Source organism: Pseudomonas sp. TE3786, from assembly GCF_054057335.1.
The window spans coordinates 280,623-395,965 of sequence record NZ_JBSRZF010000003.1 but is presented as its reverse complement, the minus strand read 5'-3'; the positions used below and the strand labels follow the sequence as shown (position 1 = coordinate 395,965).

General features: G+C 60.8%; 80 protein-coding genes and 4 pseudogenes (1 of these 84 only partly in view). 30 read left to right on the top strand and 54 right to left on the bottom strand.

Translation table 11 applies throughout. The features are described from left to right. The 4 genes from ACVW0Y_RS06130 to ACVW0Y_RS06115 form a co-directional block, all read left to right on the top strand. On the top strand, window positions 1-5,213 hold the 3' portion of the coding sequence (locus tag ACVW0Y_RS06130) for an Ig-like domain-containing protein (protein ID WP_457436767.1). Its footprint begins 2,248 nt before the window's first position; the window shows 5,213 of its 7,461 coding nt (coding positions 2,249-7,461); its start codon lies off the left edge, out of view; its stop codon occupies window positions 5,211-5,213. 53 nt (window positions 5,214-5,266) lie between these two features. Then, window positions 5,267-9,496 carry an RHS repeat-associated core domain-containing protein gene (locus ACVW0Y_RS06125; RefSeq protein ID WP_457436766.1) on the top strand — a complete coding sequence of 1,410 codons (4,230 nt, stop codon included), beginning with the start codon at window positions 5,267-5,269 and terminating at the stop codon, window positions 9,494-9,496. A 35-nt stretch (window positions 9,497-9,531) separates the two neighbouring features. Continuing rightward, complete coding sequence (locus tag ACVW0Y_RS06120; protein WP_457436765.1) at window positions 9,532-9,966, top strand: hypothetical protein; 435 nt, start codon at window positions 9,532-9,534, stop codon at window positions 9,964-9,966. A 152-nt stretch (window positions 9,967-10,118) separates the two neighbouring features. Continuing rightward, window positions 10,119-15,665, top strand: a complete 5,547-nt coding sequence (locus ACVW0Y_RS06115) for a calcium-binding protein (protein ID WP_457436763.1) — start codon at window positions 10,119-10,121, stop codon at window positions 15,663-15,665. Window positions 15,666-16,232: 567 nt separating this feature from the next. Here the strand turns inward: ACVW0Y_RS06115 and ACVW0Y_RS06110 are convergent. Continuing rightward, window positions 16,233-16,865 (bottom strand): LysE family transporter, encoded by a 633-nt coding sequence (locus ACVW0Y_RS06110; protein WP_457436762.1) that lies wholly within the window; start codon window positions 16,863-16,865, stop codon window positions 16,233-16,235. A gap of 408 nt (window positions 16,866-17,273) precedes the next feature. Here ACVW0Y_RS06110 and ACVW0Y_RS06105 point away from each other — a divergent pair, with 408 nt between their 5' ends. Both ACVW0Y_RS06105 and ACVW0Y_RS06100 read left to right on the top strand, forming a co-directional pair. Beyond that, entirely contained in the window at window positions 17,274-17,558 is a 285-nt protein-coding gene (locus ACVW0Y_RS06105; protein WP_457436776.1) for a hypothetical protein, read from the top strand. A 2-nt stretch (window positions 17,559-17,560) separates the two neighbouring features. Continuing rightward, window positions 17,561-18,073, top strand: coding sequence for a helix-turn-helix transcriptional regulator (locus ACVW0Y_RS06100; RefSeq protein WP_457436760.1), 513 nt, complete (start codon window positions 17,561-17,563; stop codon window positions 18,071-18,073). Here the strand turns inward: ACVW0Y_RS06100 and ACVW0Y_RS06095 are convergent. The 3 genes and pseudogenes from ACVW0Y_RS06095 to ACVW0Y_RS06085 form a co-directional block, all read right to left on the bottom strand. After that, window positions 18,015-18,310, bottom strand: a pseudogene (locus tag ACVW0Y_RS06095) (catalase). The gene ACVW0Y_RS06100 and the pseudogene ACVW0Y_RS06095 sit on opposite strands and share 59 nt — an antisense overlap. After that, window positions 18,307-18,876, bottom strand: coding sequence for a cysteine hydrolase family protein (locus ACVW0Y_RS06090; protein ID WP_457436758.1), 570 nt, complete (start codon window positions 18,874-18,876; stop codon window positions 18,307-18,309). Before ACVW0Y_RS06090 ends, ACVW0Y_RS06095 begins: the two are co-directional and overlap by 4 nt. 52 nt (window positions 18,877-18,928) lie before the next feature. After that, window positions 18,929-19,753: an alpha/beta fold hydrolase gene (locus ACVW0Y_RS06085; RefSeq protein WP_457436756.1), complete on the bottom strand. Its 825-nt coding sequence runs from the start codon at window positions 19,751-19,753 to the stop codon at window positions 18,929-18,931. Between the two features lie 34 nt (window positions 19,754-19,787). Here ACVW0Y_RS06085 and ACVW0Y_RS06080 point away from each other — a divergent pair, with 34 nt between their 5' ends. From ACVW0Y_RS06080 to ACVW0Y_RS06040, 9 genes and pseudogenes are all read left to right on the top strand, one after another. Next, window positions 19,788-19,910: a hypothetical protein gene (locus ACVW0Y_RS06080; RefSeq protein WP_457436754.1), complete on the top strand. Its 123-nt coding sequence runs from the start codon at window positions 19,788-19,790 to the stop codon at window positions 19,908-19,910. A 105-nt stretch (window positions 19,911-20,015) separates the two neighbouring features. Beyond that, on the top strand, window positions 20,016-22,832 hold the full coding sequence (locus ACVW0Y_RS06075) for an ATP-binding protein (RefSeq protein WP_457436752.1): 2,817 nt from the start codon (window positions 20,016-20,018) through the stop codon (window positions 22,830-22,832). Window positions 22,833-22,971: 139 nt separating this feature from the next. Next, window positions 22,972-24,129, top strand: coding sequence for a M50 family metallopeptidase (locus tag ACVW0Y_RS06070; RefSeq protein ID WP_457436750.1), 1,158 nt, complete (start codon window positions 22,972-22,974; stop codon window positions 24,127-24,129). A gap of 43 nt (window positions 24,130-24,172) precedes the next feature. Continuing rightward, window positions 24,173-24,310, top strand: a complete 138-nt coding sequence (locus ACVW0Y_RS06065) for a hypothetical protein (RefSeq protein WP_457436748.1) — start codon at window positions 24,173-24,175, stop codon at window positions 24,308-24,310. After that, a complete protein-coding gene (locus ACVW0Y_RS06060) occupies window positions 24,311-24,529 on the top strand; it encodes a hypothetical protein (protein WP_457436747.1) in 219 nt (72 codons plus the stop codon). It begins immediately after the preceding gene. Between the two features lie 71 nt (window positions 24,530-24,600). After that, entirely contained in the window at window positions 24,601-24,945 is a 345-nt protein-coding gene (locus ACVW0Y_RS06055) for a hypothetical protein (protein ID WP_457436745.1), read from the top strand. Further along, window positions 24,942-25,154: a hypothetical protein gene (locus ACVW0Y_RS06050; protein WP_457436744.1), complete on the top strand. Its 213-nt coding sequence runs from the start codon at window positions 24,942-24,944 to the stop codon at window positions 25,152-25,154. Before ACVW0Y_RS06055 ends, ACVW0Y_RS06050 begins: the two co-directional genes overlap by 4 nt. Window positions 25,155-26,034: 880 nt before the next feature. Beyond that, window positions 26,035-29,772: an autotransporter outer membrane beta-barrel domain-containing protein gene (locus ACVW0Y_RS06045; protein WP_457436742.1), complete on the top strand. Its 3,738-nt coding sequence runs from the start codon at window positions 26,035-26,037 to the stop codon at window positions 29,770-29,772. Between the two features lie 8 nt (window positions 29,773-29,780). Continuing rightward, window positions 29,781-29,867: pseudogene (locus ACVW0Y_RS06040) on the top strand (GNAT family N-acetyltransferase); the annotation flags it as partial. Between the two features lie 105 nt (window positions 29,868-29,972). On the opposite strand, the gene ACVW0Y_RS06035 reads toward ACVW0Y_RS06040, so the two are convergent. From ACVW0Y_RS06035 to cax, 17 genes are all read right to left on the bottom strand, one after another. Continuing rightward, window positions 29,973-30,554, bottom strand: a complete 582-nt coding sequence (locus ACVW0Y_RS06035) for a cytochrome b (protein ID WP_457436741.1) — start codon at window positions 30,552-30,554, stop codon at window positions 29,973-29,975. Between the two features lie 114 nt (window positions 30,555-30,668). Next, the gene (locus ACVW0Y_RS06030; protein WP_457436739.1) at window positions 30,669-32,039 is read right to left on the bottom strand and encodes an ATP-binding protein; all 1,371 of its coding nucleotides are present in this window, start codon (window positions 32,037-32,039) and stop codon (window positions 30,669-30,671) included. A gap of 1 nt (window position 32,040) precedes the next feature. Next, window positions 32,041-32,697 carry a response regulator gene (locus ACVW0Y_RS06025; protein ID WP_457436738.1) on the bottom strand — a complete coding sequence of 219 codons (657 nt, stop codon included), beginning with the start codon at window positions 32,695-32,697 and terminating at the stop codon, window positions 32,041-32,043. Window positions 32,698-32,724: 27 nt separating this feature from the next. Continuing rightward, window positions 32,725-33,381 (bottom strand): hypothetical protein, encoded by a 657-nt coding sequence (locus ACVW0Y_RS06020; protein WP_457436737.1) that lies wholly within the window; start codon window positions 33,379-33,381, stop codon window positions 32,725-32,727. Further along, entirely contained in the window at window positions 33,378-34,181 is an 804-nt protein-coding gene (locus ACVW0Y_RS06015; RefSeq protein WP_457436736.1) for an SDR family oxidoreductase, read from the bottom strand. The genes ACVW0Y_RS06020 and ACVW0Y_RS06015 overlap by 4 nt, the downstream gene beginning before the upstream one ends. Next, window positions 34,168-34,848 carry a TenA family transcriptional regulator gene (locus ACVW0Y_RS06010; RefSeq protein WP_457436734.1) on the bottom strand — a complete coding sequence of 227 codons (681 nt, stop codon included), beginning with the start codon at window positions 34,846-34,848 and terminating at the stop codon, window positions 34,168-34,170. Before ACVW0Y_RS06010 ends, ACVW0Y_RS06015 begins: the two co-directional genes overlap by 14 nt. Before the next feature lie 10 nt (window positions 34,849-34,858). Continuing rightward, the gene (locus ACVW0Y_RS06005) at window positions 34,859-36,325 is read right to left on the bottom strand and encodes an AMP-binding protein (protein ID WP_457436733.1); all 1,467 of its coding nucleotides are present in this window, start codon (window positions 36,323-36,325) and stop codon (window positions 34,859-34,861) included. After that, window positions 36,315-36,992, bottom strand: coding sequence for a thermostable hemolysin (locus ACVW0Y_RS06000; protein WP_457436732.1), 678 nt, complete (start codon window positions 36,990-36,992; stop codon window positions 36,315-36,317). The genes ACVW0Y_RS06005 and ACVW0Y_RS06000 overlap by 11 nt, the downstream gene beginning before the upstream one ends. A gap of 314 nt (window positions 36,993-37,306) precedes the next feature. Then, the gene (locus tag ACVW0Y_RS05995) at window positions 37,307-37,774 is read right to left on the bottom strand and encodes a hypothetical protein (RefSeq protein ID WP_108096768.1); all 468 of its coding nucleotides are present in this window, start codon (window positions 37,772-37,774) and stop codon (window positions 37,307-37,309) included. After that, a complete protein-coding gene (locus tag ACVW0Y_RS05990) occupies window positions 37,771-38,199 on the bottom strand; it encodes a hypothetical protein (protein ID WP_108096769.1) in 429 nt (142 codons plus the stop codon). The genes ACVW0Y_RS05995 and ACVW0Y_RS05990 overlap by 4 nt, the downstream gene beginning before the upstream one ends. Before the next feature lie 464 nt (window positions 38,200-38,663). Further along, the gene (locus ACVW0Y_RS05985; protein WP_457436730.1) at window positions 38,664-38,846 is read right to left on the bottom strand and encodes a DUF1289 domain-containing protein; all 183 of its coding nucleotides are present in this window, start codon (window positions 38,844-38,846) and stop codon (window positions 38,664-38,666) included. Window positions 38,847-38,848: 2 nt separating this feature from the next. Beyond that, window positions 38,849-39,220: a hypothetical protein gene (locus ACVW0Y_RS05980; RefSeq protein WP_457436728.1), complete on the bottom strand. Its 372-nt coding sequence runs from the start codon at window positions 39,218-39,220 to the stop codon at window positions 38,849-38,851. 39 nt (window positions 39,221-39,259) lie between these two features. After that, window positions 39,260-40,180 carry a CDF family Co(II)/Ni(II) efflux transporter DmeF gene (dmeF, locus tag ACVW0Y_RS05975; RefSeq protein ID WP_457436726.1) on the bottom strand — a complete coding sequence of 307 codons (921 nt, stop codon included), beginning with the start codon at window positions 40,178-40,180 and terminating at the stop codon, window positions 39,260-39,262. A gap of 20 nt (window positions 40,181-40,200) precedes the next feature. Next, window positions 40,201-40,476, bottom strand: coding sequence for a metal/formaldehyde-sensitive transcriptional repressor (locus ACVW0Y_RS05970; protein ID WP_069900955.1), 276 nt, complete (start codon window positions 40,474-40,476; stop codon window positions 40,201-40,203). Between the two features lie 198 nt (window positions 40,477-40,674). Next, window positions 40,675-41,136 (bottom strand): hypothetical protein, encoded by a 462-nt coding sequence (locus ACVW0Y_RS05965; protein WP_457436724.1) that lies wholly within the window; start codon window positions 41,134-41,136, stop codon window positions 40,675-40,677. A 27-nt stretch (window positions 41,137-41,163) separates the two neighbouring features. After that, on the bottom strand, window positions 41,164-42,921 hold the full coding sequence (locus tag ACVW0Y_RS05960; protein WP_457436722.1) for a SulP family inorganic anion transporter: 1,758 nt from the start codon (window positions 42,919-42,921) through the stop codon (window positions 41,164-41,166). Window positions 42,922-42,940: 19 nt separating this feature from the next. Further along, entirely contained in the window at window positions 42,941-44,011 is a 1,071-nt protein-coding gene (gene cax, locus ACVW0Y_RS05955; protein WP_457436720.1) for a calcium/proton exchanger, read from the bottom strand. Window positions 44,012-44,205: 194 nt separating this feature from the next. On the opposite strand from cax, the gene ACVW0Y_RS05950 reads away from it, so the two are divergent. After that, window positions 44,206-44,427 carry a hypothetical protein gene (locus ACVW0Y_RS05950; RefSeq protein ID WP_457436718.1) on the top strand — a complete coding sequence of 74 codons (222 nt, stop codon included), beginning with the start codon at window positions 44,206-44,208 and terminating at the stop codon, window positions 44,425-44,427. Window positions 44,428-44,498: 71 nt separating this feature from the next. Here ACVW0Y_RS05950 and ACVW0Y_RS05945 read toward each other — a convergent pair whose 3' ends face one another. Together ACVW0Y_RS05945 and ACVW0Y_RS05940 are read right to left on the bottom strand one after the other, a co-directional pair. Further along, a complete protein-coding gene (locus ACVW0Y_RS05945; RefSeq protein WP_457436716.1) occupies window positions 44,499-48,905 on the bottom strand; it encodes a response regulator in 4,407 nt (1,468 codons plus the stop codon). Window positions 48,906-48,978: 73 nt separating this feature from the next. After that, complete coding sequence (locus ACVW0Y_RS05940) at window positions 48,979-50,136, bottom strand: response regulator (protein ID WP_457436714.1); 1,158 nt, start codon at window positions 50,134-50,136, stop codon at window positions 48,979-48,981. 462 nt (window positions 50,137-50,598) lie between these two features. Between ACVW0Y_RS05940 and ACVW0Y_RS05935 the strand changes: the two genes are divergently transcribed. The 4 genes from ACVW0Y_RS05935 (at window position 50,599) to ACVW0Y_RS05920 (ending at window position 52,990) form a co-directional block, all read left to right on the top strand. Beyond that, on the top strand, window positions 50,599-50,880 hold the full coding sequence (locus tag ACVW0Y_RS05935; RefSeq protein WP_457436712.1) for a DUF3077 domain-containing protein: 282 nt from the start codon (window positions 50,599-50,601) through the stop codon (window positions 50,878-50,880). Window positions 50,881-51,046: 166 nt separating this feature from the next. Next, entirely contained in the window at window positions 51,047-51,748 is a 702-nt protein-coding gene (locus ACVW0Y_RS05930; RefSeq protein ID WP_457436711.1) for a class I SAM-dependent methyltransferase, read from the top strand. 211 nt (window positions 51,749-51,959) lie between these two features. Then, a complete protein-coding gene (locus ACVW0Y_RS05925) occupies window positions 51,960-52,493 on the top strand; it encodes a DUF3087 family protein (protein WP_457436710.1) in 534 nt (177 codons plus the stop codon). A gap of 56 nt (window positions 52,494-52,549) precedes the next feature. Further along, window positions 52,550-52,990 (top strand): anti-virulence regulator CigR family protein, encoded by a 441-nt coding sequence (locus ACVW0Y_RS05920; protein ID WP_457436709.1) that lies wholly within the window; start codon window positions 52,550-52,552, stop codon window positions 52,988-52,990. On the opposite strand, the gene arsH is transcribed toward ACVW0Y_RS05920, so the two are convergent. From arsH to ACVW0Y_RS05830, 18 genes are all read right to left on the bottom strand, one after another. After that, on the bottom strand, window positions 52,991-53,677 hold the full coding sequence (gene arsH, locus ACVW0Y_RS05915) for an arsenical resistance protein ArsH (protein WP_457436708.1): 687 nt from the start codon (window positions 53,675-53,677) through the stop codon (window positions 52,991-52,993). Window positions 53,678-53,691: 14 nt separating this feature from the next. Beyond that, complete coding sequence (locus tag ACVW0Y_RS05910; protein WP_457436706.1) at window positions 53,692-54,162, bottom strand: arsenate reductase ArsC; 471 nt, start codon at window positions 54,160-54,162, stop codon at window positions 53,692-53,694. Between the two features lie 37 nt (window positions 54,163-54,199). After that, the gene (locus ACVW0Y_RS05905; RefSeq protein WP_457436705.1) at window positions 54,200-54,541 is read right to left on the bottom strand and encodes a metalloregulator ArsR/SmtB family transcription factor; all 342 of its coding nucleotides are present in this window, start codon (window positions 54,539-54,541) and stop codon (window positions 54,200-54,202) included. A gap of 306 nt (window positions 54,542-54,847) precedes the next feature. Continuing rightward, on the bottom strand, window positions 54,848-55,240 hold the full coding sequence (locus tag ACVW0Y_RS05900) for a GFA family protein (RefSeq protein ID WP_457436703.1): 393 nt from the start codon (window positions 55,238-55,240) through the stop codon (window positions 54,848-54,850). A gap of 108 nt (window positions 55,241-55,348) precedes the next feature. After that, window positions 55,349-56,986, bottom strand: coding sequence for a response regulator (locus ACVW0Y_RS05895; RefSeq protein ID WP_457436702.1), 1,638 nt, complete (start codon window positions 56,984-56,986; stop codon window positions 55,349-55,351). A gap of 10 nt (window positions 56,987-56,996) precedes the next feature. Beyond that, window positions 56,997-57,266, bottom strand: a complete 270-nt coding sequence (locus tag ACVW0Y_RS05890; RefSeq protein ID WP_457436700.1) for a circadian clock KaiB family protein — start codon at window positions 57,264-57,266, stop codon at window positions 56,997-56,999. 59 nt (window positions 57,267-57,325) lie between these two features. Then, a complete protein-coding gene (locus ACVW0Y_RS05885) occupies window positions 57,326-57,658 on the bottom strand; it encodes a circadian clock KaiB family protein (RefSeq protein WP_457436699.1) in 333 nt (110 codons plus the stop codon). Further along, window positions 57,655-59,355, bottom strand: coding sequence for a circadian clock protein KaiC (gene kaiC, locus ACVW0Y_RS05880; protein WP_457436697.1), 1,701 nt, complete (start codon window positions 59,353-59,355; stop codon window positions 57,655-57,657). Before kaiC ends, ACVW0Y_RS05885 begins: the two co-directional genes overlap by 4 nt. A 123-nt stretch (window positions 59,356-59,478) precedes the next feature. After that, window positions 59,479-60,402, bottom strand: coding sequence for a pyridoxal-phosphate dependent enzyme (locus tag ACVW0Y_RS05875; protein WP_457436695.1), 924 nt, complete (start codon window positions 60,400-60,402; stop codon window positions 59,479-59,481). A 64-nt stretch (window positions 60,403-60,466) separates the two neighbouring features. Then, complete coding sequence (locus ACVW0Y_RS05870) at window positions 60,467-61,927, bottom strand: efflux transporter outer membrane subunit (protein WP_457436694.1); 1,461 nt, start codon at window positions 61,925-61,927, stop codon at window positions 60,467-60,469. Further along, a complete protein-coding gene (locus tag ACVW0Y_RS05865; protein WP_457436693.1) occupies window positions 61,924-65,034 on the bottom strand; it encodes a multidrug efflux RND transporter permease subunit in 3,111 nt (1,036 codons plus the stop codon). Before ACVW0Y_RS05865 ends, ACVW0Y_RS05870 begins: the two co-directional genes overlap by 4 nt. A 1-nt stretch (window position 65,035) precedes the next feature. After that, window positions 65,036-68,143, bottom strand: coding sequence for an MdtB/MuxB family multidrug efflux RND transporter permease subunit (locus tag ACVW0Y_RS05860; RefSeq protein ID WP_457436692.1), 3,108 nt, complete (start codon window positions 68,141-68,143; stop codon window positions 65,036-65,038). Further along, window positions 68,140-69,402 (bottom strand): MdtA/MuxA family multidrug efflux RND transporter periplasmic adaptor subunit, encoded by a 1,263-nt coding sequence (locus tag ACVW0Y_RS05855; RefSeq protein WP_457436690.1) that lies wholly within the window; start codon window positions 69,400-69,402, stop codon window positions 68,140-68,142. The genes ACVW0Y_RS05860 and ACVW0Y_RS05855 overlap by 4 nt, the downstream gene beginning before the upstream one ends. 168 nt (window positions 69,403-69,570) lie before the next feature. Next, the gene (gene tpx / locus ACVW0Y_RS05850) at window positions 69,571-70,071 is read right to left on the bottom strand and encodes a thiol peroxidase (RefSeq protein ID WP_457436688.1); all 501 of its coding nucleotides are present in this window, start codon (window positions 70,069-70,071) and stop codon (window positions 69,571-69,573) included. A 215-nt stretch (window positions 70,072-70,286) separates the two neighbouring features. Next, window positions 70,287-73,958 carry a translocation/assembly module TamB domain-containing protein gene (locus ACVW0Y_RS05845; protein WP_457436686.1) on the bottom strand — a complete coding sequence of 1,224 codons (3,672 nt, stop codon included), beginning with the start codon at window positions 73,956-73,958 and terminating at the stop codon, window positions 70,287-70,289. Beyond that, window positions 73,955-75,685 carry an autotransporter assembly complex protein TamA gene (locus tag ACVW0Y_RS05840; RefSeq protein ID WP_457436685.1) on the bottom strand — a complete coding sequence of 577 codons (1,731 nt, stop codon included), beginning with the start codon at window positions 75,683-75,685 and terminating at the stop codon, window positions 73,955-73,957. Before ACVW0Y_RS05840 ends, ACVW0Y_RS05845 begins: the two co-directional genes overlap by 4 nt. Window positions 75,686-75,745: 60 nt before the next feature. Continuing rightward, complete coding sequence (locus ACVW0Y_RS05835; protein WP_457436684.1) at window positions 75,746-77,767, bottom strand: LTA synthase family protein; 2,022 nt, start codon at window positions 77,765-77,767, stop codon at window positions 75,746-75,748. A 351-nt stretch (window positions 77,768-78,118) separates the two neighbouring features. Beyond that, window positions 78,119-78,775: a GNAT family N-acetyltransferase gene (locus ACVW0Y_RS05830; protein WP_457436682.1), complete on the bottom strand. Its 657-nt coding sequence runs from the start codon at window positions 78,773-78,775 to the stop codon at window positions 78,119-78,121. Between the two features lie 195 nt (window positions 78,776-78,970). Here ACVW0Y_RS05830 and xthA point away from each other — a divergent pair, with 195 nt between their 5' ends. Both xthA and ACVW0Y_RS05820 read left to right on the top strand, forming a co-directional pair. Beyond that, window positions 78,971-79,783, top strand: coding sequence for an exodeoxyribonuclease III (xthA, locus tag ACVW0Y_RS05825; protein ID WP_457436680.1), 813 nt, complete (start codon window positions 78,971-78,973; stop codon window positions 79,781-79,783). 144 nt (window positions 79,784-79,927) lie between these two features. Next, entirely contained in the window at window positions 79,928-80,800 is an 873-nt protein-coding gene (locus tag ACVW0Y_RS05820; RefSeq protein WP_457436679.1) for a hypothetical protein, read from the top strand. A gap of 17 nt (window positions 80,801-80,817) precedes the next feature. Here ACVW0Y_RS05820 and ACVW0Y_RS05815 read toward each other — a convergent pair. The 3 genes and pseudogenes from ACVW0Y_RS05815 to ACVW0Y_RS05805 form a co-directional block, all read right to left on the bottom strand. Further along, window positions 80,818-81,414: pseudogene (locus tag ACVW0Y_RS05815) on the bottom strand (methyl-accepting chemotaxis protein); the annotation flags it as partial. Window positions 81,415-81,678: 264 nt separating this feature from the next. Then, window positions 81,679-82,383 (bottom strand): annotated as a pseudogene (locus ACVW0Y_RS05810) (MCP four helix bundle domain-containing protein); the annotation flags it as partial. Between the two features lie 294 nt (window positions 82,384-82,677). Beyond that, window positions 82,678-83,253, bottom strand: coding sequence for a hypothetical protein (locus ACVW0Y_RS05805; RefSeq protein ID WP_457436677.1), 576 nt, complete (start codon window positions 83,251-83,253; stop codon window positions 82,678-82,680). 256 nt (window positions 83,254-83,509) lie between these two features. Between ACVW0Y_RS05805 and ACVW0Y_RS05800 the strand changes: the two genes are divergently transcribed. From ACVW0Y_RS05800 to ACVW0Y_RS05785, 4 genes are all read left to right on the top strand, one after another. Next, window positions 83,510-84,250 carry a Crp/Fnr family transcriptional regulator gene (locus ACVW0Y_RS05800; RefSeq protein ID WP_457436675.1) on the top strand — a complete coding sequence of 247 codons (741 nt, stop codon included), beginning with the start codon at window positions 83,510-83,512 and terminating at the stop codon, window positions 84,248-84,250. Window positions 84,251-84,507: 257 nt separating this feature from the next. Next, window positions 84,508-93,114: a GH36-type glycosyl hydrolase domain-containing protein gene (locus ACVW0Y_RS05795; RefSeq protein WP_457436674.1), complete on the top strand. Its 8,607-nt coding sequence runs from the start codon at window positions 84,508-84,510 to the stop codon at window positions 93,112-93,114. Between the two features lie 103 nt (window positions 93,115-93,217). Next, window positions 93,218-93,400 (top strand): hypothetical protein, encoded by a 183-nt coding sequence (locus ACVW0Y_RS05790; RefSeq protein WP_457436672.1) that lies wholly within the window; start codon window positions 93,218-93,220, stop codon window positions 93,398-93,400. Further along, window positions 93,397-94,284, top strand: a complete 888-nt coding sequence (locus ACVW0Y_RS05785; RefSeq protein WP_457436670.1) for a diguanylate cyclase domain-containing protein — start codon at window positions 93,397-93,399, stop codon at window positions 94,282-94,284. Before ACVW0Y_RS05790 ends, ACVW0Y_RS05785 begins: the two co-directional genes overlap by 4 nt. Before the next feature lie 3 nt (window positions 94,285-94,287). Here the strand turns inward: ACVW0Y_RS05785 and ACVW0Y_RS05780 are convergent, their stop codons facing one another. The 4 genes from ACVW0Y_RS05780 to ACVW0Y_RS05765 form a co-directional block, all read right to left on the bottom strand. Further along, the gene (locus ACVW0Y_RS05780) at window positions 94,288-94,461 is read right to left on the bottom strand and encodes a hypothetical protein (protein ID WP_457436669.1); all 174 of its coding nucleotides are present in this window, start codon (window positions 94,459-94,461) and stop codon (window positions 94,288-94,290) included. A 1,190-nt stretch (window positions 94,462-95,651) separates the two neighbouring features. Continuing rightward, entirely contained in the window at window positions 95,652-97,850 is a 2,199-nt protein-coding gene (gene glgB, locus ACVW0Y_RS05775) for a 1,4-alpha-glucan branching protein GlgB (protein WP_457436668.1), read from the bottom strand. Then, window positions 97,847-101,206: a maltose alpha-D-glucosyltransferase gene (gene treS, locus ACVW0Y_RS05770; RefSeq protein WP_457436666.1), complete on the bottom strand. Its 3,360-nt coding sequence runs from the start codon at window positions 101,204-101,206 to the stop codon at window positions 97,847-97,849. The genes glgB and treS overlap by 4 nt, the downstream gene beginning before the upstream one ends. A 10-nt stretch (window positions 101,207-101,216) precedes the next feature. Then, complete coding sequence (locus ACVW0Y_RS05765; RefSeq protein ID WP_457436664.1) at window positions 101,217-103,238, bottom strand: alpha-1,4-glucan--maltose-1-phosphate maltosyltransferase; 2,022 nt, start codon at window positions 103,236-103,238, stop codon at window positions 101,217-101,219. A 296-nt stretch (window positions 103,239-103,534) separates the two neighbouring features. Between ACVW0Y_RS05765 and ACVW0Y_RS05760 the strand changes: the two genes are divergently transcribed. Next, window positions 103,535-103,975, top strand: coding sequence for a YqaA family protein (locus ACVW0Y_RS05760; protein ID WP_457436662.1), 441 nt, complete (start codon window positions 103,535-103,537; stop codon window positions 103,973-103,975). A 99-nt stretch (window positions 103,976-104,074) separates the two neighbouring features. On the opposite strand, the gene ACVW0Y_RS05755 is transcribed toward ACVW0Y_RS05760, so the two are convergent. Next, window positions 104,075-104,563: a DUF4174 domain-containing protein gene (locus ACVW0Y_RS05755; protein ID WP_457436661.1), complete on the bottom strand. Its 489-nt coding sequence runs from the start codon at window positions 104,561-104,563 to the stop codon at window positions 104,075-104,077. Window positions 104,564-104,798: 235 nt separating this feature from the next. On the opposite strand from ACVW0Y_RS05755, the gene ccoG reads away from it, so the two are divergent. Next, window positions 104,799-106,214 carry a cytochrome c oxidase accessory protein CcoG gene (ccoG, locus tag ACVW0Y_RS05750; RefSeq protein WP_457436660.1) on the top strand — a complete coding sequence of 472 codons (1,416 nt, stop codon included), beginning with the start codon at window positions 104,799-104,801 and terminating at the stop codon, window positions 106,212-106,214. 153 nt (window positions 106,215-106,367) lie between these two features. Then, window positions 106,368-107,777 carry a GntR family transcriptional regulator MpaR gene (mapR, locus tag ACVW0Y_RS05745; protein WP_457436658.1) on the top strand — a complete coding sequence of 470 codons (1,410 nt, stop codon included), beginning with the start codon at window positions 106,368-106,370 and terminating at the stop codon, window positions 107,775-107,777. Window positions 107,778-107,869: 92 nt separating this feature from the next. Here the strand turns inward: mapR and epsC are convergent, their stop codons facing one another. The 4 genes from epsC to ACVW0Y_RS05725 form a co-directional block, all read right to left on the bottom strand. Beyond that, complete coding sequence (gene epsC / locus ACVW0Y_RS05740; RefSeq protein WP_457436657.1) at window positions 107,870-108,841, bottom strand: serine O-acetyltransferase EpsC; 972 nt, start codon at window positions 108,839-108,841, stop codon at window positions 107,870-107,872. Between the two features lie 190 nt (window positions 108,842-109,031). Then, a complete protein-coding gene (locus tag ACVW0Y_RS05735) occupies window positions 109,032-109,925 on the bottom strand; it encodes a TauD/TfdA dioxygenase family protein (protein ID WP_457436655.1) in 894 nt (297 codons plus the stop codon). A 65-nt stretch (window positions 109,926-109,990) separates the two neighbouring features. Continuing rightward, window positions 109,991-110,899 (bottom strand): TauD/TfdA dioxygenase family protein, encoded by a 909-nt coding sequence (locus ACVW0Y_RS05730; RefSeq protein WP_457436654.1) that lies wholly within the window; start codon window positions 110,897-110,899, stop codon window positions 109,991-109,993. A gap of 63 nt (window positions 110,900-110,962) precedes the next feature. Then, the gene (locus tag ACVW0Y_RS05725; RefSeq protein WP_457436652.1) at window positions 110,963-113,389 is read right to left on the bottom strand and encodes a TonB-dependent receptor; all 2,427 of its coding nucleotides are present in this window, start codon (window positions 113,387-113,389) and stop codon (window positions 110,963-110,965) included. 366 nt (window positions 113,390-113,755) lie between these two features. On the opposite strand from ACVW0Y_RS05725, the gene ACVW0Y_RS05720 reads away from it, so the two are divergent. Beyond that, complete coding sequence (locus ACVW0Y_RS05720; protein WP_457436651.1) at window positions 113,756-114,703, top strand: LysR family transcriptional regulator; 948 nt, start codon at window positions 113,756-113,758, stop codon at window positions 114,701-114,703. Here ACVW0Y_RS05720 and ACVW0Y_RS05715 read toward each other — a convergent pair. Next, complete coding sequence (locus ACVW0Y_RS05715; protein ID WP_457436650.1) at window positions 114,682-115,032, bottom strand: putative quinol monooxygenase; 351 nt, start codon at window positions 115,030-115,032, stop codon at window positions 114,682-114,684. The genes ACVW0Y_RS05720 and ACVW0Y_RS05715 overlap by 22 nt on opposite strands. Window positions 115,033-115,343: the final 311 nt, after the last annotated feature.

Here is a 115,343-nt window from a genome sequence, read left to right as displayed (position 1 = left end):
CTGTTGCTGGCTTGCAGAACGGCCAGACCTACTATGTCGCCGTAACCGTTTTGAACACCTCGGGTGGCGAGAACTCTCAGGTTCAGGCAGTCAGCGTGACGCCATCGGCAGACACGGTTGGACCTGTGTTGAGCCAGTTGAATTGGAGCACGGCCACAGGCGTGACCGATCTTCTCGGCGGAGGTGATGTGGAGTCATTGGGCGAGCTGCTGTTGCAGGCCCGCGACGAGTCCGGTATCGCACGCATTGAAGTGAGCCTGGATGGGCAACCCCTGGGCCAAGCCTTGCAATCCTCCAGCGGCTATAAGCAAGCGCTCGATCTGACGCGTATCACGGACGGCGAGCATGTGTTGGCCATCAAACTGATCGACACACTGGATAACGCCACCGACGTAAGTGTTGAGCTGGATGTCGACTTGGACGCACCCGCCAAACCAACGCTGCGCCTACAGAACCCAGCCACTACGACCAACACGGCGCAACAGACGCTGGTGATTCGCGGACAAGTTGGGGCCAGTGCCCAGATCGAACTTAACGATAACCTGCTGCCGAGCGAAGTCAGCTTGGGCACTAGCGGTGAATCCCAAGTACCGGTGACCCTCAGCGAGGGGGAAAACCAGATCGTGGCGAAACTCCGTCACGCCAGCCGTACACGTTTCAGCGCAGAAAGTGTTCCGTTGAATGTGACCTTGGATACCACTCAACCGGACGCGCCCGCCGGCCTGCAAGCGCTCAGCAAAACACTGGGCGTCGTGCAACTGAGTTGGTCAGCGGTCAGCCAGGGCACGGCGGCTGGCTACAACGTCTACGTTGCCAGCCAACCGTTCACGCAAATCAACGAATCAGGCGTTACGCGAGTTAATACTTCAGCGCTTACGGCGCTCAGTTACACCCACAAACCAACCGCCGATGGCACCTACTACTACCGCGTGACGGCCGTAAACAAACTGGGTTCTGAAAGTGCGCTATCGGTGCAGAAGTCTGCTGTGGCAGACCGCGTGGTGCCGCAAGTTCTAGCCGTTACCTACAGCTCACAAGGCGCGGTTTCTGCTGATGGCCGCTTTGCGCCGGCGCGGGTCGATGTGCGCCTGCAAATGACCGAACCGTTGCGCAATGCACCATTCCTCAGTCTGGATGTGCCGGAGGGCGCTTCCATACCGGTGCGTATGACCCAGGCAGCAAACGATCCGCTGTACTACCAAGGCAGTTTCGATATCACCACCTCGTTGCCGTCCGGTTTGCTCTATGCGCGGGTATCCGCCTATGACGTCGTCGGTAACGAAGGCACCGATATCGGCCAAGGCAGAACCTTGCGCATCGATACCCAAGGGCCGGATGTGCAGCAGTTGTCCTTGCTGCCGGAGAGCCCGGTGGAAAACCTGGTTGCCAACAACCTGGGCCGTGAAGTGCAGGTGATTCTGCGCTTGAGCGAAGACCCGGTAGGCCAGCCGCAGCTTATTCCACAGCTCAACGGGACAGCGTTCGGCAGCCCAGTTGCCCTAAGCCTCGATGCTCAATCGAAGCCGGGTAGTCCGATTCTCACCGGTAGTTTCCGCGTACCGGTCGACGCCGGTAAACAACAGGTGGACTTGCTCGGTTTCGCCTATTCGGCAACAGATGACCTGGGCAACAAAAGCGAGCGTATCCAAGGGCGACGCGACTTCCAAGTATACCAAGGCAACTTGCCGCCGCTGGATATTCCGCAGGGGCTTACGGGTAAAGCGCTGTCCTCGGGGCGGGTTGCATTGGCGTGGAAGCCAGTGGCGGAAGTCTCGGTTTATCGACTGATGCGCCGAGCCGAGGCAGAAACAGCGTTCCGTGAATTGGCCCGCGTCCGTGATGCCAACTACGAGGACAACCTGCCCGTCGCAGCCCAGGTTGACGGCGTTTATTTCTACCAAGTCGCCAGTGTTCGCGAGCATGAAGGCAAAGAAGCCATAAGCCAGGCAAGCGAAGCGGTTCGTGTTGCAGTGGACAGCGAGGCTCCATCGGTGCCGCGCGAACTGCAGGCAGAAATGAACGGCGCAGGCGTGGTATTGCGTTGGCAGCCGCCTGTGGATGCCGGCACGTACACCTACAACCTGTACCGCGTAGATGCCGCTCAAGGTGAGCCAATCACCGTCGCTGGCATCACCGCACTGCAAACCAACATTCCCGAACTGATCGCCCTGGATAGCAAGCCTTCCGACACCGAACACGCTTACACCGTTACGGCGGTGGATGCGGCCGGCAACGAGTCTGCCCCAGCCGATAGCGCGTACCTGAACTCGGGTCTGCTGCCGGTCCGTGATCTGAAAATTACCCTGCGCGATGGCGAAGCACCGCTACTGCAGTGGGATCACAGCGGTAAAGATGTGGTCGGCTACAACGTGTATGTCGGGGCACAGGGCGCGGCCCAGAAACTCAACAGCCAACTTATCCAAACCAAGCAATACCAAGATGAAGGGCTGGCGTTGCCACTGGCAGTGGACCGTCGTTACCAGGTTACTGCCGTAGACGCGCAAGGCGTTGAAAGCGTGCCCCATGCCTTGCTGCTGCCCGCCCTGAGGGCGGAACTGCGCGCCGACCAACGTTTGCTGCGCGGCGTGTTCAACACGTTGCACTACCGCATCAGCAACAGCAGCCAGCAGGCGCTGACGCATGTTCGCTTGCGGGTGAACCTCGACGTCAGCGGCACGCTGCAACAGCACCTCTCCGACTACTTCGATGTGGCCGCTGCGGGCCTAAGTGAAGTGCCGGTGATCGTCGGCGGTTATCCGGAACTACCCGGTGTGGTGCCATTGAGCAGCGAGCTGGTCTATGCGCCGGCGGCGGGTGAAGAAGTGCTTATCCAGCACAATGAAACCGTGCAAGCAGGGGAGAGCGCCGTGCTGGTTCAACTGCTCGCCGATGACCTGACTCGCGGTGGCGTTGGCCAAGTCCGTTTGCGCCTTGAAAACCCTAGCGACGTGGCGACCGAACTGGTCACCGCCAAAGCCAGCGGCAGCCAAGCCTCAGACGAAATGCGCCTGGTACTGGAAGACCTGAAAGGCAACGTGCTGTCCAGTCAACCTATCAAGGCGTACCTCGGCAACGGGCTGGTCACTGTGCGTGACGGGCGTACCGTTGCACGTGTGGGCGCGCTCGATGTGCTGGAAACCGGCCCGTTCACTATCGACGTGCCCGCCGCAGCGCCAGACCAAGTGCGCCTGCGCCTGGAAGCCGACTACCTGCACTACCAAACCGGGTTACCCACTGAACTGAAGATTCGCGGCGTACGCAGCAGCCGTGAATTGACGTTGGTAGAAAGCCCGTACGTAGGCGAGCTGACCCAGGTGTCACCGCAGCAAGTGCAAGCCGGAGACAAAGTGACCATCACTGGCCGCGCCCTCAAGCGCGACACGAACCAGCCGCTGGCCGATGTCGAGCTAAGCGTGGTGCTCAACGTGCGCGGGTTCGAACGCGTGGTCAGTGTCACCACCGACGCACAAGGCGCCTTCACCTACGAACACCAAACCGAAGCGGATGAGTCCGGCACGTACCAGGTGTCCATCGTGCACCCTGGTATTTCCACGCGTCCGCAGCATGGTCAGTTCCTGGTTCAAGGCGCAGCGTTCTCGCCAGCCAATGTCACCACCCAGTTCCCACGTAACTACGAACAGGTGGTCACCGTGGTGGTCGATGCCGGCTACGACACCGCACTCAACAACCTGCGTCTGGAATACCTCAAACCAGCCGGCGCCACCGGCCTACCCACCGGCATCAAAGTGCAGCTCAGCCCCGCCATGAACCTGGCAGCGAAGAAACGCGGCAACCTCACCCTGCGCATAACCGGCGACAACAGCGCCGCCGCGAGTGGCCTGTTGGACTACCGCATTGTCGCCGACGGCCTGAGCAAATCCGTGGGGCAAACCCGCATCCAGTACAGCCTGGTCGAAGCGCGCCCAGTCATTACCCTGAGCCCGAACCAGATTCGTACCGGGCTCAAGCGCGGCGGTGACGAACAAGTAGAAACCATCAACCTGAAAAACACCGGCCTGGACGTGCTGCGCAACGTGCGGCTCAGCCTGGTGAATAGCGAGGGTGGTGCGCTGCCGCAATGGGTAAGCCTGCGCAGTTCCGAGCGCCCAGGCGACCTGGCCGTGGGTGCGGGTACGCCAATCAGCGTCGCCTTCAAACCCGGCGATGCCGTGGCGGAAGGTAACTACTACATCACCCTGCGCATCCAGGCCGACAACCACCCACAAGTGGACGTCGCCATGGAAGGCGCTGTGACGCAGTCGGGCCAAGGCGGTGTGATCTTCCAAGTGTCGGATATCTACACCGGCACCAAAGCCCAGAGCGGGGAACTGATCCCAGGCTTAGCCGGCGCGAAGATCAAACTGCAAAACCGCAACGTGCTCACCGAGGAATACAGCATCACCAGCGACGCGCGCGGCCAGGCCCTGGTGGAGAACATTCCAGCCGGTGAATACACCTACCGCATTTCCGCCTGGGACCACGACGACCTCGCCGGACAGCTCTGGATCAAGCCAGGCATGACCCAGGCTGAGCCAGTGTTTCTGATGAGCAAGCTGGTCACCGTCGAATGGTCGGTGAAAGAAATCACCCTGGAAGATCGCTACGAAGTCGTCCTTGACGCCACCTTCAAAACCAATGTGCCGACGGCACTGGTAATGATCGAGCCACTGGCGATCAACCTGCCCGCCATGCGCAAAGGCGATGTGTTCCAAGGCGAACTGACCATGACCAACTACGGCCTGGTTCGCGCCGACGACGTCAAAGCCAGCCTGCCAACCGGCGACGCACGAGCGAAGATCGAATACCTGCGCCCCGTGCCCAACTCGCTGTATGCCGGCGACGTCGTGATCATTCCGTACCGCATCGTCGCCCTGCAAAGCTTCGACCCGGACGACGTGCTCAACGGCGCTGCCGGCTGCTGGAGTTTCAACTACCAAGGCACCGTTTCGTACTCCAGCTACTGCGCCAATGGTGTGCAGGTGCCGGGTAAAGCGAACGTCGGCTGGTTCTCTTCCGGCACCGCCTGTAGCGCGGGCGGCGGTGGTGGAGGCGGGGGCGCCATTGGTGGTGGCGGGGCCGGTGGCTGGGGTGGATGGGGCGGTAGCGGCGGGAGCTTTATTCCTAAGCCGACACCGATCACCACGCAGCAATGTGTGCCTGATGTGCAATGCAAAACTGGCAACTGCCCGGGCGCCAACGGCGGCGGTAAGTAATTAACGAAAGTGAGCCCTTCCGAAGTGAGGAAGGGCTGCAAGGGAGTGCGCAAGTGAGCAAGAAATCGTTAGGTCACCTCGGCCTTTGGCTGTGTGCGGGCGTGTTGTCAGTGGTGAGTGGGTTGGTGCAAGCGAATCCGGGCATCAGTCATAGGTTCGGAGAACCCAACTACGCCGACGGACGCATGCAATTAGTTGTTCTGGACCTGAAAGTACAAGCTTTGGGGGCTCCTGTACGCATCTTACGTAGTTGGAAAAACGGACAGTGGGTCTGGAACGAACGCTGGAATGATTTAGAGATTGTGGGTGCCGTTGATGTTGGCGCCCCGCAAGGGGCTGCAGATCCAGTTAACGCCGATAGGCCTTACGCCATCATCCGAGACGGCCAGAGCTATTTACGCTCAAGCACCACCGCCATAGGCCAAAACATCAGCTTTAACAATTTACCAAATCGTACGTTAATTGCCCTCCAGCGCGGTATGGCTGGATACCAGTGGCTTGACATTCAAGGAAACCGCAACGAATACAACGCCAAAGGTCAAATGACCGGGTATCTAGACCACAACGGAGTCCGTATCACCTTTAATCGAAATGCCGAAGGTCGAATCACTGAGATCAAAGACCATAACGGTGAAAACCTAATCACTTTTGGCTATACGGCCGGCAATGTTACAAGCGTGAGGGACTACAGCGGCCGTGAGGTCAAGTACGAATATAGCGGTAACCAGTTAAACGCGGTGGTGGATGTGCTGGGTAAGCGTTGGCAGTACCACTATGAAACTTACGGCTTGGCCGGCTACACCGATCCATTGCAACAGCGGACAACGGTTCTGCTGAGTGCCGATGATCGGGTACAGGAGTGGCGTTTGCCGGATGGTCGCGTAACCAAATACAGTTACAGCTACGACGATACGGTGGGGCATTATTACTTACGCAAGATAGATCAAGCAGGACTAGTTACAGAACGGTGGTACGACCGTTTGGGGCAATTAGTACGCGAGCAGTTGAATGGTGAAACCCTTTTCAACCGAAGCTATCTTTTATCTGATCGCTCTAGTGATGTGAGCAAGGTTGCTGAAGCTTACCGCATCACCGGTAAGAGTTTGTCAGTCAGTAAGGAGATATCCCAGCGACAAGGACGCTCGCCGTCTCCTTATGTAGCTCAGATGGCGGAGCAGGACGCCCAAGGCAACAAGACTGTTACGGAGTACAACCGTTACGGTCAAATTATTCGACTTCAATATGCCGATGGCAGCGAAATCAAGAAAATTTACAATCCTGTTAACAATCAATTATCGGAGGAGATTAATGAGCGCGGAATAAAAACCCATCACAGTTACGACGACAAAGGAAACATGATTGAACTGATTGAAGGCGCGTCACTACCAGAGGAAAAGCGCACTTCCTATCGCTACAATAAATTGGGGCAGCTAGATTATTTTCTTAGTTCGGTCGATGATACTGAACAAGTTGAAACAGAAAATTGGCAGTATAGATACGATAGTAAGGGCAATCTCACAGCGATCACCGATCCGTTAGGTTATAAAACTCAATATACCTACGATGCCCTAGGGGATGTACTTTCGGTTACGAATGCTCAAAACAAAACTTGGAAAAGTACTTTCGATTCGGCGGGAAATCTTCTGACAATGGAGACGCCTCTCGGTCAGGAAACTGTATACGGATATGATGATTTAGGACGGCTAATTCGTGTCAAATCAGCTGATGGCGGTATTGAAACAACTGACCTAAATGCCGCTGGGAACCCGATATCTATCGTTGATGCGGCGAATATACGAACCCAATTTGAGTACGATATCAGCCAGCGTGTAAGTGCGGTGGTAGATGCTTTTGGTAGTCGCACTGAACGTAACTTTGACAACCGTGGAAGAATTGAAAAGCGCACCGATAAAAATGGCAATTCTACACAATATAAATATGAGAGAGGCCGATTAGTTGGTATCGACTACCCAACCTTCGGGGAAAAATATGAATATGATAGTCGGGAGCGCTTGTCTTATGAGACGCGCACGTACAATGTAAATGCAGCAATTAGTAGCCAGAGCTCGCAGTATCAATATTTGGCAGACGGATTGGTATCTGCGGTGATAGACGCCGCTACTAATAAAGACCATAAAAGCTATGACGGGCTAGGTCGTTTGATCAGCACTACGAACGCTGCAGGTGGTGTAACGCACTATGATTACGATAGGCGCGACAATCTGATTCAAGTGACGGATGCTTCCGGTCGAAAAACTCGTTTTCGTTACGACTCTCGCGACGCTTTGATTGCGGAGATAAAAGTGGGGGACGTCAACACCCCTACGACCGAACGGAAATATGTGTATGACGAAATAGGTCGCTTAAAACAAAGCTTCAGTCCGAATGGGCATGCTAGCATCTATCGCTATGATGATGGCAATAGGCTTCTAAGAATTGAGTATTTTACGTCGGAATCTGCAGTCGAGGCGGGGCAGACTAGCAGCGTTGCAAGGTATAGCTACAATGCTTTGAACAGCTTGTCTAGCTATGAGGACGAGAGCAGTAAGGGTGTCTATACATATGATGTACTTGGTCGAGTGCGCAGTATCACAACTACCTACAAGCAGGCTCTTCCCACATTTAGCAAAACTATCCACTACACCTATGATGTAAACGGGCGTAAGGCTAGCTATACCACACCAGAACAGCAGATATACGGCTACAGCTATACTTTGAATGATCGTCTTGCCGGAGTTAGTATTCCCGGTCAGGGAAGCATCACATTCCAGGATTTCATTTGGAATATGCCGCAAAGCATTATGTTTCCAGGGGGAAGTCGGTACAGCGTGGGTTACGACGGCCTCCAGCGTTATACCGAACGAGTACTCAAAGATCCGGCTGGAAATGAAATTCTCAGTTCACAGTATGGCTACGATGCAATAGGGAATCTCACGAACATCAAGGAAAATAATGGTCTCAGTACGTACGCTTACAACAAACTTTATCGCCTGACCGAGGCCAAGTATCCTGGAAATGATGGCCGCCGCGATGAGGCTTATGCTTATGATAGTGTTGGCAATCGGTTGGATGAAGCTCAAAGCAAAGAAGAGCTTGACGTAAGTCGGTGGCAGTACGACGCCCATAATCAGCTCATAAAACATAATGGTCTCGGGTATCGGTATGACCCCAATGGAAATTTAATTGAGCGTGGTGTTTTACAAGCCGATAGTAGTTTAATTCAGAGCAGTGAATTCGATCACTGGCTTTATCGGTATGACGCTCGAGAACGACTAATAGAAGTACACAAAAATGGTCAGGTGTTAGCTCGCTATGCTTATAATCCGCTAGGTCAGCGAGTTAGTAAAATCTTGCCTCTGCAAGGAAAAATCACTTACTACTTATATAGCGAAGAAGGGCTTGTTGGGGAATACGATGCTGAAGGTGAGTTAGTGCAAGAGTATGCGTATAACCCCACCGCTCCATGGATGAGTCGGCCGCTATTTACTCGAGCTAAATCCACGGTTCCACATGATCCTACAATGCAAATTAACTTTTTTGGCACAAGCCCTATGGGGACGCCTGAAGTGGCGTTTTTAAAGAGCGGCGAGGTCACCTGGCAATCTAAAACACAGAGCTTTGGCGAGACTGCATCGACAGCTGGTAATCTGCGTAATCCATTGAGGTTTCCCGGGCAATATTTCGATGAAGATATCGGATTAAATTATAATTATTTCAGGGACTACGATCCTCGCGTAGGACGCTATATACAAAGTGATCCAATTGGCCTAGAAGGTGGATTTAACAGGTACGCGTATGTGGGAGGGAATCCACTCCGATTTAGCGACCCTCACGGACTAGTAAATCCTGGAGAGGCAGCATGCGTTGCGGGTCCGAATCCGGTCTGTTTTGTTTCAGTCGTAGTAGATATAGTGGTAACTACGGCTGCGGTTGCTGCTGTCGGGGCTGTAGCAACGATACCTGGAGATACTCCGATTGATCGGCCAGTAAGAACTGCTGAAGAAGAGGCGCAAGCTGAGGAAGAGTATCAAGCGTACAAATCTTTTTGCGATTCACCACCTCCAGATGACACTGGCGATATATGTGCTGACATGCGAAATAGGATCAAATGGATTGAAAGATGTATTGAGATGCGACAAAAGTGGGATGAGAGGTGGTTACGAGAAGCAGATAGAGACGCGCACGAAAAACATATAATAAAGTTAAAAAAAGACGCAGAAAAACTTAAAAAAAGATATGGGAATGCTTGGAGTTGTAAAGATCAGCCGCTTGACTGTGATTGATTGGCTCTTAATGTGATAAAAAACAATGGTGCAATATGAATAATATACCGCGGGATGAAGACTGGGGGAGTCTGCAAGGCAACAGGGATCTCCAGTATGCTTATAAAGTATTTCATGGAAAAAGCATTGAAGAGGCCGAAGAACTTTTTGAGTTGAACGTTTTGGCTCGATGCGAGGATCTCGGCTGTATGCCAATTTTGCCTTTTCAGTTTTATATTTTGTCATATAGAAATCATATTGCATCTGGGAATTTCAGAAAATTCCAGATGTCCAGCGCAGCTAACGGTTTTATGGAGCTAGTTGCGGATAAAATGAGGACGCAACCTAACTACGTACTGCCCATGATGAAAGAACTTATGCCCACTCTTGAATTGATTGCGTACAACCAGCTTTCATTCAAAGCCGATATTGATATTTACGGCGACTTCAAGCTACTCCTTAACGAAATTTTACGGTTGAGCAATATTTAATTAGCGAATCTTTTGCTGATATTAATTAGCAGCACTTGTTTATTTGCCGCTATTGTAGAAACTGCACACTCTGGATCTTCATTGTTTTTAGTGTGCAGCTAGTTTTTGACACTGCGTTTTAGATCTATTAAGAGCTGTTTTGGAGGGGGTGAATGTTAAAGCAATGGATGGCATCTATATTATTCCTATGGAGCGCAAGCACTTGGGCCGAAGACAACCTATGCGCAGTAGTCCTAATCGAAATCGCCCAAGAACTAACCCTTGAGCGCCAAGCGTTCGAAGCGACCATGCGCATCAATAACGGCCTGGACACCATTGCTCTCGACCAACTCCAAGTGCAGGTGTTATTCGAAGACGACACCGGCCACGTTGTAAAAGCCAGCTCCGACGCTAACGCCAAAGACGCGGCCTTCTTTATCCGCCTGGACGACAGCAACAACCTCAACAGCATCCAGTCCGGCGCTGACGGTGCCGTCACCAATGGCCAAGTCCCGCCCAAAGCGGCGGGTGTGTTGCGTTGGTTGATCATCCCCACTGCCGGCGCGGCAGGGCAGAGCCTGGCGGGCAAGCGTTATAACGTGGGCGCGAGCTTGAGTTACAACGCGGGCGGTAAGGTGGAATCGTTGACGGTGACCCCCGACACCATCACGGTTAAACCCCAACCCGAGCTGACCCTGGATTACTTCCTTACCAAGGAGGTGATCGCCGACGACGCCTTTACCCCGACCATAGAAGCGCCGGAGCCGTACACCCTCGGTGTGCGGGTGCGTAACAGCGGGCGTGGCGAGGCGAAGAGCGTAAAGATCGAGTCCGCGCAGCCTAAGATCATCGGTAACGAGCAGGGCCTGGCGATCAATTTCCGGATTAATCAGAGTTTTGTCGATGAGGCGGCGGCGTCGCCAACGTTGTTGATCGATTTCGGTACGGTCGCGCCCGGTAAGAACCGTAATGGCCGCTGGATTATGGAGAGCACGCTGTCTGGCCAGTTTATTGATTTCACCGCGTCGTTTTCCCACCCGGATGAATTGGGCGGGCGCCTGACGTCGTTGCTTGATGCCGTGAATACCCACTTCCTGTTGCGCGATGTGTTGGTCGACCTGCCTACGCGTGACCGTGTCGGCGATTTCCTGGGTTATGTGGGCGATGAGTTGTTTGTGTTTGAGTCGGACAGTGTCGGTCAGACCGATAACGCGCCGTGCCTGGATTGCGCGCCGGTGGCTCGCCTGAGTGGTGTGCTGGGCGGCAGCTCAACGCTGCGTACGCTGGCGGTGAATAACGCTCAGCCGGGCTTTGGGTATGTGCGGGTGACGGACCCCTATGCCGGCACCAAAGGGTTGATGCGTGTGGTGCGTGCGAATGGCACGGCGTTGTCGCCGCACAATGCTTGGCTTAGCAAGGAGCGGGCAGAGGACAAACATGCGTTCAACTACTACCTGAACGTGTTTGATAACAATCCGAGCGGGCAATACACGGTTGAATTTGGTGAACTGACCCAAGACCCGAAACCGCCGGTGTTTATGCCGATTGCCGATCGCAGCACGTACGAGGGTGGCCAGGTCGGCTTCTTGGTTCGCGCTAGCGATCCCAACGGCACGGTGCCAAAACTGCTCGCTGCAAGCCTACCTTCCGGCGCTACGTTCAAGGAGGACGGCGGTGGTAGTGGCACGTTCTATTGGACGCCGCTGCAAGGCCAGGCGGGGCGCTATGTGGTGAACTTCCGCGCCACCGATGGTGTGCTCGATAACGTTTTGCCGGTTGGTATTCGTGTGTTCCGCGCGGGTGACAACGACGGCGACGGCATGGACGACGCCTGGGAGCAGCAGCAATTTGGCAACTTGGACCGTGACGGTACAGGCGATTTTGATGGCGACGGCATTAGCGACGTCGACGAATTCGATCAGGGTTCTGATCCAAAAACCGTTGAGCTGACCCCGTTGCCCCCGCAACTGGATACCCCGGCCGACAATGCCGAAGTGACGGCGCGTTATCCCACCTTGCGGGTGCAGAACAGCGCCAATGGTCAGGGCAAACGCTTCAAGTATTGGTTCGAGCTGTACGAGGACGAACACTTTGCCAGCCTGGTGGCCAAGTCGGCTGAATTGGAGGAGGGCAGTGGCCATACCCAGTGGGCGGTGACGGCGGAAGATCTGATCGGCAACGCCACGCTGCAAGACAACCACCGTTACTACTGGCGCGCGCGCGTAACGCACACCAGCGGCAGCAGCGAGTGGGTGAATGGGCGCTTCTTTATTAACGAGACCAACGATGCGCCTAGCGCACCGACCTTGCTCAATCCAACGCCGATGGGGCTGGTGGCGCAGTTGCGCCCAACCTTCCAGTTCAACAACAGTTTCGACCTGGATGAAGATGCGCTGAGTTATCGCGTGCGTGTATTCCGTGAGGACGACAGCGAGTTCACTCAGCCAGTGGTTGAAGTGACGGGCCTGTTGCCTGGAGCCAATGGCGTCACCGAGTGGCAGTCGCCGATTGAGCTGCAGGAAAACAATTTCTACCTCTGGTTGGTGGAGGCGGTTGATGAGCACGGTGCGGTGCAGCAGAGCGAGCCGAGTGTGTTCGGGGTCAGCCTGAGCAACGAGGCACCGAGTGAGCCTGTTTTGGCGTGGCCGCTGCAGGGCCAGCAAATCGACAAGGCGGCAAATGTGGTGCTGCGCGTGGACGCAGCGCGCGACCCTGAGCGTCAGCCGCTGCAATACCGCATTCAATTGGATACCAATGAACGCTTTGATTCTGGCGCGGTGCTGGACTCTGATTGGTTCGCGGCAGCGCAGGGCACCGTACAGTGGACCGTGCCGCAAACGCTGAGCGAAAACCGCCACTATTTCTGGCGCGTGCGGGCCAGTGATGGCGAGCAAGAATCGGCGTGGGTGACCGGTAGCTATAAGGTGAATCAGCATCCAGAGGCACCTGCTACGCCAACCATCAGTAACCCCACCAGCGGCGCTTGGGTAGAGGTGCGCAACCCGCGCCTGGAAGTGCACCCGGCGGTGGACCCGGATGGCGATGCGCTGTCTTACGAGTTTTCCTTGCATACCCCGAGTGGCGCAGAACCACTGGCCACGCAGGTGGTAAGTGAGCTGGGCTGGACGCCATCCTTCCCGTTGCAGGACAACAGCAGTTACCGCTGGCGAGTCCGCACCGTGGACCCGACCGGACTGACGTCGCCGTGGAGCGATTGGCAAACGTTTTTCGTCAACGAAAATGGCGTGGACGATGCGCCCGGCCTGAGCTTCGTGCTGCCGAATACGGACCAGACACTGACGGGAGGCTCGGTCTCTATTCAATGGACTGACCAAGACCCGGACAGCGCTGCAACCATCGACCTGTATGCCAATGGACAAGTGATCGCCAGCGGACTGGCGGAAGACCCTGACGGCGATGCCGACCAGTTCGTCTGGTCGCTGGCCGGCATGCAGCCCGGCACCTATCGCATCAGCGCGGTAATCCGCGATGCCAGTAGTAGCGTGACCGTTGAAGCCAGCAGCGTGACGTTGCTAGCGCCCACACCGCGGGTTCAGGTGACGCCCGTTGGGTCGTTGCAGCTCGACGAGTTCGGTGAGGCGCAGGCTGAGATTGCAGTCAGCTTGGATCGCAGTCCGAAACCAGGGCAGAGCGTGATGCTCAACCTGGCGCTGAGCGATGAGTCCGAAGCGCGTCTGCTCAATGCGCAGCCGTACCTGTATTTCACCGCCGAAAACTGGCAGCAGCCGCAGCGTATTCGAGTGACCGGTGTGGACGATTGCAGCATTGATGGCCCGCAAACGGTGGCGCTGCAATTACTGCCACTGCAGAGCAGTGACAGCGACTTTGCTGGCCTGGATCCGCAGGACGTCGTGCTGACCACTGCCGACAACGAGCAAGCAGGGCAAACGCTATTCATCTGCCACTACCAGGTGGTGGCACGCTCCGAGCCCGATGATGAAGGGCGGGTGGACATCACTGTGCGTCCTCTGCTGTTGAATGCCGGCCCGACGTTGACATCCGCCCAGGCCACGCCAACCGTGCAGGGCAGTGGGGTGAGCCTTTCCGGTACTACGCAGCTCGGTTTCAGCGGGGTCATCAGCGGTGTACGTAACCCGTCCAGCGACGCGTTTGTGCTGCGCCAATTAGCCAGTGAAGCGGTGCTGTTTAACCGTGTGCATTGGGCTGTTACCGGTGGCGCGCCGATACCCGTCACGTTGGGTACTGCCGGGGCGGACACCCTGTCGGGTAACGGTAAAGACATCACCCTTGATGGTCAGGGTGGCGATGACACGATCCACGGCTCAAGTGGCAACGAGGTGATCATTGGTGGCCCAGGCATGGACACCCTGTATGGGAACGCTGGCGACGACACGTTTATTGTGCTGGGTAACGACAGTTCTCCCGATATCTTCAACGGTGGCGACGGCTATGACCGTGTTTTGGGCGGGGAAGGGGATGATGTTGTTCGTGTCAGCGGCTACAACGGTGCGTCGCGGGTTGAGTTGATTGATGGTGGTCCCGGCCTCAATCGCATAGAAGGTACCGCGGGTAACGACTCGATGGATTTCCGAGTAACCGAGTTGCGCAATATCGAGGCTATCGATGGTCTGGCTGGTAATGACTACATCATCGGCAGCACTGGCTCCGATGTAATTATCGGTGGTTTGGGTAACGATGAGCTGGTCGGTGATTTGGGCGACGACACCTTCCTGGTAACCGGGGCGCAAGGCTTTGATAAAACTAGCGGCGGCCAAGGCTATGACCGATTGTTAGGTTCTGCTGGCGATGATCGTATTGGCTTCACCTACTACGGCTATGACACCGCTGTTGAGCTCATTGATGGGGGAGACGGGGTGAACGTGATTGCCGGTGACGATACCGCCAACAACCTTGACTTCACCAATACCCTGTTGCAGAACATTGCTCGTATCGACGGCCAAGGTGGTAACGACACAATTCGTGGCAGTGCAGGAAACGATGTGATCAATGGCGGGCCTGGTATCGACACGCTGTTCGGTGGGCCTGGTGATGACGTCTTCCTATTTAGCGGTGACAGCGGCGAAACAGACGATATCTGGGGTGAGTCAGGCGTGGACACAATACGAGGTGGCCCGGGTGATGACGTACTGAGGTTGAGCGTGTTTTCGGCCGTTTACGGCATAGAGGTGATCGATGGAGACGGTGGCTTCAATCGTATCGTTGGAACGACCGCGAATACCCTGGATTTTTCTACTGTACGTCTGATTGGAATAGCGCAAATCAACGCTGGTCCAGCCAGCTCACGATTGATCGGTAGCGTTGATGCTGATGTGTTGATCGGCGAAGCAGGCAACGACGTACTGATTGGCAAGGGCGGCGGCGATACCTATCGCTTCGCCGAAGGCGACGGTTCTGACACCATCGCGGATGGCGGTAACTTGGCGGATATTGATCGACTGACCTTCGATACCCAGTGGACGCCGGACAAACTCTGGCTGGTTAAGTCAGGCAATGATCTGCGCCTTGTCAAAGGTACAGACCAAGTAACGATCACCGGTTGGTACAACACACCAACGAATGTCATTGAACGTATTGAGTTGCTCAGCGGCTTGGTTCTGACAGCTGATCGAGTGGAGGCATTGCGTGTGGTTATGGCAGGTATGTCGTCGACTACAGCTGATCGGACGGCCGCTCAGCAACAGCAACTGGCTGCAGCAATTGCTACTGCATGGAAATAGATTGGGCGCGCTCCAGGCTTCTATAAGCACGTTTTTTATCCGGTACGTTGGGAGGGGCGGTAACGAATTGCAGCGTATGGAGTCGAGGGCCAGCGCATCGCAATCCCGATGTTTTCAAACTGCACGGTGAGATTTGCAAGTGTGATCGTGAGGCTCCACGATCGAAAGCCAACTGAAATGTCAGTGGAGTCTTACTACGTCTATCGGTTTGATAACGACGGCATACCTGATACTGACCGCCGTGGTCAGGAGCGTTTCTTATCGGTTAGTCCTCAATTCCAGCATGACCCCAATGTCATAGACGCCAGAAACGACTTTGCTTTGGTTGGGCGTACATGGACTCCAACGCCTGCTGAAAAGATCGAACTCTATAAAGCAGCTATGGGGCAGAAGCCCGAGATCGCTTAACTGAGCATTCGGTTCGAAGGTTGGGCGTTGCGTAGCCGTTTGCTAGTCGCGCTCCCAGACCTCAGTAGTCATATTCGCATAATGTATATTATGTTAAATTATATGTAAGCCAGTCAAATGCACACATCGGTCTATTCGAAATCCCCTTTCACTGCTGACCTACCGCGAAATCGCTCGCTGCAGTCCAAGTGCAATCAGCCCGGCACCTGCCACACCGTTTACTCCACGCTCGATACGCAGATAAAAAGCCCGCAACGCCTGCGTACCAAACACTTGAGTAATCGCTAGATGCCAGGTCAATGAGAGCGCTGCCACCAGTGCAACGGTAACTAGGTAAAACCAGAACGGCGCTTCGACCGGAAACACCACGGCAAATGCGCTGGTCCAGAATGCCGCGCCTTTGGGATTGGTCACTCCAGTCAGCAAGCCGGTGCGGTATGCCGCCAATCGACTTCCGTTGCCTACGGTCGATTGCTTATTCACGTTGCGTTTTGCCGCTGGGGTAAAAGCCGACGCCAACAACCGTGCGCCGTACCAGATCAGATAACCCGCGCCCATCAGGCTTAACGCCGACGCCAACCAAGGATGCTGGGCCAATAGCGTCGCCACGCCCGCCAGCGCCACTAGCACCCAGAAGATCGAGCCCGTGGTTAAACCGAACACCACGTAACGCGCTTCACGACGCCGGCCTTCCATGGCCAGCTGGCTGAGGATAAAGAAGTTGGGACCTGGGCTGGCCAGAACGGCCAGGTAGATACCGCTGATCAATAGAAGTAACGACAGGTAGGTCATGGTGCTGGAGCCAGAGTCCGCTTGCGATGGGTTCGACTGTGAGCGGCCAGGTTTTTCAGTGTCAAGGCATCGCTCAGGAAAAGCCAGAATCGGCCCGCTTTCGATCCCAGATATCCACAATATCTGTGCATAAGTCTGTGCATAGCACGCTACATGTAGCGTTTCCCGGAGCCTGAGTTGGGAGCGCTCAAATAGCGATCAATCTTCGCTAACTCATTGTATTTCCAGATAAAGGCACCCTCCTCTCGGTTTCGCCGAGCCTGAATGCTCAGCCAGGTCCACCGTGAACAACAGATAGAGGTGACAGCGCTGCGTTGCCAGTCCTTGCAAGGAAGACGTCGCTGGCTAACCAGCAGCAGGTTGTCATTTGACAACTCGTATTGTCATTCACATACTGGCGATGCATGGATGACACGCTCCGCCCATCCCAAGAAAGAAATCGAATATGCCTTGAAGTACGCCGAATCGCAGGGTTGGCGAGTGCTGCAAGGCGGCAGTCACTGTTGGGGAAAAATCTATTGCCCCTACAACGACGCGGAATGCCGGTGCGGGGAATTCTGTATCAGCGGCATCTGGAGCACGCCGAAAAGCCCGGGCAATTTTGCCAGCGCGATACGCCGTGTCGTGGACAACTGCACCACCCACCAGCACGCGCAGCACGCCGAGGCAAAAGCGAACCAAACAGAGCAATAACGATGGAATACATCTTTACCCTGAAGTACCAACTCAACCCCATTGAACAGGATATGGATGCCCTCATCGAACGCCTGGGCGCAGCCGGCTGTGACGATGCGCTGATTGGTATAGGTCAGCCGGGCCGACTGGCCCTGGAATTCACCCGCGAAGCCGCTAGTGCCGAAGAGGCGCTGACCAGCGCCCTGGCCGATGTACATAACGCGCTGCCCACTGCGGCGCTGATTGAAGCGACCCCCGATCTGGTGGGTTTGACCGATGTTGCCGAGCTGATGGGCATGTCGCGGCAGAATATGCGCAAGCTGATGCTCGCCAATGCCGCCAGCTTCCCGCCGCCCATTCATGAGGGCACCACCTCGATCTGGCACCTGGCGGAAATACTCGCCTGGATGCAAACCCGCGCCGCTTACACCTTGGCACCGGATCTGGTGGCGATTTCCAACATTGCCATGCGCGTTAACGTCGACAAAGAACAGCAACGTCTGGCCGATCGGCAAGCTGTCGAAGTCTCTTGAGGCTCACGGCAGTCAACTGCGCACTTGCGCCGAGGCACCTCAGCGCATTGGTAAAGGTGCCATAGGCCCCGGAACCCTTGGCATGCATGCGCCGCTCGGGAATCAACTCGCGATCAAATGCGCGAGCTTTTCGATAAACCACACATCCTGCCTCAGCGCCGGGCCACGCGGCCCAGCCGTCTGGGTGTTCCGATTGTCTGCGACCGGGGCACCGAAGGCGGTAGTGAGTTTGTTCATGCGGCATTCCTGACGTGCTGACCGAGGTATTCGGCGGTGGAAATCACCGGCGCATAGCCGAAACTCAGGGCCGCCATAAAGGCTGCATGCACATGGGCGGCCGGCACTTTGACCCCATCGAACTCCAGATCCAAGGTGGCGCAGGCGTCATGCAGCACCGTGGTGCGGTAGCCGAAATCGACGGCGGCGCGGGTGATGCCGTGCACGCACATATGAGTCATGTTGCCGACCACAATCAGCTCGTCCACGCCCTGGGCGTCGAGAATCGGCTTGAGCTCGGTTTCGCGGAACGAGTTGATAAAGTGCTTGAGCACCACCGGCTCTTCCGGCTGGTTGATCACGCTGGGATGCAGCTGGGCACCCTCACTGTGGGGGCGGAAAAACGGCGCATCGGCGCTGGTGAATTCGTGGCGGATATGCACCACCAGATCACCGCTGTCGCGAAACGCGGCAATCACCTGGGCGGCCTTGGCTGCGGCCGCTTCGACCTTGCTCAGGGTCCACAGGCCACCGGGGAAATAGTCATTCTGGATGTCGACCACGATCAGTGCTTTTTTACCGCTCATAGCGATGTTCCTTTCGTTGGCACCCAGCAGTATTTGCCGGGCAAATGAGGGCTTAGCTGCGCAGAAAGGCCAGCAGGTCGGCGTTGAGTTTGTCTTTGTGGGTGTCGGTGATGCCGTGGGGCGCACCGGGGTAGATCAGCAGCTTGGCGTCGCGTACCAGCTCGGCCGAGGCACGGGCTGCGGCGTCCACCGGGACGATCTGGTCGTCGTCGCCGTGCAGGATCAGCGTGGGCACATCGAACTTCTTCAAGTCTTCGCGGAAGTCGGTTTCCGAGAACGCCTTGATACAGTCATAGGCGTTCTTGTGACCGGCCATCATGCCCTGCATCCAGAAGGCGTCGATCACCCCCTGGGAAGGTTTGGTGCCCGGACGGTTGTAGCCAAAGAACGGGCCGCTGGCGATGTCCTTGTACAGCTGCGAACGGTCGGCGATGGAACCGGCGCGAATGCCATCGAACACCGAGATCGGCAGGCCGCCGGGGTTGCTATCGGTCTTCAGCATCAGTGGCGGCACCGCGGAAATCAGTCCGGCCTTGGCTACCCGTGCGGTGCCATGCCGGCCTATATAGCGCGCCACCTCGCCGCCACCCGTGGAGAAACCGAACAGCGCTGCATCGCGCACATCCAGGTGGTCCAGCAGTTGCGCCAGATCGTCGGCGTAGGTGTTCATCTCGTTGCCGTCCCACGGCTGGCTGGAACGCCCGTGGCCACGGCGGTCATGGGCGATCACCCGGAAGCCATTGGCGGCCAGGAAGAACATCTGCGATTCCCAACTGTCGGCGTTCAGCGGCCAGCCGTGGCTTAACACCACTACCGGGCCACTGCCCCAATCCTTGTAATAAATCTCGGTGCCGTCGCGTGTTGTGATGGTGCCCATGTGCGGTCTCTCCAAGGTCGTGTTGACAGTCCTGATGGCCGTCACCCTCAACGGCGCCACCGGCAAAGCCGGGGCTGATGGGTTGGAACACGACGTTAGCGAGAGCGAAGCAAAGGGTCCTGTAGAAAACCTGAAGAAAGCTGATTTTTATGATTAGCTAAGCAGCGCCGTTGTAGGACATCGTGCATCTGTCCTGGGCTGTCAGGTTGTGTGCGTGGTACGCCGTTCCCTTTCACGAGTCAGCCCTGCGCGAGGATGCGCGATGAACTCCCCTACTTCTGCGGGTCTGCTGCGCTTCGGCAACTGTGAAGTGCTCCCCGGCAAACGCTTGCTGCGTATCCAGGGCCAGGCCGTGGAACTGCCTGGCCGTGCCTTCGACGTCTTGTTGGCTTTGCTGGAAGCCAACGGCCAGGTGGTCAGCAAGGATGAATTGATGCAGGCCGTCTGGCCGGGACGCATCGTCGAAGAAAACACCCTGGAGGCGCAGATATCGCTGCTGCGCAAAGCGCTGGGGGCCGAGCGCAGCGCGGTGCGTACCGTATCCGGACGCGGCTATCAGTTTGCCCCTCAGAGCGAGGTGCCACCCCCGCGGGAGCATCTGTTTATTCCTGCCAGTGTGTCGCGTTTGATCGGCCGCGAAAGCGCCCTCGCCGACCTCGAAGAAAGCATTTATCAGCAACGTCTGGTCACCCTGATCGGCCCCGGCGGCATCGGTAAAACCCGCCTGGCGCTGGAGTGCGCGCGTAATCTCGGCGCGACCTTTACCGACCGCATATGCCTGGCCGACCTGGCGCCGCTGTCCACCGATGAATTCCTGGTGCCCACCATCGCCGCAGCACTGGGGCTGGCACCGGCCAGCGGCAGTGCCAGCCTGGAGCAGATTGCCGCCAGCCTGATCGGCCACCGCATTCTGCTGGTTTTGGATAACTGCGAGCACCTGATCGAAGCCGCCGCCCGCGCCGTGGAAACCCTGCTGGTGTGCAACCGCAGTCTGCAGATAGTCGCCACCAGCCGCGAAGCCTTGCGTATCGAAGGCGAATACCTGTTTCGTGTCGCCGCCCTGGAAGTGCCCGCCGCCGACGCCGACCCGCAAGTGATGCGCGCCGCCAGTGCAGTCCGGTTGTTCGAAGCGCGCCTGGAACACGGCCACTCCCTGCTTGACGGCGTGCCCCAGGCCGTCGAACTGAAAGCGCGCGTGTGCCGCCGCCTCGACGGTATTCCTCTGGCCATTGAACTGGCCGCCGCGCAGGTGACCAGCCTGGGCCTGCGGGTGGTGGTCGAGCGGCTGGAAAACCAGCTGGATCTGCTTGCCGGCGGCAACCGCTCGGCCCTGCCCCGTCAGCAAACCCTGCGCGCCACCCTGGACTGGAGCTACACCCTGCTGAGCGACAACGACCGCACCCTGCTACGCCGCGTTGGCGTATTTGCCGGCGCGTTCGGCCTGGAGGCAGCGCTGGCCGTGGGGGTGTCGCAAGCGTTAAGCGCCGATGCGGTGGTTAAGAGCATCGCCAGCCTGGTGGGCAAATCCCTGCTGGCCCTGCAGCACGATCCCAGCAGCCTGAAGTACCGGTTGCTGGAAGTGACCCGCAGCTACGCCAACGAAAAACTCCGCGACTGTGGCGAAACCGCCGCCACCCGCCGCCTGCACGCCCTGTATTTGCTGGAAGCATTTTCCAGCGCCGCACCGCTTTGGGAGCTGGGCGCTTCGCCCCGCGGCGTGCTCTGCGAGGAGCTTCAGGAAGACCTGCGCGAGGCGCTGCGCTGGACCCTCGATGAACAACGCGACACGGTGCTGGGCATCGACCTCACCATCGCCTCCCTGTCCTTCTGGCTGCAGCGCTCGCAAGTGAATGAATGCCTGCTCAGCGTCAACCGTGCCCTCGCCCATCTGGCCAGTCCGGAACTGTTTGAACGCAAGGTGATGAAGCTCAACGCCGTACGTGGCAAGGCGCTGCTTTATACCGGCGCTACCGAGGAAACCCGCGCGGCGTTTTGCAACACCCTGAGCATCGCCCAACGGCTTGCCGACCACGACCACCAGGCGCTGGCGATCTGGGGATTGTGGGCGCACGGCTATCTGAACGGCCCGTACCGGCAGAATCTGCAGATCGCCGAAGACTTTCTGCAGCACGCCGAGCAGCACCCCAGCGCCGGCGATCAGTGGGTCGCGCAGCGTATGATCGCCCTCTCGCAGCTGTGCCTGGGTCGCCTGCAGGAAGCCCGCGCCGGCCTGCATGATGTACTGCGCGCCTACCCGGACGACCTGCGCCAACGGCATATCCTGCGTTATGCCTACGACCAGAAGGCCGTCGCCCTCTGCGCACTGGCGTACACCCTGTGGCTGCAGGGCTATCCCGACCAGGCCAACAAAGCCCTGAAAGAAGCCGAACAGCAGGCCGCCGCCACCGGACACCTGGCCAGCCGCTGGCATGTACTGACCATGAGCACCTGCCCCATCGCTCTTCTTACCGGGGGCGTAGCGGCGCTGGCCTGGCCCAGCCAACGTCTGCTGGCAGCCCGTAGCTGGCATCAACTGGGCCCTCATTCGATTGGTGCCGGACAGTTCTGGGGTGGCGAATTCTGGAGTGGCCTGTACCAACTCTGGCAAGGCGACTCACTGGCCTACGACAACGTGATCAGCCCGGCCCTGGAACGCCTCGGCCGCGTGCGCCATGCCTCTTATCTGGCACCCTACACCTCGGCGCTCTGCAGTTTGTTGGCCCAACGCGAGCGCCCGGCCGAAGCGCTGCGCCTGATCGAAATCGCCATCGCCCACGCCCGCCAGGCCGATGACCAATCCGCACTGCCGGAGTTGCTGCGTTGCCATGGCGAGCTGCTGCTCAACAGTGCTAGCGCCGAGGGCGAAGCCTTGCTGCTCCAGGCCCGGCAAATTGCCCAGCAACACCAGATGAAATCCTGGGAACTGCGCGTCACCACCAGCCTGGCCAGACTGTGGCACAAGCAGGGGCAAGCGGCTCGCGCGGCAACGGAACTCAATGCGCTGCTCGACACCTTTTGCGAAGGCTTCGACAGCGCCGACTTCGAGGCGGCCCGGCATGTGCTCAAATCCTTGGCCTAGGCCGTGCATAGTCATGGACAAGGCCGCAGTGCTTCAGTAACGTCCGCCCCCGGCCATGGACGCCAGCCACTGAAAAGGACTTTTCGATGCCCTACCTCGCCGCCCCCGTCGTGTTTTACCCTGCCCCGGCCGCTCACCTATGAGCGAGAGCAAAAACCCGGCAACGAACCCGATCCACCTGCACAACCCTCGCCCCGCCAGACGCTTCAATCTGTTGATGCTGATCCTGCAGGGCCTGCTCAGCTTCAGCGGTTTTGTCTTCGCCGGTGCCCTGCTTGGCGTCATGCTGCGCGGTTGGCTGCCGGGCTATATGGCTGTGGTCCTGGCTGTGGTGTTTGGTTTTTTTGCCGTGGTCATTCATGAAGGCGGGCACTGGCTGGGTGCCACCCTGGGCGGCATGCGCGTGCTGTTTGTGCGGGCCTTTGCTGTGGAATTGCAGCTGCTGCGCCAAGGCATGCGTTTTCGGCCGATGCGCCGCCGCAAAGGCCAGGGCTTCGATGGCTATGTGCTGGCCGTCGACCCGCCCGATAGACCGTGGCGTCGCGCTCGTCTGTGGTTTATCGCCATGGGGCCGCTGATGAATCTGCTGACGGCCGTGCTGTGCTTGCCGCTGGCGCTACTCACGGTAACTACCTTTCCACCATTCGCCGCCTGCATCCTGGCGTTTGCCGCGATCAACCTGGCCATGGGCCTGGCCAACCTGGTGCCGACCATTCGCCAGATGCAAAGCGACGGTGCCCAACTACTGGCCTGGTGGCGCAGACCGGACGAGCAAGGTCCGAATTTTGCCTACGCCCGCCTATTGGCGCTCAGCACGTCCGGCGTAGCAGCCGCAGACCTGCCGGTTGCCGACCTGCAGCAATTGGATCGCCAGCCGATGCCGGCACCCTTGATCAGCCTGTCCTTTCGCCTCGATGCGCTGCAGGCGGCCGGCGACTGGGAAGCTGCGGTTGCCCTGGGCGCTGAGCTGGAACGCCTGGTCAACGCCCACCCAAATGTGCGGCAGCTCGCCCCCAGTGTGGTGGCTACCGTACGCGCCGAAGTGGCATTCTGCCGGGCGATCTGGCAACGCAACGCCAGCGATCTGAATGCCGCGCTGCTGTTAAACCGCGACCTCGATTGGTATGCCCCGACCCTCTCGCACAACTATCGCGCCTTGCGGGCCGCCTTGAAGGGCCAGCGCGATGGCGTTGAACACGCGCTGGGCCAGGCCGAACGAATCGCCGAAAACTCGCGTATTCAATCCACTTTTGCATTGCAAAAGGCCTTGGCCGGGCATATCCGAGCCGTGCTCTGACTCCGCCCACTTCCCCCCTCCTGCGCTACTCACTGACAGAGCCATGAAGCAGATCGCCCAGACACTGACCCAAGAAGAAGCCCTGAAACTCAAGATCAGGATCGAAAGCGCCGGCATCCCGGTCGTCATCAGCGGTGCCGGCTCCAGCCATCTTTTGCGCACCGGCATGGTATCGACCTAAGTGGCCATCGACTCGCAATACGACGACGCGCAAATTGCCCTGGATAAACCCGGACATATCGCCGAGAACCCGGTCGACGTCGAAGCCTTTCATCGTGCGGTGCGGCAAACCAGCCTGGTGCCGAAGTTTCTAAGCGACATCAACTACCCTGCGCTATTCACTTATCTCGGCATTCTTGGTTTCGCCCTTTTTCTGATCCGTGCCTTGGTCAAGGGCTGACAGATTGTGGCGAGTGGAGATGGGTAGCCATCCCAATGCATAACCCCGCATTACCCTTCAAGGAAGAACCCGTGAAAGCCCTGGACCTACTGAGATGCGCCCTCGTCAGCCTGCTATTCGCCCTGATTGCGCCGGCCCTGACCATGCAAGTGTCCGGCCCCGAAGAAGGCGATGTGGTCATCGACATGTCTGCCATTTCAGCCGAACAGCTTGAAAACGCCACACAGGAAGAGCTTCAAACCATGCTCGCAACCGTCCCGTCGAAAGAAATAGAAAGCTCTGAGGAAAGCTTTCTCTACCCCTTTACCCATCCGCAAATCTGGTACTTCTACCTGACGGCAGTGGCGCATATCCTCCCGTTTATCTTCCTGGCAGCTGTATCCGCATCCTTTTTAAACAGGAAGTCCGCCAAATGAAGAACGAGCAAAACAGCAACGAAGGCGACGGTTTTACCGCCCTATGCTGCGCATTTCTGGCTGCCGTAATTGTTCTGGCGGTGCAGTGGTGTGTCGGAGCGGTGGCGTGGCTGTATGTACTGATAGCCGCGGCTTTCGGCTTTTATCTGGGGCTGCGCTATGGGCAGCGGGCAGTGGATTTTCTGAAGGATATATTTAGTTGGGCGTAGTACGGGGCAAGGGGCAATTCCTTTTACCCAACAGACCAAATCAGGTGGCGCGCCGGCTAGCTCGCCATTGGCTATAGGCATAAACAACCGCGTCGCGACGCTCCTTGTGGCTGCCCCACAACGGCGCATTTTTAAGCTTGCGGATCTGAACCACCCCCCTTTTCCGAGGCAAACGCGGCGCTCCTTACGCACATGCTAGAAACACGGACAGCTTGCATCGAAACAGCGACTTCGTCGACGAGATGCTCCGTACGTACCTGTAGTGGTAAGCAGTCACCAACACCTGCACTGCCTACCAAGTTCAGGACCACCCGATCCCCGTGCCTTACGAACCGTGCGGGTGGAATTTGACGGTGTGCCCAATTGCTGCCGGCCACAACGAGCTGCTATCGGCCAGGAGTGTGTAAAAACGCTCATCCAAAATTGAAGCGCGCGGGTCTACGCGAAATCCGAAATTTATCGGTAGGTCCGCGGCTATGGATTTAGCGTAGAAACGCATTTTTAGGCCCGACTTTTGGTCTTTTGCTACCCTTGAAAAGGTTTTTCACAGGCTCGGCCGGGACGGCCTGTCGCCAGTGGCACCAATCGGCCAGAAGCACATGATCGCCCGCCAGACTGAGCAGATCATCATAGAAGTCGTGGTGCCGAACTGCGCCGCGGCGACTACAGTCTGGATACAAATAGCGTTGGCCTGATAGCCCAGACCTGACCCGATGTCACAATGCCTATGCCTTTGTGTTGGTCGTGAGCGAACTCACCTGCTGCAAGCAGATCACGGACGCCGATTGACATGGAGGTACGCATGGCCCTTTCATCAAGCCATTCGCGGGCTGGCCCACATTGCCGCTTCACACATTGCCGCTTCACACATTGCACGTTGATGGTCGCTATCACCAACGCGGTGATGCTGCTTACACCAGCCCAAACATGGGCCGCTTGCGGCCCACTGGCCGCCGGTACCTATAACACCACCCAGAGCTGCACCCCGACCAGTGGCGTTGACGCCACCCTGTCTACCCAAGCCCCGACGAGCATTACCACGACGGCCGGCTCGTCGATTCTGAGCCGCGCTGCCAGCGCTAACACCACCATTTCCCTGAGCGGTACCAGCGTTACCAGCACACCGGTCACCGCTGTCAGTGCCGTATTGGCCCAGATAACCGGGGCCGGCACGGGCAATGCGGCGATCAGCCTGCTCAGCGGTGCCAACTCGGTGACGGTGTCCGGCTCGGTGCAGGACGCCATCGGCGTGAGCAACGCCAACAGCGGCACCTCGACGGTAACGGTGAATGCCGGCAGCACGCTGGATATCCGCAGCACCGTGGTCGGCACCGAGCACGACGGTATCGATATCAGCGGCACGGGAGGCGGTGCGATCAACCTGCAACATAACGGCAGCGGCCTGATCACCACCTTTGGCGGTAATGGCGTCTGGCTCAAGGCCACCGGCCTTGGCGGCATCACGGCACAGGTAGGCAGCGGTGTCAGCTTTGTGGTCGATACCAGCGACCCGCTCTCCGTCGGCACGCCCATTGTCGATGACACCGACCCCACCGCCGGTGCCGGAAACCACGCGGGCATCCATACCCGCGCGGTAAACGGCAATACCAGCGTCGTCTCAGCTGCCACCATCCGCGGCACCGGGGTCAACGCCAACGGCATCATGACCGAGGGCGGCGCGGGCGATACCCAGGTGTTTAACAGCGGCAGCATCACCACCGATGGGTTGAACGGCTTTGGCATCCGCGCGTTCTCTACCACCGGCAGCATCGCGGTGGTGAATGACGGCGCGATTACCACCACGGGTGGAGGCGCCCACGGAATTTATGCGAACGACAACGTGGGTGCGCTTGGCACCATCAACATCGAAAACAACGGTGCCATCGAAGTGGGCAACGCCGCGCTGACGACCGGCTCGCGGGCCATCTATGTGATCAAGCGTGGCACCGGCGACGTCGGCATCACGGGCAGCGGCGACCTCACCGTGCACGGCGGGCTAAGCACCACCCGCGCCCAAGGCATTCTTGTCAGTATCGAGGGCGGTAACGCGGCCATCAATTACAGCGGCGATATTTCCGCCAGTGGTGCCGGTGCCGGCGGCATACGGGTAGATTCCATTCTCGGCAACGTAGCGGTCGATTACAGCGGCAATCGCATCGAAACCTTCAATGGCAACGGCAATGCCATCTACGCCAGCAACCAGTCGGCGACCAGCACGGTGCGGGTCACCGCTGCCGGCACGCTGATTACCCATTCCGATGCGGGCGGCGGCGATGGCAGTGGCATCGGTTCGTTCGGCATTCAGGCGCTGAGCGGCGGTGGCGATGTGGCCATCACCTACACCGGCCCGCTGATTGACGTGAACGGCCAGGGCGCGGCCATTCTCGGTGGCACGGCGTTTAACGCGGGCACCGGGGTGGGCAGTGTGACCATCAACAACGGCGGCACGCTGCTGGCCCGTGGCAATCAACAACGGGGCATCCGCACCTTGACTACCACTGGCCAGCAGCTCGTCGTTAACCGGGGCACCATCGAAACCCGCGGTGCGACCAACAGCCAAGGCATTCTGGCGGAGGCCAACGGGGCGGCCGATCTGCTGGTGAGTAACACCGGCAATATCTCCAGCCGTGGCACCGCCTCGTCCGCCATCGACGCGCTGACCGTGGGTGGCAGCGTTGAAGTGGTCAACAGTGCAGCGCTCAGCGGCGGTTGGGATACCAGCACAGGGGTGTCGTTGGCGGGGCTGAGCCAGGTGCTGAACAACACCGGCTCGATTGTCGCCCTGAGCGATAACGCCGTGCGCGCCGATGCCAATGGCAGCAGCGGCACGGCAACGCTGAACAATGGCGGGCAGATCCTCGGCAGCATCACCGCCACCGCCTCTGCCACCACCCTGATCAATCAGGGCAGCTGGACCCTGCGCAACTTCGCCGACAGCACAGGGAGCGGCACACGGGACATTTGGGGCATCGCTGTGAGTAACCTGGGCACAGCCGGCAGCAACCGCATCGACAACAGCGGCCTGCTAAGCCTGGCCGCGCAGCCCGCTTCAGGCATCACCACGTTCGACACCACGGGCGTCTACCTGCCCCTGGGGCAAACCGCTAACACGCCGCAGCTCGGCGGCCCGGTGCAGGCGCAGCTGCTGGGTGCAAACCAATTCACCAACAGCGGCGTCATCGACCTCACCGGCGGCGGCCGGGCGGTCGGCAACGTGCTGGTGATTGGCGGTGGGCAAACGGCCGGGGTCGATGGCGGCGGCGTGTTTGTTTCCAACGGCGGCAGCCTGATCCTGAATACCGAGCTTAACGAAGGCGACGCCAATAGCCGCTCGGACATGCTGGTGGTGGACGCCACGCAAACCGGCAGCGGCGGCGCTACGCGGTTGACGGTGCGCAACGTTGGCGGCCTCGGTGCCCTGACCAAGGGCAACGGCATTGCCGTGGTGGACCTGCTCAACGGTTCGGCTGCCGCCAGCGCAGTCGATGCGTTCTCCCTGGGCAACCGCGTGGTAGCCGGTCCTTACGAATATCGCCTGGCGCGCGGCGCGGAAGATGGCAGCACGACCGACACCTGGTTTCTGCGCTCCGACCTGATAGACGACGACCCCACCCCCAACTACCGCCCGGAAGTGTCGTTGTACGGCGCGCTGCCGGCGCTGACCCTGCTGTATGGGCGGGCCATGGTCGACACCTTGCACGAGCGGGTCGGCGAAGAACGGCTGAACCCGGATGCGCCGCGGCCCGCCGAGGACGAGAAAACTTACGGCCCCTCGCTCGGCTGGGGCCGGGTGATTTACCGCAGCGGCAAACAGCAAGCCGACCGCCAGCGCGCCGGCGGCGACAGCCCCGAATACAACTACGACCTGACCGCCTTTCAACTGGGTGCCGACCTGTACCGCAAAACCAGCACCGACGGCAGCCATCAGCAAGCCGGGCTGTCCATTGCTACCGGCACTATGGACGCTGGCGTCAAGCACTACACCGGTAACAATGCGGGCGATGACACCGTGCGCGGCTACAGCCTCGGTGGATACTGGACCTGGTTCGACACCGACGGCTGGTACCTGGACGCCGTGCTGCAACTCAACCATTTCGATATCAAAGCCAGGCCCAACCAGCTGTCGAACTTCGAAACCAATGGCTGGGGCTACACCGCCTCCCTGGAAAGCGGCTATCCGTTTGAAGCCGACAAAGACCTGTATATCGAGCCGCAAGCGCAACTGATCTACAGCTACGTCGACCTCGACGACAGCCACGACGATGGCGCTCGGGTGCGCTTCAACGATGTCGAATCACTGATCGGTCGACTGGGAGTACGCATCGCCAAGGACTGGTTCGACCAGGAGCCCGACAAACCCCTGCGCCGCACCACCGGCTGGATTCGCCCCAGCGTCTGGCATGAGTTCAAAGGCGAACCGAAAACCGAGTTCTCCTCGGAGACCGGCTACATTCCGTTCAACTCGAGCGTGCAAGGCACCACCGGCGAAGTGAACCTGGGCATCGACTACCAGGCCGACGCGCGCACCACCTTTACCGCGTCGGCGGGCTACCAGCAGAGCTTCGATGGTGATTCCCATGGGTACGACGTCATGGTCGGATTCAAGATGCTTTTTTGAACCCTACGTTTTCCGAACGCCCCGGCTACGACCAACGCGTCCGCGCTACTGTGCGGGAATTGGTGCAGCGGCATTTCCTCGAAGACCTGCCCGCTGCTCTTCAGTGGCGCTTGCAATCACCAGGTTACGGTCGTTGATTTGATCAAAGCACCCCAGAGCTGGAACGTTGTGGCGCACTTGCTGCGCAAAGACCAATAACGCTAGAGCATGCGTTTGAGCACCGTGTCACGCAGATAAAAGTGATGCCACAACGCGGCAGCGATATGCACACCGATGACGTAGTAGAACGCTGTGCCGACGAAGACATGGGCCGCTTCCACGCTGTGCGCCAACGGCTTGTTCAGCGCAAAGGGCGACGCGATAGTCAGGCCGCCCAATGGAATACCGCCGCGCTCAAGCAGAACAATCGCCAGGCCCATCAGCGGCTGGATCAGCAAGAAGCCGTAGAGCGCCAGGTGGGTCAGACGCGATGCCAGCTGCACCATCGGCTTGAGCGGCGGGTGCACAAGGGGTGCCGGGCTTCGCAAGCGGGCCAGCAGCCTGGGCAACACCAGCGCCAACACCACCAGCCCGACCCAGAAATGCCCTTGGACAAATAGCGTCTTCAGCGCGCTGCCCTTGGGAAACCAGCCGCGGCCCTCAATCAGCAGGTAAGCAAGAATCACCAACCCGGCCATCAGCCAATGCAGGTAGCGGGAGGTTCGACCATAGCGAGCGAAAACAGCGTGACGCGCATTATGGGGTGTGGGCGCTGTGACAGTTGAACGGATGAGATCGGCCATATGCCCCTCTACTCGTTAGGCCACCGAAGTGGCGCTGTGGGTTCAGAGGCAGTATCGCGAGCCTGGCTTAATGAAGTCTGAAGCAAACACAAGGGTGGCAAATGACCGCGCGCCTCAGCCGTTCCTGGGAATCGACAAGGTGGCGAGCAGCCCGCCCTCGGGGTGGTTCTGCAGTTCAATGCCGCCGCCCAGGCGCTTGGCGATCATTTCCACAATCGATAGCCCCAGACCTGCGCCATTGGGGTTGTCGCGGCTATAGAAGCGCTCGAAAAGGCGTTCGATTTTTGCTTCGTCAATGCCCGCCCCCCGGTCTCGAACACTCAGAAGGAACTGGGCGTTTCCAGCCTCTTTGAGTTGCACGGTGACTTCGCCGCCCGCCGGCGAGAAGTTGGCGGCGTTGGTCACCAGATTCTGCAAGGCAATGCCAATGGCCTGTGCGTCGCTGGTTGTCTGGTACTCCCCCGCCGCTACATCCAGGGACAGCTCCAGCCCTCGGTCCAGGAGCAACGGTGTCAGGTCGGCCAGGGTCTCGCGCACCACGCTCTGGATATCGACTACCTGCCAGTCTTTGCGCGCCGTTTCCGGCTCGACCCTGGCCATGGTCAATAGCTGATTGACCACTCGGGTCAAGCGGTCCACGCCACCCAGCAGAAACTGCAACGCTTGCTCGCGTGACGCATCGTTTTGCGCTTCCAGGGCGTTCTGCACATGAATACGCAGAATCGCCAGCGGCGTACGCATTTCGTGAGCGGCATCGCCAATAAAACGCCGTTCGCGCTGTAGCAAGTGGCCGATCTGCGACAGCAGCCGGTTCAGCGCCGCCTGCATCGGTTCCAGTTCCCTGGGCAAGGGTGTCAGCAGCAAGGGTTCCAGGGACTCAGCGTGCCGGGCACGAATCACCTGAGCCATATTCTGCAAGGGTTTCAGCCCCCAACCGATGGCTAACCAGACCAGCACGGCCAGCACCACGATACCGATCAGATTGGGAATCAGCGTGTGCCGCACGATGCGGTTCACCAGGTCCTGCCGGACATCGTCCCGCTCGCCCACCCAGATGCGCAGGCCATGTCGTTCGTCAGGCAGCAGAAAGCCATGCCAGCCCGAACCGGCAATGCTGACTTCGGCAAACCCGGGGCTGCTGGGGGGTTGTTCAAACAGCGGAGCACTGGCCGAGCGGACCAGGCTTTTACCCTGCAGATCCCATACTTGAAAGGCCATTTTGCCTTCGTAGGGGTGCCCGATCTTGTGCCGCCCAGCCTGACTCAGGGCGTTGTTGAACGCCTCGAACAGTTGCTGGCGCTGCTCAGCAGGCAGTGGCATCTGCACCACGCCCTGCAACAACCTGGCGCTTTGCGCCAGCTGGGCGTCATAGATCTCGGCAATCTCATGGCTGCTGTCGTGGAAGTTGTAAATGCTGATGGTCAGCGTGCCCAGGATCAGCAAAGCCAACACCAACCACAGCGTGCGATGGCGCAACGACGTCATTTCAGCGCTCCACCAGATAACCAATACCGCGCACGGTTCGGATCAGTTCGGAAAACAGCTTTTTGCGCAGGTGGTGGATGTGCACTTCGAGCGTATTGCTCTCCGCTTCCTCATCCCAGCCATACAAGAGTTGCGTGAGTCGCTCGCGAGTAAACACCTTGCCCGGTTGCGCCAACAGTTCATGCAGCAGCACATATTCCTTGGGCGTGAGCACGACCGCCGCTCCCTGGTAACGCACCTGCTGGGTGGCCGGGTCGAGACTGACGCCCGCATGTTCGACCACCACCTGTGCGCGCCCGGCACTGCGCCTTAACAGCGCGCGCAAACGGGCTTTGAGCTCATTGAGGTCGAAGGGTTTGACCAGGTAATCGTCCGCGCCGGCATCCAGGCCGGCAATGCGGTCATCGGTGTCATCGCGCGCGGTAAGGATCAGCACCGGCAGGTCACAGCCGCCCTGGCGGATCTGTTGTAACACGTGAATGCCGCTGAGCCTGGGCAAGCCCAGATCCAGCACCATCAGGTCGAAGGTTTCGCAGAGCAAGGCATGCACCGCGCTGACACCATCCTGCAGCCAGTCCACGGTGTAGCCCTCCGCACGCAATCCGGCGCGTACGCCCTCACCGAGGGCGGTATCGTCTTCCACAAGCAACAAACGCATGGGTGTCCTTAATGGCAGAAAGCTCAGTCAGTCGAGCTTATGTTCAACGTCCTTGAGTAAAGCATCGATCTCGCCGCGCCGGCCCTCATCCGCCAACTCGCGCCCCGCTCGTGGCGCAGCCTGCTTGGCCTTGAGCAACGCGGCTTTGGCCCCGGCATAGTTGCCTTGCCGGTACAGGTGGTCGCCCCAGAAGTACAGGCTATCGATACCGTTGGGGTTCAGTTGCAGTGCGCTGCGCAGCAAGGCATCGGCCTTATCGGCGTCGCCAAAACCAATCGGCCACCCGGGCACTCGATCGTACAACGCCGCCAGGCTGGTGTAGGCCGAACCCTGCAATGCCGTTGGGTCCAACTGCAACGCCTTTTCCAGCGACGCCTTGGATTGCTTGGCTTTACCCAATGCGCCCAATCCGCCCTCGGCACCTGCCCAACTGCTCACCACAATACCGTTCCAGATCCAGGCCTCGGCGGCTGTGGGCTGCTCCTGGGTGAACGCTTGTGCCTGCAGCGCCAGCTTCTCGAACTCGGCCGGTTTCTGTTTTTCCGGGGTGTCGTATTGCACCTCAGCCCAACGCTGCTGAATGCTCAGCAGGCGCTGACTGCCGGCCTCGTCCAGGGCCCAGGCTGATGGTTGGAGCAGTACACCCAGCACGGCGATAACCGGCGCAAACAACCTTCTGTTCATTGTGGGGGATTCTCATGTGGGTGAATAAAACTGCGAATAACCGGCAGTTGCTTGCGCAACGCACGATCGACGACCCCAGGTAGCAAGCCATTGAGGCGCACAAAGAGTTTTTCCGGCCAACCCAGGTACAGCTCAATCAAGTCTTTCTGGATGGCACCCATCACTTCACGCGCTACCCGTTGGGGTTCATCGACGCTGGCCCCGAGTGCCTTGTTGAGTGCCATGGCGGCGGCACTGTTCATGCTGGTACGGGTTGCCCTTGGTGCCACGTACAGCACGTTCACCTCGGTGTCGGCGAGCTCTCGACGCAGCGCTTCGGAAAAGCCGCGCAAGGCGAATTTGCTCGCGCAGTACACGGCGTAGCCGGGGTAACCGATCGAGCCGTAGGTGGACCCGACATTGACCACCAGCGCGTGGGGCTGGCTGCGCAGAATCGGCAACATGGCACGCGTCAACTGCAGGGTGGCGATCACATTCACCGTCAACATGTCGGCAATATCGTGGTCGTCGAGCTGCTCGATCAACGCGAAGCGGTTCACCCCCGCGCCGTTCAACAACAGGTTCACCCCACCCAGGTGACGCGCGGCCTCAACCACGGCATGGCGACCGGCGCTGGTGCGCAAGTCGGCAGTCACCTGATGCAGTTGCAGGGGGTAGCGCGCCACCAACGTAGCCAGGGCGGCCGGCTGACGGGTGACGGCCAGCACCTGTGCCCCCGCGGCGCAGAGGTGCTCGACCAGCGCCAGACCGATCCCCCCCGTGGCACCGGTGAGCACCACCCGGCAATCAGACAGCAGCATGCCGCACCTCGGTGGCTTCAGCGCGCGGCAGACCACGGAACATTTCGGTATAGAGGTGGTAAACAACTTTACTGGCGTGGATGACCGCTTGCTGGTCTTCGGGATCTTCCAGCTGGTTCATCAGACTGCGATAGGTGTCCATGTGATCGATATCCAGGGTGCCATGGGAGGACAGATAACTGAAAGCGCTGGCCGGCAACTCCAGCCGTTGCTGAATGGTGTTTGCCGCCTGGGTGGCCAACGCAATGCTGGTGCCCTCCAGCACATTGACCATGCCAAACAGTCCCACCGGATTACCTCGCGCAATCAGGTCGTAGAGAAAACTCACCATCAGTTCGATCGGCTGCGCGGGTTGCCCGTCGCGCACCTGATCGGCATCACCGCCGCAGGCACGGATGTCATTGAGAATCCACTTTTCGTGGCCATATTCCTCCTCGATGTACTCGCACACCGCGCCACGCAGCCACTCCAGGCGACTGGGCAGCCGGGCACCGCATGCCATCATCAACGGCACGGTATGGCGAACGTGGTAATAGGCCTGGGTGAGAAACGCGCGATAGCTATCCAGGCTGACTTCGCCGGCCAATGCCTCACGAATGACCGGTACGCTGAACAGCGCCTGGCGCTCCTGGGCCGTAGCGGCTTGCAGTTGGTCAAAAAAAATCATGGTATGAGCCTCACTCGGTTACGAGTTTTGAAAGGGCATCGCGATAACGCGACAAGATCGCTTCACGGCGCAGGCGACCATTGCTGGTGAGCAAGCCGTTGTCTGCGGTAAATGCTGTGGGAAGGCGCTGCCAGGCATGCACCTGGGCGTAATCCGGTAGTTGCGCATTGGCCTGGGCGACCGTCGCGGCGAGTGTCTCGTCGCTGCAATTGGGGTCTAGCGGCCACAGCAGTGCGAGGTTGTGGTTCAACCCTTCGCCATGCACAAATGCCTGGGCAATGGTGCCGCGCTGGGTCAACTCGGCCTCGACCCAATCCGGGTTGACGTTGCGACCGAAGCTGGTGATGAACTGGTGCTTTTTACGGCCCTTTAAAAACAGATAACCGTCGGCGTCGAACTCACCGATATCACCGGTATGCAGCCACTCGCCGCTGAAAGCTTGATCGCCGAGATAGCCCAGCAACGCCGACCCGCTGACCAGCACTTCGCCGTCATCGCCCAAGCGCACCGTGACATGTGGCAATGGCCGGCCGACGCTACCCGGGCGGTTGTGCCCGGGGCGGTTCAGACAGACCACCGAGGCACACTCGGACAGACCGTAGCCCTGGTACACCGGCAGATTGACGTTCGCAGCACGCTGTAGCAGGTCCGCCGAAACCCGCGCACCACCCACCGCCACGAAACGGAACTGCTCGGCAGCCACTAGCTCGCGTTCGATGGCCGTGACCAACCCCAGCAACAGTTGCGGCACCAGAATCAGGCTTTGCGCGCCACTCATTACCAGCGTGCCGAGCAAGCGTGGCCATTCCACACCGGAGGCACCGTTGATGCCCATCTGCTGCTGGGACGACACAGTAATGCTCGCCCCGGCCAGTAACGCGGCATAGATGCCCAGGTTTTCCAGCAGCACGGCCAAGGGCAGCACCGCCAGATAGCGCTCGGGCGCGGCAGCGCGACTGGCGCTTTGCAACTCCTGCGCTACCCGCAGCAAGGCGTCTGCGCTCAGGCACACGCCCTTGGGGGTGCCGGTGGTGCCCGAGGTGTAGGTGATCTTTGCCGTACCGGCGGGAATACCCGGATCAGCGCGCTGAGTGCGTCGCCAAAACACGCCTTCGCGATGAAAGCCCGCCAACTCCATATCCGCCGTCATGGACTCATCAGCTATGGCAATGTCCACCTGACTCTGGTCAAAGCAATGCGCACGTTGGGCCTGGGTAAAAAAGGGTGGCAGGATTACGCAGGGCAAACCGGCAAACAAGACCGCCAAGTCCCATAGAACGGCTTCCGGACTGTTGTCCATTACCAGCGCGAAGACCTTGCCGGTATGCGCCGCAAGCAAGGCTTGACGCTGCTCGATGCCGTCCCACAACTGTTGGTAATCGAAGCGACTGCTCGCCCCTCGTAGCGCATACACCGCGGGACGAATCAGTCGGTGGTTCTGTAACGCTGTGCGCAGCGCCGCCAGCTCATGCTGCATGGCAATGCTCCGCATCAAAAAAAGGAAAACCCAGGCGTGCCAACACGCCACTGGTTTCCAATTGCTCCAGACCGAAGCGGATATTGCCGGCGTAAACATGCGGATGCTGGGTGTAATAATTTCCCCACGCAGCCTGCTCGAGCCCGAGCTTCGCGGGGTCGGCATCACACAGCAGCAGTGGCTCCAGGCCCAGACGCTGAAAGCTGTTGATCAGCGTGGCAGCCCCGGTGAACACCACCCATTCCAGGCCATGACGGGCCAGCAGCCAGGTCATCGCGACAATAATCAGTCGGGCGCTGCCGGCATTTCGCGCCGCCAGATTTCCGACCTCGACCACGCGACGGCGCTCTACCGATTCACCCGCGACCAGCGAAACCACATGCTCAACCGGATTTTGCAGGTACTGCTCGATAAACAGCTGGCCGTCGCGGCCCAATCGGGCTCCTACGGCAGCACAGAGTTGACCTTGGCGATCATGCAAGGCCATCAGATCGGGCATGAAATGATGAATGTCGGCGTGATGCACCGCCGCAAACCGCTCCTGGATAAACGCCTCTACCGGAGCGCGTTCCGGCGTTTGCTCACGCACCAGCGACAACGTCAACGGGCGCTGTGCGTCAGGACCAAAACTCAACGGAAACGAGGTATTCCACTCGGTATCGATCATCGACATCCCCTCCAACGGTCATTCGATGGAGGCACTATCGACAACGAACCTTAATGAACTCTGAAGATCGTTTTCAACGCGATGAGTCCACTCAGCTATACCCCGGCGACCGCCTTGTTTTCGTTAATCAGCAAGAACTGCCTGAGTCTTTATGAGCATGACGACCTGACCGCACCACTACGCCCGATGCATTGTGAGAATGCAGTAATCGATGGGCTGAATGTCAGCTTCTGGCCGATAGCGGCATGTGCTGAATTGGTCAATCGCTGGAAGCGAAAAATGCGCTACAAGATTCCGTGGGGCGAGCAGACGTTTCAAGCCCTGCCCATTTCCCGGTACCAGCCATCGACAAGCTGGCTCCGTTCTCCCCACACCAAGCTCGCCACTTGTTGAATGATTGCGGCGAGCGAGTCAACGTTCACACCCGGGGCTTCCAGGCACGCCAACCGACCGCGCGACCAGTCGATCACGCTGCACTGCGGATACTGTTCAAGTAGTGCAGCCAGCACCTTCTGAGGTGGCTCGCTGGCCTCGTACCTAAAGTCAAAATAAGACGCAGCAGAGCTCTCTAAGGGATATAGCAACACCCAGCCATTGACGGGGCCGGCGAAGCTCAGCGTGACGTAGCGGGACGCCCATTCAGGCCCGCCCTGGGCAATGTGGCCCAGCACGTCCACGAGCGGTTGGCCTTCGCGGAGGCGAACCCCTGAGGCATTTGAATCTGACCCGTGTGACACGCCAGGCTTGGCTATATGCGCAGGGTCTTTCTTTTGTTTGCTCATGTTAAACCGTGCGAGCTCGCTTTGCGTAAGGTGATAAGCCCCTGGCATCTTGCCGCCACTTCCGGGACTACCTCAGCAAGTGTGGACAGCACCTGATACATCTCTTGTGCGTCTGGAAATGGGTAGACCTCCAGCCCCATTGCAATCTTCAGCTTGCGAACATCCAGCCCTTCCCTCAGCCACGCCTCGACCTCACGCGTCATCGCCGCGCCGTTGTCGTTGGTTTGCCAAGCCAACAGATTGAACAGTTCGGTAACCAACGTTTCGGGCACCGCGCGGGGGATTTCCGCAAACAGGCGATTGGCTAGGTCAGGCTCGCCAAATACGTTGATCACTTCAAGTACGGCGTCGAACGCCTGGGAGTATTCGGTCGCGTTTCGCTCAATGCTGATGATGTCGAGGGCGTGTTGTAGGGACGGGTGCATACGGGCGCTTCCTGTTTTTGCGGGGGGCGTTTGATCTAGGGATCATGATTGCCGCCTACTTCGCGGCCACTATCACAGTAGCTGTCACATCGCCAATGACAGCAGTGGGAAAGAATCGCCTCACTCTCCTATTAGTGATCCTGCCAGCCATCACTGGATTTATTATCGGCAACGTTTTCGTCTACAAATCTCAAACCGGGTCAAATATAGTGCGCCTGGCCACACTGATTCCTTACTCAGCGATGGCAATATTTGTACAGTTTTTTGCTGGCTGGACAATAGCCGTAGTCATAGGGCTGTAGGGGCTGAGAAGGCTTCTGGCCAGAGTGTATAAAAACGCCCGACCAAACTTTGAGTAAACGCTAATGGACGTTTTCTGCTTCTCGCGACCGGCTGCTTCTGGCCGTTTTCTGCCTGTGGTGGCAGGCTGAAAACGACCCATAGCGGTCATCCAGAACAAGTGACTATCCCTGTGCTTTCTTCAGCCCTTTCAAGCGCACATTCGCCCTTTGCACCGCGGCCATTTTTTCAGGCCGCTTCATGCGTTTCCACTTTCTGATGTCTTCCTTGCTTCGCCCGCAGCTCACACACAGATCACCACTGAGCTGGCAAACTGAGATGCAGGGATTCTCTATTTCTTTAGACATTGTCAGCCACCTTTGGCCACACGTGATTGAGTCAGGCGGATTTTCCAGTCGCCTCCGTGAGCTCGCTGACACTCCTCCTCAGAGTCGAAGCGGACACTGTGGTCTGAAGGGATCAGGTAGATGTTGGCGTCATTCAACGCGATGGACGTCAACTCAAAGATGCGCGCCTTAGCGTCAACCAGGGCGAGCTTTCTGTCAGCCAGGGTCTCAAATACCCAGATTACCTTCAGGGTTTCAGCCAACGCGTTCAGGTCAGCGATGTGGGTGAGCCAAGCAAAGCCTTTGATTTCACCCTTTGCTGTCTCGCATGCTTCGGTAAGCGTGGTTATCAACCGACGTTCGATTCGTGCCAGTTCACGTTTCCCTAGAGGCAATGCGGGTTCCTTCAGAGACACTGGTGGGGAGGCACTTAATCAGACAGGTCGAAACTCGACCGTCAGATGGCTGACTTCGTGAACCGGCTTGAGACGTTCACGAATGCTATCGGCGTTCGCAGTGGCCTCACCAAGGACGCTGACGATGGCCGCATGGGCTTGCGGTCCAACCCGCCAGACGTGCAAGTCCGTGATAGTGGCATCCCCCGGTTTCTCAACCAGTTCGCGGATTTCCTCGGCAACGTGTGCATCTGTCTGATCCAGCAGTACTCCTGCGGTGACCCCCATCAAGGTCCATGCCCAGCGCGCAATAACAATGGCGCCGACAATCCCCATGACCGGGTCCAGCCACACCCAGCCGAGGTACCGGCCGGCGAGCAATGCAGCAATCGCCAGAACGGAGGTCAGCGCGTCTGCAATGACGTGGACGTAGGCCGATTTCAGATTGTTGTCGTTCCCGTGATGGGCATGGCCGTGATCGTGATCGTGATCGTGCCCATGACTGTGCCCGTGGCCCAGCAGCAGGGCACTGACAATGTTGACGACCAAACCGGCAATCGCGATGAGCGTAGCGGTGCCGAACTGAACTTCCGTTGGCTGCAAGAGGCGCATGACAGACTCACCGCCAATTCCCAGGGAGACCATACCGAGAATCAGCGCCGAAGCGAACCCGCCCAAGTCTCCAACCTTACCGGTACCGAAACTGTAGCGCTGGCTGGAAGCGTGGCGTTTTGCGTATCCATAAGCGGCCGCCGCGATGCCCAATGCGCCGGCATGAGTTGCCATGTGAAAGCCATCAGCCAGTAACGCCATCGAGCCCGTGATATAGCCAGCGGTGATCTCGCCAACCATCATCACAACGGTCAGCGCCACAACCCAAAGCGTACGCTTGGCATTTTCGTCGTGTGCTGAGCCTAGGAACACATGGTCGTGTGTGTAGTTTATGTTCGTGCTGTTCATGAGCGTGTTCCTGAATACGTTCACTTGGAGTAACGGCGAATGGCTTCAAGAAGTTCCTCGACGCCTTTGTTACGCTCTTCTTCGCTGAGAGCAGGGTTCGCGACATGCTCCCGCGCGTGTTCCTCGATGATTTCCTCCATCAAGCCATTGATGGCTCCGCGAGTAGCGGCAACAAGGTGCAGTGTTTTGGCGCAATCGAGGTCCGACTCCAATGCCCGCTCAACGGCTTGGATTTGTCCGGCGATGCGTTTTACGCGTTTGAGAAGATCGTCTTTGTTTGCTGCAATGTGACCCATGGGATACCCCCTCTACCTATACATTGCGCATGATAGGTATACCCCCTATACCTATGCAAGGCTCGACGGAGGGAGGGATTATCTACGCGCCCTTGCGGGAAGGAGAGACTTTAATTTCGAGGGGAGAGCGAGGGGTGTGGAGGGTCCGCTTCTAGCCGACTTCTGCCCTTCGCCACGGCCCACTCTCTGCCGCTCCCCTCAAAACCTGATCGCATGACTAACCACCTCCCCCTCCCCCCGCAACCTTCCCTGCATCTCCGTGGCAAAGCGTAAAAACACAGTCCAGAAGATGTCCTGCTTGTTCATGTCCGCCCAGAAGTTCTCGCTCTCCAGGCACTTGGTGGCGTAGTAGCCGAACATGTAATAAGCGAGGTCGGCGGAGATCAGGCCGCTGTTTTTCAGTACGGCGATTTCTTCGAAGAAGGTCAGGTAGGCGCGTTTTTCTTCGAATTCGATGCTGATCAGTGCCACGTCGTTGCTGTCGATCAACCCGCGAAGTTTGTTAAAGGAGGGGTTGGCGAAGTATTCGCCCTGTTTCTTTAGAAACATGTCCGCGCGCTTTTGCGTGCCTTGCAGGGCGAACTCGCGGAAGCCTTTGTACAGGCCCCAGAGCGCAGCGATCACGCCGATGCAGGTGGCGAGGTTTTTGATCAGTTCCATGCGCTGTCTCCGGTTGTACCGATGCGCTCAAGGCGTCCAGTCCACTCCATGTTCTTGCAAGTAGGTATCCACTGCGGCACCGACGGTGGGCTGGAAGATGTCGCTGCCGATCTGGTCGAGCACTTCCAGGCGTAGCAGTTTGTCGCGTACCGGGTCTTTCATTTCGGCGAAGCGCAGTTCGATGCCGGCGTCGCGTAGTTGTTGTTCCAGTTCGATCAGCATGTCGGCCGAGGTAACGTCCACGCTGGTGACCGGTTCGGCGGCCACTACGATGCGCCGTACCGGCGCGCCGGCCTGAGTCACGGCTTGCAGTACGCAGTTCTGGAACAGTTCGGCGTTGGCGAAGAACAGTGGCGCGTCCCAGCGGAATAGCACCAGGCCGGGCACCAGGCGGGCATGGGGGTAACGCGTGATGTCGTGGTAGCCGCGAATGCCGTCGACGCGGCCGAGCACGGCGTAGTGCGGGCGCCAGCCGTCCCAGAGAAATTCGATAACGGCCACTACCACTGCCAGGCCGATACCGGGCACCGCGCCCAGTACCGCAACGCCCACGAAACAGGTGATCGACAGCCAGAATTCCCAGCGCTGAATGCGGTAGATACGCCGCAGGTCGTTGAACTCGAACAGGCCAATGGCCGAGGCGATCACCACGGCGGCCAGGGCGCTATTGGGCAGGTGTTGCAGCAGGTTGGGGGCGAATACCAATAGCAAGGCAACGCCGAGCGCACCAAATACTCCGGTCAGTTGGGTACGGGCACCCGCGGCTTCGGCCACTGGCGTGCGGGAACTGCTGCTACTGATGGGAAAACCCTGGAACAGACCGGTGGCCAGATTGGCGATGCCCAGCCCGAGCATTTCCTGGTTGGGGTCGACCACGGTGCGGTTTTTCGCTGCATAGGTACGCGACAGCACGCTGGTGTCGGCGAAGGACACCAACGCCACCGCGCAGCCGCCAAGCAACACCGCCTGCAGGTCGGCCATGGCGAACCAGGGCCAGACCAGGCTCGGCAACCCCTGGGGTAACGAGCCCACTACCTTAACGCCGTGGCTGGCGTGCAGATCGAAGGCCGCCGACACCAATGTTGCCGCCACCACAGCGATCAACATGCCGGGTAGCCGCTCGAAACGTTTGAGCAGCAGAATAATCCCCAGGGTGCCGGCTCCCAGGGCAAAGGCATAACCATTGCCCTGCCCGGCGAGCAAGGCCTGAATCAGCGCAAGGCTGTCGCGCAACGGGCCGTCGCTGTCGATGGAAATGCCGAACAGCTTCGGCGTCTGGCTGATCAGCACGGTCAGGGCAATACCGTTCATATAGCCATAGCGGATCGGTTTGGACAGCAGCTCGGTGATAAAGCCCAGGCGCAGCAACCCCGCACCGATGCAGATCAACCCGGATACCAGCGCCATGCCGCTGGCCAGGGCGATGGCGCGCAGCGGGTCACCGTCCGACAGCGGTAGCACCACGGCGATAATGATCGCCACCAGCGCCGAGTCGGGGCCCAGCACCAGAATGCGGCTGGGGCCGAACAGTGCGTAGGCCAGCAGCGGCACGATGGTCGCGTACAAGCCATAGATGCCCGGCACGCCGGAGGCCTCGGCATAGGCAATCCCTACCGGTACCAGCATGGCGGTCAGCACCAGGCCGGCGAGCAGATCCTTGGGTAGCCAATCGAGCTGATAGCGGCGCAGCACCTGCAGGCCGGGTAACCAGCGTTGCCAACCTTGGGTACTGGCTGCCGGGGCCTGCGGTAGAGGGTCCGAATCAACGGATGGGGATGGGCTCATGGGCGTGGGTCACCGTGGGTCAGGATGCAGCTGCATCCGGGGTTAGAAAATAGGCAAGGCCGAGAATCAGATAGACCGCCAGCAGTTGCACGCCCTTGAGCCAGTCCGAGCGACCGTCGCCGGCCACCTGGCCAGTGATCAACACGGCCAGCAACACGCTCAGCACCAGGCCGCCGGAAAACGCCAGATCCATAGGGGCCGGGCCAACGATATAACTGGCCAACACCAGGATTGGGGCAACGAACAAGGCGACCTGGGCACTAGAGCCAATGGCGATGGACAACGACAGATCCATCCGATTTTTTATCGCGGCCGACACCGCGGATGCGTGTTCAGCGGCATTGCCCAGAATCGCCACCACAAACACCCCAACAAACAGGTTGCTCAGGCCCAGCTGTTTTGCACTGGGAGTTATCGCCGCCACCATGATTTCGCTGATCCAGGCAATCATTACGGTGGCCGCCGCCAGTACCAGCAACGCCTTGCTCAATGGCCAAAGGGTCGCTGGCGATAGCTCTTGAAGGTCTGGTGCCCCGGCAAATAACGCTCTGTGGGTAACCAGCGAATACAGCAGAAACAGGCAGTACACCACCAACAACACCAGGGAGATATACAGGCTCAGGGACGCGAGACCGTCGGGTACCCGCGACGCCACCGCCGCGCTGTAACCCGCCGGCAGGATCAGCGCGATGGTTGCCAAGGTCAGCAGAGTCGCCTGGGAACGGGCGGCCGAGGCGTTGTACTGCTGTTCGCTATGGCGCAAGCCGCCGGCCAGCATGGCGGCGCCCAGCACCAGCAGAATATTGCCGACAATGGAGCCCGCTATAGAGGCTTTCACGATGTCATGCAGGCCCGCGCGCAGGGCACTCAGGGCAATGATCAGCTCGGTGGCATTGCCGAAGGTGGCATTCAGCAAACCGCCCACGCCCTCCCCTGAACGCTCCGCCAACTGCTCCGTGGCACGCCCCAGCCAGCCCGCCAGTGGCACGATTGCCAGGGCCGCCGCGAGGAAAACCAGCAGGTGGTACTGCCCGGCAAACAGCTCCAGGAGGATGGCGACGGGGACAAATACCAACATCCATATAAGCATCAGGGGTTCCCAGAGTCGGCATCGAAAAGGACAGGGCATCCAGGGTGTGCCAAGCAATATAGATGGGCTGCGGCCAGGCTGCTGCTCCAGGCAGAAATATCGCCAGCCTGGGTCCTGAATGGCTGGGCGTGCCGCTTCAGTTTGTTGACTACACTCCAGTGGGCTGTTTCGCCGCCAACGGATGGGAGAACACGGTGAGCCTACTGATCGAACGTGTCTGCGGCCAGGACCGCCCCATCTGGCTGGTACAAGCCTACGGTCTGACGTTTCGCTTCTTCGATGAGCGTTCCGCCGCCACCTTCGCCAGCACCCTGGAGGCGCGCGTCAATGCCCCTCACCAACTTCCCGAAGACACGGTGAAACACTGGGCCCGGGAACACTGGCGCATCCTGCGTCACGCTCAAGGTGGCCAATAACGCTACGGTTGATGGCAACGGAGCGTGTGGTGGGCACGTGATGGTGCGCGCCATATTGATTGCCGCACCAGCTAGCCTATTTGTTTTTCCAACTCCTCCATCACCTGCAACGCCTCATCGAAATCGAACTGCTCGGTGTGCTGGGCCACACGCCGCAGTTGGTTGGTCAGGCTGGGGTCGGCGGTCTGGCTTTGCAGCTGGCGCAGCGCGGTGAGCACCTGGGTATCGCTTTCGGCCAACAGCTGGCGGACGGTGGCCAGTTGGGCGCGCAACTCACCACTGACGGGCTGGGCAGCCGCTGCTGCCGGCGCCACTTGCGGCTCGCCGAGCACGGCCAGGCCGGCCAATACCGGGGTCAGCAAGTGCTCAACCTCGTCGAGCAACTGCGGCACCTGTTCGCTGCTACCGGCCAGGCTGGCTTGTTCCAAGGCGGCGGCCGCCGTGGCGAGCTGTTTGGCGCCGATATTACCCGCTGTGCCCCGCAAGGTATGCGCCACACGCCCGGCGGCGGTGGCATCGGTACTGTTGCTGGCGGCGAGGAAATCAGCGCGGAAGGCCGCCTGGCTGGCGCGGAATTTACGCAACAGGCGCAGGTAGAGTTCCACCTTGCCCACGCAGGTCGCCAGACCGGCCGTCTGATCGATACCCGGCAGTTGCGCCGGCAATGTCAGCAGCGCTGCCGGCGCGGTGCCGGCTGGGGCGCGGTCCGGCATCTGGGGTTTGGGGTGAATCCATTTCGCCAGGGTGGCAAACATCGCCTCGACGTTCAGTGGCTTGGAAATATGGTCGTTCATGCCACAGGCCAAGGCCTGCTCGCGGTCACCGTCCATGGCATTGGCGGTCATGGCGATTACTGGCAGCTCGGCAAACTGCGCCTGCTCGCGAATCCGCGTGGTGGCGGTGTAGCCGTCCATGACCGGCATCTGGCAGTCCATCAACACGCCATCGACATCCTCATGCAGCGCCAGCCAATCCAGCGCCTGCTGGCCATCGAAGGCTTGGCTCACTTCGATACCGGCATCCTGCAACAGCTCGATGGCCAGTTCGCGGTTCAGTTCGTTGTCCTCTACCAGCAACAGATGCGCACCGCGCAAGCTGGTCATGGCCTGGGCGCTCTGCTGGCCACGCTCGTTGGCGCGACTGTCGCTCGGCGTGCGCCGGCCGAGGGCCACACCAATGGCTTCGAGCAAGGTCGAGGGTGTAACCGGTTTGGTCAGCACCTGGGGCAATTCCACGCCCTGGCGCTCGGCCTGCTCGCGCACCTCTTCGCGGCCAAAGGCGGTAACCATAATCACCGAAGGTGTCTGGGTAAGGTTGGCCGCATGCATCTGCCGCACCGTTTCGACCCCGTCCATACTCGGCATCCGCCAGTCCATCAGCACCAGGTCATAGTTCAGGGCCTTCTGCTCACTTTCCTGCAGCATGCGCAGGGCGCTGCGGCCGCTGTCGGCCACATCCACCTCGACGCCAAAGCTGCTGGCCATGCCAGACAGAATCTCGCGGGCACTGGCGTTATCGTCCACCACCAGTACGCGCACGCCGAGCAGTTGGTCGACGGTGAGCATTCGCCGCGGCTGCACCTCGCCCAAGCCCAGGGTGACGCGGAAGAAGAAGGTCGAACCGCTGCCCAAGGTGCTTTCCACCCAGATATCGCCCTCCATCAATTCCACCAGGCGTTTGGAGATCGCCAGCCCCAGGCCGGTGCCGCCGTATTTGCGGGTGATCGAGCTGTCGGCCTGGCTGAACGACTGGAACATCCGCGCGCACTGCTCTTCGCTCATGCCGATACCGCTGTCGCGTACCGAAAACAGCAGCTCCACCTGTTTGTCGTCACCCCCTACCCGCTCGACGCTGACCACGATCTCGCCCGTTTCGGTGAACTTGGTCGCGTTGTTACCGAGATTGAGCAGCACCTGGCCCAGGCGCAGCGGATCGCCCAGCAGCGCCGTCGGCAAATCGGTGGCGGTACGGAACAGCAGCTCCAGGCCTTTGTCCTCCGCCTTCAGGCCGACCATGCTGGCAAAGTTCTCCAGCACATCCTCGAGGCGGAACGGAATAACCTCCAGGCCCATCTTGCCGGCCTCGATTTTCGAGAAGTCGAGGATGTCGTTGATGATCCCCAGCAGGTTCTCTGCCGAGCGATGCACCTTCTCGATGTAGTTGCGCTGGCGGTTATCCAGCTCGGTGCGCAGCGCCAGATGGCTCATGCCGATAATGGCGTTCATCGGCGTGCGGATCTCGTGGCTCATATTGGCCAGGAATTCGCTCTTGGCCTGGGTGGCCTCCTCGGCGACTGCCCGCGCCTGTGCCAGCGCCGTGACGTCGATATTCACCCCGGTGGCGCGCAGCGGTGTGCCGTCTGCGGCACGGGTAAAACGGCTGAGCGATTTAAAGGTGCACACCGCGCCATCACTCTTGCGCAGGATGCGGAAGTCAAACTCCACCCGGTCGCTGCCGCTTGCAATGGCGTTGTCGAACACACTGCTGGCGTACGCCACGTCATCGGGATGCACCAGGGTTTGCCAGTGCTCCAGGGTGCCGCCGAATTCGCCGGGGGCGAGGCCGAACATTTTTTCCAGTTGCGGCGTCCAGTAGTTGCTGCCGCTGACCAGATCGACGTCGAACAAGCCGATATCGCCAGCTTCCTGAGCCAGGTTGAGGCGCTCGCTGGCCGTACGCAGGCGGGTTTCCATAACGCGGCGTTCGCTGACGTCACGCACCGAGGCGCACACGCATACCCCTCGCCCTTCCAGGCGCGGCAGGTGCGACAGGCCGATTTCCACCGAGAACTGGCTGCCATCTTTACGCACACCGCGCAGGTCTTCCGCATCCCCACCCATCTGACGGGTGCCGCCGCTGGCGATAAAACCATCGCGCAGGGCCACATGCCGCTCGCGCACACCCTCTGGCACCAGGCGCTCGATGCTGGCACCAATCAACTCGCCAGGCTGGTAGCCAAACAGCGCGTCCAGTTGCGGGTTGGTCATCAGAATGGCACCGTCGGCACCGACCACCAGCATGCCGTCCGGCGCGGCCTCGATAATCCCGCGGTACCAGGCTTCAGTAGCACGCAGGGCCACTTGCTGAACTTCCAACTCGTGCGCCTGGTGTTCCAATTGCAGGGCCTGGGCCCCCATTTCGTCGGCTTGCCGGCGGGTTTCCAACAGCAGGGTTTTCGCCGCTTCGCTGCGTTCCATAATCACGATGGCACCAGCCAGGCGGGGCAGCACTTCCTGCAGCAGCAGTTGCTGATGCTCTTGCAGCGGCTGAAAGCCGGACATTTCCAGCACGCCAAGCAAACGTTCGCCACGCAGTACCGGCTGCACCAGCAAATGGCTGGCCGGGGCGGTACCCAGTTGCGTACGCACATGCCAGAACGGTTCGGGTAAATCGCTGAGTTGGCGCGGTTGCTGGTCGAGGGCGCACTGGCCGAGCAGGCCTTCGCCTAAAGCCAGCTCGGCCGCTGGCGGGTGCTCGCTGTCGATGGCGTAACCACCCAGCAGCTGCAGACGTGATGCGCCTTCATACAGGGCGTACATCGCGCCCTGACACATATTCAGCTGCGGCGCGATATGGCAGAAAAACGCCTGCGCCAATTCCTCCGGCGTTTCCGCTTGTTGCAGGTCGATCTGCAGGGCGGAGGTATGCGTTTTCACCCAACGCTGACGCTCCAGCTGCTGCGACTCGGTCTGCAGCTTGGCAATCGCCCGGGCCAGATCGCCGGTCTCGTTATGAAAATCGGTATGCGGGATATAACGGTCCAGCCGGCCCTCGGCCAGCTCGTCCACCGCATTGCGCACACGATTCAGCGGCTGGCGGATGGAGCGACTGGCCAGCCACGACATCAGCAGCGCCAGCGTCAGCCCACCCAGCAACACCACATAGGTGTGCAGCGTGCTGCGCTCGGCGAAGTCGGCAATCTCCAGTGCAGTGTCGTGAATAAACACCTCTTTGGATTTCGCCATATCCCCCAGCAGCGTGTCCGCCTTGCGGCCCATGCTCTGGAACTCGCCGCTGTTGAGCAGTAACAGAGCCTGGCCCTGGTAGCCCTTGCCGGCCAGTTCGAGGGCCTGCTCACCGTCGTGTTGCAGCCGCTCTATCAGCACCTCGAATTCAGCCAAACGCACCAAACTGACCGGCAGGCGCAGGGTCGGCCGCGCCTGGGCCAGAGCCTGCTGCAGCCGCTGGCGGGCATCATTCAGCTCTGCCACAGCTTCAGCGCGCACATCGCCACTGTTGGTCGCCACCGCTCGCTGCAATGCATGCAGCTCCTGGGGTAGTTGCACCCGTGCCTCGGCCAGGTGCTGGAAGCCCACTAAGTCCTCGCGATACAGCTTCTGCATCTCGCGCTTCAGCGATTCCTGGGTGCGCAGGCTCTGCACGCCGAGCACCAGCACCAACAACAACAACGCGGCGAAACTGAGCACCAGCTTGTGCAACAACGGAAGGCGTTCAAGCAGGGCGAGAAATCTGGCCATGGCACATCCTTAGTGACCAACGCTTACATAGAGACCAACGCTTAAAAACCGGCAAACCACCTGCTACTGCGGCTCAAGGCGCGACGCCGCTGCGCTCCAGCGCTACCCGCTGCTTGGCCATATCCAGATCGCTGTCCGAAAAACGCTCGGCAATCGCCCGAAACCGCTCATCGCAGCTCAGAAAGGCGTCGCAAATATCCGGATCGAAGTGCGAACCGCGGCCCTCGCGGATGATTCCCACCGCCTGCTCGTGGGGCATGCCGGCCTTGTACACCCGTCGGCTGATCAGTGCATCGTACACATCGGCCACCGCCATCAGCCGCGCGCTGATGGGGATATTGTCGCCACTCAGCCCTTCTGGGTAACCGCTGCCATCCCATTTCTCCTGGTGACCGTAGGCGATCTCTTTGGCCAGACTGAGGAAATCCACGGAAATGCCCAACTGATCCTCCGCCCGCTGAATCGCCTCACGGCCAAGGGTGGTATGGGTTTTCATGATCTCGAACTCTTCCGGAGTAAAGCGCCCGGGCTTGAGCAGGATTTGGTCGGGAATGCCGACCTTGCCGATGTCATGCAGGGGGGCCGACTTGAACAACAGGGTAATGGTTTCTGCGCTCAGAAACGCTTTAAAGCGCGGGTGTTCGCGCAACAGTTCGGCCAGCAGCTTGACGTAGTGCTGGGTGCGGCGGATATGGTTGCCTGTCTCGTTGTCACGGGTTTCGGCCAGCGAGGCCATGGCCTGGATGGTGACGTCCTGAATCGCCGCCACTTCGCGGGTGCGGCGCTGCACTTCGCGCTCGAGAAAGTCGTTCTGGTCGCGCAGGAAATCCGCAGCTGCCTTGATCTTCAGCTGGGTTTCGACGCGCGCCATCACCAGCGGTGGGCTGATCGGCTTGGTGATGTAATCCACCGCGCCCAGCTCCAGCCCCTGGATCTCGTCAGCCATCGACGCCAGCGCGGTAAGAAAGATGATTGGTATATCCCGGGTGCGGGGCTCTTGCTGCAGCTGTTTGGCCACCTGATGGCCCGACATGCCGGGCATCATGATGTCGAGCAGAATCAGGTCGGGCAGCGCGCCATCCTGCAGAATCCGCAGGGCTTTTTCGCCGCTGTTGGCTGCCTTGACCCGGTACTGGTCCTTGAGCAGCTCGGTCATCAGCATCAGGTTATCGGGGGTATCGTCGACCACCAGAATGGTGGCGGGCTGGAACGGGTACGGCGAACTGTCCATGGCGCGGTGCTCCCTCAGCAAAATGGAGTAACTTCAACCGCTGCTACTCCTTAGCCTTGAAGCTTAGAGACTATTTGCTACTTACGGCAATCGCCTGAAAAGCTGGCTAGCGGGCAAAACCCCGATTTTGCCGATATTGGCACCCCCACTGGGTTACCGAGCCTACAAAGGCCTAGTCCCTGGCTGCCAGAAAGCCCCTGAGACACCCGCCTACCATGGGCCCGTCGCTGGATACCTGGCGACCGGATTTGACTGTCCGTGCTTAAGCGCAACTTCTAAGCTCCGCCATAAAGCCGGGCGTGATTGTGGTCCGTGTTTGCAGTTATGGCGGCTGTACGTGGGACACCTTTGGGTGTGCCGATGCTTGGAAGTTGCCATCGGTCAGTCAACCTGCGTACAGCTGCCACCCCGTCAATCCCGACATCAACGTGGCAGATTCATACTCTTTCGGAGCAACACGTTATGGAAAACCAACCTGCGAAATCCGCCATCGTCACTCTCGCCAGCACCTGCATGAAAGCCGACGGCCACGCCCTGCTCACGGTCAATGCCGGCGTGCCGGTAGAGCTGACCCTGGAACAGGCCGGCTACCTGCTCGACTGCATCGAGTGCCTGGTACTCAACCGCGAAAACCTGAAAAAAACTGCCTACACCAACAGCCTGCATTACCTCACCGACCTCACCCGCGCGCTGGTTACCGCCAGCTACAACGGCCTGAGCGAGTACGAACGAACCCTGCAGTAAGCAAGCTTAAGGGTGCCAAGTGCGCTGGATTGAGCGCTGGTGCGCAAGGCATACCTTCCCCGCCGTTCCATTCCCTGCAGGAATGGGCTGAATAAAAACACAGACTTTTTGTTATCGAGCACACCGCACTAGAGTGGTCCAGGCCCAACCACCCTGGAGAGCGCTCTTGCACACCCCCGCCGGTAAATTCGACAACAACCGCGCCAACGAATACGCCCAACAAAGCCGCATCGCCCTGGCCGGCTACGACGCCTGCCACGAACTGGCCGCCTGCATGCTCGCCGCCAGCCTGAACAGCGACCACCCGGCGCGCATTCTGGTAGTAGGCGTAGGTGGCACCGCCCAGGAAATTCTCACCCTCGCCGCCCTGGAACCGACCTGGCAATTCACCGCCGTCGACCCTTCCCCACCCATGCTCGAAACCGCCCGCGAACAGGTGCAAGCCCACGGCCTGCTGTCGCGCACCGAACTGCTGCTAGGCACAGTCGACGACCTGCCAGAGCAAGCGGAATTCGACGCCGCCACTCTGATCGGCGTGCTGCACCATATCCCCGGCGACGAAGCGAAAAAACAGCTGCTGCGCGCCATCCACGCCCGGCTAAAACCCAACGCCCCACTGATAGTCGCCGCCAACCACCACGCCTACACAAGCCAACCTTTGCTGCTTAAAGCCTGGGGCCAGCGCTGGCGGCAGCAAGGCGCCAGCGCCGATGAAGTGCAGGCGAAGTTGGGCAAGATTCTGCAGGGCGCAGATCCACCGCACTCAGAGGCAGCGGTGCAGCAGTTGCTGCTTGAGAGTGGCTTTGGTGAGGGTTTGCGGTTTTTCAGCAGTTTGTTTTGGGGGGCTTGGCAAACGTATAAAAGCTAAACCCACCGAGGCCGCCGCCCTCCACAAGGGGGGCCTGAGGTGGCGATCAAACAGCTGGTTTTGCAGCAGAGCTACGACGACTAGACCTGCCCGTAAGTTGGCGTGGCCGATTAAGGGAAACCAACGCAAGGGCCATCCCCTGAGGTGTTTGCGCCCCGCTCGCCTTTTGCGGTGATAATGCCGCCGCGCATTTCCCCGGAGCCTCGCCGCCATGTTTGAAATCCAGCCATTCAACCCCGAAACCTATCGCCAGCAAACCCGCCGCAGCACCTTGATTGTGGCGGTGATTTTTGTCGCGCTGGCCATGCTGTTGTCCAGCCTGGCGGTGCTTCTATTCGGTACCCCGGGGGGCGACAACTTGCGTTGGAACGCCGGCGGCGTGGGTGTGGCTGTGGTGGCCTGTGCCGCGCTGTTCAAGTTCAAGCTGTGGTCGCAGCCGTGGATGAGCGCGGCGGTGTATGGCTGGCAGCTGAAACGTGCGCTGATGAGCGTGACCAATGTGATGCACCAGGTGGAAGCCGGGGTGAAAGCGCAAAATCCGCACGCCATGAAGCTGCTGCGCTTTTACCACCAGGGGCTGACGCAGATGTACCAGCTGGAAGCCAATTCCAGCTCACTCAGCCAGATGGTGCATGAGATCGACGCCCATAAAGAGGCCATGCAGGCGCAGGGGCTGGATAGCGACCAACCGCGGCTGGAACCGCAGTGGCTGGCGACGGTAAAGGCGCTAGGCGGCAGCCGTTAACCGACGGACTAGACTCTGAAGAATTCGGGGCCATGCCCCATCGCTGGAGAACTGCCATGTTCAAAGCACGCACATTGATTGCCCTGCTCAGTTGCCTGGCCTTGCTCGTGGCCTCCACCTCGGCGCTGGCGGACCCCGGTAAGGACAAGGGTAAAAGCAACGGCAACGGCCATTCCAACCAGAGCGGGAAAAGCAAACACAGCGATGGCGATGATTGGGGCAACGGCCCGAGTATCGACCGGGGGGTGATTATCGGTGTGCTGGGTGGGCACCGCGACTACTGGACGCCCACCTCCTCCCTGCCGCCCGGCATCCAGAAAAACCTGGCGCGCGGCAAACCCTTGCCGCCGGGTATCGCGAAAAAACTCGATGGCCGCCTGGTTGGCCATCTGCCCCGTTACGAAGGCTACGAATGGCAACAGGCCGGCACCGACCTGCTGCTGGTGGCCATCGCCACCGGTCTTATCTATGAAGTGGTCAGCGGCGCTTTCGATTGATCAGATCGTCGCCTGGTTGACCCGCAGCGACAGCGCCTCGGCCGACTCCTTGCGCTCCGAGTAACGGTCAACCAGCTCCGGACGATCCCGTAGCAACAGGGTGAAGCGCACCAGCTCCTCCATCACGTCCACTACCCGGTCGTAGAGTGCCGACGGTTTCATCCGGTCCTGCTCATCGAACTCAAGAAATGCCTTGGGCACCGAGGACTGGTTGGGGATGGTGAACATGCGCATCCAGCGGCCGAGAACGCGCATCTGGTTAACCGCGTTGAACGACTGCGAGCCGCCGGACACCTGCATCACCGCCAGAGTTTTGCCCTGGGTCGGGCGCACCGCGCCGATGGCCAGCGGCACCCAATCGATCTGTGCCTTGAACACTGCCGACATCGCGCCGTGGCGCTCCGGCGAACACCACACCTGGCCTTCGGACCACTGCATAAGGGCGAGCAGTTCCTGCACCTTGGGGTGATCGCTGGGGGCGTCATCGGGCAGCGGCAAACCGGAGGGATTGAAGATGCGTGTCTCGGCACCAAAGTGCTCGAGCAAACGGGCCGCCTCCTCCACCAGCAAGCGGCTGAACGAGCGTTGCCGGTTGGAACCGTAGAGCAGCAGAATTCGCGGGCGATGCCCGTCGCCGGCCTTGGCGTTGATCAGGCTGTGGTCGAGGTTGGGTAGATCGATGGACATGGCTACTCCTGGGCTCAAAGCTCGCCGATACGGGCCAGCTCACCTTGCAGGCTGGCGCGATCCAGGCTGGCAAACGGCAACGCCAGAAAGGCTTGGCAGCGGCGCTGAATAATCGCCAGGGTGGCGTCAAAGGCGGCGCTCACCTGCTCGGCGCTGCCGCTGACATGGGAGGGATCGGCCAGCCCCCAATGGGCCTTCAGCGCTGCGCCGAAGTACACCGGGCAGGCCTCGCCGGCAGCGTTGTCGCAGACGGTGATGACGATATCGGGCGGGCTATCGGCAAAGGCCTGATTGCCTTTGCTGGACAGACCCTCGACCGCAATATTGGCAGCGCGCAAGGTCGCCAGGCTTTGTGGCAGCACCTGACCCTTGGGAAAGCTGCCGGAGCTGACCGCCACAAACGGCGGCTTGGCCAGGTGGTTGAACACCGCCTCGGACAAAATGCTCCGGCAGCTATTGGCGGTACACATAAACAGCACTTTCATTGGCTCAGGCTCCATGGCCGGGCAAAACAGACAAGGGTTAACAGCAAACCGAGCGCAGCGGCCGGCCGCTCATGTGTTGAAGGCGGTTCAGGTCACCTTCCAGCCAGGCGCCGTTGCCTTCCAGCGTGCTGGTCAGCACCGCCAGCGCCCAGTCCGGCAGCTGCGGGTTAAGGCGGTAATACACCCACAGCCCCTGCCGCCGGTCCAGTAACAAGCCATTGGCGCGCAATTGCGCCAGATGCCGCGACACCTTCGGCTGACTGCCCTCCAGCGCGCTCATCAATTCACACACACAGAGCTCGCCCTCACGGACGATCAGTAGCACCGCGCGCAGCCGCGTCTCATCGGCCAGACATTTGAACAGCGTGGTAGGCGTCATCCCGGCAGGACCTGCTCACTACATATGGGAAATCGAATATATGGAAATGCGAATATAAGGTAAACCCCCAACGGACAAGCTTCCGATCAGGTATCCACTTCAATACGCGCTATAGCCCTGTGCGTCTGCTCGCCCTCGGCGGAGGCCGCTGACGTGGAGGTACCCGTGCAGCATCGCGGCTAAAGCCGCTCCTACGCGATCCACGTAACTTCTGTAGGAACGGCTTTAGCCGCGATGCTTTTTGCCTTGCTCAGTCGGCCATCGACACACCGTAGGTAGCGACTTATCCGGCTGCAGCCGTTGCGCTTAGGGCTCATCGCGTCGGCTGGGATCACGGTCTCGTTCATAGTGGCGGTTGAAAGGAAAGGCCGGCAGCCAGGCTTCGCGGCGCACCATCCAGTTTTCGTAGGTGGGGGTCAGTTGATCGGGGGCATCCAGGGCACCGAGGTTCACTTCCACTTCATCGCCGCTGCGGGCAAATACCGATGAGCCGCAGCGCGGGCAGAAATGCCGCCCAGCGTATTGGGCCGATGGGCCCTCGATGGTGACCGCCTCCTGGGGAAATACCGCCGAGGCGTGAAACAGTGCGCCATGGTGTTTGCGGCAGTCCAGGCAGTGGCAGAGCCCCACCCGATAGGGCTGTCCGCTCGCCACCAGGCGCAGTTCGCCGCACAGACAGCCGCCAGTGTAGTGCTGCATGGTGTTGCTCCTTTTCGCGCGTCTGACGAAAAAATAGCAGCTATTCGACGGGCAGCGCCGAGCGCTTTGCCGGGGGTGCGCGGCGGTATGGCACGCTCGAGGGCGAGCCTAGCGGCCGACCTGGTCGAGCTGTTCCAGCATCTCGCCCAGACGGTCGATGGTGAATGGCTTGCGCAGCACCGTCGCACCGCTGCCCACCGCTGCCTGTAGCTGGGCGGTGTCGGAAAAACCGCTGATAAAGATCAATGGCAGATCCGGGTGTTTCTGGCGCAGCAGTTTCGCCACTTCCGCGCCATTCAGGTGTGGCATGGCAAAGTCCAGCAGCACCACATCCGGCACCTGTACGTCGATCAGTTTCAACCCGGCCAGGCCGCTGGCCGCCTCACGCACCTGGTGGCCGAGCACTTCCAGCATGTCGACCACCACCCGGCGTACGTCATGGTCATCATCGATCAGCATCACCCGCTTGCCGCTGTGGGCCGACGACACCGGGGCCTCGCTGCTGGGTTTTTCCGGGTGTTCGCCGTCGCGGGTGTAGGGGATGGTGAGAAACACCTGGGTACCGCTACCGGGGGCAGAAACCAGATTCACCCAACCGCTGGATTGCTCGACGATGCTCTGCACCTGGGCCAGGCCCAGCCCGGTTCCGGCACCAATGCCCTTGGTGGAAAAGAACGCGTTAAAGGCCTTTTGTCGCACTTCTTCGCTCATGCCCACGCCGGTATCGGCCACGCACACCTGCATGGCACCGTAAGGCGCGCTGTCGGTGGGCTCCGGGTGATGCTGGGTGGTGATGGTCAGCGAGCCGCCGGTGGGCATGGCATCGCGGGCATTCAGGGCGAGGTTGAGTATCGCCAGTTCCAGTTGGGTGGGATCGCTGAGCGCCACCTGCTCGGAGGGTTCCAGGTTCAATTTGATCCGTACGGTGGTGCCGATGGTACGCACCAGCAGATCGTGCATTTCGCGGATCACGCTGTTGATCCGCAGCGGCTGCAGCTCGAGCTTTTGCGAGCGGGAAAAGGCCAGCAGCTGCGCGGTCAGCTTGGCACCACGGTCTGCCGCCTTGAGCCCGGCTTCGGTCCACTTCACTACTTTCTCCGAGTCCGGACGGCGGGCAATCAGATCAAGGCTGCCTTTGATGCCTTGCAGCAGGTTGTTGAAGTCGTGGGCCAGGCCACCGGTCAACTGCCCCACTGCTTCCATTTTCTGCGCCTGGCTCAGGCGCGCTTCCAGCAGGCGCTGCTCGGTGAGGTCGGTGACCACGCCGCAGATGATCGGCTCATCGGTGCTGTCCAGGGCCAGGGCGCGAAACGACAGGTAGGCCGGAAACAGATGCCCATCCGCCGAAAGAAAATTGAATTCGCCGCGCACCGCTTCTTCGGCGCTATTGGAGAGAAACTGGCGAAAGCGCTCGCGCTCGGAGGGCGCAATAAATTCGCTGAAGTCGTGGGCCAGCAGCCGCTCCAGCGGGCGGTGAACGATCTCGCCGAGCCGCTCGTTGCCGTACAGCACAAAGCCGTCGAGAGACATGGTCACCGCGCCTTCCTGCATCTGTTCGATCAGGGTGCGGTACGGCCGGTCGGCGCTCTCCAGGGTATAAACGCTGACCCCCTCGCCGGTGTCGATAAACAGCGCATCCACGGCCCCGGTGCGAATCGCCTCCAGGGTGTCTTCGGCTTCACGCAGCTTGGCGCTGAGCATCTGGATGTAGTGCTGGTCGGTCATTCCTTCTGTGCGCTCGATCATGGGTTCCCCCTCACTCGATGCCCAGGGCATTACGCAACTTGGCGGTATCGGATAAATCGCCGATCAGCACACGGACCGGCAGCGGATTCAATTTCATCAAAGTCGGCACGGCAATAATCTGCGCATCCCGCGCAGCCCTCGGGTTCTGATAGATGTCGATCACTTCCAGGGAGTAGGCACCGGCCAGCTGGCTGTCGCACAGACTCCGCAGGTTCTGGATGGCTCGGGTCGAGCGGCTGGTGGTGCCGGACACATACAAACGCAGCTGGTAAACCTCCACGGCTGAATCGGCGCTACCGGGCGCAGCCGGCTGAGGTGATGATTGTGGCGGCAAGTGGCTCAATTGCTCGGCTCTGGGCGAATATCCAGACCGACCAGTACTTTGTCGGTGTTGGACAGGTCGCCAATGATTTTGACCAGTGGCGTGGGGAGATGCCGCACCAGGGTCGGCAAGGCGAGAATCTGATCGCCTGCTGCCAGTTGTGGCGTTACCCGCAGGTCGATCACCTCAATGCTGTAGACCCCCGCCAGGTACTCCTCGCAGATACGCTGCAGATTGCGCAGCGCGGTGACTGATTTCGGGGTTTGCCCGGCAATGTACAGACGCAGGGCGTAATGCCCTGGCTGGCCAAGGGCGCCAGGATCGATCGGTTGCACATCGCTGGTAGTCATTCGACGACTCCTCGTGCCAGGGCCAGTTGCTGACGCATGTCATCGTCAGTCTGCAACTGGCGGCTTTCATCATCGTCCAACAGCGATTCCTCCTGCTCCTGGGCGTCCAGTGCCGCGCGCATGTCGGCGATCTTGCGTTCCAGTTGGGCGCGATTTTTCTGTTGCTCGCGTTTGCGTTGTTCGACCAGTTGTTTGCGGATCTCGCCTTCACGACGCTCGCGGGCTTCCTGATTAAGGCGCGCGGAACCGGTGAGCACGCCATGGGGGCCGATATAGGGAGCCACCAGGGTGATGCCACGGGCGTCGATATGGTATTCGCGCATCTGGTTCGAATGCCCCATACCGCGCGACTTAAGCACATACAGCAGGCGGTTGTATTCGCCATCGGCTTCGACGCTGGACAGCGAAATCCAGGTATCCATCAGCGAGGAAATCGCCCGGTCCAGCTCGACACGGGTGGTTTTCGCATCGCTGAGGCTGGTGAATACGGCGGTGATATTGCGCTCTTTCAGCAGATCGACCAGGCGCAACAAGGTGGCATGCACTTCCGATTGCGGACCGTGGAAGGCCGAGATCGGATCGATGATTACAGTCTGCGGCTGGAACTCGACGATCTCCCGATACATGCGCGCCAGGTGCACTTCCAGGCCATACAGGCTGGGGCGCGCCGACTCGACGCGCAGCAGGTCGCGATCAATGAATTCCTTCAGGTTCAGACCCACCGAGCCGAGGTTGCGCAGCAGCTGGCTCTGGGCTTCCTCAAAGGAAAACAGCAGGCAGCGCTCGTTACGCTGGCAGCTGGCACGGATAAAGCTGGCGGCGAAGGTGGTTTTACCGGTACCGGCCAAGCCGCTGACCAGCACGCTGGAACCGCGGTAGTAACCGCCACGGTCGAGCATGCGATCCAGGCCGTCGATGCCGGTGGGCACGATATCGTCGCGCACCTGATGATTCAGGCCGGCGGCGGTAACTGGCATTACCGTCAGGCCCCGCTCATCGATAAAGAACGGGTACTCATTGGTGCCGTGGGGCGAGCCACGGTATTTGATCACCCGCAGGCGGCGGGTGGTGATCTGATCGGCGACGCGGTTATCCAGCAGCACCACGCAATCGGAAACGTATTCCTCGATGCCGTAACGGGTCAGCAAGCCTTCGCCGCGTTCACCGGTAACCACCGCCGTAACGCCCCGCTCCTTCAGCCAATAGAACAGCCGGCGCAACTCGGCGCGCAGCACTGCGGCATCCTGAAAACTGGAAAACAGCGCTTCGATGGTATCCAGCACCACGCGCTTGGCACCGATGCTGTCGATGGCGTAACCCAAGCGCACAAACAGACCTTCGAGGTCGTACTCGCCGGTTTCCTCGATCTCGCTGCTATCCACATAAACGTGGTCGATGCTCAGCAGCTTCTGGTCCACCAGGGCCTGCAGGTCGTAATCCAGGGAGCCGACGTTGTCGATCAGATCCTGGGTACGTTCCTCGAAACTCATAAACACCCCGGGCTCACCGTATTGCACGGCACCATTGACCAGGAAGCTCATGGCAAACAGGGTTTTACCGCAGCCGGCATAACCGCAGATCAGGCTCGGACGGCCCTGTGGCAGGCCCCCCAGGGTGATTTCATCGAAACCGGTAATGCCGGTCGCGACCTTCTTCAGTGTTGCGGTTTGCGCAGTGGCAGATGGCGTCTCGGCCAATTCAGATCACCTTTGAAGTCATGTGTGAATGCTGCTGCCTCGGCAAACAGCGCCCTACCACTCCGACAAAGGCTTTCTGAAAAAGGTCGATTTTTCTTATAGCAGTTTGATGGCAGTGGCCGCTCAGCTGAGCTGCTTACGCCAGGCCTGAATCTGCTCCAGGGTCGCGGTGGCGCCGCCACACACCACTACCAGTGGCCGCTGAAATTCGCTGAGCAGTGCCGGGTGCTTGTGGTACAGCGTGGCCAGTGCAGCGCCGCAGGCCGGTTCGACCAACACGCGGTGGTCGTGCAGGAACTGTTCGCAGGCGGCCAGCGCCTGGGCGTCGGTTACCGTGGCGCAGTGCACGTTATGGCTTTGGGTAACGGCGAAGGCGTTGCTGCACACGGCTTTCGCGCCCAGCGAGGTGGCGATGCTGGTGATGGCGGGCAGTTCGATACGCTCGCCGGCAGCCACCGATTGGGCCAGGGAATCGGCGCCGATGGTTTCAACCGCCAATACCGGTAAGCGGCCGAGGCCATTGCGCTGCAGGCCGGCGATCACCCCGGACAACAGGCCGCCACCACCGACTGCGACCACCACCGAGTCAAAACCGATATCGGCGGCCACCACCTCGTCGATCAGGCTACCGTGGCCGGCCCACATTTGCGTGTTGTCGAAGGGGTGAATAAACGCGCTGCGGTCATCCAGCAGCGATTGCGCCAGGGCGTTGGCTTCCATCCACGAAGCGCCATGCACCACCACCTCGGCACCCTGTTGGGCGATCAGCGCCTTGGCCCGTTCGGTGGTGGTTTGCGGCACTACCACGGTGACCGGAATATTCAACTGGCGGCCGGCATAGGCCGCGGCGATACCGGCGTTGCCACCGGAGGATGAAACGAAGCGGGTTTTGCCCTGCCGTGCATAGGTTTCGCATACCGCGCCGATGCCACGAATCTTGAACGAGCCCACCGGCTGCAGCGCCTCCATTTTCAGCCACACGGTCTTTTCAGTGTGCTGGCTCAGCGGCAGGGATTGCAGCAACGGAGTGGGGATATGCAACGCCATGGTCAACCTCGAATACGCGACAGAGGGCCGGGAGAATACCCAGCCCGCGCGGCAGCGGTCGAGGTTATTTCGCCCCCAGTTGCTCCACCTGCCAACCGCCGCCCATGGCCGCGATCAACTGCACGCTGGCGGTCAGCCGGCTACCCAGCAGGGTCAATACCGTGCGTTCGTTGGACAGCGCGGTGGTCTGCACGCTGACCACATCGGAGTAATCGACGGTGCCGGCTTTGTACTGGTTGAGCATCAGGCGCAGGGATTCGTGGGAGGAGTCCAGGGCTTCTTGCTGCACGCCGCTTTCTTCCTTGAGCACGTCGAGTTGCACCATGTAGTCCTCCACTTCGCGCAAGCCGGTCAATACGCTCAGGCGATAGGCCGCCACTGTGGCGTCATAGCTGGCTTCGGCCTGTTCGACCCGCGAGCGGATCAGGCCGCCGTCGAACAGGGTCATGGCAAAGTCCGGACCGATCGACCAGTAGCGGTTCGGCGTGGTCAGCAGCTGCGACAGGCTGTCGTTGCGAAAGCCACCGCTGGCACTCAGGGTGATATCCGGGTAGTAGGCGGCCTTGTTCACCCCGATCAGGGCGTTGGCGGCCACTACATCACGCTCGGCCGAAGCGATATCCGGGCGGCGTTGCAGCAGTTGCGACGGCACGGTGGCCGGAATCTGCGGCAGGCCGGGAATGTCGTTGGTTTCCGCCAGGCTGAAGGTTGACGGCGCCTCGCCCACCAGGACGGCAATAGCATTCTGCAGTTGCGCACGCTGGTATTTCAGGTCGATGGCCTGGGCCTGGGTAGACTTCACCTGGGTGCGGGCCTGGGCCACGTCGGCCTTGGTGACGATACCGGCGCGGTATTGGTTTTCCGCCAGCTTCAAGGCTTTTTCATAAGCGCTGACGGTGTCATCCAGCAGGCGTTTTTGCGCATCCATCACCCGCAGTTGCAGGTAGTTCTGCGCCAGCTCCGATTGCTGGCTGAGTTTGGTCGCCGCCAGGGTGGCCTGGCTGGCTTCCTCGCTGGCGCTGTCCGATTCCAGTTGGCGGCGCAGCTTGCCCCACAGGTCGAGCTCCCAGCTCACCCCCAGGCTGGCCTGGTAGCTGTCGCTGATGCCACCGGAGCTGCCACTGCTGACGGTGGAGCCGTCGGACAAGGACACCGTGCCGCCACCGCCGGAAGCCTGACCGGAGCGGGTTTTGCTAAAGGCCGCGCTCAGGCTCGGGAAAAACGAGGCACGCGCACCACGGGCCAGCGCTTGGGCCTGACGGTATTGGGCGTCGGCCTGGGCCAGGGTCTGGTTGGAGGTTTCCAGGCGCTGTTGCAGCTGGCTCAGGGTGCTGTCGTTGTACAGCTCCCACCAGGCACCCCGGTGCAGAGCATCGGAGGGTTCGGCCTGGGTCCAGCCTTGTTGCTGTTTGAAGCTGGCCGGCACCGCCACGTCGGGCTTCTGGTAATCCGGGCCAACGGCGCAGCCAGCCATTGCCACAGCAACGCCCACAGCGAGCAACAGGCGGCGCGAATACAGGCTCATAACGAAGTCTCCAACGAAGCATCAGTGCGCACGCCACGGCGGCGGTTAACCCAGTGGCGCAAACGATCCAGGTACAGGTACACCACCGGTGTGGTGTAAAGGGTCAGCAGTTGGCTGGCCATCAGCCCGCCGACGATGGTGATCCCCAGCGGCCGGCGCAGACCGGCATCGCCACCGACGCCGAAGATCAGCGGCAGCGCGCCCAGCAGGGCGGCCAGGGTGGTCATCATGATCGGCCGGAAGCGTTTCACGCAGGCTTCCAGAATCGCCTCGCGGGGGTTCATGCCCAGGCGGCGCTCGGCTTCCAGGGCAAAGTCGATCATCAGAATGGCGTTTTTCTTGACGATGCCGATCAGCAAAATGATGCCGATCAGGGCAATCAGGCTCAGCTCGCTGCCGCACAGAATCAACGCCAGCAAGGCACCGACACCGGCCGAGGGCAAGGTGGAGAGAATGGTCAGCGGGTGCACATAACTCTCGTAGAGAATGCCCAGCACGATATACACCGCCGCCAGGGCCAACAGAATCAGCCAGGGCATATTGTTCTGGGTGTCCTGCACCGCGCCGGCGTTGCCTTCGAAGCTGGCTTGCACATCCAGCGGCAGCTGCAACGGTTCGATGGCGGCCAGGATGGCTTCGCGGGTCGGGCCGATCTGCGCGCCCTTGCCCAGGTTGAACGACAGGGTAATCGCGGCGAACTGGCCCTGGTGGTTGACCGACAGTGGCGCGGTGCTTGGTTCGAAATAGCTGAACGCCGCCAGTGGCACCGTTTGCCCATCGCTACCGAGCACATACACCTGGCGCAGAATTTCCGGGCTCTGCTGGTACTGCGCGCCCACTTCCATCACCACGTGGTACTGGTTCAGCGGGTTATAGATATTGGCGATCTGCCGTTGGCCAAAGGAGTTGTTCAACACCTCGTCCACCAGCTTCATATTCACCCCCAGGCTGCCGGCGCGGTCGCGGTCGACCACCAGGCGGCTTTGCACGCCCTTGTCCTGGGAGTCACTGTTGAGGTCGACCACTTGCGGCAGTTTGCGCATCGCCGCTTCCACCTTTGGTGCCCATTGGCGCAGCAGCGCCAGGTCGTCGCTGCGCAGGGTGAATTGGTTGCTGGCATTGCTGTCGCGGCCACCCAGGCGCACGTCCTGCCCGGCGTTGAGGTACAGCGCGGCACCGGGAATCTCGGCCAGTTTCGGCCGCAGGCGGGCGAGGATGGTGTTGACGTCGTCACGCTCGCCAATGGGTTTGAGGGTGACGAAGAACGAGCCGGTATTGCTCGACTGCCAACGCCCGCCGCCGAGGAAACCGACGACGTTTTCGATATCCGGATCGGCACCGAGAATCGCCCGGAACTTGCCCATCTTTTCCTGCAGGCCCTGGAAGGAAATGCTCTGGTCGGCGATGGCAAAGCCGCGCAGACGCCCGGAATCCTGCTCCGGCAAAAAGCCTTTGGGCACCACCACAAACAGATAGAGGTTGAGCACGATACAGCCGAGCATGATCACCACCATCAGCCGCGAGTGCTCCAGGGCCCATTCCAGGCTGGCCTTGTAGCGCGCCATCAGACTCTGGAACAGCGCGCTTTCGGCCTTGGGTTTTGCCACCACGGCGTTCGGGTCGCGGGCTTTGAGCAAGCGTGCACAGAGCATTGGCGTCAGGGTTAGCGACACCACCAGCGAGACCAGAATGGCTGCCGAGAGGGTCACCGAAAACTCGCGGAACAGCCGGCCTATGATGCCGCCCATCAACAGAATGGGGATAAACACCGCCACCAGCGACAGGGTCATCGACAGCACGGTAAAGCCCACTTCGCGTGCGCCGTGAATCGACGCCTGCAACGGTGACTCGCCCTCTTCGATGCGCCGGGCGATGTTCTCTACCACCACAATGGCATCGTCCACCACAAAGCCGGTGGCAACGATCAACGCCATCAGCGACAGGTTGTTGAGGGAGAAACCGCACAGGTACATCACGGCAAAGGTGCCGACCAGCGACACCGGCACCGCCAGCGCTGGAATCAGCGTGGCGCGCGGGCTGCGCAGAAACAGGTAAACCACCAGAATCACCAGCAGCACGGAAATCACCAAGGTGATTTCCGCCTCATCCAGGGAGGCGCGAATACTCGGGCTGCGGTCGTCCATTACCGAGAGCTGCACCTTCGGCCCGAGCAGCTCCTGCATTTCCGGCAATAGCTCATGAATGGCGTCGGTGGCTTCGATGATATTGGCACCGGGCTGGCGGGTAACGATCAGCAGCACCGCCGGGTTATTGCCGGAAAAACCGGCGTTGCGCACGTCTTCCACCGCATTGCTGACTTCCGCGATATCGCCCAGGCGCACCGCCGCGCCCGTCGTGGCGTTGTAGTGCACGATGATCGGCAGGTATTCACTGGCCTTGCGCAATTGGTCGTTGGCATCCACCTGCCATTGCTTGGTGGTGCCGTCGATGGAGCCCTTGGGCCGATTGGAATTGGTGTTGGAAATAGCCGTGCGCACGGTATCCAGGGAGATGCCGTATTTGTTCAGGGCATCCGGGTTGAGATCGACCCGCACCGCCGGCAACGAGCTACCGCCGATGCTCACCTGGCCGATCCCTTTCACCTGAGCCAGGCGCGGCGACACCAGGGTCGAGGCCATGTCGTACATCTCGCCGCGGGTGTAGCTGTCCGAGGTGAGGGTCAGCACCATCACCGGCATATCCGAGGGATTGGCCTTGCGGTATGACGGCAGGCTGGGCATGCCGCTGGGCAATAGACTGCTGGCGGCGTTGATGGCTGCCTGCACTTCGCGGGCGGCGCCGTCGATGTCTTTTTCCAGGGAGAACTGCACGATCACCGTGGCCGAGCCCAGTGAACTGCTGGAGGTCATTTCGGTGATCCCGGCGATTCGCCCCAACGCCCGCTCCAGCGGCGTGGCCACCGAGGTCGCCATGGTTTCCGGGCTGGCCCCGGGCAGCGAGGCGCTGATCATGATGGTGGGGAAATCCACCGACGGCAGCGGTGCCACCGGCAGCAGGTTGAACGACAACCAGCCGGCCAGCAGCAGCGCCAGGGTCAACAGCGAGGTGGCGACCGGGCGACGGATAAAGGGCGTGGAAAGGCTCATATCAGGACTGCACCGACAGATCCAGACCACGCTTCTTGCGCCAGGTGTTCCAGCGGCTGGCCAGGCGATCGAAGGCCAGGTAGATCACCGGCGTGGTAAACAGCGTCAGCACCTGGCTGAGCAGCAGGCCGCCGACCATGGCGATACCCAGCGGCCGGCGCAGTTCGGCACCGGCACCTGCGGCCAGCATCAGCGGCAAGGCACCGAGCAAGGCCGCCAGGGTGGTCATCAGAATCGGCCGGAAACGCAGCAGGCAGGCCTGGTAGATAGCGTCGGCGGCGTTCATGCCCTGGTTGCGTTCGGCGTCGAGGGCGAAGTCGATCATCATGATCGCGTTCTTTTTAACGATGCCGATCAGCAGAATGATGCCGATGATCGCCACAATGCCGATCTCCTCCCCCGCCACCATCAACGCCAGCAGCGCACCGACGCCCGCCGAGGGCAAGGTGGAGAGAATGGTCACTGGGTGAATAAAGCTCTCGTAGAGAATGCCGAGCACGATATACATGGTCACCACCGCCGCCAGAATCAGCAGCAGGGTGCTCGACAGCGAGCTTTCAAAGGCCAGCGCGGCACCGCGGAAACTGGTCTGCATGCCCACCGGCAATTGCATTTCCTGCTCCACCTGGCGAATGGCGCTGACCGCGTCACTCAACGACACGTTCGGTGCCAGGTTGAACGACAGGGTGGCGGCCGGGAACTGCGAGATATGGTTGATCGCCAGCAGCGTATTGCGCTCTTCGATGGTGGCCAGCGACGACAAGCGTACCTGGGTGCCGTCGCTGCTGCTGACATAGAGGTTTTCCAGCGACTCGGGGCCGATCTGGAATTGCGGTGCCACTTCCAGCACCACGCGGTATTGGGTGGCCTGGGTAAAGATGGTGGAAATCAGCCGTTGGCCAAAGGCGTTGTACAAGGCGCTGTCGACGTCGGATAACGACACGCCCAAACGGGACGCCGCATCGCGGTCGATATTGACGAAGGCTTGCAGGCCCTTGTCCTGCCAGTCACTGGCAACATCGGCGAGCTGCGGCAGTTGCTGCAGGCGTTCCACCAGCAGCGGCACCCATTTGGCCAGCACATCCGGGTCGGAGTCCTGCAGGGTGAATTGGTACTGGGTACGGGCCACGCGGTCTTCGATGGTCAGGTCTTGCACCGGCTGCAGGTACAGGCGCACACCGGGAATCTCATCGAGGGTCGGTTGCAGCCGGCGAATCACTTCGGTGGCGCTGGCGTCCCGCTCGCTATGGGGCTTGAGGTTGATCAGCAGGCGTCCGGTGTTAAGGGTGGCGTTGCTGCCATCCACGCCGATAAAGGCGGTCAGACTGGCCACTGCCGGATCGCTGAGCAGCGCCCTGGACAGCGCCTGTTGGCGCTCGGCCATGGACTGAAAGGAAATCGACTGTGGCGCTTCGGCAATGGCCTGGATCACCCCGGTGTCCTGCACCGGGAAAAAGCCCTTGGGCATCAAGGTATAGAGCACGCCGGTGAGCACCAGGGTGCCCAGGGCGATCAACAAGGTCAGCGGCTGATGACGCAGCACCACCCGCAGGGCACGGCCGTAACCGGCGATCAAGCGGTCGATCTGCCGGCCGGTGAAACGGGCGAAACGGCCGTGTTTTTCCTCGGGGATATGCTTGAGCAGCTTGGCGCACAGCATGGGCGTAAGGGTCAGCGACACCACGCCGGAAATCAGAATGGCCACCGCCAGGGTGATGGCAAATTCGCGGAACAGACGCCCCGCTACATCGCCCATAAACAGCAGCGGAATCAGCACGGCAATCAGCGAGAAGGTCAGCGAAATAATGGTGAAGCCGATCTGCTTGGAGCCTTTGAGAGCGGCCTCCAGCGGGCTGTCACCCTCCTCCAGATAACGGCTGATGTTCTCCACCATGACGATGGCATCGTCCACCACAAAACCGGTGGCGATGGTCAGCGCCATCAAGGACAGGTTGTTCACCGAAAAACCGGCCAGGTACATCACGCCAAAGGTGCCGATCAAACTCAGCGGCACCGCCAGGCTGGGAATCAGGGTGGCGGAAAAACTGCGCAGGAACAGGAAAGTCACCATCACCACCAGGGCGATGGCCAGCACCAGTTCGAACTGCACATCGGCCACCGACGCACGAATGGTGGTGGTGCGGTCGGTGAGCACCTGCACGTCGAGGCTGCCCGGCAGGCTGGCCTGCAACTGCGGCAGCATGGCCTTGATACTGTCGACCACCTTGATCACGTTGGCACCCGGCTGACGCTGGATATTCAGCACCACCGCCGGGGTTTCGTTGGCCCAGGCCGCCAGGCGGGTGTTTTCCGCTGCATCGTCAACGCTGGCGACGTCTTTGAGGCGCAGCGGCGCGCCGTTTTTATAGGCGACGATCAGGTCGCGGTAGGCCGAGGCGGATTTCAGTTGGTCGTTGGCGTCCAGGGTCGAGGCGCGGGTCGGGCCGTCGAAGCTGCCCTTGGGGCCGTTGAGGTTATTGTTGGAGACCGTAGTGCGCAGGTCTTCCAGATTCAAGCCGGCTGCCGCCAGGGCCGATGGGTTGGCGCGAATCCGCACCGCCGGGCGCTGACCGCCACTGATGCTGACCAGGCCAACGCCGGAAATCTGCGAAATCTTCTGCGCCAGGCGGGTGTCCACCAGGTCCTGCACCTGGGGCAATGGCAGGTTGCTGGAGGTGATGGCCAGGGTCAGGATCGGCGCATCCGCCGGGTTGACCTTGCTGTACGAGGGTTGGTACGGCAGGTCGCTGGGCAGCAGGCTGCTGGCGGTATTGATCGCCGCCTGCACTTCCTGCTCGACCACATCGAGGTTGCTGTCCAGGGTGAACTGCAAAGTGATGACCGAAGCACCGCCCGAGCTGCTGGAGGACATTTCATTCAGGCCGGCAATCTGCCCGAGCTGGTTTTCCAGCGGCGCGGTGACCGACGAGGTCATGATTTCCGGGCTGGCACCGGGGTACGAGGTGACCACCTGAATGGTCGGGTAATCCACCTCCGGCAAGGCCGAAATCGGCAGAAAACGATAGGCGATGATCCCCGACAGCAGGATCGCCACCATCAACAGGGTGGTTGCTACCGGCCGCAGAATAAACGGGCGCGACGGGTTCATTGCGCGGCTCCGTCCTTGCCTTGCGGTGCGGCATCACCCTGACCAAAAGGCTTCTGCCCGGTTTCTTCGCTGACGTCTTTCTTTACTTGCTCAGGGGTAGCCAGGCGCACGGCCATGCCATCGCGCAGGCGATCGGTACCTTCCACCACTACTTGCTCATCGGCGTTCAGGCCCTTCTCCACCACCACCCGCTCACCTTCGCTGGTGCCCAGGGTGACGGCACGCTGGGCTACTTTGTCGCCCGCGCCGAGCACATATACATAGGTGCCGTCATTGCCACGCTGTACCGCGTTGGCCGGAATCAGCAGTACATCGTGCAGGGTTTCGGCCAGCAGGCGCACATTGACGAACTGGTTGGGGAACAGCGAGCGGTCGGCGTTTTCGAATTTGGCTTTGAGTTTGACGGTGCCGGTGGTGGTGTCGATCTGGTTATCCAGGGTCACCAGCTCGCCCGTGGCCAGGGTCACGTCTTTATTGCGATCCAGCGCTTCCACCGGCGAGGCTTTGGCCCGGCCAAGTTGCGCGGCCACGGTACCCAGCTGTTGCTGCGGCAGACTGAACACCACGGCAATCGGCTTGACCTGGGTGATCACCACCAGCGGCGTGGTATCGCTTGAGGTAACCAGGTTACCGACGTCGACCTGACGCAAACCAAGGCGACCGCTGATGGGCGCACGCACTTCGGTAAAGGCCAGATTGAGCTTGGCGTCATCCACCTGACCCTGGTTGGTTTTCAGCGTGCCCTGGTATTGATTGAGCAGCGCGGCCTGGGTGTCCAGGGTCTGCTTGGCGATGGAGTCTTCGGCGAACAGCCCCTTGTAGCGTTCAAGGTCAATCTGGGCGTTTTTCAGTTGCGCCTGATTCTGCTGCAGGGTGCCTTCTGCCTGGGCCAGGGCAGCCTTGTAAGGACGGGGATCGACGACGGCGAGCAGATCACCGGCCTGCACTTCCTGCCCCTCGGTGAACAACACCTTGACCAGCTCGCCATTGACCCGCGGCTTGACGTTTACCGTGCTGAACGCGGTGACCGTACCCAGGGCGTGGTAATGCACATCGAGGTCGGTGCGCTGCACCTTGGCGACGCTGACGGTCATGCCCCCAGCGGCACCAGGCGGACCCATGCCCGGCCGCCCGCGCACCTTGCCTTCAGGACCACCGGCGCTTTTCGCCGCGGACAACCAGATAACCAACAACACCACGCCAGCGAATGCCGCGGCAGTGATCAACCAAGGGCGAAGGGTACGAAAAGTCATGGGCATCATCGATCGCTAAATTCGAGCCCGCACGATAAGCACTGAAACGTCCGACGGAAAGCCTCTTTACCGGCTTTTTACCTATCTCTGACTTTTTTCTAAACGATTGACCTACAAATGAAAACGGCCCGCCTAGGCGGACCGTTCAAGTGTTGCGGGGTATTACCTGAAAACTTACTTCAACGCGGCAACAGCAGCTTCGTAGTTAGGCTCGCTGCCGATCTCGGCAACCAGCTCGCTGTGCAGCACTTTGTCGTTCTCATCCAGCACCACTACGGCACGGGCGGCAACCCCAGCCAGCGGGCCGTTGGCGATGGCGACGCCGTAGTCGGCGAGGAAATCGGCGCCGCGCATGGTCGACAGGTTGACCACATTCTGCAGGCCTTCGGCACCGCAGAAACGCGCTTGGGCGAACGGCAGGTCGGCGGAGATGCACAGCACCACGGTGTTGGCCAGGTTGCTGGTTTCAGCGTTGAACTTGCGCACCGAGGTAGCGCAGGTCGGGGTGTCGACGCTTGGGAAGATATTCAGCACTTTACGTTTGCCGGCCAGGCTGGCCAGGGTCACATCGCTCAGATCAGCGCCAACCAGGCTGAATGCCGGGGCTTTCTGACCCGCTTTAGGCAGCTCGCCGGTGACTTGAACGGGGTTACCACGCAGGGTTACTTGGGCCATGACGGATTCCTTTTTTGTTGATAAAGGTTATGGGTATTGAGGGTGCCAGAGTTAACCACGAAAGGCATGACGCAGCCATGACCGTGTGGTCAAAAACTCGCAAGGGAGTCTCCCATAGGCAGGCAGCCGGCCTTTGTGGGACAAGACGCTAGCCGCAAGCACCGCGCTCCGAAAAACGCAGGCTCAAAGCCCACAGCCGCCGCGAATATCCAGTCCTAAAAATCCCGTTTGTAGAAGATATCCAGGGAACTGGCCAGGCCGCTGGCGGCTTCCACATACACCCGTTTGCTCAGCTCATAGCGCAGGGCGATGGTGCTGGCCGGTTCGAATACGCCGACGCCATAACGCAGGCTCAAACGCTCCGACAGATTGCCGCTGGCCACCACACTGGTTTGCGCGCCGCTGCCACCGGTGTCCAGCTGGAAGTCGCTAATGCCCAAGCGTTGGGCGATCTCACTGGTGACCGGGGCGCTACCCATCAGACCGAGGCCCAGGGCCGCTTCGGCGAGCATATTGTTGTCGCCACTGCCGCTGCTGGCCGGGCGGCCGAGCACCAGGTAGGAAAGCGCCTGCTGCTGACTCATGGCCGGTTCCGAGAACACCTGGGTGGTGGGCTGTTCGGCATTGCCGCTGATGCGCAGGCCGGCGGTGACGTTATCGACCTGGCGGATCGCCTCCACATCCAGATAGGGCTGATCCACAGGCCCGGCAAATAGCAGACGGGCGCGACGAATCGTCAGACGCTGGCCATAGGCGCGGTAGCGGCCCTTGTTCAGATTCAGTTCGCCGCGGGTGTCGAGGTTGTCGCCCATATGCAGATGGCCGGCCAACTCGGCGTTCAGCCCAAAGCCCGTAAAGGTCAATGGCGGCTGCCCCTCGCCCGCCCCGACATCGATATCGATATCCATGGCCATCGGCGGTGCCTGCCGGGCTTCGGGATCATGGCTGCCGAGCACCTGGGCGTCATCGGAAACCTTGACGGTGGACGGCGGCAGCTGGCGAATTTCAATCTTGCCGCGCGGCACCGCCACCTTGCCGCGTACCGATAGCTGTTGTTCCACCAGGCGCAGCTTGAGGTCCGGGTGGACCTCCAGATTGGCGTACGGCTCGACCACCACCGGCAAGCGGCTACCCAGCAGATGCAGGTCGACATCCAGGCCGTTGGCCCAGGCCAGTTGCCCGCTCAGACTGCCCTCGCCTGCTTCGCCGCTGTGCCAGTTGCTTTGCAGTTGCAGGCGCTCGCCGACAATCAACGCCTGGGCCTGCAAGCCCTGCAGGCTGACGGGCAGTTCGCTGCCGGTCACCTCGCCATCCCTGATCTGCAAACGGCCATTGATCTGCGGCGCGAGCAGGCCGCCGGACAAGCTGCCACTGCCATGCAGATGGCCACTCAGGCGCTCCACCCGCGGTACAAATGGCCGCGCCAGGGCGAGATCAAGCCCGCTCAGCTCGAAGCTGCCGGTGATGGGTTTGCTTGCCGGGCGCGGATCGATCTGGCTATTAAGGTTCAGCTGCCCCAGCTGCGGGCCATGGAAATCCAGCTGGGTATCGATGCGTTGCGGGCGCAGTTGGCTGCTGAGGGTGAAACGGTCATAGGCAAAGTCCAGCCACTGACCGTTGTCGCGCACCCGCAGGTTGCCGCTACCCAGGTCCAGACGGATATCGCCATTCGGGCCGCTGGCCGGCAGGTCGAGTTTGATCTCGGCATTCAGCTGTCCTTGCCAGGCAAAATCCGCCGGCCACCACTGCGCCAGGCTGGCCATTGGGAAATCCCGCAGGTGCCAGCGCAACCGTGGCTCCGGCAGCAGGCGTTGATCCTCGCCGCACAGGCTGGCTGCGCCGCTCAACCAGCAATGGGCACCGAGGGTCAGTTGGCCGTTGGCCAGACGTTGCAAGGGCGCGGCTTGCTGGAGGCGCCAGATCTGCCCGGCACTTTCCACCTGGCCACTGGCGATGCGCCCGCGCCAGTCGAAGTTCGCCCCGAGGTTGCCATCGGCAGCCAGGTCCAGCTTGAGTTTGTTGCCATCAAGGGCAAGGTTCAGCCGCTGTTGCTGGCGATTGCCGCTGCCTTGCAGGTGCAGGCGGCCGAGTTCCGTATCGCCACTGTGGATGCCGGTAGCGGTCAGCTCGATGCTGCCGCGTTGCTGGGTATCCAGCCTGGCCAGCAGATCGAGGCTGGTCAGTTTCTGCTGCTGGTAGGCCAGTTGCTTGCCTTGCAGATTCAACTGCCCTTGCGGGGCTTGCAGGCTGCCGGCCAGATTCAGTTGGCCATTCAACTGTCCGGCCAATTGCGGCCACAGTTGCCCCAGACGCGGCAGGGCAATCTGCAATTGGCCGGCGAGGCGCTGGTCGAGGCTGCCCTGCCCTTGCACGCGGTTGTCGCCCAGGCGCGCGTCGAGTTTATCCACTTGCCAGCGTTCACCAGCGCCGCTGGCCTGCACCTGCAACAACGCCGGCTGGCCGCGCAGGCGACCACTAAGGTCAAGATCGGCATTCAACTTCAACTGCTGGCGATACTCGCCCTGGCTGCGCAGGCTGCCACCCAGGGTGCCGGGCAGCTCCGCCAGCCAGTAAGCCGGGTTGAGCTGGCTGAGCTGCAGCCGGCTGTCCCAGCGAATGCCATCGACAAAGCCCAGGGTCACTTGCCCCTCGGCCTTGCCCTGTCCGGCTTGCAGCAGCAGGCTGACCAGGTGCACTTGGCGCAAATCGCCGCTCACTGGGCTGCTAAGGGAAAAGGCACCGGCCGGGCCATTCAGCTCGGCGGCAAAATTGCCCAGGTAGTTGCCATCCTGATAATGCACTTGCCCGGCCAGGGAATGCAGACTTACCGCGGGCTCATCCACCGCGGGCAGCACCCGCCGCCAGGGGAAATCCAACCAGCTGAATTGCGCATCGGCGCTAAGGGTCTCGCTCCAGTCGAGTGTGCCGCTGACGCTGATCTGTTGCTGGCTGTCAGCCTGCACAGTTAGGGCCTGGATATCCGCGCCGCTGGCCGTAACCCGGCCGGCCAGGGTCACAGGAATATCGCCACCCTGCGCCGCCAACCCGGCCGAACCATTGACCTGGTAGCCCGCACTCAGCGTGCCGGCGGCGCTGAGTTGAATGGCATTGAGCGCGGGCACATCGGCGGCGGCGATAAAGTGCTCGGCGCTTATCGTTACCTGTGCCGGGAAACCTTCCCTCAGTGGCTGCACGCTGCCTTGCAATTGGCCGTGCAGGTAGCCGCTGCTCTGGGCTTGCACGGCGAGGGTGGCCAGCAAGTCACCCTGCGCTTGTACAGTCAGCGACCAGGCTTGCGCCTCAGGTGCCGGCAACTGCACCGTTCCTTCTACGGTCAGCGGCCATTGGTCTTTAGGCGCAAGCGTGCCGTGTAAATCCACCGCCACGCCATTGCTACGGCCCTGCAGGCGCTCGATCAGCAGCCCCGTCGCGTCCCAGTGCGCCGCCAATTGCAACTGGCTGGCCTGCTCACTGCCGTTATAAACAATGCTGTCCAGCTGGATATCGCCCACCTGCAGTGGCAGATAAAAACCCAGGCTCGGCAGGCTTAGTGGTTTATCACTGCCGCTGGCACCCGGGGCAACTTGCAGATTGAGTTGCCGGACGTGCAGCAGGTCCAGACACAGGGTGCGTTTCAGCAAACAGCTCGGCGACCAGGCAAAGCGCACCTGGGTCAATGCCACTTTGTCGCCCTGCTCCTCCCATACCAGGCTCTCGGCGCTCCAGCTGCCGCCCAGCCGGCCCTCGAATGCCTGCACCTGCAGACCGGGTATCTCGCCCAGTAACCAACGGCTACCGCCAGCAGTGCCGAGTACCAGCGCAATCACCAGCACAAACGCGACCAGTAGAGCCAACACCGCCCAGGCCGCACGTTTAAGCCAGGTCATAGCTCCGGCCCCATGGAAAAGTGCAGACGAATGCCACCGTCATCATCCAGCGCATGGGCCAGGTCCAGACGGATCGGCCCCACCGGCGAAATCCAGCGCACGCCCATGCCTACCCCGGTTTTCAGGGTGGGAATCTCCAGATTCTGGAAGGCATTGCCCTGGTCGACAAAGGTCGCCCAGCGCCACTTTTCCGCGAAGGCGTACTGATATTCCACACTGCCGGCCACCAGATAGCGGCCACCAATACGATCGCCTTCGTCGTTTTCCGGCGACAGCGATTGATAGTCGTAGCCACGCACACTCTGGTCGCCGCCGGCAAAAAAACGCAGTGACGGCGGCACGCTTTTGTATTCGTCGGTGACACTGCCGCCGAATTGCAGACGGGCCAGAAAACGGTGTTTGTCCCATAACGTGGTCAGGCCCTTGGCCAGCACCGTGCCGTACAGCAGGTTGCTGTCGGAGATCACCCCGTCCTTGGCCGCCGAGGCTTCGAACTGCAGGCGGTAGCCGTTGCTCGGATCGATCGCGCTGTCGCTGTGCAGATAGGAATAGCTGACGCCGGGCATCAGCAAGGTACTCAGGCCGTTGTCATTGCCCAGGCGGTACTCCTCGTGTTGCAGCTTTAGCGACAGCACCTGCTGCCAGCCATTGTCGAGCTTGCTGTGCCACTCCGGGCCGGCAGTGAGCAGGCGACTGAGGCTATCGGTGTCGGCCAGTTGTTCGTACTGGTAACCGCCGGCCAGGCGCAACTTGTCGGTGAGCGGCGGGTTGCCGGGAATGTCGTACCACAGGCCGACGTTCTGCCGCGGTGCCGACAGCTCCATCTCGGTGCCATAGCTATGGCCCTGGGGATTGACCCAGTGACGGGTCCAGTTGAGTTTCGCCCGTGGCCCGACGTCGGTCGAAAACCCCAAGCCCAGGCCCATGGTGCGCGGCTTGCGGGTGTCCAGGTGGATGAGCAGCGGAATCTGCTCGCCACTGGCCTGGGTCGGCGCGGCATCGACGCGAACGCTTTCAAAATAGCCGCTGCCTTGCAGGTTCTGGTACAGGCTGGCGATCAGATCGGAGTCGTAAGCGGTGCCAGGCTTGAACGGCACCATGCGCTCCAGCAGTTGCCGGTCGAAGGTTTCATCGCCGCTGAACTGCGCGGCGCCGAAGTAGTAACGCGGGCCGCTGGCGTAGATCAGTTCGATATCGGCGACACCGGCCACGGGATCGATGGCCAGCCGCTGGCTAGTAAAACGGCCACTGAAAAAACCGTAACGCGAGGCCTGGTTCTGGATCAGCCGTTTGGCGTCGTCGTAATGGCCATGGTTAAGCACCGCACCGGGAGTCAGCTGGCTGCTTTTCGGCAGACGAAACCCGGGCAATTGCGCGGCGGGGCCGTCGATGCGCACGGTGATATTGCGTAGATGGACCGGCTCCCCCGGCTCGATGCGGATGATCAGGCGCGGGCCTTTATCGTTGCGGTCGACTTCGCTGTCGATCTGCGCCTGGTAATACCCCAACGCCTCCACCGCCTTGCGCGCCTGCAACAAGGCACCCCGACTGAAACGCTGCAAGGCCTGCTCATCGCGGTCGCCCAGATCGCCCACATAGCCGATCACGTTGGCTTTGAGGGCAGCATTACCGGGTTTGATTCGCACACTGAGCTGGGCCTGAGCGAGGGCCGCAGTACTGGTGAGCAACAGCGCCAACGCCAGCCCGATGGTTCGGTAAAAAGTCATGGGGGGCGATGCTAGCACGAGTGTCTTTTGCGGCTCGATAGCCTGGGCCGACGCGCAAAACTAACGCGGCACATACAAGGTGTCTTGCAGCAGGCCGTTATTGAAATACTGAATTGTGGCTTTGAGTTTGGCGAACAGCGCGGCCTTACGCGGCGATTCCGGTAATGGTTGCTGCGCATTTCGATCAAAAATGGCGTAGTGCCGGGGTGTTGATTCACCCCTGCCCCAGACCAGATAGGCGTCTTTGGCAAACAGCCAATAGCTGCCATCCACCTGAGTAACCACCTCCCTTTCGCCAGGGACAAACACACTGCGCCCCAACAGGTTGCGGCGCGGGGGCGTAATGCCAAGAAAGTCGTATATCGACGGCAAAATATCGGTCTGGGCAATCGGCTGATCGGTCTCGATATCTGCCGGCCATTGATAACCCGGATGATAAAAAATAATCGGCACTTCGTAATTGCCCAGGTCATTGCTGAACTCAGGATGGGAGTGTTGCCCAGTATGGTCGGCGGTAATAATGAATAAGGTGTTGTTAAACCAAGGCTGCTGTTGCGCGCGCTGGAAAAACTGCTTTAACGCGTAGTCGCTGTACTCGACGCTTTTGGTCAATATGTGCGGGCCCTCCTTGAATACACCCTGGTATTGCGCCGGAATGGCATAAGGCTGATGGGAGGTCAGGGAAAACATGGAGAACAGAAACGGCTGCTTCATGCCTGCTGTCTTATCCAAGGCAAACTGAAAAAACGGTTCATCCCAGATACCCCAGACGCCATCATCCTCCTTACTATTGGCGAACTCGTTGAAGCCGAAATAATGCTTTATGCCAATGCCGCGCATAAACGCATCGAAAAACATAGTGCCATTGTGCCCACCATGAAAGAACGCGCTGTCATAATTTGAATTGCCTAGCGTTGCACCTAGCGCCATTACTGAATTGGTCGAATATTTTGAAGAAATATAAGGCTGGTTCATTAACGTGGGAATCCCAGCCATTACAGCAGCGATACCTTCGATGGACTTTCTGCCGTTCGCGTAGGTATTGGTAAACACCAATGCCCCTGGGCGCTGAGCAAGCTCATCGAGAAACGGCGTATAACTTGGAACATGGCTAGCTACATGGGCACGATCAAGGATCTGCTGCGCCTTGCCGGTGTACTCGCTGCTAAAACTTTCCAGAATAATGATGGCAATATTTTGCACGACCTGCGGCCGTTTGCCCTCAAGCGCCGAAACTCCATTCACTGCCCCATTAAGCAGCGGCTCCAGCTGCTGCGTAGACTTGAAATAGTACTTTGGCGTTACCGCGGTTTGGCCGGCACTGCGGACAAGCGTAAAGGATGAGTTCAACACCAGATTGTTCAGCAACGGTGCTTCGAACACGTTGGCATGCACAAAGCTCAGCGGCTTGGATTGCAGGCCGCCACGCACCGCTATCACCGTGATCAGCAGCATTAGCACGCCGCAGAGCAGGTGCGCAGCATAACGAAAAAGTATCGAATTCAAAGACTCCGATGGAGCGCATCTGTTGGCCGCTCCGAGCGCTGGACCAGCTAGCGGCTGTTGTTTCAACCTGCGTTGTTCAAAAACAATCGTCAACGCTCCCAGCAAAAACACTGTGATCAATAGCAAATTCAGCAGAACCAACTGCCAGTAGCTCAACAGAAAGTTTAAATATTTGCCATTAAGCTCGGCCAATATAAACAGCCCATCATAAGAAATACGTCGCCCGGTAAAGTTGATGTACTCGATATCGGCGACATTCACGACAAGAAAAACAATCTGCGGCACGGCATAAAGCACAAGCGCCACCCAGCAGCGAAACTTATCGAGCTTTATCGGCCAAGGAATCCAGGTCCATAGCAACAGCGGGACCATGGTGATAAAAACTGAGGAAATATCGAATCTAACACCTTGCGAGAATGCCAGAAGCAAATCAGCCATGGGCTTATTGCTGAATTCACCCCAATGCCAAACAAGGAATTCAAGCCGAACAATGCTGTAAAACAGCAGCGCCCACACAGCCAACATAAGAAATACCAGCCAGCGCGGTTTTTTCGCAAAACGATCAGCAATAAACATCAAACTGTCAGACCCCGACTTGCCCTGCCGATCCGGCAGAAGCAATAAACAAGAGAAGTTTCGAGGCGTGCAGTTTTAGGCCCAGCTAATTTCGCAAATAGAGCTTCATTCGCTCGGGCATGTAGGTTCGGGCGCGTAAACTTGTGAGATGGCAAGACAGGACAATAATGGCGAAAACCGATTAGAACGGAAGTGCCGGGTAACACCTACAGAGTCTTGACATCATTGAATGTAACTGGCGCCGCAGAGGACGTAAGAAAGGGGCGATGCTTGCGCGTATTTCGCGGCAGGCAGGGGTGATCCACCTACATGCCTCCTCGCCTCAACGTCTGCGAGGAGGCAGTGCGCCTTTTATCCTGCTACCGCGACTGGCAGCTTGCTTGGACTGGGGTGAAAAAACACATGCTCGCGTATCGGTCCGACCGCTACCTCGCCGATTTCGTCGTAGCCCTGGCGCTTGTAGAAATCCAGGTAACGCGGGTTGCCGGTGTCGAGCACCACGCCAAGGGAGGTTTCATCCTCGGCACACCAGTTGTGCAGCGCTTCCAGCAGTTGCTCGCTGAGGTGTTTGCCCTGGAATTCCGGATGCACACCCAGCAGCGGTAGCACGTGGTATTGCCCCGGCGGCAGGCAGGCCAGCACCGCGTCGTGGTAGTGCAGGTAGCGTTTGGTGCAGCGCAGGCCGGTGGTCAGCAGCATGCGCAGACGCCAGCTCCAGCTGTCGGTGATATCCAGACGGCGCTGCGGCGGCGCGATCAGGGCCAGGGCCACCAGGCGATCGTTGATGATCAGGCCGATGGCGGGCAGGTCTTCGAGAAAATGCCGCTGCACCAATTCCCGCACGGTGGCGCGGACGCGCTGGTCGTAGCCGGGGCGTTCGGATTCGAACAGGTAGCCGAAGGTCGGTTCATGGCGATAGGCGTGGTACAGCAACGAGCGGGCTTCACGAACAAAACTGCTGTCGAGCAGACGCACTTCAGCAGCGGGAATAGCAAAGGAAGTCGGCATGCACGGTAACCTCGAATGGCCTGCCCTGCCTTGCTGCTGGTACCCGCTGGGGCGTGGCGACAGGTCATGGGGCGGCTTTTATTGTTATAGGCGACCTCACGTTAGCAGCCACGGCAGCGGCCTGCCAGCGCTGGCCGCGCGGCCGGGCTTGGGCTAGCATCGCAGGCTTTCCGGTATGCCTAGGACCCGCCGCCCATGAAGATTGTCTCCTTCAACATCAACGGCCTGCGCGCCCGCCCTCACCAACTGGCGGCGCTGATCGAAAAACACCTGCCGGACGTGATCGGCCTGCAGGAAACCAAGGTAGCGGACGAGCAGTTCCCCTATGCCGAGATCGAAGCCCTGGGTTACCAGGTGCACTGGCACGGGCAGAAAGGCCATTACGGCGTGGCGCTGCTGTCGCGCCAGGCACCGCTGGAACTGCACAAAGGTTTCCCCGGTGATGAAGAAGACGCCCAGCGGCGCTTTATCTACGGCACCTTCGCCGACGAAAACGGCCAGCCGGTCACCGTGATGAATGGCTACTTCCCCCAGGGCGAGAGCCGCGACCACCCCACCAAGTTCCCCGCCAAGCAGCGCTTTTACGCCGACCTGCAAACCCTGCTGACCACCCAGTTCAAGCCTGATCAGGCGCTGGTGGTGATGGGCGATATCAATATTTCCCCGGAAGACTGCGACATCGGCATTGGCGAAGAAAATCGCAAACGCTGGCTGAAAACCGGCAAATGCAGCTTTCTGCCAGAAGAGCGTGAGTGGCTGGCCACCCTGAAAAGCTGGGGCCTGGTGGACAGCTTCCGCCACCTGCACCCCGAGGTGAATGACCGCTTCAGCTGGTTCGACTACCGCAGCCGCGGCTTCGAAGACCAACCCAAGCGCGGCCTGCGTATCGACGTGATTCTCGCCACCGCGCCGCTGCAGGGACGAATCAAGGACGCTGGCATCGACTACGACCTGCGCGCTATGGAAAAGCCCTCGGACCATGCGCCGATCTGGGTGGAACTGGGCTGAGGCAACACGGCAACCGGAGGTTTTTAAAGAAACCTCCGCCACACCACTAAAACGCCAGCCTCGGTGCGGGCGGAATCAGCCGCTTATGGCTGGGACGTGCAAGCAAGCACCGTCAGGGTTCACTCACTTTGCTGGAGTAGCCCCATGAATGCGCGATCCCGCCTGGCTGGCCATCTGCTTGCTGGTTTCAGTCTGCTGGCTTTACTGACAAGCCCGTCGATACAGGCCCAGCCTGACAATCTCCAGCTGGTACCGGCAACGGTTTATCGCATTGACCCTCGCCCACCAGAAGATGTGTTTGCCAACGGCTTCAACACCAATGGGCAGATGGTTAGCCTACTGGCCCATGCCATTGGCAGTTCCTGCGATGCCGAGGATCCGGCCCACCTGTCAGCCTGGATCAGTACCACCACCAACCGTGAACAAGCGATTGAATTTGCCCGCGAGCAGTTGAGGCACAACGCTATTCCCCAACAAGCCTTAGGGGGTGCCAGCGGCCTCTGGGTATATGCCATCGCTACCGACCACACGTACCTGAGCGTCATTAGCCTATTCATGCAGGCCGAGCATAGCGGCAGGAACAATCTGGGGGGCTATACCACTCAGCATGCCGATCAGCTTGAATACCTGATCTATCCTCCCTCTACGCTGCTTGATGACGCTGAAGTGGTGAGCCAACGTATCGCCACGACAAATATTTTTGCGGGCGCACTGGTAACCCTGGACGCGTCTACCGGCTTAGTGGACCTGAGCAGGCCGCGAGTAACAAATGCCAACTATCGGGCACCGGTGACGCAGATGAACAACGCCGTGCGCAACCTGACCTACCTGGTTCCACCTTCAGCCATCGCGCTCTATGCGGCACCGGGCACCGAGTCTTGCTACCTGGCATGCGATGGTGCGTCGGCCTCTGGCCACCAAAGCCATCGCGAACGGCGCAGCCTGTCTCTCGGAAGTTTGAGCTGCGCCGCCAAACCTAACTTAGCGCGGGCGCTGATCGGCAGCGAAGACGATTAGCCCGCTGCCAAGCGCACTTACAACTTGAAGCGTTTGACCAACTGGCTGAGGTCCACCGCCAGGTAGGACAGCTCGCCGCTGGCAATGGTGGTTTGCTGCGCGCCATCGCTCGACTGGCTGGACAGGTCACGGATGCTGATCAGGCTGCGGTCCACTTCGTGGGCCACTTGCGCCTGTTGCTCTGCGGCGGTGGCAATCATCAGGGTGCGTTCGTTGATCTGCTCGATGGCCTGATTGATCTGTTGCAACGCCTGGCCAGCGGCAGACGACAGCTGCTGCGTATGCGCGGCCTGGTCGCTGGTTTGCGCCATGGCCTGCAAGGCGGCGCCGCTGCGGTTCTGAATGCCGGCCATCATCTGCTCGATGTCCTGGGTGGCATCCTGCGTGCGGCGTGCCAACGAGCGCACTTCATCGGCCACCACCGCAAACCCGCGCCCGGCCTCGCCGGCGCGGGCCGCCTCGATGGCGGCGTTAAGCGCGAGCAGGTTAGTCTGCTCGGCCACGGCGCGAATCACCGCCAGTACCTTGTTGATATCGGTCGCCACCGCTGCCAGCTCTTCCACGCTGCCGGAGCTGTCCTGTACCCGCTCCACCATCTGCGCAATCGCCGCCAGGGTTTCATCGACCCGTTCACAGCCATGGTTAGCGGCCTGACTGGACTGCGTCGCCACTTCCAGCGCACCGCTGGCATTGCGCGCCACTTCCTCGATGGCGGCGCTCATCTGGGTTACCGCCGTTGCCGCCATTTCCACTTCGTTGGCCTGCCGCTCGATGCCTTTGGAGGTGTCTTCGGTAATCGCATGCAGCTGTTCAGAGGTGGCGGCCAGCTGGGTGGAGGAATCGTTGATCTTCTCCAGGGCACCACAGAGGTTGGCTTGCATGGTGGCCAAGGCCATCAGCAGGCGGCCCATTTCATCCTGACCGGAGACCACAATGGTTTCGCTCAAGTCATCGCTGGCAATCCGCTCGGCGATCTGCAGCGCCTGACGCACCGGGCACAACACGCTGTGGGTATACAGATAGGCCAGAGCAATACAGGCCGATATGGCAAACAGACTGAAACCGATCACCTGATACAGGGTGTCCTGATAAGACTCGGTCGTGACCGCTCCGTAGGCTTTGGCGCGCTGATCATTGCTGGCCACGAACGCGCTGATCCTGTCTTGCAGGGCGTCGCTGGCGGCGTTCAGTTCGGTGCGGGTGAGCGCCTGTGCGCCCTCCTGATCACTGGCGACGATCAACGCCATATAGTTTTTCTGCACCTGATTGAATTGTTTAGCCGCCTCCCGCAGCCCATTCAGGTCCTTTTGCTCGGCGGGGCTCAGGGCCAGATCATTGATCGCCTGCAGACTGGCCTCGACCTTGCGCAGCGACACCTGAATGGACGCCAGCGCGCCCTCGCGAGCCCGCTCGGTTTCGTTGGTGTTGCGCAGCATGCTGTTGTAGAGGCGCACGTTGGCAAAGTTGGAGTTCAGGTCGCCCAGTTCTTTTACCGCCGGAACGATATGCGTCTGAAAATAATGGCCGACGTCGCGCAAGGTAATGGCCTGCTGCATGGCCGTGACGCCCAGCCCCAGGTTCATTAGCGAGAACACGCCGAAAAACAGTGCTGAGCGGAGGGCGAGGTTGAAGCGACGGATAAACATGGCAATCGTCCGGTTGGAGGCTGAAAAACAGCGCACAACGGCCTGGGCAATGCGGGTTAGCCGACGTGTGTGTTTGCTAGGGACGATTAAGCGGCTGGAAGCGTCTTTAAACGAATGAGAAAACCCGCCTACCTACGTAGGGATTTCCCACAACAAGCTGTCTCGGGTTGCCGATGCAAGCTGCGCGCGCGGTGCAGGGTGTTTGGCGCGCGCGCAGCCCGGGGGTGGAACTTAGTGCTCGGTGGTGATTTCCAGGGTGTCGGTGTAGGTCACTGCCACGGTCTGGTCGACTTTGAGGTTTTTCATCCGTTCCTGCAGGTCCGGTTTTTCCACGGTGACGGTTTTGGTTTTGCCGGCCGGGCCCATCAGGGTGACCTGGTGTTTTTCCAAGTCGATAGCGGTGATTTTCAGGCGTACCCTCACTTGACGAAACGCCGCGCCACCCGGGTTGGGGTTGGCTTCTGTGGCGCGGGCGACGCCGGATTGTTCTTTTACCGAAGTGGCTTTATCGGTTTCCGTCTCCAGTACTGCCACCACCGAGCGGGTGACCACTGCCTGCACGGTGTCGCCGGCTTTGAGCTTGTCGAGGTTCTTGGCTTTCTCGGTGAGTTGGATCTCGCCCTCCTGGCCTTCGGTATCCTTGAGCACCAGCCGGTGCTTGGCGGCATCGACAGAGACCACAGTGGCGGTGATCTTATCGGCAACCAGTGCCCCGGAAATCGGCACCTCCTCGGCATGGGCGAAGCTGATTGCAGCAAACAATGAAGCCAGGGCGGCAGCTTGGGTAAAGGCATTAACTCGTTTCATCGGACACTTTCCCTGTAGCAAACATGGATGTACTGGAGTAGCTCCAGCCCTCACTCCTAACGCCTGCGGCGTGGATACCTCGAGGTTCGCTACAGCGTAGCTGGCTTGCCTGACAGGGCAACTCGACTGACGGTCGAGGTTGTTTTCCATATCCCCACGCGCCTATCGCGTGTACAACCCATGGTTAACCGCCAGCGCCAGCGGTCATGCACTCCACGTTGGCAGCGGCCCGCGTGTCCTTTACCAGGTGGTCGTCATGCCCGCTTCAAATTCCCAGCAGCCCTCGCCACTCAGCAATCATTTGCTGGCGGCCTTACCCGATGATGCCCGCGAGCGCCTGTTCCCCCATCTGGAGCTGATTCATCTGAGCCTCGGCGAAGTGGTGTATGAGTCCGGCGGGGCTATGCGCAACGTGTATTTCCCCACCGATGCCATAGTTTCGCTGCTGTATGTAATGGAGAACGGCTCGTCGGCCGAAATTTCCGTGGTCGGCAATGAGGGTTTGATAGGCGTGGCGGTGTTTATGGGCGGTGAAAGCACCCCCAGCCAGGCCATCGTGCAAAGTGCCGGACAGGCCTTTCGTCTGGCCGGGCAGCGGCTCAAGGATGAATTCAATCGCCACGGCGAAATGCTCCAGCTGATGCTGCGTTACACCCAGGCGCTGATCACCCAGATGGCGCAGACGGCGGTGTGCAACCGTCATCACAGCATCGATCAGCAACTGTGCCGCTGGCTGCTGTTGTCCCTCGACCGACTGCCCGGCAACCAGTTGGTAATGACCCAGGAGCTGATCGCCAATATGCTCGGCGTGCGCCGCGAAGGCGTCACCGACGCCGCCGGCAAGCTGCAGCGCCTGGGCGTGATCGAATACAGCCGCGGCCATATCACCGTGCTCGACCGGCCCAAGCTGGAGCGTTTGAGCTGTGAGTGCTACGCAGTGGTAAAAAAAGAAACCGACCGCCTGCTGCCATACCTTCACGCGCCGCGCCAGGGCTGAACAACAGCCCGCCGTAGTGCGCGCGCACCCGTCAAGGCGAACTTGCCCATCAGGGCCCCTGCTGCGCAGAAATCGCTATGTGCGCTAGCAGACATACACCCCACCCCCACCCGCCCACACTGGAAGCCGGCTGAGCGTCGCTCCCCCTGCGTAGTCTGCTCGGCCATCTCCAGGGCTGAGGCCCGTCCGGTGGCACCATTGGCGCCGCATTGTCATCACCGCTGGGCCGTACTTGCGGCCGGGCGGCCAAGGAACTGATGAACAACCTATGGAATCGGGTGGTGGCGTTTGTGCGCCCTTCACCACCCAAATTTGCCTATGAGCCCGTGCTGCGCGCCGAGCTGTTCAGCGCCGAACAGATGGCCAGCCACGGCACCCAGTTGGCCAGCCAGCACCAACTGGCCAGTGGCAACCGCGCCGATACCCTGCTGGAGCGGCTGAGCGAAAACGAACGCCTGCTGGCGCGCAGTTGCGCCCTGCTCAATGAAGTGCCATCGGTCACCCGCCGCGCCACTCCGGCGGCGGAATGGCTGCTGGATAACTTCTATCTGGTGGAAGAACAGATCCGTACCGCGCGCAAACACTTGCCACGCGGCTACAGCCGCGAATTGCCGCGCCTGGCCAATGGCGCATCGAAGGGCCTGCCGCGGGTGTATGACATTGCCCTGGAAACCATCTCCCATGGCGATGGCCGCGTCGACAGTGACAGCCTCAGCCGCTTTCTCCAGGCCTATCAGTCGGTCATGCCGCTGACCCTTGGCGAACTCTGGGCGGTGCCGATCATGTTGCGCCTGGCGCTGATCGATAACCTGCGCCGCGTGGCCTCACGGGTGATGGCCAATTGGGATGATCGCAACCTGGCCAATGACTGGGCCGACCGGCTTAGTGAAACCGTCGAGCAGGATGCCAAGAGCGTGGTGCTGACGGTGGCCGATATGGCCCGCTCGCAGCCGCCGATGACCAGCTCCTTCGTCGCCGAACTGGCCAGACGCCTGCAAGGCCAGAGTGCCGCGCTGATTCTGCCGTTGAACTGGATCGAGCAGGTGCTGGCCGAGGGCGGCTTGAATATCGAGCGCCTGGTGCAACTCGACGCCCAGCAGCAGGCTGCCGAGCAGGTTTCCATCAGCAACAGTATTCGCAGCCTGCGGGTGCTGGCAGCCACCGACTGGCGCTCCTTTGTCGAGCGCCTCAGCCGCGTGGAAGAGGTGCTGCATGGCGACCCGGCCGGGGTTTACCCGCACATGGATTTCGCCACTCGCGACCACTACCGCCATGTCATCGAGCGGCTGGCAAAAAACAGCGCGTACAGCGAAGAACAGGTGGCCAGCGCTGCCGTGGCATTGGCCACGGAAAGTCCGGTGCAAGGGCTGCGTAACAGCCATGTCGGCTACTACCTGATCGACCGCGGCCGTACCCTGCTGGAAGGCCAGCTGGCCGTGCGCAACACCCTCAGCGAAGGCTGGCAACGCTTGCTGCAACGGGCGCCGCTGACGTTTTTCCTCGGCCCGGTGCTGACCCTGAGTCTGCTGTTCGCCTGGCCGTTTGTGCACGCCGCGCAACTCGCCGGGCTGCCCGGCGCCGCGCTCTGGCTGCTGGCCGGCGCGGCGTTGGTGATGACCAGTCGCCTGGCCCTGGGGCTGGTCAACTGGCTGGTGACCCTGACCGTGGCACCGCATATTCTGCCGCGCCTGGACTACAGCGAAGGCATCGCCGATGACGCACGCACCCTGGTGGTGGTGCCCACACTGATCGCCAATGCCCGCGATCTCGACGAGCTGGTGGAAGGCCTGGAGGTACGCTTTCTGGCCAATCGCGACGCCAATCTGCACTTCGCCCTGCTCACCGACTTTATGGACGCCGCCAGCGAAGTGCTGGAACAGGACGAGCAGCTGCTGCAACTGGCACAACGGCTGATCAGCGACCTGAACCGCAAATATCCGGCCGCCGGTGCCGCCTACTTCTACTTGCTGCATCGGCCGCGGCGCTGGAGTGCGGCCCAGGGTGTCTGGATGGGCCACGAGCGCAAACGCGGCAAGCTGGCGGAGCTCAATGCGCTGTTGCGGGGCCAGGGTGCCGAGCGCTTCAGTCTGATGGTCGGCGATATCCAGGCGCTGCCCCGGGTGACCTATGTGATCACCCTGGATACCGACACCCAACTGCCCCGCGACGTTGCCCGGCAATTGGTCGGTGCCATGGCCCACCCGCTCAACCAGGCGGTGTACGACCCCGAGCAGCAACGGGTAACCGCTGGCTACGCGATTTTGCAACCACGGGTCAGCATCAGCCTGCCCAGCGTGGCCCGCTCGCTGTATGCGCAGCTGCTGGGCAGCGATGCCGGCGTCGATCCCTATACCCGCGCCGTGTCCGATGTGTACCAGGACCTGTTTCAGCAAGGCTCCTTTATCGGCAAGGGCATCTATGCCGTGGATGCCTTCGAGCTGGCGCTGGCGGCACGGTTTCCTGATAACCGTATCCTCAGCCATGACCTGATCGAAGGCTGTTATGCCCGCGCCGGCTTGCTCAGCACCGTGCAACTGTATGAAGAACACCCGGCACGTTATAGCGCCGACGCCAAGCGCCGGCACCGTTGGATTCGTGGTGACTGGCAGCTATTGCCGTGGTTATTGCCCTGGGTGCCGAAGCTCTCGGCAGGCAGCGAGCGTTCAAGCCTGGACGCCCTGGCGCGCTGGAAGATTCTCGACAACCTGCGTCGCAGTCTGGAGCCCTTGGCCTTTCTCGGCATGCTGGTATGGGGCTGGTTGTACCTGCAGCCGGTAGTCTCCTGGACCCTGGCGGTACTGCTCCTGGTGCTCACCCAGCCGCTGCTCAATGCGCTGTTGGAACTGCTGCGCAAAGCCCATGACATTCCCTTGGGCCAGCACCTGCGGGTGACCTGGTGGGCCACCACCCTGCACTTCAGCCGCGCCATGCTGGCCCTGGTGTGGTTACCGTTTGAAGCGGCGCTGAGCCTGGACGCCATCGTCCGTACCCTGTGGCGCATGCTGATCAGCCAGCGCCGCCTGCTGCAATGGAACCCTTCGCGGGAAGTCGAGCGCGCCAGCAGCAACAGCCTGGCGGGGCTGTACCGTTTGATGTGGGTGGCACCCGCCCTGGCCTGCGCGTTGGCCGTGCTGTTGCTGCAGCGCCCACTGGCCTTGCTGGTGGCTACACCGTTTTTACTGCTGTGGCTGTTTAGCCCCTGCATGGCCTGGTGGCTGAGCCGGCCACGGGTGCATAGGGCGTTCTCGCCGAGCCGTGACGAGTTGCTGTTTCTGCGGGTGCTGGCGCGCAAAACCTGGGCGTTTTTTGATGAGTACGTGGGCCCCGCCGACAACTGGCTGCCGCCGGACAATGTGCAGGAGCAGCCGCTGGCGGTGATCGCCCATCGCACCTCGCCGACCAATATGGGTATGGCCCTGCTCTCGCACCTGGCGGCCTATGACTTTGGCTACCTGAGCGCCACCCGCCTGTTGCTGCGCCTGGAGCAATCGCTGAACAGCATGGCCGGTCTGGAGCGCCATCGTCGGCACTTCTACAACTGGTACGACACCCAGACCCTGCAGCCGCTGCCACCGCGTTATGTGTCCACGGTCGACAGCGGCAACCTGGCCGGGCTGCTGCTGACCCTGCGTCCGGGTCTGCTGGAACTGCCCGAGCAGCCGCTGTTCGGCCTGCGCCTGGTCAATGGCCTGGCCGACACCCTGGCGGTACTGCGCTCCGCCTGGCTAAGCGATGGCTTGGCGGAACAGCACCTGGTAGTGCTGGAGAAAACCTTCGCCGCCATTGCCCAGCAACCGCCAGAAAATCTGGAAGACAGCTGGCAGTGCGTTAACCGCGTGCTGGAACACGCCATGGCGCTGTTGCAAAGCTATCCGCCAGCCGTGGCCAGCGACGCCGAGCGTTGGCTGCTGCTCCTGGTCAGCCATTGCAACGACGTAAGCAGCGAGCTGACCGATGTGCGCCTGCCAGTCGCCAGCCAGGAGCGCCTGCGCGAACTGCCCAGCACCTGGGCACAGATGGCCGAGCTTGATAGCGAAAGCTGGCCCCCGGCACAACGCGCCCAAGTGGCCAGCGTGCGCGCCTATGCCGAGCGGCGCATGGCCAGCGCCAAACGTCTGGCCCGGCTGACCGGCGAGCTGGCGCAGATGGACTTCAGCTTTCTCTATGAACCGACCCGCGATCTGTTCGCCATCGGTTTCAACGCCGATGAAAACCGGCTGGACCGAGCCTATTACGACCTGCTGGCCTCCGAAGCACGCCTGACCAACTTCGTGGTCATCGCCCAGGGCCAGTTGCCCCAGGAGGGCTGGTTCACCCTCGGCCGTCTGCTTACCAGCAACGGCGGCGAGCCGGTGTTGCTGTCCTGGACCGGCTCGATGTTCGAGTACCTGATGCCTAACCTGGTGATGCCCACCTATGCCGGCACCCTGCTCGATCAGACCTGCAATGCGGCAGTCGCCCGGCAGATCGAACACGGCAATCAGCTGGGCTTGCCCTGGGGCGTGTCCGAGTCGGGCTACTACTTGCTGGATGCCCATTTCAACTACCAATACCGCGCCTTCGGCGTACCCGGGCTGGGGCTGAAACGCGGCCTTGGCGAAGACATGGTGGTAGCCCCCTATGCCTCGGTTCTGGCCCTGATGGTGGCCCCGCAAGCCGCCTGCAAAAACCTGCAACGCCTGGCCGGCATGGGCCTGGCTGGCACCTATGGGCTGTATGAAGCGGTGGACTTCACCCCGGCGCGCCTGCCCCGTGGCCAGAGTCAGGCGCTGGTGCAGTCGTTTATGGCCCACCATCAGGGCATGAGCCTGCTGGCATTGGCCTATGTGCTGCTGGATCGGCCAATGCAACGGCGTTTCGAGTCCGACCCGCAATTCAAAGCCACTGCCCTGCTGCTGCAGGAGCGCATCCCGAAAACCGCCGCCCAGTACCTGCATGCCGCGAACGCGCCGCTGGCCGATGCCGCTGCACGGGAAACCGAAACCACCCTGCGCGTATACACCGACCCGGACCGCAAGCGCCCGGCGGTGCAGCTGCTGTCCAACGGTCGCTACCACGTGATGGTCAGCAGCGCCGGCGGTGGCTACAGCCGTTGCAACGAACTGGCGGTAACCCGTTGGCACGAGGACATCAGCGCCGACAACCACGGCATGTTCTGTTATCTGCGCGATGTGGCCAGCGGCAGTTTCTGGTCCAGCGCCCACCAGCCGACCTTGCAGCCGGTGGCCAGCTACGAAGCGATCTTCAGCGACGCCCGCGCCGAATTCCGCGTACGGGAACGGGAGTTCGACGCCCATACCGAAATCGTTGTGTCGCCGGAAGACGATATCGAGCTGCGCCGTCTGCATATCACCAACCGCGCCCGCGAACGCCGCACCCTGGAGCTCACCAGCTACGCCGAAGTGGTGTTGGCCAGCGCCACTGCCGATGCCCTGCATCCGGCGTTCAGCAAACTCTTTGTGCAGACCGAACTGCTGCCGCCGCTGCAGGCCATTCTGTGCAGCCGGCGGCCGCGTTCCAGTCAGGAAAACGTGCCGTGGATGTGTCATTTGCTGGCCGCCCACGGCGTGGATATCGACGCCATTTCCTATGAAACCGACCGCGCGCGCTTTATCGGTCGCGGCCGCAGCCTCGCCCACCCGGCAGTGATGGACAGCGGTGCCGAGCGCCTGTCAGGAAGCGCCGGCTCGGTGCTCGACCCGATTGTGGCGATTCGTTGCCGGATCAGCCTCGACCCCGGGCAGAGCGCCACCATCGACCTGGTCACCGGCATGGGCCAGAGCCGCGAGCATTGCCTGCAGCTGATCGATAAGTACCGCGACCGCCATCTGGCAGACCGGGTCTTCGGCCTGGCCTGGACCCACAGCCAGGTGCTGCTGCGTCAACTCAATGCATCGCTGGCCGATTCGCGGCTGTTCGAACAGATGGCCGCGGCGATTCTGTACACCAATGCCGCCCTGCGCGCTGAGGCCAGCGTACTTACCGGCAACCAGCGCAACCAGTCCGGCTTATGGGGCCAGGCGATTTCCGGCGACCTGCCGATTGTATTGGTGCAGATTGCCGATCCGGCCAATATCGAGCTGGTTCGGCAACTGGTGCAGGCCCACGCCTACTGGCGGCAAAAAGGCCTGGCGGTGGACCTGGTGATCTGGAACGAAGACCAGGCCGGTTACCGGCAGCATCTGCAGGATCTGATCATGGCGTTGGTCACCTCCGGCAGCGAAGCGGCGCTGGTGGATCGTCCCGGCGGCATCTTTGTCCGCCCGGCGCAGCAGCTTTCCAGCGAAGATCGCCTGCTGATGCTGGCGGTTGCCCGTCTGGTGCTGAGCGACAGCCGTGGCAGCCTGGCCGAGCAGGTGCGCAAGCGCCGCGTCGAACCGCCGCTACCGCGCTTCGACGCCGGCAAACTGCGCTTGCCGCGCCGCCAGCTGAGCAGCACGACGCCGCCGCTGGTGCCCTTGCTATTGGGCAACCAGTACGGCGGTTTCAGCGCCGACGGCAGCGAGTACATCATCCATCTGGGCCATGGCAGCAGCACCCCGGCACCGTGGTCGAACGTCCTGGCCAACCCGGATTTCGGTACGGTGATCAGCGAAAGCGGCGGCGCCTACACCTGGGCCGAGAATGCCCATGAGTTCCGTTTGAGCCCCTGGCGCAACGACCCGGTGACCGATGGCAGCGACGAAGCCCTGTACCTGCGCGATGAAGTCAGCGGCCACTTCTGGTCACCCACGCCGCTGCCGCGGGCCGGTACCGGTGCCTATGTCACCCGCCATGGCTTTGGCTACAGCGTGTTCGAGCACGAAGAAGATGGCATCCACAGCGAGCTGTGGGTGTATGTGGCGCTGGATGCGCCGGTCAAATTCTCCCGACTGAAACTGCGCAACACGTCCGGCCGCACCCGGCACTTGTCGGCCACCGGCTATGTGGCCTGGGTACTGGGCGATCTGCGGGAAAAAGCGGCCATGCATGTGGTCACCGACGAGGACCCCAGCAGCGGCGTGTTGTTTGCGCGCAACGCGTTTTCCATCGAATTTCCCGGGCGGGTCGGCTTCTTCGATGTGCAAGGCGACGAGCGCAGCGTAAGTGGCGACCGTAGCGAGTTTCTCGGCCGCAACGGCCACGCCAATGCCCCGGCGGCGATGGGTAAACGGCGGCTGTCCGGGCGCACCGGCGGCGGCTTCGATCCCTGCGCCGCGCTGCGCGTAGAGCTGCACCTGGCCGACGGCGAAAGCCAGGAGCTGACGTTCCGCCTGGGTGCCGGCCAGGACCGCGCCAGTGCGGCCGCCCTGGCCTTGCGCATGCGCGGCAGCGGCGCAGCAACCGAGGCGCTCAAGGCGGTGCGTGAGCATTGGCGCAGCACCTTGGGCGCGGTGCAGATCCGCACCCCGGAGGCGCATATCGATGTGTTGGTCAACGGCTGGCTGCTGTACCAGACCATCGCCTGCCGCTTCTGGGCACGCAGCGGTTACTACCAGTCCGGCGGTGCCATCGGCTTTCGCGATCAACTGCAAGACAGCATGGCCATGCTCCACGCCAGTCCGCAGGAATGCCGCCAGCACCTGCTGCTGTGTGCGGCCCACCAGTTTGTCGAAGGCGATGTGCAGCACTGGTGGCATCCGCCGCAAGACCGTGGGGTGCGCACCAGTTGCTCCGACGATTACCTGTGGCTGCCGCTGGCCACCAGCCGCTATCTGCGCATCACCGCCGAACACAGCGTGCTCGACGAGCCGGTGCACTACCTCGACGGCCGACTGCTCAACAGCGGCGAAGAAAGCTATTACGACCTGCCGGGGCGCTCCAGCCTGCAGGAAAGCCTCTACCAGCATTGCGTGCGCGCCATCGAGCATGGTCTGACCCAGGGCGAACACGGTTTGCCGTTGATGGGGGGCGGCGACTGGAACGACGGCATGAACCGGGTCGGCGAACAGGGCCGCGGCGAAAGCGTCTGGCTGGGCTTTTTCCTCTACCACGTGCTGCTGCAGTTCGCCCCAACCGCACGCGCTTACGGCGATCTGAGCTTTGCCCAGCGCTGCCAACGCTACGCTGCCACCTTGCGGCAAAGCCTGGAGCAGCATGGCTGGGATGGCGACTGGTACCGCCGCGCCTACTTTGACGATGGCACGCCACTGGGCTCGGCAGGCAACCAGGAATGCCGCATCGACTCCATCGCGCAGAGCTGGTCGGTGCTCTCCGGTGCCGCAAGTCCCGCACGCCAGCTGAGCGCGATGAACTCGCTGGAGCAGCACTTGCTGCGCCGCGATGTGGGGCTGGTGCAATTGCTTGACCCGCCCTTCGACAAAGGCGGCCTCGACCCCGGCTATATCAAAGGTTATGTCCCCGGCGTGCGGGAAAACGGCGGCCAATATACCCATGCCGCGGTGTGGGCCAGCATGGCCTTCGCCGCCCTTGGCGACAGCGAGCGGGCCTGGGAACTGCTGCGCCTGATCAACCCGGTCAACCATGGCACTGACGCCGCACTGGCGGTGTACAAGGTCGAGCCCTATGTGATGGCCGCCGATGTGTACGGCGTTGCCCCCCACGCCGGCCGCGGCGGCTGGACCTGGTACACCGGTTCGGCGGGCTGGATGTACCGCCTGATCGTCGAGTCGCTGCTGGGCCTGCAACGCTCCGGCAACCGTGTGCAGATCAACCCGGTGCTGCCCGCCGACTGGCCGGGGTTCAGCCTGCAATACCGCTTTGGCAGCGCGTCATATGCCATCGAGGTCACGCAAAGCCGGCAACACCCACCAGCGCTGCGCGTCGATGGGGTATTGCTGGAAAGCGCTGATTTCGAACTGCTGGACGATGGCCAGAGGCATCAGATTCATATCATCTGCGCCCCGTCGGCAGGCCCGGACTAAGTGGGATAGCGCACGGACAGCAATGGGCCATGGGGACATCGTGGTTCGAGGGGGACCAACGCCAGCAGATGCCTGCCCACCCCGCCAAGCCGGAGACGAGCCCATGCTCGACGCTTACTTTGTGGTTGCCCGCAACATCATTCGCCGGACCCACCGGGGTACGGCGCCCACCGATAGTCCCACCGTCTTTCACCAACGCGCCTGCAGTGACAGCCTGCTGCGTTACAACCAACAGCTGGCCAGCGGTCGTGAGCTGATCCACCTGCACAGGGTGATGCCGGCATGAAAAACCTCCCTCCCCGGCTACTCAGCCAAAGCTTCGAAGCCGCTACCGATGCGATTCTGATCAGCGACGTCAACGGCGTGATCCTCTGGTGCAACCCCGCCACCAGCATGCTCTGCGGCTACACCCGCCGCGAGCTGGTGGGCAAGCTGGCACTGCCGGAACTGAGCACGCGCAAAAGCCAGGCATTGCACCTGGCCAAGTTGCAGGCGCTGGTTGCTGGCACGCCATGGCACGGCGACTTTTCCGGGCGCTGCAAAGACGGCAGCCAGTACCGGGTGCACCAAGCGGTGTCGCCGGTGTTCGACGCCCTGGGCGCGGTGACCCACGTCATCACCATTTTGCACAGCGCCACTGCCATCGATAAGGAACACGCCAAGATGCGCCGCCTGGCCTACCACGACACCCTGACCGGGCTGCCCAACCGCCTGCTGTTCACCGAGCTGGTGCACCAGGCCATCGTGCACGCCGCCGACCAGCACAGTCTGTTGGCGATGATGTTTATCGACATGGATCAATTCAAAAACATCAACGACACCCTGGGGCACACGTTCGGCGACAAACTGCTGGTGGCCGTGGCCGAACGCCTGAGTCGAGCGGTGCGCAGTTCCGATGTGGTGGCGCGGCTGTCCGGCGATGAATTCGCCATTCTGATCAGCAATCTGGATCGCATCAGCGTGGCCAGCAGCCTGGCCAAACAGCTGGTCAACACTATCGACCAGCCCTTCCATATCGAAGAACACCGGATCAGCGCCCATATCAGCGTGGGCATCAGTTTCTACCCCCGTGACGGGCGTTCGTTCGAGGGGCTGATCAACCGCGCCGACGCGGCCATGTATTGCGCCAAAGCCGCGGGCGGCGGCGAATACCGGGCCTGCGAAGCCTGAGGCTTACTTCTGCCGGGCCGGTGGTGCCTCAACACCCGTGGTGCGCGGCGGTGCCGGACCGAAGATACGGATACCCGTCTTGGGCTTTTCCGGTGGATCGCTTTCGGGGATCAGAAACCAGACGCGCTTTAACGCACGCCGGCAGCCGCTGGCCAGGGCAACCACGGTGGTGGTCATGACTCGGTGACTCCGGTATCCAGAGCGACAGGCACCGCCTCATCGGGGAAATCATCAAACGCCTGATTGGCAGCGCACTGCTCCAGCGTGCGGCAATCCAGCGGCGCAGTTGTCTGCGGCCTGAGCAGATCGCGATTCGGCTGCGCGCTCAATAGGCGACGGGGCTCGCGTGTGCCATCGCTCCACGGATGCGGTTTCTTTGGACGGTCCATATCACCCTCGGCAATTCCTACCCATTGCGGGTATGCCGTGGGTTTCACTGGTAACAGTGGCGGGTGAGCTGGGGGAGTGTCTGTGCGATAGCACACGGTGGGGTGGTTGTTTTGCCTGAGGCAGCGTTAGCGAGCGGGCAACTCCCGATTCTCGACGGCGTTTTGAAACGCATCGCGGCCTATCGGAATGCCACAACCGCTCCTACGGTTTGTGCAGTCGAAGAAGCAGCCGCGATGTTTTTGATCTTGATCTGGCGGTTGATCTACCGCTGTTGATCTTGATCTGGCTGTTGATCTGCTTTTGATCTACCCGCCCCATTAGCGCAGGCCGAGTGGAGTCGTTGCGTAGGGGGTTGAGCGGCCGGGAGCCGCGAAAGTCCCGTTGGGCCATGGATGGCCCATCGGGACGGGCCCTGGAGCGACGACGGAGCGAGGGAACCTGGAGCGCAGCGGAAGGCCAAGGTTGGGGCAAGACCTTTTGGGTACTTTTGGGGCGACTGCCAAAAGTACCTCGCGCGTAAGGCGCGAAACCAAACGTAAAGCTGATGCGCTAAGGCAGAAATACGGTGAAATAACGTGGGAGCGTTGGGCTCTATAAGCGCTGGGCTCTATATCGGAGCTGACTTTCGTTACCGCAGGCGCTGAACGTTTTGTTTCGCGCCTTACGCGCGAGTTTCTTTTGGCAATCGCCCCAAAAGAAACCAAAAGGTCTTGCCCCAACCTTGGCCCTCCGCTGCGCTGCGGGTCCCCTCGCTCCGTCGTTGCTCCGGGGGTCGGCGAGATGGGCCATCCATGGCCCAACACGCCTTTCGCGGCTCCTGCCGCTCAACCCCCTGCGCAACGACTTCACTCGGCCTGCGCTAATGGGGCGGGTAGGTCAAAAGCAAGATCAAGATCACCAGCGGTAGATCAACAGCGGTAGATCCAACGCACTGGATCAAAAACCATCGCGGCATAACGAACAGCCGCGATGGTTTATCAGCGTCGAAGTATCAATGTCCCCAACGGCGGCAAACGCAGATTCAACGATTGCGCCAGCCCGTGACGTTCGTCGTCGTCGCTATGCACGCTGCCGCGGGAACCGGCGTTAGAACCGGCGTACTGTTCGTCGTCGCTATTGAGCAGCACCTGCCATTCACCAGCTTGCGGTACACCAATACGGTAGTTTTCCCGCGGTACCGGGGTGAAGTTATGCACCACCAGCAACGGCACGCCATCGTCGCCGTGGCGCAGCCAGGCGTAGACGCTGTTGCTGGCGTCGTCGCCGATCAGCCATTGGAAACCTTCGGCCTTGCCGTCGCGCTGGTACAGGGCCGGGTGCTGGCGGTACAGCTGGTTAAGGCTTTTCACCAGGTTCTGCGTGCCCTGGTGTTCGCCGTAACGCAGCAGGTACCAGTCCAGTTCATGGTCATGGCTCCACTCACGCCATTGGCCGAATTCGCAGCCCATAAACAGCAGTTTCTTGCCGGGGTGGCTCCACATAAAGCTCAGGTACAGGCGCAGGTTGGCGAATTTCTGCCAGCGGTCGCCGGGCATTTTGTCCAGCAGCGAGCGTTTGCCGTGTACCACCTCATCGTGGGAGATGGGCAGGATAAATTGCTCGGAAAAGGCGTAGAGCAAGCCGAAGGTAAGTTTGTCGTGGTGGTGCTGGCGGTTCAGTGGGTCTTCGGCGATGAATTGGAGGCTGTCGTGCATCCAGCCCATGTTCCATTTGTAGGCAAAGCCGAGGCCGCCGCCCTGGGTGTCGGCGCTGACGCCGGGCCAGGCGGTGGACTCTTCGGCTATCACCAGAGCCCCTGGCACTTCGGTGTGCACCACATCGTTGAGGTGGCGGAGAAAGTCGATGGCTTCGAGGTTTTCCCGGCCGCCGTGGCGGTTGGGAATCCATTCGCCGTCTTTGCGCGAGTAGTCGCGGTAGAGCATTGAGGCCACCGCATCCACGCGCAGGCCATCGATATGGTACTGGCGCAACCAATGCAGCGCCGAGGCCAGCATATAGCCGTGCACTTCGTTGCGGCCCAGGTTGTAGATAAAGGTGTCCCAGTCCTGGTGGAAGCCCTCGAACGGGTGCGCGTATTCGTATAGTGCGGTGCCGTCGAACCGCGCCAGGCCGTGGCTGTCGGTGGGGAAATGCGCCGGCACCCAGTCGAGAATCACGCCGATGCCGGCGCTGTGGCAGGCGTCGATAAAGCCGGCGAACTCTTCCGGGCTGCCGTAGCGGGCGCTGGGGGCAAATTGCGAGAGCAACTGGTAGCCCCAGGAGCCGCCGAACGGGTGTTCCATAATCGGCATCAGTTCGACATGGGTAAAACCCAGATCGAGGATATAGGGAATCAACTCCTCGGCCAGTTCGCCCCATTTCAGCACCCGGCCGTCTTCATGATGACGCCAGGAGCCGACATGCATTTCATAGATCGACAGCGGCTGGTTATGGGCCTGGGCATGCTGCCGGTTGTCCATCCACTGCTGGTCGTTCCAGGTGAACTCCAGTGGTTTGGATACCACCGAGCCAGTAGCCGGCGGCAGCTCGGTGGCCAGGGCAATCGGGTCGGCCTTTAGCGGCAGCACGCCATGGGCGCCGAGAATTTCATACTTATAGACTTCACCTGCCTGCAGCCGCGGGATAAACAGTTCCCACACGCCCGAGGGATGGCGCGCGCGCATCACATGCCGGCGTCCGTCCCAGCCGTTGAAATGGCCGACCACCGACACCCGCCGCGCATTCGGTGCCCACACGGCAAAGCGCACGCCGGGAATGCCGTTCTGCTCCATCAGCTGCGCGCCAAAGCTTTTGCCCAGCTCGCGATGGTTGCCTTCGCTGAACAGGTAGATATCGGTTTCCCCCAGTTGCGGGCCGAAGGCATAGGGGTCTTCGATTTCCTGCTCGCCTTCGCCCCAGCGAATCCGCAGGCGATAGGCACGCTGGTCGAGGGGGCGAATGGTGAAAAAGCCGGGTACCGAGCCCAGGGTCAGGCTGCCCATACTTTCGCCGCTAGCAGCATCGATCAGCTCGACGCCCAAGGCACCCGGCAGGTAGACGCGCACAATTGGCCCCTGCTCGTCGATGTGCGGGCCAAGGAAAGCAAAGGGGTCGTTGTGCTCAGCGCGCACCAGGGCCTGAATCTGCCCTTCCAGCGGGTCGTCGTGACGAGGTGCCAGCACTTTCAGATCAATCATCGTGCACTCCGCAGTAGGTGTTGGCCCAGTTCCACCAGGCCCTGCACTGGCACATTCAGCCAGTCGGGACGGTAGCGGGCTTCATAGAGAATCTCGTAGGCGGCTTTCTCCAGGCTGAACAGCGCCAGGGCCGCGACTTCGCCGTCGCGTTCATGCCAGGTATGGGGCAAGTCGGCAGCGGCCAGGCGGTAGGCTTCCTGGAACGCAGTGCGCGCCTGGCTGCGATACTGCGCGGCCACTTCACGGCGCACCGCTTCGGCTTCGCGGGAGGCATCGGTGCTTTGCGTATTGCGAATGGCCATGGCCGCGGCGTAGTCGAACGAGCGGATCATGCCGGCCACATCTTTCATCGGACTGTGGCGGGTACGGCGTTCCTGCAGGCTGCGGGTCGGCTCGCCTTCGAAGTCGATCAGGTAGGCATCGCCCTGCACCACCAGCACCTGGCCCAGATGCAAGTCGCCATGCACGCGGATACGCAGGCCGCCGAGGCTCAGCTTGGCCAGTTTGTGTACGGCAAGCAGCAAGGGCTTGCTGTTATCGGCCAGCCACGTGGCGAAATCGGGATCGGCGGCAGGACTGCTGGCCACCACCGCCAGCGCCTCCTGCAGCTGCGCAGCGATACTGCTGGCCCAGTCGTCGACGTCCTGCTGGGTGCTGACGATGGCACCGAAATCCGGGTTATCGGTGTGGCGCGCCAATACGCTGTGCATCTCGCCCAAACGCCGGCCGAGGTTGCGCGCAAAGCTGGCCAGCTCCAGGTCCGCCGGAGCCACGCTTGCGTCTTCGGCTTTCACAGAAGGCGCTGACAACTTGTCGCGCACCGCCCGCTCCAGGGTATTTTGCGTCCACTGCCAGGCATCGCCCTGGTTGCTGAGGAACTGCTGCAGCACCATCAGGGTGTGGGGCACGCCCTGAGCATCGACGCGGCGCACTTCGCCGAGCAGTTGCGGGATATTGGCAAAGCCCTGGGCGGTGAGATAACCGCCCATTTCGGTTTCCGGGTGGATACCGGGCATTACCCGCCGCACCAGTTTCAGCACCATGCTTTCGCCGATCAGTGCCGAGCTATTGGATTGCTCGGCGGAGACCAGCTTGATTTCCTCATCCGGGTTATCCACCACCTGCTGCAACTGCGGAGTCGGCAGAAATTGCAGCTCACTGCCGGCCGAACTGAGTACCTGGCCGTCGCGCAGATAGCGCACCACCTGCTGGCTGAATTCGCCCAAGGTGAAGGCATCGGTAAGCAAGCCCACTTCCCTGCCCCGACGCAGACGCGCCAAGGCCAGCTGCTGCGGCACTGTGCTGCCGGCGGTGTTTTCCGCCACGTAGCTGAGGGGCAGCTGGTAATGCTCGACCTGCTCGCCGCTGCGCACCTCCACTTCGCTGAGCACGCTCAATTCGCCGAACGGCACCACATAGAGCAGTTTGTATTCCGCCGCCGCATCGGCATCCAGATTGGAGAACCAACGGCGTTTGGGTAGATAGGCTGGCAACGACTCGCGGCTGAGGGTCAGGTGGCAACGCGACTGCGCCAATTCGCTCAGGTCGCGCTTGATCACCAGGGTCGGCAGATCGGGCATACGGTCTACGGGCGGCACATGCCAGGCTGGCATCTGCGCCTCTTCGGCGAGCAGAAACCAGTAGAAACCGTAGGGCGGCAAGGTCAGCAGGTAATGCAGCTGGCCAATCGGCGGGAACGAAGTGCCGCCGACCATCTCCACCGGCACCATGCCGTTATAGGCCGACAGCTCCAGCTCGGCCGCCTGGGCGGCGCGGGAGACATTGGCCACGCACAGAATGATTTCGTGTTTGCCATCCACCCCGGTGTATTCGCGCAAATAGGCGAGGATGCGTCGGTTGGCCGGTGCAAGCATTTTCAGGGTGCCGCGGCCAAAGGCTTTTTGCTGTTTGCGGATGGCCAGCATGCGCCGCGTCCAGTTCAGCAGCGAATGGGTATCGCGCTGCTGGGTTTCCACGTTGATGCTCTGGAAGCCGTAGAGCGGGTCCTGAATCGGCGGCAACACCAGGCTGGCCGGGTCGGCGCGGGAGAAGCCGCCATTGCGGTCAATCGACCACTGCATAGGCGTACGCACGCCATCGCGGTCGCCAAGGAAAATATTGTCGCCCATGCCGATTTCGTCGCCGTAATACAGGGTCGGGGTGCCCGGCATCGACAGCAGCATGCTGTTCAGCAGCTCGATCCGCCGCCGATCACGCTCCACCAGCGGTGCCAGGCGACGGCGAATGCCCAGGTTGATGCGTGCCCGGCGATCCGCCGCGTAGTAGTTCCACAGGTAGTCCCGTTCATGGTCGGTGACCATTTCCAGGGTCAGCTCATCGTGGTTGCGCAGAAAGATCGCCCACTGGCAGTTGGCGGGGATTTCCGGGGTCTGGCGGAGGATATCGGTGATCGGAAAACGGTCTTCCTGGGCGATGGCCATATACATGCGCGGCATCAGCGGAAAGTGGAAGGCCATATGGCATTCATCGCCGGGGCCGCCGTCTTCGCCGCCAAAATACAGCTGGGTGTCTTCCGGCCATTGATTGGCCTCGGCCAGCAGCATGCGGTCCGGGTAGGTAGCATCCAGCTCGGCGCGGATTTTCTTCAGCACCACATGGGTTTCGGCAAGGTTCTCGTTATTGGTGCCTTCGCGCTCGATCAGGTACGGAATGGCGTCCAGACGCAGGCCGTCGACGCCCAGGTCGAGCCAGAAACGCATCACGCTGAGCACTTCCTTAAGCACCTGCGGGTTGTCGAAATTCAGGTCGGGCTGGTGGGAGTAGAACCGGTGCCAGAAGTACTGGCCGGCGACCGGGTCCCAGGTCCAGTTGGACTTTTCCGTGTCGAGAAAAATGATCCGGGTTTCCGGGAATTTCTGGTCGCTATCGGACCACACATAAAAGTCCCGCGCCTTGGAGCCGGGCTTGGCCCGCCGGGCTTTCTGAAACCAGGGGTGCTGGTCGGAGGTGTGGTTGATCACCAGTTCGGTAATCACCCGGATGCCGCGGGCATGGGCCTCGGCGATAAAACGCTTGGCGTCGGCCATGCCGCCGTAATCGGGATGCACGTCGCGGTATTCGGCGATGTCGTAGCCATCGTCGCGGCGTGGCGAGGGGTAAAACGGCAACAGCCAGATGGTGTTCACGCCAAGGTCGGCAATGTAATCGAGCTTGGAAATCAGCCCGGGGAAGTCGCCGATGCCGTCGTTATTGGCGTCGAAATACGACTTCACATGCACCTGATAGATCACCGCGTCCTTGTACCAGAGCGGGTCTTCGATAAAGGCCGCAGGCCGGCGTTTTTTCCGCCGTTCGGTGCTGGGCTTTTTGTTGTCGTTGTTCGCTTGGTCGCTCATCGCGTCCCCCTTAGCTGGTTACGCGTACGCGCCAGATACCGAATGGCTGCTGCCACGGTTCAATGCGCATCCATTGGGTTTTGCCGTGCCAGGTCCAGGTGTGCCCGGTCATCAGGTCTTCACCGTGCAGGCTGGCATCATCAGGCAGGCCGAACTCCCAGAGTGGCAGTTCGAAATGGGCTTCCTGCGCGTTGTGCGGATCGAGGCTGACCGCCACCAGAACGAAATTGCTGAGGTCGGCAGTGCGCTTGCCGAACAGCAGAATATTGTCGTTGTAGCAGGTGAACACCTTCAGCCCCAGGTGGGTTTGCAGCGCCGGGTTCTGCCGGCGAATGCGATTGAGCTGGGCGATCTCGCTGACGATATTGCCGGCCTGCTGGTAGTTGCGCGGACGGATCTGGTACTTCTCCGAATCCAGGTACTCCTCCTTGCCCGGCACCGGCGCCGCCTCGCAGATTTCAAAGCCCGAATACATGCCCCACAGCCCCGAGCCCATGGTGGCCAGCACCGCTCGGATCAGAAAGCCGGCGCGGCCGTTGCCGTGCAGAAAGGCCGGGTTGATATCCGGGGTATTGACGAAGAAATTCGGCCGGTAGCAATCGCGCCATGGCGCTTCGTTCAACTCGGTGAAATAGGCTTCCAGCTCGGCCTTGGTATTGCGCCAGGTGAAATAGGTGTAGCTCTGGCTAAAGCCGACCTTGCCCAGCCGCGCCATCATCGCCGGACGGGTAAAGGCTTCGGCGAGGAAGATCACCTCGGGATGCACGGCGCGGATATCGGCAATCAGCCACTCCCAGAACGGCAGCGGCTTGGTGTGCGGGTTATCCACGCGAAACAGGGTGACGCCCTGCTCCACCCAGCCTTTCACCACATCGCGCAGGGCCAGCCACAGATCGGGCATGGCGTCCTTGGCGTAGAAATCGACGTTGACGATGTCTTCGTACTTTTTCGGTGGGTTCTCCGCATGGCGAATACTGCCGTCCGGCCGCCAGCTGAACCAGCCGGGATGCTCCTTGAGCCAGGGGTGATCCGGGGAGCATTGGATGGCGAAATCCAGGGCGATTTCCAGGCCATGTTCCTTGGCGGCTTTTACCAGCGCACGGAAATCTTCGAAGCTGCCCAGCTGCGGATGAATCGCCTCGTGGCCACCGTCCTTGCTGCCGATGGCATAGGGGCTGCCAGGGTCATTGGCGCGAGCCTGCAGGGAGTTATTGCGGCCTTTGCGGTGCGCGCGGCCGATAGGGTGAATCGGCGGAAAATACAGCACATCAAAGCCCATATCGCGCACATAAGGCAGGCGCCCGATCACATCGCGCAGGGTGCCGTGGCGGTTCTCGTCATCGGTGACCGAGCGTGGAAACAGCTCGTACCAACTGGCGAACTCGGCCAGCTTGCGCTCCACCTCCAGCGGATAGGCCGGACTATTGATGCGGTGTGGGTGCGGCTCGGTCAGGCGCATCAGTTCGGTGCTCTGCGGTGCCAGAAAGAACGCCACGCGCTCCTCCACCGACTGGGTTTCCTGCAGAGTTTGCAGGCGCTCGGCCATGGGTTCCGCGTACTCCGGGCCGGCATGCTCGGCAGCGCGACGCAGCAACTGCTCGCCTTCCTGCAGCTCCAGGGTAATAGGCACCCCGGCGCCGATTTTTTTCATCAACTCATAGGTAAAGGTGGCGTAACCATCCCACCAGGCCTGCACCGCGAACTGATAACGACCGGGCTGCTGCACCGTGAATTCGCCTTGCCACAGGTCATTGCCGACAAAGGTCAACGGTGCCCGGTGCCAGACCTCCTCCAGCTCGGCACGCCAGAGGACAGCGCCATCGAGCTTGTCGTGGCCATCGGTAAAAATCACCGCGCTCACGCTAATGGGCGAACCGACCACAGTCTTGGCCGGAAAGCGCCCCGCCTCCACCACCGGCGTCACCGACTCGATGGCGATACGCGGCAGATGCAAAGCGTCTTCTATGGGCAAACTGTTGGTTTGCCGTTCAGCGACCTGATTGAGTGGGGCCAAGGGGCGTGCATGCGACATCGAATCGGGCTCCGTCACTGCAAACAGCCGCCGCCCGGTGACCTGGGTGGCGGCACGTCTGGATTCGTTGTCCCTGCGCTAAACAGGGGGCGTACAGTTCCGAGCCCCGTGGTAGAGCAAAAGTTCAGGGTTTTGCCGAATAGCCGCTGACATCGCCCAGCGCAAGATTGTGGGTCCCAGCCTGCGCTGGGACGACGGTGGTAGTTGCCAGAACCGGCGTCACCCCAGCGCGGGCTGGGGTCCGCAATTCCGGGATTTACGCTACAGTCGCTGCCCCTCCGCTTTCCCGTGCTGCCATGCTTACCGCCTACCTCGGCCTATTCGCCAGTGCCTTTATCGCCGCCACCCTGCTGCCGTTGCAATCGGAAGCCGTGCTGGTGGGTTTGCTGCTGACTGGCGGCTATTCAACGGCGGCGCTGTTGCTGGTGGCCACGGCCGGTAATGTGCTGGGTTCGCTGCTGAACTGGGGGCTGGGCCGAGCCGTGGAGCGCTACCGCCAACGACGCTGGTTCCCCGCCAGCGCGCAGCAACTGCAACGGGCTCAGCAGTGGTACCAACGTTATGGTTGCTGGACCCTGCTGTTGAGTTGGCTGCCGATAGTCGGCGACCCGCTGACCCTGGTGGCTGGGGTGATGCGGGAGCCACTGTGGCGCTTTTTGCTGTTGGTGAGCATCGCCAAAGCGGGCCGCTATCTGGTGTTGGCGGCGATAGTGTTGAACCTCAACATCCACCTGTAGGAGCGGCTTCAGCCGCGATCAGCCGGGCCGGCAAACACTGTTTGTGCGTGGGCCATGATCAACAGCATCGCGGCTGAAGCCGCTGCAACAGGCCGCAGGCTAATCGTCCAGCGGCGCGGGCGCTGGTGCTGCCGGCTCAGCCGCCGGCTTGGTCAATTCCTTCTCACTGGCCGGCAACTGATCCACCGTACTGAACAACTGCTGCGGCTCGATCGCCCCGGCATGTTCCAGCTTCTTTTCACCATCCTTACCCAGCAGAATCACCTTGGCCTGGGCACTGGCACCCAGCTTCAACGCCCGAATCAGCGCCATGGTGCTTTGCGGGTCGAGGTCTTTGCCATCGCGTTTGCCGATGGTGTTAACCACCGTATAGAGCACCATATTGCGTTCCTTGAAGGCCGTCTGGTTGGCTGGTTCTTTCAGCGCTGCCAGCAGTTTCACCAGCGCCGGATCAGCCGCGCTGTTGGCGATCACAATCAGCGGTCGGGCCTGACCACGGTCGGCGTTTAACGGGCTGTCATCGCCATCGGCCAGTACCGGGCCGGCCAGGGCCACCATCAACGCCATGCTGAACGAACGCAAAAACATACACACCTCCGTTGAAAAACCATCCCGACAGAGATTGCCTGGAAGTGGCAAAGGTTCCCTGGCGGGCGGAGGTCTTTCCAAGAACCACGGTCGTCCCAGCGTAGGCTGGGACCCAGAATTTCCAAGCGGAGCGCGCCATCTGATCCGCTTTTTTCCATCCAACCTGAGTCTGTTATCGGATCAGTTGTGTCGCGATCATGGCCCCGCCTGATAAAGAGCCTGATGGGGCCATGCCATGACTGACCGTATTCCCGCGACGATCATCGACACCATTGATCCGCGCCAACCGCTACGCCTGACGCCGGCGCAAGCCGGCGGGCCGATTCATACCCGTGCCTTCACCGGCCTGTTCCGCAACCTGCGGCTGTATGGCGCAGGGCTGCTGTTTGCGATTTTCTTCGGTACCGCCTGGCTGAACTGGGAAGGTCGGCAGGCGGTGCTCTGGGACCTGTCGGGGCAGCGTTTCTATATCTTCGGCGCGACCTTCTGGCCGCAGGATTTCATTCTGCTGTCGGCCCTGCTGATCATCGCCGCCTTCGGCCTGTTCGCCATCACCGTATTCGCCGGCCGCGTCTGGTGCGGCTACACCTGCCCGCAAAGCGTGTGGACCTGGGTGTTCATGTGGGTGGAAAAGGTCACCGAGGGCGACCGCGGGCAGCGCATCAAGCTGGACGCCGCGCCCTGGTCAATCAACAAAGTGCTGCGCCGTGCGGCCAAGCATGGCCTGTGGTTAAGCGTCAGCCTGATAACCGCCATCGGCTTTATTGGCTACTTTGTGCCGGTACGCCAGCTCAGCCATGAACTACTGAGCTTTAGCCTCGACAGTGGCAGCGCCACCTGGCTTTTGCTGTTTACCGCCGCCACCTACCTGAACGCCGGCTGGTTGCGGGAAAAAGTCTGCCTGCATATGTGCCCGTACTCGCGTTTTCAGAGCGTGATGTTCGACAAGGACACCCTGCTGGTCAGCTACGACGCCGCCCGTGGCGAAAGCCGTGGCCCGCGGCGCAAGGACGTGGCACCGCAAAGCGTCGGTCTGGGTGACTGCATCGACTGCACGATGTGCGTGCAGGTGTGCCCGACCGGTATCGATATTCGCGACGGCCTGCAGCTGGATTGCATCAGCTGCGGCGCCTGCATCGATGCCTGCGATTCGGTGATGGACAAGATGGGCTATGCCCGTGGCCTGGTGGGCTACCGCTCGGAACGCTCCCTGGCTGGCGGCAAAACCCGCTTCTACAGACCGCGACTGGTGAGTTATGCCGCCGCTCTGGCGTTGATGATTGGTGCCTTTGTCTGGGCTCTGGATGCACGGCCGCTGCTGTCCCTGGATATCACCCGTGACCGTGGCCTGTTCCGCGAAAACAGCGCCGGGCAGATCGAAAATATCTACAGCTTCAAGGTGATCAACAAAACCCAGCAGAGCCGCACCTATGAGCTGGCGCTGAACGATGACGGTCCGTTTGAACTGCGTGGCCACACCCTTGTGAATCTGGCTGCGGGGGAAATTACCGATGTGCCCTTGAGTGTGGTGCTGACCGCACCGCGCCTGAGCAACACCTCGCAGCGCGTTGGCTTTGAAGTGCATGAGGTGGGCGCGCCGCAGAACCGAGTGACGGGATTCAGCACCTTTGTCTCGCCACTCAATCGCTAACAGCATCGCGGCTGAAGCCGCTTCTACGAGAACGCGAAATCCGTAGGAGCGGCTTCAGCCGCGATGCCTTTGATCCAAGAGGTCCATCGCATGACCGCGCCGCTTTCCGTAGAGTACCTTCCTGCCCCTGCGCCCGCGGTTATCCAGGACAAGATGAAACGCTACGAAAAATTCGCTGATGAAATTGCCGAGTTGATCCGCACCGGGGTGCTGGCCGCCGGGGAAAAAGTGCCGTCGGTGCGCCATGCCAGCCGCACCTATGGGGTTAGCCCGTCCACGGTGTTCCAGGCCTATTACCTGCTGGAAGACCGTGGCCTGATCCAGGCGCGGGCGCGCTCGGGCTACTTTGTTCGCGAGCATGCCAAGAGGCCCTTGCCCGAGGCGCAGATCAGCCCGCGTCAGGCGCAGACCACCGATGTCGATGTCAGCGAGCTGGTGTTCTCTGTGCTGGGTTCCTTGAAAGACCCCAATACCGTGCCTTTTGGCTCGGCCTTTCCCAGCCCCGACCTGTTTCCCCTCGCCCGCCTGGCGCGTTCCATGGCGCAGAGCCTGCGTCTGCTGTCGCCCCATGCGGTGATCGCCGATATGACCGCCGGCAACCCCGACCTGCGCCGGCAGATTGCCCTGCGCTATATGGTCAGCGGCGTGATGCTGCCGCTGGAAGAACTGGTGATCAGCAATGGCGCCATGGAGGCACTCAATCTGTGCCTGCAAACCGTCACTCAACCTGGGGATCTGGTGGCCATCGAGGCACCGGCCTTTTACGCCACCTTGCAGGTGCTCGAGCGCCTGAAGCTCAAGGCCGTGGAGATTCCCGTGCACCCGCGCGAAGGCATCGACCTGCAAACCCTCAGCGACAGCCTGGCGCAACTGCCGATCAAGGCCTGCTGGTTTATGAGCAGCCTGCAGAACCCCCTGGGCGCGAGCATGAGCGAGGAGAAAAAACGCGCGCTTTACGAGCTGCTGCATCAGCACCAGGTGCCGCTGATCGAGGACGATGTGTACGCCGAGCTGTATTACGGCAGCCAGCCGCCCAAGCCGGTGAAAAGCTTCGACCGCGATGGGTTGGTGATGCACTGCGGCTCGTTTTCAAAAAGCCTGGCACCGGGTTATCGGGTGGGCTGGGTGGCCGGTGGGCGTTATGCGGAAAAGATCAGCCGCTTGAAACTGATGACCACCATTTCACCCTCGGTGCCGGCCCAGGCAGCGATTGCCGACTACCTGCAACATGGCGGCTACGACCGTCACCTGCGCAAACTGCGGCACACCCTGGAGATGCAACAGAGCGCCATGCTCGCCTCCGCCGCCCGCCATTTCCCCGCCGAAACACGGGTGACGCGGCCCAGTGGCGGCTACTTTCTATGGTTTGAATTTCCCCAGCAGGTGGACTCGCTGCAGCTGTTTCAACTGGCGCTGGCGCAAGGCATCAGCCTGGCACCGGGGCCGATCTTCTCCGCCACCCGGCGTTTCGGCAATTGCGCGCGGTTGAACCATGGCCACCCGTGGGATGCGGCCAGTGAGCGGGCGATGGAGATGCTGGGGCGGATTGTCGGGTCGTTTTAAAACCGTACGGTTACCTGTAGGAGCGGCTTCAGCCGCGATGCTGTTGAAAAGCATCGCGGCTGAAGCCGCTCCTACGGGATAGCCGTCACCTGTTATTCACTCGGCGGCTGGCTTTGCGCCGTCGCCTGGCTGACATTGCTGCCCGCCGGCACGCTGCGGGTCAGCCACACATTGCCGCCAATGGTCGAGCCCTTGCCCAGGGTGATGCGGCCAAGAATGGTTGCCCCGGCGTAGATCACCACGTCGTCTTCGACTATCGGGTGACGCGGCTGACCTTTGTGCAGCAGGCCGCTTTCATCGGAGGTGAAGCGTTTGGCACCAAGGGTGACGGCCTGGTAGATGCGCACATGGTTGCCAATGATCGCGGTCTCGCCGATCACCACGCCGGTGCCATGATCGATAAAGAAGCTGTGGCCGATCTGCGCGCCGGGGTGGATGTCGATACCGGTGGCCGAGTGCGCCAGTTCGGCGCTGATACGGGCCAGCAACGGCAGACCGGCACGGTACAGATGGTGGGCCAGACGGTGGTGAATCACCGCCAGGATGCCGGGGTAGCACAGCAGCACTTCGTCAACACTGCGGGCGGCCGGGTCACCGTTGTAGGCGGCGATCACATCGGTGTCGAGCAAGCGGCGCATCTCGGGCAAGGCGCTGGCGAAATCCCGCACGATGGCCACGGCAGAGGCTTCGGTGGCGGCAGCATCACCACGCTGGCGGGCGGCGTAGGCCAGCTCCAGGCGCACCTGGGTGAGCAGGCAATTGAGGGCGTTGTCGAGGGTATGGCCGACGTAGAAGTCTTCGCTTTCCTGACGCAGATTGCTCGGCCCCAGGCGCATTGGAAACAACGCACCGATCAGGCCCTCGAGGATATTCGCCATGGCCTGGCGCGACGGCAACTCGCGGCCCACCAGTTCACGGGAGCGCCCGTGGCTGCTGCGCCACTCGGCACGCACGGCGTGCAGCTCACCGACGATCTGTTCCAGTTGCCAGTTAACGGGCTGGCTCACAGCCTCGGTAGGGGTTGGCGTCAGCTTGTCGAGGCCGGCGTTGAGCTGTTTGGTCATGGCAATCCCTGGGCACAAGGCCGAATCAGACGGGAGGGCTACTCTATGCCGGGCCTTTGGGCGGGCTAAATAATTAATTCGTTTAGGTTAAGAACGGAATGAGCTAAGGCGTTTTTCCGCGTGGAGAAAGTCCGTCTCAACCTAAAAAAGCAGCCACAAAAAAAGCCGGCGTTAACCGGCTAGTGATAAATCAAAACGGTCGACTCCCCGCCAAACTGATCCGTTTCAAGTTACGAATCTCCTTAGCGTCAAACGCATTACGCGCATGCAAGGTCGCCTGGTTATCCCAATACACGATGTCGCCCACCTGCCATTTATGCGTGTAGTACAGCTCAGGCTTTTGCAGATGCTCACGCAACCGGCCGATCAGCGCCTTGCCCTGCTCCGGGTCATACCCCGGAATCTCTACCTCGGTATGTACGCTGAGAAACAGCAGACGTTTGCCGCTCTCCGGGTGAATGCGCACCAACGGGTGTTCGGTGCCCTGAATCGGTTCGATATCCGGGGTCCGGTAGGTGACGAAATTGCCGTTATAGCCACCGCTTTTCAGGCGGATAAACGGGTTGTAGTTGATCAGGCGCAGGCCTTCGATTTCCGCTTTGGTGGCCTCCGGCAAGGTCTCGTAGGCCAGGGCCAGGTTGGTCCAACTGGTCTCCCCGCCTTTGCTCGGCACCTGCAGCGCGTAGAGCAGTGAGCCGGCCGATGGAGTTGGCGTCCATTGGTGGTCGCTGTGGGCTGGCAGGGCGAAGTTGCCCAGTTCGCCGCCTTCGGTGTTGGCCACCCGCACGATGCTCGGCGCTTTGCCGTCGGCACCGGAGGACAGGACCGGAATATCCGCTGGCGGCTGGAAGACCGAGCCGAAGTAGCTGGTGAAGTCCAGGTACTGGCGGTCGTCGAGCTGCTGGTTTTTGAAGATCAGAATATGGTGATCACGCAGCGCCTGTTTCAACCCCAGCACCTGGTCGGCGCTAAGCGGTTGGCGGGCGTCGAGGCCGTGTACGGTGGCACCCAGCGGGGCGTTTGGCAGGGGCTCGATGGCGAACGCCGGTAGGTCTTGGCGCAGCGCGGTGGCAGCTTGGCTCATACAGATAAATCTCCGAATCAGGGGCCCGCCGTTGGCGGCGGGCTACTCAGGTTGCACGCCTGGGGTCAGGCTTTTTTGATGGTCTGGCTGCGTTGGCCGTTGACGCCGTACGGCACTTCGCCGTGCAGAGTGACGCGCCGCACCACGCGCGATTGGTTGCCGTAGTCGTCCACCGCGTAATGCTGGGTGGAGCGGTTGTCCCAGATGGCTACATCGCCCACCTGCCAGGTCCAGCGCACGGTGTTTTCCAGGCGGATGACATGGCTTTGCAGCAGGTTGAACAGGTGCGCCGAGTCAGCGGCACCATAGCCTTTGATGCGTTTGACGAAGTGCCCGAGCAGCAGGCTGCGTTCGCCACTCACCGGGTGTACCCGCACCACCGGGTGTTCGGTTTCGTACACGGTGGAGGTGAACACCTTGCGGTAGTGCTCGGCCGCTTCCAGCTGGGCATTGGGCTTGATCGCCGCGTAGTCGTATTCGTTGCTGTGCACGGCCACCAATTTGTCGGCCAGCTCCTTGAGCTCGCTCGGCAGGTGTTCATAGGCGCTGGCGGTGTTGGCCCAGGTGGTGTCGCCGCCGTACTCGGGCACCACCACCGAACGCAGAATCGAGGCTTTCGGGTAGGCGTCGACGAAGGTCACGTCGGTGTGCCAGGAGCTGGCACGGGCACCTTTGGCCGAGTCCAGTTCCAGCAGGTAGTGGGTGCCGTCGAGGACCGGCACGGTGGGGTGTACCACGGGTTCACCAAGCAGTTTGGCGAAGGCTTCCTGGCTGACATCGTCGAGATGGGTCTGGCCACGGAAGAAGATCACCTTGTGTTCCAGCAAGGCTTGCTGGATGGCCGCGACGGTGTCGGCGTTCAGCTCGGCGGAGAGTTTCACCCCACGGATTTCGGCACCAATACGGCCGGCGACCCGGCGGATATCCAACTGCACGGCAGTGCTCAAGGGCGTGGCAAGTGCGGCGTTGCTCATGATGTATTCCTCTTTTCGGCTCGAGTTGTTTTCTGCTCGAACTACACGGCTGAACAGACGGGGTTAAAAGTCGTAACGCAGGCTCACGCCGGCGGTGCGCGGTTGACCTACGGAGGCGGTGTACGCGCCGTTGATATAGGCAAAAGCGCTCAGGTAATACTCTTGGTCGGTGGCGTTTTTCAGCCACAGCGAGGCGTCGAGCTGGCCGTCGCCCAGGTCGGTACGAACACCGGTGGAGAGGTTGACCAGGCCGTAGCCATCGAGCTTGGAGAGCTCGGAGTTATCCAGGGTGCCTTCGGCTTCGGAGCGGTACGAATAGCTGGCGTTGATGTAGGGTTCGAAGCCGCCATCGAGTTGCCATTTGTATTCACCGTTGACGTTGCCGATCCATTTCGACGCGCCGACCACCCGTTCGCCGGTCAGGTCGCAGCTGGGTGGCGCACCGGCCGCAGTGGCGACTTCGCCAGGGCATGGGGCGTCTTCAAACGACAGGTAGGTAACGTCGTTGTACGAGCCGTTGACGTTGACAGTCAGCCCGCGGGTGACCAGCGCGGTGGCTTCGAATTCCACCCCACGGCTGCGCACGCTGCCGGCGTTGGCCAGCACCTGCACCAGCGTGCTGCTGCCTGGGGGCTGATACAGGGTGGTGGCCTGGTAGCCGTGGATGCCGGTCCAGAACACGTTGGCATTCAGTTGCAGACGACGGTCCAGCAAGGTGCTCTTGAAGCCCAGTTCGGCATCGTTGGCGCGCTCCGGGCCGACCAGCAACGAATCGGCACCTGCGGTTGGCGCACTGGCCACCGCCAGGTTTACCCCGCCGGATTTCTCGCCGTGGGACAGGCTGGCATAGCCGAGCACCTCATCGCTGAATTTGTAGCTCAGGCTCAGCAGCCCGGATGGCGAGGCGTTGTGCAGGCTCAGGTCGCCGCTGTCATAGGCCCCCAACTGTCGCTGGCGAATAGTCGCACCCGGGCCGATTGGCGTTTCTCCGCCTTCCGGGGCGAAACGCTCGACCTTGGCTTCTTTCTCTTCATAGGTGCCGCGCAGACCCGCGGTGAAGTCCAGGCGGTCGGTCAGATGGAAGGTGCCCTGGCCAAACAGCGCGTAGCTATCGGTGACCACCTTGCCATTGGCTTTGCTGTACACGCCGTCCAGCGAGTTAAAGCCGTTCTGTGCGGCGGGCAGGATAAAGCGGTCGGCTTCCGGGCCGTAGTCGGTAAAGGTCTTGTTGCCCAGGTTGGAATTGAACACGTAGGCGCCGACCACATAGTCGAAGAAGCCGCCGGTGGGCGATGCCAGGCGAAATTCCTGGGAGAACTGGCGGTCATGCACTTCCACGCCAGTGTTGTTGATCGCCGACACATTGAGGGTTTCATCGTTGGCCGGGGTGAAGTGCCAATAGCGGTAGGCGCTCACCGAGGTCAGGGTGTAGCCGCCATTGAGGTTCCAGTTGGCTTCTACCGAACTGCCGCCCTGGTGCACGCTGACGCTCTGCCGGCTGTTGAGATTCACCTCATTGCGGTCTGGGTCGCTGACCGGCGAAGCACCCACCAGCGCGGCCCGTTGGCGGTACTGGTCACTTTGCCCGTAAACCACCATGGTGCCCTGGGTCGAATCCTCTTCGTTGTAGTCGTTGATCCAGCGCAGGTTGAAGTCGTCGTTGGGCTGGAACAGCAATTGGCCACGCGCACCCTGGCGTTCGCCGCCGTTGAGGTCATCGCCGTTGAAGATGTTCTTGGTGTAGCCATCATCGCGGGTGCGGTAGGCCGACAGACGTGCGGCCAGGGTTTCGCTGAGGGCACCGGACACCGTGCCTTTGCCCTGGAAGTAGCCGTTTTCACCCCCCGACACTTCCACCGTGCGCTCCGGGCTGAAGGTGGGTTTCTTGGTGCTGATATTCAGCACCCCGGCGGTGGTGTTCTTACCGAACAAGGTGCCTTGCGGGCCGCGCAGCAGTTCGATCTGCTCGATATCAAGCATGTCGAATACAGCCATGCCAGGGCGGCCGAGATAGACGTTATCGAGGTAGATCCCGGCGCTACTTTCCAGGCCGTCACTGGCCGGGTTGTTGCCGATGCCGCGCACCGCCACGCTGGATTGGCGGGCATGAATAAAGGCGACGTTCACGCTGGGCAGCACTTGCTGCAGATCCTGCACCTTATAGATGCGCTGGGTTTCCAGGGTAGTGCTGCTCAGGGTGGTGATGGGTGTCGGCACGTCCTGGGCGTCTTCTTCGCGACGGCGCGCCGTGACGGTGACCTTCTGCAGGGCGGTGTCGCTCTTGGCTGCTTTATCAGTGCTGGTTGCGGTTGCCTGGGTGCTGACTTCAGCGCCCTCTTCCACCGGCGCTTCAGCGGCCCAGGCCGAGTTCCATTGACCGGCACTGCTCAAAGCCAGAATCAGGGTCAGGGCATATTCCGGGGTGGCCAATCGGCGTAAGTCCAACGGTCGCGCCAAGCGCGGAGTAAACGGGTTAACGGTCGAACGCATGGTATGAATCCTTGTTGTCTTCGCTTGGCCTGCGGGCAATTCGCGGGCAAAACGATCCCCCACCACGCAATCGCGGTGCTCGAAAAATCGGCTTGGTTTTACTGGGCGAGTCCGTGCGGCACTTGGCCTACGTCTGCCGGATTATCAGGCGTGGCAACACATGCGCTGGTGCGCTTGGCGTTGATGCTGGTTGCTGAACGGCTTGGCCATATGGCTCTCCCTTTCTGCATGTGGCCATATTCATATTCGTTTATGTTCTAAACAATACAAACATGCTGTGTTGACGGAATAAGAGCCTACATTTAAAACCCTCACCCATACAGCAGCAAATGCCTTCGTCTTATTTTTTCAATGCCAGGAAAGCATATGGATCTTCGACAACTGCGTTACTTCATAGCCTTGGTGGAACACCGCAGTTTCGTCCGCGCAGCGGACGCCATCGGCATCACCCAACCGGCCTTCAGCCGCAGTATTCAAGGCTTGGAGCAAGAGTTCGGCTGCGCCCTGGTGGACCGCGCCAACAAGGATCTGCGCCCTACCCCCGAAGGCCAGGTAGTGCTACAGCACGCCCTGCGCCTGGTGCAGGGCGCAGCGAACCTGAGCAGTGAAATCGACCAGATGACCAAGCTGGATGCCGGCGACCTGCGCTTTGGTTGTGGCCCGGCACCCGCCGCGCGGCTGGTACCCAGGGCGGTGGCGCAGTTCGTTAAGCAGCACCCGCGCATCAGCCTGAGCTTCGAGGTGGATAACTGGGAAAAACTGGGACGCAGCCTGTCCCGTGATGAGATCGAATTTTTTATCGCCGATATCACCCAGTTCGAGGCCGACCCGAATTTCCATACCCAGGCCATCACCCCGCGCCGCGGCATTTACTTCTGCCGCCCCGGGCACCCGTTACTGGCCAAGGACAGCCTGTCGACCAACGATCTGTTCGACTACCCGGTGGCGACGCCGAAGATCCCGGCGCGGGCCCGCAAATACCTGGCGAACCTCAGCGGACGCACCGACTTCAACCCCAGCGTCACCTGTGAACACCTTCCGGCACTGGTCGACATCGTGCGCAATACCGACGCCATCGGCATTGCCACCGAAGAGTATTTCGGTCAGGAACTTCAGCGTGGCGAACTGGTGCGGCTGTACTTCCGCAACCTGCCCACCAGCATCGACGAAAGCCTGCAAGCCCGTTGCGGGATTGTCAGCCGCGCCGGGTATCGCCTATCGGCGGCCGCCAGGGCGATGATTGCCATGCTCGTCGCAGTGGACAGTGAGCTGGGCCAGGAAACCCCGCTGTATCAGGCAAACGCCTGTGCATGAGGACTGTTGGCAACCGCCTCGACCTGGGCCACGGCACCACTGAAGGTATGCAGATCCATCTCCACCACCAGGCACTCGCCCAGCAGACTGCCGAGCACTTGCAGCGGTGGTTGGCACAGGTAGGCATTCAAGGCAGCGGCCGATTGCCAGGTGCCTTGCAGTAACCACAGCTGCTGATCGGTCAGGGAGCGCTGCAGCGAATAGGCCAGGCAGCCCGGCTCGACCCGGGACTGGCTGACCAATTGCTGCAGGCGGGACTCCAGTTCGGTACTGGCCCGAGGGCCTTCGCTGGCTTTGATAAAAACCAAGGTGCTGACTTGCTCAGACATGAGTCCTTCTCCTTGAAAGTCAGAAACGAGAACGTGGTCTGGCGGACCGGATAGCCGGGCCGATTGCCACGGTTGCCAGATTACCCAGCGCGGCGCGCGGCGGTTATCCGTTTCCTGCTTTCCTTTTGCCTGATCCTGCAAAAATCAGCCGAGCCCGTCGGCCAGACCCAGCAAGCCAGCGGCTGGATGGTTGCCGGGTTTACCTGATCCTGTCTTATGCTTGCCTGATCCTGCTTAAACGGGTCTGCGGTGCTGGCCAAACGGTCCTCGCGTGCGCAAGCTGCGCGGCAGGATTCGGGGAGCCTTGCACC

Excerpts from the sequence above, each read along its gene's own strand:
- ACVW0Y_RS06120 (WP_457436765.1), top strand. The coding sequence starts at position 9,532 with ATGAATAATATACCGCGGGATGAAGACTGGGGGAGTCTGCAAGGCAAC.
- ACVW0Y_RS06115 (WP_457436763.1), top strand. The coding sequence starts at position 10,119 with ATGTTAAAGCAATGGATGGCATCTATATTATTCCTATGGAGCGCAAGC.
- ACVW0Y_RS06110 (WP_457436762.1), bottom strand. The coding sequence starts at position 16,865 with ATGACCTACCTGTCGTTACTTCTATTGATCAGCGGTATCTACCTGGCC.
- ACVW0Y_RS06105 (WP_457436776.1), top strand. The coding sequence starts at position 17,274 with ATGACACGCTCCGCCCATCCCAAGAAAGAAATCGAATATGCCTTGAAG.
- ACVW0Y_RS06100 (WP_457436760.1), top strand. The coding sequence starts at position 17,561 with ATGGAATACATCTTTACCCTGAAGTACCAACTCAACCCCATTGAACAG.
- ACVW0Y_RS06090 (WP_457436758.1), bottom strand. The coding sequence starts at position 18,876 with ATGAGCGGTAAAAAAGCACTGATCGTGGTCGACATCCAGAATGACTAT.
- ACVW0Y_RS06085 (WP_457436756.1), bottom strand. The coding sequence starts at position 19,753 with ATGGGCACCATCACAACACGCGACGGCACCGAGATTTATTACAAGGAT.
- ACVW0Y_RS06080 (WP_457436754.1), top strand. The coding sequence starts at position 19,788 with ATGGCCGTCACCCTCAACGGCGCCACCGGCAAAGCCGGGGCTGATGGG.
- ACVW0Y_RS06075 (WP_457436752.1), top strand. The coding sequence starts at position 20,016 with ATGAACTCCCCTACTTCTGCGGGTCTGCTGCGCTTCGGCAACTGTGAA.
- ACVW0Y_RS06070 (WP_457436750.1), top strand. The coding sequence starts at position 22,972 with ATGAGCGAGAGCAAAAACCCGGCAACGAACCCGATCCACCTGCACAAC.
- ACVW0Y_RS06065 (WP_457436748.1), top strand. The coding sequence starts at position 24,173 with ATGAAGCAGATCGCCCAGACACTGACCCAAGAAGAAGCCCTGAAACTC.
- ACVW0Y_RS06050 (WP_457436744.1), top strand. The coding sequence starts at position 24,942 with ATGAAGAACGAGCAAAACAGCAACGAAGGCGACGGTTTTACCGCCCTA.
- ACVW0Y_RS06045 (WP_457436742.1), top strand. The coding sequence starts at position 26,035 with ATGGTCGCTATCACCAACGCGGTGATGCTGCTTACACCAGCCCAAACA.
- ACVW0Y_RS06035 (WP_457436741.1), bottom strand. The coding sequence starts at position 30,554 with ATGGCCGATCTCATCCGTTCAACTGTCACAGCGCCCACACCCCATAAT.
- ACVW0Y_RS06030 (WP_457436739.1), bottom strand. The coding sequence starts at position 32,039 with ATGACGTCGTTGCGCCATCGCACGCTGTGGTTGGTGTTGGCTTTGCTG.
- ACVW0Y_RS06025 (WP_457436738.1), bottom strand. The coding sequence starts at position 32,697 with ATGCGTTTGTTGCTTGTGGAAGACGATACCGCCCTCGGTGAGGGCGTA.
- ACVW0Y_RS06020 (WP_457436737.1), bottom strand. The coding sequence starts at position 33,381 with ATGAACAGAAGGTTGTTTGCGCCGGTTATCGCCGTGCTGGGTGTACTG.
- ACVW0Y_RS06015 (WP_457436736.1), bottom strand. The coding sequence starts at position 34,181 with ATGCTGCTGTCTGATTGCCGGGTGGTGCTCACCGGTGCCACGGGGGGG.
- ACVW0Y_RS06010 (WP_457436734.1), bottom strand. The coding sequence starts at position 34,848 with ATGATTTTTTTTGACCAACTGCAAGCCGCTACGGCCCAGGAGCGCCAG.
- ACVW0Y_RS06005 (WP_457436733.1), bottom strand. The coding sequence starts at position 36,325 with ATGCAGCATGAGCTGGCGGCGCTGCGCACAGCGTTACAGAACCACCGA.
- ACVW0Y_RS06000 (WP_457436732.1), bottom strand. The coding sequence starts at position 36,992 with ATGATCGATACCGAGTGGAATACCTCGTTTCCGTTGAGTTTTGGTCCT.
- ACVW0Y_RS05995 (WP_108096768.1), bottom strand. The coding sequence starts at position 37,774 with ATGAGCAAACAAAAGAAAGACCCTGCGCATATAGCCAAGCCTGGCGTG.
- ACVW0Y_RS05990 (WP_108096769.1), bottom strand. The coding sequence starts at position 38,199 with ATGCACCCGTCCCTACAACACGCCCTCGACATCATCAGCATTGAGCGA.
- ACVW0Y_RS05985 (WP_457436730.1), bottom strand. The coding sequence starts at position 38,846 with ATGTCTAAAGAAATAGAGAATCCCTGCATCTCAGTTTGCCAGCTCAGT.
- dmeF (WP_457436726.1), bottom strand. The coding sequence starts at position 40,180 with ATGAACAGCACGAACATAAACTACACACACGACCATGTGTTCCTAGGC.
- ACVW0Y_RS05970 (WP_069900955.1), bottom strand. The coding sequence starts at position 40,476 with ATGGGTCACATTGCAGCAAACAAAGACGATCTTCTCAAACGCGTAAAA.
- ACVW0Y_RS05965 (WP_457436724.1), bottom strand. The coding sequence starts at position 41,136 with ATGGAACTGATCAAAAACCTCGCCACCTGCATCGGCGTGATCGCTGCG.
- ACVW0Y_RS05960 (WP_457436722.1), bottom strand. The coding sequence starts at position 42,921 with ATGAGCCCATCCCCATCCGTTGATTCGGACCCTCTACCGCAGGCCCCG.
- cax (WP_457436720.1), bottom strand. The coding sequence starts at position 44,011 with ATGCTTATATGGATGTTGGTATTTGTCCCCGTCGCCATCCTCCTGGAG.
- ACVW0Y_RS05945 (WP_457436716.1), bottom strand. The coding sequence starts at position 48,905 with ATGGCCAGATTTCTCGCCCTGCTTGAACGCCTTCCGTTGTTGCACAAG.
- ACVW0Y_RS05940 (WP_457436714.1), bottom strand. The coding sequence starts at position 50,136 with ATGGACAGTTCGCCGTACCCGTTCCAGCCCGCCACCATTCTGGTGGTC.
- ACVW0Y_RS05935 (WP_457436712.1), top strand. The coding sequence starts at position 50,599 with ATGGAAAACCAACCTGCGAAATCCGCCATCGTCACTCTCGCCAGCACC.
- ACVW0Y_RS05925 (WP_457436710.1), top strand. The coding sequence starts at position 51,960 with ATGTTTGAAATCCAGCCATTCAACCCCGAAACCTATCGCCAGCAAACC.
- ACVW0Y_RS05920 (WP_457436709.1), top strand. The coding sequence starts at position 52,550 with ATGTTCAAAGCACGCACATTGATTGCCCTGCTCAGTTGCCTGGCCTTG.
- arsH (WP_457436708.1), bottom strand. The coding sequence starts at position 53,677 with ATGTCCATCGATCTACCCAACCTCGACCACAGCCTGATCAACGCCAAG.
- ACVW0Y_RS05910 (WP_457436706.1), bottom strand. The coding sequence starts at position 54,162 with ATGAAAGTGCTGTTTATGTGTACCGCCAATAGCTGCCGGAGCATTTTG.
- ACVW0Y_RS05905 (WP_457436705.1), bottom strand. The coding sequence starts at position 54,541 with ATGACGCCTACCACGCTGTTCAAATGTCTGGCCGATGAGACGCGGCTG.
- ACVW0Y_RS05900 (WP_457436703.1), bottom strand. The coding sequence starts at position 55,240 with ATGCAGCACTACACTGGCGGCTGTCTGTGCGGCGAACTGCGCCTGGTG.
- ACVW0Y_RS05895 (WP_457436702.1), bottom strand. The coding sequence starts at position 56,986 with ATGATCGAGCGCACAGAAGGAATGACCGACCAGCACTACATCCAGATG.
- ACVW0Y_RS05885 (WP_457436699.1), bottom strand. The coding sequence starts at position 57,658 with ATGACTACCAGCGATGTGCAACCGATCGATCCTGGCGCCCTTGGCCAG.
- ACVW0Y_RS05875 (WP_457436695.1), bottom strand. The coding sequence starts at position 60,402 with ATGGCGTTGCATATCCCCACTCCGTTGCTGCAATCCCTGCCGCTGAGC.
- ACVW0Y_RS05870 (WP_457436694.1), bottom strand. The coding sequence starts at position 61,927 with ATGAGCCTGTATTCGCGCCGCCTGTTGCTCGCTGTGGGCGTTGCTGTG.
- ACVW0Y_RS05865 (WP_457436693.1), bottom strand. The coding sequence starts at position 65,034 with ATGAGCCTTTCCACGCCCTTTATCCGTCGCCCGGTCGCCACCTCGCTG.
- ACVW0Y_RS05860 (WP_457436692.1), bottom strand. The coding sequence starts at position 68,143 with ATGAACCCGTCGCGCCCGTTTATTCTGCGGCCGGTAGCAACCACCCTG.
- ACVW0Y_RS05855 (WP_457436690.1), bottom strand. The coding sequence starts at position 69,402 with ATGCCCATGACTTTTCGTACCCTTCGCCCTTGGTTGATCACTGCCGCG.
- tpx (WP_457436688.1), bottom strand. The coding sequence starts at position 70,071 with ATGGCCCAAGTAACCCTGCGTGGTAACCCCGTTCAAGTCACCGGCGAG.
- ACVW0Y_RS05845 (WP_457436686.1), bottom strand. The coding sequence starts at position 73,958 with ATGACCTGGCTTAAACGTGCGGCCTGGGCGGTGTTGGCTCTACTGGTC.
- ACVW0Y_RS05840 (WP_457436685.1), bottom strand. The coding sequence starts at position 75,685 with ATGACTTTTTACCGAACCATCGGGCTGGCGTTGGCGCTGTTGCTCACC.
- ACVW0Y_RS05835 (WP_457436684.1), bottom strand. The coding sequence starts at position 77,767 with ATGTTTATTGCTGATCGTTTTGCGAAAAAACCGCGCTGGCTGGTATTT.
- ACVW0Y_RS05830 (WP_457436682.1), bottom strand. The coding sequence starts at position 78,775 with ATGCCGACTTCCTTTGCTATTCCCGCTGCTGAAGTGCGTCTGCTCGAC.
- xthA (WP_457436680.1), top strand. The coding sequence starts at position 78,971 with ATGAAGATTGTCTCCTTCAACATCAACGGCCTGCGCGCCCGCCCTCAC.
- ACVW0Y_RS05820 (WP_457436679.1), top strand. The coding sequence starts at position 79,928 with ATGAATGCGCGATCCCGCCTGGCTGGCCATCTGCTTGCTGGTTTCAGT.
- ACVW0Y_RS05805 (WP_457436677.1), bottom strand. The coding sequence starts at position 83,253 with ATGAAACGAGTTAATGCCTTTACCCAAGCTGCCGCCCTGGCTTCATTG.
- ACVW0Y_RS05800 (WP_457436675.1), top strand. The coding sequence starts at position 83,510 with ATGCCCGCTTCAAATTCCCAGCAGCCCTCGCCACTCAGCAATCATTTG.
- ACVW0Y_RS05795 (WP_457436674.1), top strand. The coding sequence starts at position 84,508 with ATGAACAACCTATGGAATCGGGTGGTGGCGTTTGTGCGCCCTTCACCA.
- ACVW0Y_RS05790 (WP_457436672.1), top strand. The coding sequence starts at position 93,218 with ATGCTCGACGCTTACTTTGTGGTTGCCCGCAACATCATTCGCCGGACC.
- ACVW0Y_RS05785 (WP_457436670.1), top strand. The coding sequence starts at position 93,397 with ATGAAAAACCTCCCTCCCCGGCTACTCAGCCAAAGCTTCGAAGCCGCT.
- ACVW0Y_RS05780 (WP_457436669.1), bottom strand. The coding sequence starts at position 94,461 with ATGACCACCACCGTGGTTGCCCTGGCCAGCGGCTGCCGGCGTGCGTTA.
- glgB (WP_457436668.1), bottom strand. The coding sequence starts at position 97,850 with ATGATTGATCTGAAAGTGCTGGCACCTCGTCACGACGACCCGCTGGAA.
- treS (WP_457436666.1), bottom strand. The coding sequence starts at position 101,206 with ATGAGCGACCAAGCGAACAACGACAACAAAAAGCCCAGCACCGAACGG.
- ACVW0Y_RS05765 (WP_457436664.1), bottom strand. The coding sequence starts at position 103,238 with ATGTCGCATGCACGCCCCTTGGCCCCACTCAATCAGGTCGCTGAACGG.
- ACVW0Y_RS05760 (WP_457436662.1), top strand. The coding sequence starts at position 103,535 with ATGCTTACCGCCTACCTCGGCCTATTCGCCAGTGCCTTTATCGCCGCC.
- ACVW0Y_RS05755 (WP_457436661.1), bottom strand. The coding sequence starts at position 104,563 with ATGTTTTTGCGTTCGTTCAGCATGGCGTTGATGGTGGCCCTGGCCGGC.
- ccoG (WP_457436660.1), top strand. The coding sequence starts at position 104,799 with ATGACTGACCGTATTCCCGCGACGATCATCGACACCATTGATCCGCGC.
- mapR (WP_457436658.1), top strand. The coding sequence starts at position 106,368 with ATGAAACGCTACGAAAAATTCGCTGATGAAATTGCCGAGTTGATCCGC.
- epsC (WP_457436657.1), bottom strand. The coding sequence starts at position 108,841 with ATGACCAAACAGCTCAACGCCGGCCTCGACAAGCTGACGCCAACCCCT.
- ACVW0Y_RS05735 (WP_457436655.1), bottom strand. The coding sequence starts at position 109,925 with ATGAGCCAAGCTGCCACCGCGCTGCGCCAAGACCTACCGGCGTTCGCC.
- ACVW0Y_RS05730 (WP_457436654.1), bottom strand. The coding sequence starts at position 110,899 with ATGAGCAACGCCGCACTTGCCACGCCCTTGAGCACTGCCGTGCAGTTG.
- ACVW0Y_RS05725 (WP_457436652.1), bottom strand. The coding sequence starts at position 113,389 with ATGCGTTCGACCGTTAACCCGTTTACTCCGCGCTTGGCGCGACCGTTG.
- ACVW0Y_RS05720 (WP_457436651.1), top strand. The coding sequence starts at position 113,756 with ATGGATCTTCGACAACTGCGTTACTTCATAGCCTTGGTGGAACACCGC.
- ACVW0Y_RS05715 (WP_457436650.1), bottom strand. The coding sequence starts at position 115,032 with ATGTCTGAGCAAGTCAGCACCTTGGTTTTTATCAAAGCCAGCGAAGGC.